The 115,343-nt window shown below is 71.7% G+C and carries 99 protein-coding genes (2 of these 99 cut by a window edge); 51 read left to right on the top strand and 48 right to left on the bottom strand.

The features are described 5' to 3' along the window. On the top strand, positions 1-139 hold the 3' portion of the coding sequence (locus MUY14_RS23055; RefSeq protein WP_093951826.1) for a co-chaperone YbbN. The gene continues 233 nt to the left of window position 1, outside the view; only the last 139 of its 372 coding nucleotides appear in the window; its start codon lies off the left edge, out of view; the stop codon is at positions 137-139. Between the two features lie 54 nt (positions 140-193). Here the strand turns inward: MUY14_RS23055 and MUY14_RS23060 are convergent, their stop codons facing one another. Together MUY14_RS23060 and pruA are read right to left on the bottom strand one after the other, a co-directional pair. Next, the gene (locus tag MUY14_RS23060) at positions 194-1,123 is read right to left on the bottom strand and encodes a proline dehydrogenase family protein (protein ID WP_247011740.1); all 930 of its coding nucleotides are present in this window, start codon (positions 1,121-1,123) and stop codon (positions 194-196) included. Positions 1,124-1,136: 13 nt separating this feature from the next. Beyond that, on the bottom strand, positions 1,137-2,765 hold the full coding sequence (gene pruA / locus MUY14_RS23065) for an L-glutamate gamma-semialdehyde dehydrogenase (RefSeq protein ID WP_247011741.1): 1,629 nt from the start codon (positions 2,763-2,765) through the stop codon (positions 1,137-1,139). A gap of 124 nt (positions 2,766-2,889) precedes the next feature. Here pruA and MUY14_RS23070 point away from each other — a divergent pair, with 124 nt between their 5' ends. Then, on the top strand, positions 2,890-4,443 hold the full coding sequence (locus MUY14_RS23070) for a CdaR family transcriptional regulator (protein ID WP_247011742.1): 1,554 nt from the start codon (positions 2,890-2,892) through the stop codon (positions 4,441-4,443). Positions 4,444-4,462: 19 nt separating this feature from the next. Further along, on the top strand, positions 4,463-5,119 hold the full coding sequence (locus MUY14_RS23075; RefSeq protein WP_247011744.1) for a maleylpyruvate isomerase N-terminal domain-containing protein: 657 nt from the start codon (positions 4,463-4,465) through the stop codon (positions 5,117-5,119). A 53-nt stretch (positions 5,120-5,172) separates the two neighbouring features. Here MUY14_RS23075 and MUY14_RS23080 read toward each other — a convergent pair whose 3' ends face one another. Beyond that, on the bottom strand, positions 5,173-6,165 hold the full coding sequence (locus tag MUY14_RS23080) for an LLM class flavin-dependent oxidoreductase (RefSeq protein WP_247011745.1): 993 nt from the start codon (positions 6,163-6,165) through the stop codon (positions 5,173-5,175). Between the two features lie 36 nt (positions 6,166-6,201). Then, positions 6,202-6,594: a DUF6221 family protein gene (locus MUY14_RS23085; protein ID WP_247011746.1), complete on the bottom strand. Its 393-nt coding sequence runs from the start codon at positions 6,592-6,594 to the stop codon at positions 6,202-6,204. A gap of 339 nt (positions 6,595-6,933) precedes the next feature. Here MUY14_RS23085 and MUY14_RS23090 point away from each other — a divergent pair, with 339 nt between their 5' ends. Further along, positions 6,934-7,548, top strand: a complete 615-nt coding sequence (locus tag MUY14_RS23090) for a hypothetical protein (protein ID WP_247011747.1) — start codon at positions 6,934-6,936, stop codon at positions 7,546-7,548. A gap of 1 nt (position 7,549) precedes the next feature. Here the strand turns inward: MUY14_RS23090 and MUY14_RS23095 are convergent, their stop codons facing one another. Then, the gene (locus MUY14_RS23095; RefSeq protein ID WP_247011748.1) at positions 7,550-8,566 is read right to left on the bottom strand and encodes a DNA polymerase domain-containing protein; all 1,017 of its coding nucleotides are present in this window, start codon (positions 8,564-8,566) and stop codon (positions 7,550-7,552) included. Positions 8,567-8,632: 66 nt separating this feature from the next. Between MUY14_RS23095 and MUY14_RS23100 the strand changes: the two genes are divergently transcribed. The 8 genes from MUY14_RS23100 to MUY14_RS23135 all read left to right on the top strand — a co-directional run bounded on the left by MUY14_RS23100 (position 8,633) and on the right by MUY14_RS23135 (position 14,983). Beyond that, positions 8,633-9,298: a TVP38/TMEM64 family protein gene (locus tag MUY14_RS23100; RefSeq protein ID WP_247011749.1), complete on the top strand. Its 666-nt coding sequence runs from the start codon at positions 8,633-8,635 to the stop codon at positions 9,296-9,298. A 166-nt stretch (positions 9,299-9,464) separates the two neighbouring features. Further along, positions 9,465-11,072, top strand: a complete 1,608-nt coding sequence (locus tag MUY14_RS23105) for a serine/threonine-protein kinase (RefSeq protein ID WP_247011750.1) — start codon at positions 9,465-9,467, stop codon at positions 11,070-11,072. 53 nt (positions 11,073-11,125) lie between these two features. Then, complete coding sequence (locus tag MUY14_RS23110; protein ID WP_192782430.1) at positions 11,126-11,431, top strand: hypothetical protein; 306 nt, start codon at positions 11,126-11,128, stop codon at positions 11,429-11,431. Positions 11,432-11,450: 19 nt separating this feature from the next. Further along, complete coding sequence (msrB, locus tag MUY14_RS23115; protein ID WP_247011753.1) at positions 11,451-11,888, top strand: peptide-methionine (R)-S-oxide reductase MsrB; 438 nt, start codon at positions 11,451-11,453, stop codon at positions 11,886-11,888. Positions 11,889-11,962: 74 nt separating this feature from the next. Further along, positions 11,963-12,874, top strand: coding sequence for a TIGR04222 domain-containing membrane protein (locus tag MUY14_RS23120; RefSeq protein WP_247011755.1), 912 nt, complete (start codon positions 11,963-11,965; stop codon positions 12,872-12,874). Between the two features lie 66 nt (positions 12,875-12,940). Further along, positions 12,941-13,855: a TIGR04222 domain-containing membrane protein gene (locus tag MUY14_RS23125; protein WP_247011757.1), complete on the top strand. Its 915-nt coding sequence runs from the start codon at positions 12,941-12,943 to the stop codon at positions 13,853-13,855. Continuing rightward, positions 13,848-14,648, top strand: a complete 801-nt coding sequence (locus MUY14_RS23130; RefSeq protein WP_247011759.1) for a DUF692 domain-containing protein — start codon at positions 13,848-13,850, stop codon at positions 14,646-14,648. Before MUY14_RS23125 ends, MUY14_RS23130 begins: the two co-directional genes overlap by 8 nt. Further along, positions 14,645-14,983: a hypothetical protein gene (locus tag MUY14_RS23135; protein ID WP_247011761.1), complete on the top strand. Its 339-nt coding sequence runs from the start codon at positions 14,645-14,647 to the stop codon at positions 14,981-14,983. The genes MUY14_RS23130 and MUY14_RS23135 overlap by 4 nt, the downstream gene beginning before the upstream one ends. A gap of 159 nt (positions 14,984-15,142) precedes the next feature. On the opposite strand, the gene MUY14_RS23140 is transcribed toward MUY14_RS23135, so the two are convergent. Genes MUY14_RS23140 through hemE form a run of 4 tightly spaced genes read right to left on the bottom strand, consistent with a single transcriptional unit; the run spans position 15,143 to position 19,699 of the window. Beyond that, positions 15,143-16,483 carry a CoA transferase gene (locus MUY14_RS23140; protein ID WP_247011764.1) on the bottom strand — a complete coding sequence of 447 codons (1,341 nt, stop codon included), beginning with the start codon at positions 16,481-16,483 and terminating at the stop codon, positions 15,143-15,145. Then, positions 16,483-17,175, bottom strand: coding sequence for a hydrogen peroxide-dependent heme synthase (gene hemQ / locus MUY14_RS23145; RefSeq protein WP_247011766.1), 693 nt, complete (start codon positions 17,173-17,175; stop codon positions 16,483-16,485). Before hemQ ends, MUY14_RS23140 begins: the two co-directional genes overlap by 1 nt. Positions 17,176-17,231: 56 nt before the next feature. After that, complete coding sequence (gene hemG / locus MUY14_RS23150) at positions 17,232-18,632, bottom strand: protoporphyrinogen oxidase (protein ID WP_247011768.1); 1,401 nt, start codon at positions 18,630-18,632, stop codon at positions 17,232-17,234. Beyond that, the gene (gene hemE / locus MUY14_RS23155; RefSeq protein ID WP_247011770.1) at positions 18,629-19,699 is read right to left on the bottom strand and encodes a uroporphyrinogen decarboxylase; all 1,071 of its coding nucleotides are present in this window, start codon (positions 19,697-19,699) and stop codon (positions 18,629-18,631) included. The genes hemG and hemE overlap by 4 nt, the downstream gene beginning before the upstream one ends. An 88-nt stretch (positions 19,700-19,787) precedes the next feature. On the opposite strand from hemE, the gene MUY14_RS23160 reads away from it, so the two are divergent. The 4 genes from MUY14_RS23160 to MUY14_RS23175 all read left to right on the top strand — a co-directional run bounded on the left by MUY14_RS23160 (position 19,788) and on the right by MUY14_RS23175 (position 24,719). After that, positions 19,788-20,351, top strand: a complete 564-nt coding sequence (locus tag MUY14_RS23160) for a DUF3000 domain-containing protein (RefSeq protein ID WP_247011772.1) — start codon at positions 19,788-19,790, stop codon at positions 20,349-20,351. Positions 20,352-21,499: 1,148 nt separating this feature from the next. After that, on the top strand, positions 21,500-22,216 hold the full coding sequence (locus tag MUY14_RS23165; RefSeq protein ID WP_033261886.1) for a response regulator transcription factor: 717 nt from the start codon (positions 21,500-21,502) through the stop codon (positions 22,214-22,216). 98 nt (positions 22,217-22,314) lie between these two features. Beyond that, positions 22,315-23,538 carry an HRDC domain-containing protein gene (locus tag MUY14_RS23170; protein WP_396126865.1) on the top strand — a complete coding sequence of 408 codons (1,224 nt, stop codon included), beginning with the start codon at positions 22,315-22,317 and terminating at the stop codon, positions 23,536-23,538. 89 nt (positions 23,539-23,627) lie between these two features. After that, positions 23,628-24,719, top strand: a complete 1,092-nt coding sequence (locus MUY14_RS23175; RefSeq protein WP_247011777.1) for a toll/interleukin-1 receptor domain-containing protein — start codon at positions 23,628-23,630, stop codon at positions 24,717-24,719. 5 nt (positions 24,720-24,724) lie between these two features. Here MUY14_RS23175 and MUY14_RS23180 read toward each other — a convergent pair whose 3' ends face one another. Beyond that, positions 24,725-25,390, bottom strand: a complete 666-nt coding sequence (locus tag MUY14_RS23180; RefSeq protein WP_247011779.1) for a TetR/AcrR family transcriptional regulator — start codon at positions 25,388-25,390, stop codon at positions 24,725-24,727. Positions 25,391-25,564: 174 nt separating this feature from the next. Between MUY14_RS23180 and MUY14_RS23185 the strand changes: the two genes are divergently transcribed. The 10 genes from MUY14_RS23185 (at position 25,565) to MUY14_RS23230 (ending at position 39,653) form a co-directional block, all read left to right on the top strand. Further along, a complete protein-coding gene (locus tag MUY14_RS23185; RefSeq protein ID WP_247011780.1) occupies positions 25,565-27,031 on the top strand; it encodes an amino acid permease in 1,467 nt (488 codons plus the stop codon). 10 nt (positions 27,032-27,041) lie between these two features. Further along, the gene (locus MUY14_RS23190) at positions 27,042-27,875 is read left to right on the top strand and encodes an urea amidolyase associated protein UAAP1 (RefSeq protein WP_247011781.1); all 834 of its coding nucleotides are present in this window, start codon (positions 27,042-27,044) and stop codon (positions 27,873-27,875) included. Next, positions 27,872-28,507, top strand: coding sequence for an urea amidolyase associated protein UAAP2 (locus MUY14_RS23195; RefSeq protein WP_247011782.1), 636 nt, complete (start codon positions 27,872-27,874; stop codon positions 28,505-28,507). The genes MUY14_RS23190 and MUY14_RS23195 overlap by 4 nt, the downstream gene beginning before the upstream one ends. Further along, positions 28,504-32,031 (top strand): urea carboxylase, encoded by a 3,528-nt coding sequence (gene uca / locus MUY14_RS23200; RefSeq protein WP_247011783.1) that lies wholly within the window; start codon positions 28,504-28,506, stop codon positions 32,029-32,031. The genes MUY14_RS23195 and uca overlap by 4 nt, the downstream gene beginning before the upstream one ends. After that, positions 32,028-33,632: an allophanate hydrolase gene (locus tag MUY14_RS23205; protein ID WP_247011784.1), complete on the top strand. Its 1,605-nt coding sequence runs from the start codon at positions 32,028-32,030 to the stop codon at positions 33,630-33,632. The genes uca and MUY14_RS23205 overlap by 4 nt, the downstream gene beginning before the upstream one ends. An 84-nt stretch (positions 33,633-33,716) precedes the next feature. Beyond that, a complete protein-coding gene (locus tag MUY14_RS23210) occupies positions 33,717-34,178 on the top strand; it encodes a hypothetical protein (RefSeq protein WP_247011785.1) in 462 nt (153 codons plus the stop codon). A 108-nt stretch (positions 34,179-34,286) separates the two neighbouring features. After that, positions 34,287-34,907: a DUF998 domain-containing protein gene (locus MUY14_RS23215; protein ID WP_247011786.1), complete on the top strand. Its 621-nt coding sequence runs from the start codon at positions 34,287-34,289 to the stop codon at positions 34,905-34,907. Between the two features lie 753 nt (positions 34,908-35,660). Further along, the gene (locus MUY14_RS23220; RefSeq protein WP_247011788.1) at positions 35,661-36,179 is read left to right on the top strand and encodes a hypothetical protein; all 519 of its coding nucleotides are present in this window, start codon (positions 35,661-35,663) and stop codon (positions 36,177-36,179) included. 172 nt (positions 36,180-36,351) lie between these two features. After that, positions 36,352-37,542, top strand: coding sequence for a thiolase family protein (locus MUY14_RS23225; RefSeq protein WP_247025215.1), 1,191 nt, complete (start codon positions 36,352-36,354; stop codon positions 37,540-37,542). Then, positions 37,542-39,653 (top strand): 3-hydroxyacyl-CoA dehydrogenase NAD-binding domain-containing protein, encoded by a 2,112-nt coding sequence (locus MUY14_RS23230; protein WP_247011790.1) that lies wholly within the window; start codon positions 37,542-37,544, stop codon positions 39,651-39,653. The genes MUY14_RS23225 and MUY14_RS23230 overlap by 1 nt, the downstream gene beginning before the upstream one ends. On the opposite strand, the gene MUY14_RS23235 is transcribed toward MUY14_RS23230, so the two are convergent. Next, a complete protein-coding gene (locus tag MUY14_RS23235) occupies positions 39,650-40,090 on the bottom strand; it encodes a hypothetical protein (protein WP_247011791.1) in 441 nt (146 codons plus the stop codon). The two genes, MUY14_RS23230 and MUY14_RS23235, sit on opposite strands and share 4 nt — an antisense overlap. Positions 40,091-40,147: 57 nt before the next feature. Here MUY14_RS23235 and MUY14_RS23240 point away from each other — a divergent pair, with 57 nt between their 5' ends. Then, complete coding sequence (locus MUY14_RS23240; RefSeq protein ID WP_247011792.1) at positions 40,148-41,674, top strand: twin-arginine translocation signal domain-containing protein; 1,527 nt, start codon at positions 40,148-40,150, stop codon at positions 41,672-41,674. On the opposite strand, the gene MUY14_RS23245 is transcribed toward MUY14_RS23240, so the two are convergent. The 3 genes from MUY14_RS23245 to MUY14_RS23255 are packed head-to-tail and all read right to left on the bottom strand — an operon-like array spanning position 41,671 to position 45,013. Continuing rightward, entirely contained in the window at positions 41,671-42,795 is a 1,125-nt protein-coding gene (locus MUY14_RS23245) for a cell wall metabolism sensor histidine kinase WalK (protein WP_247011793.1), read from the bottom strand. The genes MUY14_RS23240 and MUY14_RS23245 overlap by 4 nt on opposite strands. Beyond that, positions 42,792-43,472, bottom strand: a complete 681-nt coding sequence (locus MUY14_RS23250; protein ID WP_247011794.1) for a response regulator transcription factor — start codon at positions 43,470-43,472, stop codon at positions 42,792-42,794. Before MUY14_RS23250 ends, MUY14_RS23245 begins: the two co-directional genes overlap by 4 nt. Before the next feature lie 35 nt (positions 43,473-43,507). Continuing rightward, the gene (locus MUY14_RS23255) at positions 43,508-45,013 is read right to left on the bottom strand and encodes a PucR family transcriptional regulator (protein ID WP_247011795.1); all 1,506 of its coding nucleotides are present in this window, start codon (positions 45,011-45,013) and stop codon (positions 43,508-43,510) included. A gap of 108 nt (positions 45,014-45,121) precedes the next feature. Here MUY14_RS23255 and MUY14_RS23260 point away from each other — a divergent pair, with 108 nt between their 5' ends. From MUY14_RS23260 to MUY14_RS23280, 5 genes are read left to right on the top strand one after another with little or no spacing between them, the layout of a single operon-like run. Continuing rightward, positions 45,122-46,567 (top strand): sodium:solute symporter, encoded by a 1,446-nt coding sequence (locus tag MUY14_RS23260; protein WP_247011796.1) that lies wholly within the window; start codon positions 45,122-45,124, stop codon positions 46,565-46,567. Then, a complete protein-coding gene (gene speB / locus MUY14_RS23265) occupies positions 46,560-47,504 on the top strand; it encodes an agmatinase (protein ID WP_247011798.1) in 945 nt (314 codons plus the stop codon). The genes MUY14_RS23260 and speB overlap by 8 nt, the downstream gene beginning before the upstream one ends. Then, positions 47,501-49,144 (top strand): thiamine pyrophosphate-binding protein, encoded by a 1,644-nt coding sequence (locus MUY14_RS23270; protein ID WP_247011800.1) that lies wholly within the window; start codon positions 47,501-47,503, stop codon positions 49,142-49,144. The genes speB and MUY14_RS23270 overlap by 4 nt, the downstream gene beginning before the upstream one ends. Continuing rightward, complete coding sequence (locus MUY14_RS23275; protein ID WP_247011801.1) at positions 49,141-50,499, top strand: aminobutyraldehyde dehydrogenase; 1,359 nt, start codon at positions 49,141-49,143, stop codon at positions 50,497-50,499. The genes MUY14_RS23270 and MUY14_RS23275 overlap by 4 nt, the downstream gene beginning before the upstream one ends. Beyond that, positions 50,496-51,956, top strand: a complete 1,461-nt coding sequence (locus MUY14_RS23280) for a cytosine permease (RefSeq protein ID WP_247011803.1) — start codon at positions 50,496-50,498, stop codon at positions 51,954-51,956. Before MUY14_RS23275 ends, MUY14_RS23280 begins: the two co-directional genes overlap by 4 nt. Before the next feature lie 85 nt (positions 51,957-52,041). Here MUY14_RS23280 and dxs read toward each other — a convergent pair whose 3' ends face one another. Further along, complete coding sequence (gene dxs, locus MUY14_RS23285) at positions 52,042-53,949, bottom strand: 1-deoxy-D-xylulose-5-phosphate synthase (RefSeq protein ID WP_247011805.1); 1,908 nt, start codon at positions 53,947-53,949, stop codon at positions 52,042-52,044. A 187-nt stretch (positions 53,950-54,136) separates the two neighbouring features. Here dxs and MUY14_RS23290 point away from each other — a divergent pair, with 187 nt between their 5' ends. Next, positions 54,137-55,606, top strand: coding sequence for an aldehyde dehydrogenase family protein (locus MUY14_RS23290; RefSeq protein WP_247011806.1), 1,470 nt, complete (start codon positions 54,137-54,139; stop codon positions 55,604-55,606). 49 nt (positions 55,607-55,655) lie between these two features. Next, on the top strand, positions 55,656-56,075 hold the full coding sequence (locus MUY14_RS23295; RefSeq protein ID WP_247011807.1) for a hypothetical protein: 420 nt from the start codon (positions 55,656-55,658) through the stop codon (positions 56,073-56,075). 18 nt (positions 56,076-56,093) lie between these two features. On the opposite strand, the gene MUY14_RS23300 is transcribed toward MUY14_RS23295, so the two are convergent. Further along, a complete protein-coding gene (locus tag MUY14_RS23300; protein ID WP_247011808.1) occupies positions 56,094-57,281 on the bottom strand; it encodes a class I SAM-dependent RNA methyltransferase in 1,188 nt (395 codons plus the stop codon). Continuing rightward, the gene (locus MUY14_RS23305; protein ID WP_247011809.1) at positions 57,278-59,311 is read right to left on the bottom strand and encodes an APC family permease; all 2,034 of its coding nucleotides are present in this window, start codon (positions 59,309-59,311) and stop codon (positions 57,278-57,280) included. The genes MUY14_RS23300 and MUY14_RS23305 overlap by 4 nt, the downstream gene beginning before the upstream one ends. Before the next feature lie 148 nt (positions 59,312-59,459). Here MUY14_RS23305 and MUY14_RS23310 point away from each other — a divergent pair, with 148 nt between their 5' ends. Both MUY14_RS23310 and MUY14_RS23315 read left to right on the top strand, forming a co-directional pair. Further along, positions 59,460-60,125, top strand: a complete 666-nt coding sequence (locus MUY14_RS23310) for a TrkA family potassium uptake protein (RefSeq protein ID WP_247011810.1) — start codon at positions 59,460-59,462, stop codon at positions 60,123-60,125. Then, complete coding sequence (locus tag MUY14_RS23315; RefSeq protein WP_247011811.1) at positions 60,122-60,778, top strand: TrkA family potassium uptake protein; 657 nt, start codon at positions 60,122-60,124, stop codon at positions 60,776-60,778. The genes MUY14_RS23310 and MUY14_RS23315 overlap by 4 nt, the downstream gene beginning before the upstream one ends. A 53-nt stretch (positions 60,779-60,831) precedes the next feature. Here MUY14_RS23315 and MUY14_RS23320 read toward each other — a convergent pair whose 3' ends face one another. After that, positions 60,832-61,554 (bottom strand): DUF3159 domain-containing protein, encoded by a 723-nt coding sequence (locus MUY14_RS23320; RefSeq protein ID WP_247011813.1) that lies wholly within the window; start codon positions 61,552-61,554, stop codon positions 60,832-60,834. A gap of 9 nt (positions 61,555-61,563) precedes the next feature. Then, the gene (locus MUY14_RS23325; RefSeq protein ID WP_003074944.1) at positions 61,564-61,944 is read right to left on the bottom strand and encodes an OB-fold nucleic acid binding domain-containing protein; all 381 of its coding nucleotides are present in this window, start codon (positions 61,942-61,944) and stop codon (positions 61,564-61,566) included. A gap of 136 nt (positions 61,945-62,080) precedes the next feature. Between MUY14_RS23325 and MUY14_RS23330 the strand changes: the two genes are divergently transcribed. Next, on the top strand, positions 62,081-62,764 hold the full coding sequence (locus MUY14_RS23330) for an alpha/beta fold hydrolase (protein ID WP_247025216.1): 684 nt from the start codon (positions 62,081-62,083) through the stop codon (positions 62,762-62,764). A gap of 240 nt (positions 62,765-63,004) precedes the next feature. Here MUY14_RS23330 and MUY14_RS23335 read toward each other — a convergent pair whose 3' ends face one another. Together MUY14_RS23335 and dut are read right to left on the bottom strand one after the other, a co-directional pair. Further along, the gene (locus MUY14_RS23335; protein WP_247011814.1) at positions 63,005-63,670 is read right to left on the bottom strand and encodes a DUF3710 domain-containing protein; all 666 of its coding nucleotides are present in this window, start codon (positions 63,668-63,670) and stop codon (positions 63,005-63,007) included. Further along, the gene (dut, locus tag MUY14_RS23340; RefSeq protein ID WP_247011815.1) at positions 63,670-64,173 is read right to left on the bottom strand and encodes a dUTP diphosphatase; all 504 of its coding nucleotides are present in this window, start codon (positions 64,171-64,173) and stop codon (positions 63,670-63,672) included. The genes MUY14_RS23335 and dut overlap by 1 nt, the downstream gene beginning before the upstream one ends. Before the next feature lie 24 nt (positions 64,174-64,197). Here dut and MUY14_RS23345 point away from each other — a divergent pair, with 24 nt between their 5' ends. Next, a complete protein-coding gene (locus tag MUY14_RS23345) occupies positions 64,198-64,680 on the top strand; it encodes a DUF3093 domain-containing protein (RefSeq protein WP_247011816.1) in 483 nt (160 codons plus the stop codon). A 153-nt stretch (positions 64,681-64,833) separates the two neighbouring features. Here MUY14_RS23345 and MUY14_RS23350 read toward each other — a convergent pair whose 3' ends face one another. Continuing rightward, positions 64,834-65,142 (bottom strand): DUF4193 domain-containing protein, encoded by a 309-nt coding sequence (locus MUY14_RS23350; RefSeq protein ID WP_086676737.1) that lies wholly within the window; start codon positions 65,140-65,142, stop codon positions 64,834-64,836. Positions 65,143-65,621: 479 nt separating this feature from the next. Here MUY14_RS23350 and cei point away from each other — a divergent pair, with 479 nt between their 5' ends. Then, positions 65,622-66,305: an envelope integrity protein Cei gene (gene cei, locus MUY14_RS23355; RefSeq protein ID WP_247011817.1), complete on the top strand. Its 684-nt coding sequence runs from the start codon at positions 65,622-65,624 to the stop codon at positions 66,303-66,305. A 124-nt stretch (positions 66,306-66,429) separates the two neighbouring features. On the opposite strand, the gene MUY14_RS23360 is transcribed toward cei, so the two are convergent. Next, positions 66,430-67,248, bottom strand: coding sequence for an inositol monophosphatase family protein (locus tag MUY14_RS23360; protein WP_247011818.1), 819 nt, complete (start codon positions 67,246-67,248; stop codon positions 66,430-66,432). Positions 67,249-67,312: 64 nt separating this feature from the next. On the opposite strand from MUY14_RS23360, the gene ppgK reads away from it, so the two are divergent. Together ppgK and MUY14_RS23370 are read left to right on the top strand one after the other, a co-directional pair. After that, a complete protein-coding gene (ppgK, locus tag MUY14_RS23365; protein ID WP_396126866.1) occupies positions 67,313-68,080 on the top strand; it encodes a polyphosphate--glucose phosphotransferase in 768 nt (255 codons plus the stop codon). A 196-nt stretch (positions 68,081-68,276) separates the two neighbouring features. Next, entirely contained in the window at positions 68,277-69,677 is a 1,401-nt protein-coding gene (locus MUY14_RS23370; protein WP_247011819.1) for an RNA polymerase sigma factor, read from the top strand. A 50-nt stretch (positions 69,678-69,727) separates the two neighbouring features. Here the strand turns inward: MUY14_RS23370 and MUY14_RS23375 are convergent, their stop codons facing one another. The 13 genes from MUY14_RS23375 to MUY14_RS23435 form a co-directional block, all read right to left on the bottom strand. Further along, positions 69,728-70,912, bottom strand: coding sequence for a hypothetical protein (locus MUY14_RS23375; protein WP_247011820.1), 1,185 nt, complete (start codon positions 70,910-70,912; stop codon positions 69,728-69,730). Positions 70,913-70,953: 41 nt separating this feature from the next. After that, on the bottom strand, positions 70,954-71,343 hold the full coding sequence (locus tag MUY14_RS23380; protein ID WP_247011821.1) for a hypothetical protein: 390 nt from the start codon (positions 71,341-71,343) through the stop codon (positions 70,954-70,956). Positions 71,344-71,401: 58 nt separating this feature from the next. Next, positions 71,402-73,603, bottom strand: coding sequence for a 1,4-alpha-glucan branching protein GlgB (gene glgB, locus MUY14_RS23385; RefSeq protein WP_247011822.1), 2,202 nt, complete (start codon positions 73,601-73,603; stop codon positions 71,402-71,404). Next, entirely contained in the window at positions 73,600-74,982 is a 1,383-nt protein-coding gene (locus tag MUY14_RS23390; protein WP_247011823.1) for a maltokinase N-terminal cap-like domain-containing protein, read from the bottom strand. The genes glgB and MUY14_RS23390 overlap by 4 nt, the downstream gene beginning before the upstream one ends. A 5-nt stretch (positions 74,983-74,987) precedes the next feature. Then, on the bottom strand, positions 74,988-76,796 hold the full coding sequence (gene treS, locus MUY14_RS23395; protein WP_247011824.1) for a maltose alpha-D-glucosyltransferase: 1,809 nt from the start codon (positions 76,794-76,796) through the stop codon (positions 74,988-74,990). 37 nt (positions 76,797-76,833) lie between these two features. Continuing rightward, positions 76,834-78,816 (bottom strand): maltotransferase domain-containing protein, encoded by a 1,983-nt coding sequence (locus tag MUY14_RS23400; protein WP_247011825.1) that lies wholly within the window; start codon positions 78,814-78,816, stop codon positions 76,834-76,836. Positions 78,817-79,055: 239 nt separating this feature from the next. Beyond that, positions 79,056-81,203 (bottom strand): glycogen debranching protein GlgX, encoded by a 2,148-nt coding sequence (glgX, locus tag MUY14_RS23405; RefSeq protein WP_247011826.1) that lies wholly within the window; start codon positions 81,201-81,203, stop codon positions 79,056-79,058. A gap of 50 nt (positions 81,204-81,253) precedes the next feature. After that, the gene (gene treZ / locus MUY14_RS23410) at positions 81,254-82,966 is read right to left on the bottom strand and encodes a malto-oligosyltrehalose trehalohydrolase (protein WP_247011827.1); all 1,713 of its coding nucleotides are present in this window, start codon (positions 82,964-82,966) and stop codon (positions 81,254-81,256) included. Next, positions 82,963-85,227: a malto-oligosyltrehalose synthase gene (gene treY, locus MUY14_RS23415; protein ID WP_247011828.1), complete on the bottom strand. Its 2,265-nt coding sequence runs from the start codon at positions 85,225-85,227 to the stop codon at positions 82,963-82,965. Before treY ends, treZ begins: the two co-directional genes overlap by 4 nt. Then, on the bottom strand, positions 85,224-87,350 hold the full coding sequence (gene glgX, locus MUY14_RS23420; RefSeq protein ID WP_247011830.1) for a glycogen debranching protein GlgX: 2,127 nt from the start codon (positions 87,348-87,350) through the stop codon (positions 85,224-85,226). Before glgX (MUY14_RS23420) ends, treY begins: the two co-directional genes overlap by 4 nt. A gap of 75 nt (positions 87,351-87,425) precedes the next feature. Beyond that, the gene (gene malQ, locus MUY14_RS23425) at positions 87,426-89,357 is read right to left on the bottom strand and encodes a 4-alpha-glucanotransferase (RefSeq protein ID WP_247011832.1); all 1,932 of its coding nucleotides are present in this window, start codon (positions 89,355-89,357) and stop codon (positions 87,426-87,428) included. Positions 89,358-89,572: 215 nt separating this feature from the next. Beyond that, positions 89,573-89,773: a hypothetical protein gene (locus MUY14_RS23430; protein ID WP_247011834.1), complete on the bottom strand. Its 201-nt coding sequence runs from the start codon at positions 89,771-89,773 to the stop codon at positions 89,573-89,575. Beyond that, a complete protein-coding gene (locus MUY14_RS23435) occupies positions 89,770-90,345 on the bottom strand; it encodes a hypothetical protein (RefSeq protein ID WP_247011836.1) in 576 nt (191 codons plus the stop codon). The genes MUY14_RS23430 and MUY14_RS23435 overlap by 4 nt, the downstream gene beginning before the upstream one ends. A 109-nt stretch (positions 90,346-90,454) precedes the next feature. Between MUY14_RS23435 and MUY14_RS23440 the strand changes: the two genes are divergently transcribed. The 3 genes from MUY14_RS23440 to MUY14_RS23450 are packed head-to-tail and all read left to right on the top strand — an operon-like array spanning position 90,455 to position 93,770. After that, positions 90,455-91,624: a sensor histidine kinase gene (locus MUY14_RS23440; protein WP_247011838.1), complete on the top strand. Its 1,170-nt coding sequence runs from the start codon at positions 90,455-90,457 to the stop codon at positions 91,622-91,624. Continuing rightward, positions 91,621-92,289 carry a response regulator transcription factor gene (locus tag MUY14_RS23445; protein ID WP_247011840.1) on the top strand — a complete coding sequence of 223 codons (669 nt, stop codon included), beginning with the start codon at positions 91,621-91,623 and terminating at the stop codon, positions 92,287-92,289. The genes MUY14_RS23440 and MUY14_RS23445 overlap by 4 nt, the downstream gene beginning before the upstream one ends. 17 nt (positions 92,290-92,306) lie before the next feature. Beyond that, positions 92,307-93,770 carry an amino acid permease gene (locus MUY14_RS23450; RefSeq protein WP_247011842.1) on the top strand — a complete coding sequence of 488 codons (1,464 nt, stop codon included), beginning with the start codon at positions 92,307-92,309 and terminating at the stop codon, positions 93,768-93,770. Here MUY14_RS23450 and MUY14_RS23455 read toward each other — a convergent pair. From MUY14_RS23455 to MUY14_RS23465, 3 genes are all read right to left on the bottom strand, one after another. Continuing rightward, a complete protein-coding gene (locus MUY14_RS23455; protein ID WP_247011844.1) occupies positions 93,748-94,530 on the bottom strand; it encodes a DUF6885 family protein in 783 nt (260 codons plus the stop codon). The genes MUY14_RS23450 and MUY14_RS23455 overlap by 23 nt on opposite strands. A 49-nt stretch (positions 94,531-94,579) precedes the next feature. Next, positions 94,580-95,923 (bottom strand): glutamine synthetase family protein, encoded by a 1,344-nt coding sequence (locus MUY14_RS23460; protein WP_247011846.1) that lies wholly within the window; start codon positions 95,921-95,923, stop codon positions 94,580-94,582. Positions 95,924-96,876: 953 nt separating this feature from the next. Next, positions 96,877-97,677, bottom strand: coding sequence for a DMT family transporter (locus MUY14_RS23465; protein ID WP_247011848.1), 801 nt, complete (start codon positions 97,675-97,677; stop codon positions 96,877-96,879). 341 nt (positions 97,678-98,018) lie between these two features. On the opposite strand from MUY14_RS23465, the gene MUY14_RS23470 reads away from it, so the two are divergent. Next, positions 98,019-98,195: a hypothetical protein gene (locus MUY14_RS23470; RefSeq protein WP_247011850.1), complete on the top strand. Its 177-nt coding sequence runs from the start codon at positions 98,019-98,021 to the stop codon at positions 98,193-98,195. A 156-nt stretch (positions 98,196-98,351) separates the two neighbouring features. On the opposite strand, the gene MUY14_RS23475 is transcribed toward MUY14_RS23470, so the two are convergent. The 5 genes from MUY14_RS23475 to MUY14_RS23495 form a co-directional block, all read right to left on the bottom strand. Continuing rightward, positions 98,352-99,533, bottom strand: coding sequence for an ROK family transcriptional regulator (locus tag MUY14_RS23475; protein ID WP_247011852.1), 1,182 nt, complete (start codon positions 99,531-99,533; stop codon positions 98,352-98,354). A gap of 11 nt (positions 99,534-99,544) precedes the next feature. Next, positions 99,545-101,011 carry a sugar ABC transporter permease gene (locus MUY14_RS23480; RefSeq protein ID WP_247011855.1) on the bottom strand — a complete coding sequence of 489 codons (1,467 nt, stop codon included), beginning with the start codon at positions 101,009-101,011 and terminating at the stop codon, positions 99,545-99,547. Positions 101,012-101,031: 20 nt separating this feature from the next. Then, positions 101,032-101,805 carry an ATP-binding cassette domain-containing protein gene (locus tag MUY14_RS23485; RefSeq protein ID WP_086862680.1) on the bottom strand — a complete coding sequence of 258 codons (774 nt, stop codon included), beginning with the start codon at positions 101,803-101,805 and terminating at the stop codon, positions 101,032-101,034. 90 nt (positions 101,806-101,895) lie between these two features. After that, the gene (locus MUY14_RS23490) at positions 101,896-103,035 is read right to left on the bottom strand and encodes a sugar ABC transporter substrate-binding protein (RefSeq protein ID WP_247011857.1); all 1,140 of its coding nucleotides are present in this window, start codon (positions 103,033-103,035) and stop codon (positions 101,896-101,898) included. A gap of 589 nt (positions 103,036-103,624) precedes the next feature. Beyond that, a complete protein-coding gene (locus tag MUY14_RS23495) occupies positions 103,625-105,361 on the bottom strand; it encodes a DEAD/DEAH box helicase (RefSeq protein ID WP_247011859.1) in 1,737 nt (578 codons plus the stop codon). Positions 105,362-105,585: 224 nt separating this feature from the next. Between MUY14_RS23495 and MUY14_RS23500 the strand changes: the two genes are divergently transcribed. Then, positions 105,586-106,731, top strand: coding sequence for a YihY/virulence factor BrkB family protein (locus MUY14_RS23500; RefSeq protein ID WP_247011861.1), 1,146 nt, complete (start codon positions 105,586-105,588; stop codon positions 106,729-106,731). Positions 106,732-106,820: 89 nt separating this feature from the next. Then, positions 106,821-109,970: an efflux RND transporter permease subunit gene (locus MUY14_RS23505; protein ID WP_247011863.1), complete on the top strand. Its 3,150-nt coding sequence runs from the start codon at positions 106,821-106,823 to the stop codon at positions 109,968-109,970. Positions 109,971-110,033: 63 nt separating this feature from the next. Here the strand turns inward: MUY14_RS23505 and MUY14_RS23510 are convergent, their stop codons facing one another. Both MUY14_RS23510 and MUY14_RS23515 read right to left on the bottom strand, forming a co-directional pair. Then, complete coding sequence (locus tag MUY14_RS23510; protein ID WP_247011865.1) at positions 110,034-110,870, bottom strand: hypothetical protein; 837 nt, start codon at positions 110,868-110,870, stop codon at positions 110,034-110,036. Between the two features lie 179 nt (positions 110,871-111,049). Beyond that, positions 111,050-111,292: a DUF3039 domain-containing protein gene (locus MUY14_RS23515; RefSeq protein ID WP_167379801.1), complete on the bottom strand. Its 243-nt coding sequence runs from the start codon at positions 111,290-111,292 to the stop codon at positions 111,050-111,052. Between the two features lie 58 nt (positions 111,293-111,350). On the opposite strand from MUY14_RS23515, the gene MUY14_RS23520 reads away from it, so the two are divergent. The 4 genes from MUY14_RS23520 (at position 111,351) to MUY14_RS23535 (ending at position 114,617) form a co-directional block, all read left to right on the top strand. Beyond that, positions 111,351-112,139: a sporulation protein gene (locus tag MUY14_RS23520; RefSeq protein WP_247011867.1), complete on the top strand. Its 789-nt coding sequence runs from the start codon at positions 111,351-111,353 to the stop codon at positions 112,137-112,139. After that, positions 112,139-112,756, top strand: coding sequence for an HD domain-containing protein (locus MUY14_RS23525; protein ID WP_247011869.1), 618 nt, complete (start codon positions 112,139-112,141; stop codon positions 112,754-112,756). Before MUY14_RS23520 ends, MUY14_RS23525 begins: the two co-directional genes overlap by 1 nt. Before the next feature lie 9 nt (positions 112,757-112,765). Beyond that, positions 112,766-113,671 carry a pseudouridine-5'-phosphate glycosidase gene (locus tag MUY14_RS23530; RefSeq protein WP_247011871.1) on the top strand — a complete coding sequence of 302 codons (906 nt, stop codon included), beginning with the start codon at positions 112,766-112,768 and terminating at the stop codon, positions 113,669-113,671. 73 nt (positions 113,672-113,744) lie between these two features. Further along, positions 113,745-114,617: a carbohydrate kinase family protein gene (locus MUY14_RS23535; protein WP_247011873.1), complete on the top strand. Its 873-nt coding sequence runs from the start codon at positions 113,745-113,747 to the stop codon at positions 114,615-114,617. Between the two features lie 115 nt (positions 114,618-114,732). Here MUY14_RS23535 and MUY14_RS23540 read toward each other — a convergent pair whose 3' ends face one another. Further along, on the bottom strand, positions 114,733-115,047 hold the full coding sequence (locus MUY14_RS23540; protein WP_396126587.1) for a DUF3099 domain-containing protein: 315 nt from the start codon (positions 115,045-115,047) through the stop codon (positions 114,733-114,735). A gap of 38 nt (positions 115,048-115,085) precedes the next feature. Continuing rightward, a protein-coding gene (locus MUY14_RS23545; RefSeq protein WP_247011877.1) for an amidohydrolase crosses the window boundary here: on the bottom strand, positions 115,086-115,343 show its end. Its footprint extends 1,008 nt past the window's final position; only the last 258 of its 1,266 coding nucleotides appear in the window; its start codon lies beyond the right edge, outside the window; the stop codon is at positions 115,086-115,088.

Consider the following 115,343-nt stretch of genomic DNA (forward strand, 5'->3'; position numbering starts at 1 on the left):
CCGCGACAAGACGCTGATCTACGCCCAGCCCGGCGCGCTGCCCGAGCCGGCCCTCGAAGAGCTCATCAAGCAGGCTCGCGAGGTCGACATGGACGAGGTCAAGCGCAAGGCCGCCGAAGCCGAGGCCGAACAGGCCTGACCACCACCACACGATGAAGGCCGCTCCGGATCCCGGAGCGGCCTTCGTCGTACCTCAGGACCTGGTCGCGAGCCCGCGCAGGAAGAACGCCAGGTTCGCCGGGCGCTCGGCCAGCCGCCGCATGAAGTAGCCGTACCACTCGTCGCCGTAGGGCACGTAGACCCGCATGCGCGCGCCCGAGGCCGCGATCCGCGTCTGCTCCTCCGGCCGGATGCCGTAGAGCATCTGGAACTCGTGGTCGTCGTCGCGGCGGAGGTTCTCCTCGGCCAGCGCGGCGGCGATCTCGATCATCCGCGGGTCGTGCGAAGCGACCATCGGGTAACCTTCGCCCGCCATCAGCACGCGCAGGCAGCGGACGTAGGACTTGTCCACTTCGGACTTCTCCTGGAACGCGACCGACTCCGGCTCGGCGTACGCGCCCTTGCACAGCCGTACGCGCGACCCCGGCCCGGACAGCTCCCGGCAGTCCTGCTCGGTGCGCCGCAGGTAGGCCTGCAGCACCGCGCCGACCCACGGGTACTCGCCGCGCAGCTCGCGCAGGATGCCGAGCGTCGAGTCCGTGGTGGTGTGGTCCTCCATGTCCAGCGTCACGGTGGCGCCGACCGCCTCGGCCGCCGCGCAGATCTTCCGCGCGTTCTCGCACGCGACGTCCTCGCCGTTCGACGGCAGGAACTGGCCCACCGCCGACAGCTTCACCGAAACGTCGGCACCGTCCGCCAGCCCTTCCGAGGCCAGCGCCGACAGCACGGCTTCGTAGGCCGCGACGGTCGACGCGGCCTGCGCGGCGTCGGTGGTGTCCTCGCCCAGGTGGTCGAGGGTGATCCGCCGGCCGTCCGCCGCCAGTTCCCCGGCGACGCGGACGGCGTGGGCGGTCTCGGACCCGGCGACGAACCGGCGCACCACGGATCGCGTGGCAGGCACCGCCTCGACGAGCCGCCGGATGCCCTTCGAGCGGGCGGCGGCGAGCAACGGGGCACGCAGCATGACGGTCTCCCTCTCAGCCCTGGTGCGGGTAGCGCACGGAGGTCGGCGGCACGAACGTCTCCTTGATCGAGCGCGGGCTCGTCCAGCGCTGCAGGTTGAAGATCGAACCCGCCTTGTCGTTGGTGCCCGAGGCCCGCGCGCCGCCGAACGGCTGCTGGCCGACGACGGCGCCGGTCGGCTTGTCGTTGACGTAGAAGTTGCCCGCGGCGAACCGCAGCGCCTCGGCCGCCTTCGCCACGGCCGTGCGGTCGTTGGCGATGATCGCGCCGGTCAGCGCGTACGCGGCCGTCTCGTCGACGAGCTTGAGCACGGCGTCGAAGTCGCCGTCCTCGTAGACGTGCACCGACAGGATCGGGCCGAAGTACTCGGTCGAGAAGATCTCGTGCTTCGGGTTGTCCGAGACGAGGATCGTCGGCTGCACGAAGTAGCCGACGCTGTCGTCGGCGGTGCCGCCGGTCAGCACCTCGACCGAAGCGTCGTCCTTCACGCTGTCGAACAGCGCGGTGTGCTTGGCGAACGCCCGGGCGTCGATGACCGCGCCGCCGAAGTGCGACAGGTCGGTGACGTCGCCGTAGGACAGCGCCTCGGTCTCGGCGACCAGGCCGTCCTTCAGCTTCGTCCACAGGCTGCGCGGGACGTACGCGCGCGAAGCCGCGGAGCACTTCTGGCCCTGGTACTCGAAGGCGCCGCGGACGAGCGCGGTGCGCAGGACGTCGACGTCGGCGGACGGGTGCGCGAGCACGAAGTCCTTGCCGCCGGTCTCGCCGACCAGCCGCGGGTACGAGCGGTAGCCCGCGATGTTCGCGCCGACCGTGCCCCACAGGTGCTGGAACGTCGCGGTCGAGCCGGTGAAGTGGATGCCGGCCAGGTCGCGGTGGGTCAGGGCGACCTCGGAGACGGCCTTGCCGTCACCCGGCAGCAGGTTGATGACGCCCGGGGGCATGCCCGCCTCTTCGAGCAGCCGCATGGTCAGGTGCGCGGCGAAGGACTGCGTCGGCGACGGCTTCCACAGGACCGTGTTGCCCATCAGCGCGGGCGCGGTCGGCAGGTTGCCGGCGATCGCGGTGAAGTTGAACGGCGTGATCGCGTAGACGAAGCCTTCCAGCGGGCGGTGCTCCAGCCGGTTCCACACGCCCGGCGAGCTGATCGGCTGCTCGGTGAGCACGCGGCGGCCGAACTCGACGTTGAAGCGCCAGAAGTCGGCGAGCTCGCAGGCGGCGTCGATCTCGGCCTGGGTCGCGGTCTTGGACTGGCCGAGCATGGTGGCGGCGTTGAGGGTGGCGCGCCACGGGCCGGTCAGCAGGTCGGCCGCGCGCAGCAGGATCGCGGCGCGGTCGTCGTAGGACAGCGAGCGCCACTCCGGCGCGGCCTTCGCGGCGGCCGCGATGGCGTCGGTGGCGTCCTGCGCCGTGGCGCTGTGGATGGTGCCCAGCACGTGCTTGTGGTTGTGCGGCTGGACGACGTCGATCTTCTCGCCGCCGCCGGGGCGCTGCTCGCCGCCGACGGTGACCGTGAGGTCGACGGGTTCCGCCTGGCCCAGCCGCTTGAGCGCACCCTCGAGTTCCGCGCGCTCAGCGCTGCCCGGCGCGTACGTCAGCACCGGCTCGTTCTTCGGGGCGGGGGTCTGGGTCACGGCGTCCACGGCGGCTCCTCTGCCAATCCTGCTACGTCTGGATGCCCCGAACGGTAACTCCGGACACTCCCCGACGGCTTGTCCAACCGGCTAAAATCGCTCGTATGATCTTGTCCGATCGGATAGCTCGGAGATGACGTCGCTGCGACACGTGCTGGCGACGCTCGGCGAGCCGCTCGTCGAGGTCGTCGTGGCGCCGCACGGCCTCGGCGTGCCGGTCTCCGACGTCGTGATCCTCGACCCCGAAGACCCCCTGGAAGCCTCGCCGGGCGACCTGGTGCTGGTCATCGGCGCCCGCGGCCGGGCGGCGGCGCCGGCGATCCGCGCGGCCGGGCGCGGGGGCGCGGCCGCGGTGGCGGTCAAGGGCGCGACGGGCGCCGACGTCGCCGCCGACGCGGGCGTCGCACTGCTCACCGTCGGCACCGAAGCGCGGTGGGAGCAGGTCGAGTCGCTGGCCCGCGGGGTCGTCGAGGCCGCGCGGGCGGGTGGCGAGGCGGCCAGCGGCGAGGTGCTCGGCGACCTGTTCGCGCTGGCCCAGACCATCGCCACGCTCACCGGCGGCCTGGTCAGCATCGAGGACACCGCGAACCGCGTGCTCGCCTACTCGCGGGCGGGCGACGAGGTGGACGAGCTGCGGCGGCTGTCGATCCTCGGGCGCGAAGGCCCGGAACGCTACCTCGCGATGCTCCGCGAATGGGGCGTCTACCAGCGGCTGCGTGCGGGCGAGGGGATCGTGCGCATCGACGAGCGCCCCGAGCTGGGCATCCGGCGGCGGATCGCGGCCGGCATCCACGCCGGCAAGCAGCCGCTCGGCACGATCTGGGTCCAGGAGGGCGCCCAGCCGCTCACCGAACGCGCCGAAACGGCCCTGCTCGGCGCGAGCCGGACCCTCGCGCCGCAGCTGATCCGCGCCCGCACGCTGCCGAGCCCCGAACTGCGGCTGCGCGAAGACCTCCTGGCGAGCCTGCTGGAAGGGCGGCTCGACGCGGAGTCCGTCGCGGACGACATCGGCGCCGACCCGTCACGGCCGGCGCAGGTCCTCGCGTTCTCGCTGGAGCGGTCGGGCAACCGGCAGCTGCGGCGCGCGGAGCTGGTGCACCTGATCGCCGTGCACACCGCGGCCTACCGGCGCAGCGCGCTGGTGAGCGTGATCGGCGGGCGCGTCTACGCGCTGCTGCCGGACCTGCCCGAGCACTCCGACGCGGCCGTGCTGGCGCTGGCGCGCGAGATCGCCGCCACCGCCCGGCGGCACCTGGACGTCCCGGTGCGGGTGGCGCTCGGCGGCGTCGTGCCGCGCCTGTCCGACGCGGCCGCGTCCCGGGGCGACGCCGACCGCGTCCTGGCGGCGATGGCGCGCGGGCACTGGGCCGCCGACGTCGCCTCGCTGGCCGACGTCCGCGCCGAGGTGCTGCTCTCGGAGGTGCTGGCGTACCTGGGCGGGCAGCCGCGCATCCGCGACCCGCGCCTGACCGCGCTCACCGAGCACGACGCCGAGCACGGCGGCATCCTCGTCCCGGCGGTCCTGGCCTGGCTGGACGCGTTCGGCGACGTCCGGTCGGCGGCCCGGGTGCTGAACATCCACCCCAACACCGTGCGCTACCGGGTCCGCCGCGCGACCGAGGTGTCCGGAGTGGACTTCGACGACCCCGCCCAGCGCATCCTCACCCAGCTGCAGCTGAGGCTCTGATCCTGCTAGCTTCGCCGCCGTGGATCTCTTTTCGCGCACGTGGGCGGCGTTGCGCGCCGCGGTCGCTTCTCTTAACGACGAAGACTTCGCGAAGCCGTCCGGCTGCCGGGGCTGGCTGGTCCGGGACCTCGTGTGCCACCTGGTGATCGACGCGCAGGACGTGCTGATCACGCTGGTGACGCCGGCTTCGTCGGCGGTGACGCACGATTCGGTGACGTACTGGGCGGTCGGCTCCGAAGCCCCCACGGGCGACGACCCGCTGGACGCCCTGATCGTCCGCCTGGCCGCGGCGTACGAAGACCCGGCGCTGCTCAAGTTCCACCTCGACGACGTCGGCTCGGCGGCCGGGCGCGCGGCGGACCTGGCCGACCCGGGCACGCGCGTGCGCACCCAGGACATGGTCCTGACCGCGGGCGACTACCTCTCGGCGTACGTGCTGGAGTGGACGCTGCACCACCTCGACCTGGCGGCCCACCTGCCGTCGGTTCCCGGGCCGCCGCCGGAGGGACCGGCGCGGACGCGGACGGTGCTGGAGGAGATCGCGGGGACGGCGTTCCCGGCGTCGTTCTCCGACACCGACGTCCTGCTGGTGGCGACCGGGCGGCGGCCACCGACGGCGGCCGAAGCGACCGCGCTGGGCGAATTGACCGCGCGGCTGCCGTTCGTCCTCGGCTGAAAATGCGCTTGCGGTAATTCTTCGACGCGCTCTCGGCGTATCGGGAAATCGGCTCACACGAGTGCGGGAAGTTCCGCCGATCGGGCCAGTGCGGCGAATGAATCGAGCCGCGCGGATTGGTCGTACGCGGCCGTCGTCGCCAAAACCTCGTCGGCTCCCGCGGCCTCGATCAGCGCGCCCAGCCGGTCCCGCACTTCGGCCGGCGTACCGGAGATCTGGCCGTCGAGGGTCTCTTCGAGGCGGCGGCGTTCGCGGTCGGTCATCGGCGTGGCGAGGACGTCCGACGGCGGGTCCAGCGGCGGGAAGACGCCGTGGGAGCGCGAATACACCGTCGCCCAGGCCTCCGAGACGAGCAGCCGCCGCGCGTCCGCGGCCGAGTCCGCGACGGCGATCGCGCTCGACACCACGACGTACGGCTCGAGCGCCCACGCGCTCGGCCGGAACCCGTCGCGGTAGCGGTTCACGGCTTCGGCCAGCGCCCGTTTTCCGCGGACGGGCGCGATCACCAGCGGCAGCCCGAGTTCCGCGGCGAGGTCCGCGCCGGAGCCGGTGGCCAGCAGGAACGGCGGTACGCGCAGCCCTTCGGCGGGGTAGGCGTGGACGCCCGGGTAGCCGTGCTCGCCGGTGAAGAACCCGAGCAGCTCGCGCACCTGCGCGGCGAACCCGTCGGCGGCGTCCTTGCCTTGCCCCAGCGCGTCGCGGACCCCGCCGGTGAAGCCGACGGACCGGCCGAGCCCCATGTCGATCCGGCCCGGGTGAAGCGCTTCCAGCACCCCGAACTGCTCGGCGACGACCAGCGGCCGGTGGTTCGGCAGCATGACCCCGCCGGTCCCGACGCGGATCCGCGAGGTCGCCCCGGCGACGGCGGCGGCGAGCACGGTCGGCGCGGACCCGGCGACCCCGGGCACGCCATGGTGCTCGGACACCCAGAACCGGTGGTACCCCAGCCGTTCGATGCCCGCGGCGAACGCGACGGTGTCCCGCAGCGCCCGCGCGGGACCGCCGTCCCGCCGCACGGGCGAGCGATCCAGGACCGAGAACTTCACACGGGGTGCAACGCGCCGCCGTGACCGGGATTCCCGTCAGGGGCGCCAGCGCTCGCTGTAGTCCGGGTGGTCGGCGTAGGGCAGCGCCAGCAGGCGCAGGGTGAGGCACCAGTTGGAGCCGGCCTCGTCGGCGGGCACGTGGCAGGTCTCACACCAGTATTCGCTGCCGTAGAGCGGAAACCCGGGGACCTTCTCCGACACCGTGGTGCGGTGGGCGAGCAGGATCCGCCGGGTCGCTTCGATCTCGTTGATCATCTGGTTGACCGCGTCGAGGTCGAGATCGCTGAGCCCGCGGATCCGCTGCTCCACGGCGACCTTGGTCTCCCCGCGGTTCATCGCGTCGCCGGCCTTCGCCTTGTTGACGGCCTGCATGATCATCGCCTGCCGCGCGCCCACGCGCGCGGCGAGGAATGCGATCAGGTCGTCCACGAGGGCCTCCCTCCTCGAACCCGCCCCCCGGCCCTGCCCGGGGAGTCATCGATTCGGGACCGCACGTTACGCCAGCGAAGCCGGTGATCGTGATCTCGAAGAAGGCCGTGCACCATTTGTGACCCGAAAGGCGACAGCGGGCGCCCGGGTGATCACTCCGCGTTCCGCAGGGTATTTCGGGGCGGCCGATTAAAGCTTTGACGGCCAGGGCGGGAGTGGTGGGAGACACGGCTGTGTGGCTCGTTACAGCGGGTATCGGATGGGGGTATTTCCGCGCCGTTCGGTAACAGGGGGCCGGGTGGTCACGTCTGTCCTCAGCACACAGCCACGGAGGTCGCCATGTCCGTTCCCGCCCCGCAGGGGCCGTACTTCCCGCCCGAGCCGCCCCGGCCGAAGCGCCGGCGGTGGCCGTGGGTGGTCGGCGTGCTGGCCGTCCTGCCCGCGCTGGCGCTGGTTGTCGTGCTGGCTCTCTCGGTCGGCGGGAGCTCCGGCAATCCTTGCCTCGACAAGTCCCAGCAGGCCCCCTGCGCCGGCCCGGGCGGGACGTGGATCTCCGCCGACGGCGGGGTGCAGCCCCGCGGCGCCGCGGGGCCCGCCACCACCAGCCCGTCGATCCCGGCCTTCGCGGCGCCGACCACGAGCGAACCGGCGTTGCCCGAACCGGCCGCGAAGGACTACTCGGTCGACCTGGCCGTGCTGTCCAAGCAGTGCTTCGGCTCGGCGGGCTGCAACGTCGTCGTCGAACCGAAGCTGAACGCGCTCGGCGCGAGCACCCTCCTCTGGGAGTGCGACATCACCTACAGCATCTCGGGCGACAGCTCGGGCGAGCTGATCGAGACCGCGTACGCCCAGGGCGGCTCGTCCTACCGCGTCGATCGCACCTCGATGAGCACCAAGTCCGGCAAGGTCGTCCCCCAGGCGACGGTGACCGCGGTGAGCTGCCGCAAGCCGTGACTCAGTCCGGGCGGGCCTTGCTCGGCTGGACCCGCTTCGGCTCCCCCGGCATCTTCGGGTAGTCCGGCGGGTACGGCATGTCCCCCAGCCCCTCGTCCCGCAGGTCGCGCTCGTACCACTCCAGCGCCGTCTCCAGCCCGAACGCCTTCGCGTCCATCCCCGCGTGCAGGTCCCCGTGCGACGCCAGGAACGCCGGGATCGTCAGCACGTCGAAGTCGTCCGCGTCGACCTCGTCCAGGAGGTCCCACGTCAGCGGCGTCGAGACCGTCGCCCGCGGGGTGCCGCGGACCGACCAGGCCGAGGCCACCGTGCGGTCGCGGGCCGCCTGGTTGTAGTCGAGGAACACCCGGCCGCCGCGTTCCTCCTTCCACCACGCGATCGTCGCCTTCTCCGGGATGCGCCGAGCCACCTCGCGGCCGAGGGCGATCACCGCGTGGCGGACCTCGACGAAGTCCCACTCCGGGCGGATCCGGACCAGGACGTGCACGCCGCGGCCGCCGGACGTCTTCGGGTAGCCGGTCAGGCCCGCGTCCGCCAGCACCTCGCGGACCACCCGGGCCACCTCGACCGCGTCGGCGAAGCCCGCCCGGTCCGGGGGGTCGACGTCGATGCGGAGCTCGTCCGGGTGGTCGGCGTCGGCGCGGCGGACCGGCCACGGGTGGAAGTCGAACGTCCCCAGGTTGGCCGCCCACGCGAACACCGCGGGCTCGGCCGGGCACACCTCGGCCGCCTTGCGGCCCGACGGGAACGTGATCTCGGCGGTCTCGACCCACGGCGGCGCGCCCTTCGGCACGCGCTTGGCGTAGAACCACTCGCCTTCGACGCCGTCGACGTAGCGCTTCAGCGTGGTCGGCCGCTCGCCGATCGCGCGCAGCAACGGGGCGCCGACGGTGATGTAGTGCTCGACGACCTGCCGCTTCGTGATGCCGCGCTGGGGGAAGTACACCTTGTCCGGGCTCGAGACGCGGACCGTCCGCCCGCCCACCTCGTACTCGACCGGATCTCCGTGCTTCGGCATGCGGCCACGCTAGCGGTGATCCGCTCCCCGCCGCCCGCGAAAACGCCCGCCGGTAAGCTCGGGCGGGTGTCCGGCCGCACCAAGCTGATCTGCGCGCTCGCCGTGCTCGCCGTCTTCGCGGCGGCCGCGGTGCTGCTGCCGATCCCCGGTCCGGCCGAACTGCGGGCCTGGGCGGCCACCACCGGCGCCGCCACCCCGCTCGTGCTGTTCGTCGCCTACTCGCTGCTCACCGTGGCGCCGATCCCGCGGACCGTGTTCAACCTCGCCGCCGGGCTGCTCGTGGGCACCGCGGCCGGCATCGCGATCGGCCTGGCCGCCACCACCATCGCGGCGGCGCTGTCCTTCGGGCTGGCCCGCCTGCTCGGGCGCGACCTCGTCACCCGCCACCTGCACCGGTCCGCCGTCCGGACCGTGAACGACCGGCTCTCCGACGGCGGCGTCCTGGCCATCACCTCGCTGCGGTTGATCCCGGTCGTCCCGTTCGCCCCGTTCAGCTACCTCTGCGGCGTGTCGTCCGTGCGACCGTTCCCCTACCTCGCCGGTACGCTGCTGGGCAGCGTGCCCGGCACCGTCGCCGTGGTCGTCCTCGGCGACGCCCTGACCGGCGGAACGCCACCGGCGCTGCTCGTCTGTTACGGCGTGTTCGCGCTGGCCGGGGCGATCGGCCTGGTCCGGGTCTTCCGGAAACGGGCGCCGGTGCCCGCACCGGAGCCCGCCGGACCGGCTGGCTGACGCGAAGAGCACCGGGCCGACCGCTACACTCGATCGGGTGCGCGAAGCGGAAACGCGCTGAGCAGGGTCACCACCACCGGGAATTTCGTCAGGAGCAGTCGCCATCGACACCGGTCAGCTGATCGCGGGGCACTACCGCCTCGTCGAGCACATTGGTAGCGGTGCCATGGGAGTCGTGTGGCGCGCCACCGACGTGCGCCTCGAGCGCGACGTCGCGATCAAGCAGATCCTGCCCCAGCCGGGCGTCTCCGAGACCGAGCGCGACAACATGCGCCAGCGCGCGATGCGCGAGGCGAAGAACGCCGCCCGGTTCCAGCACCCGAACGCGATCGTGGTGTTCGACATCGCCGAGCACAACGGCGACCCGTGCCTGGTGATGGAGTACCTGAACGGGCCCAGCCTCTCCACGATCCTGTCCGAGGAGGGCACGCTGCCCCTCGGCCGCATCGCCCGGATCGGCGAGCAGGTCGCGTCCGCGCTGGTCGCCGCGCACCGCGCCGGGATCGTGCACCGCGACGTCAAGCCCGGCAACATCCTGATCGACGAGACCGGCACCGCGAAGATCACCGACTTCGGCATCTCGCGCGCGGCCGGCGACATGACGCTCACCGCGACCGGCCTGATCGGCGGCACGCCCGCGTACCTGGCGCCCGAGCTGGCGCGCGGCGCCGACCCGGTGCCCAGCTCCGACGTCTTCGCCCTCGGCGCGACCCTCTACCAGGCGATCGAGGGCACCACGCCGTACGGCAACACCACCAACCAGCTCGCGCTGCTCTACGCGGCCGCGAACGGCCAGATCAACCCGCCGGTGCAGGCAGGCGCGGCCACCGCGCTGCTGATGAGCCTGCTGCGCAGTGAGCCGGGCGAGCGGCCGAGCATGGCCGAGGCCCGCGAGCGGCTCGCCGCGCTGGCCCGGACCGAGCCCGGCGGCATGAGCGCGTCGCCGCCGCTGCTCTCCGGCAACGCGGGCCGCAAGCCCGCCGCCCCGGCCGAGAGCGGCGACCGCCCGCCGTGGCAGCGCACCGACCAGCCCGCGCCGCAGTCACCGCCGGTCGGCACGCCGGTGCCCGCGAACAAGGCGGCGTCGAACCCGCCGCGCCCGACCGCGGCGTTCATGCCGATGCGGTCGCCGGCCGCGCCGCCGAACACCCCGCCCAGACCGATGCCCGCGGCCGCGCCGACGGCCAGGGCCCCGCAGTACTCGTCGAACACCGCGAAGCCGGACAACAAGCGCAAGTACGCCCTGTTCGCCGGGGCGGGAGCCGCGGTCGTCGTGGCCGCGGTGGTCCTGTTCCTGGTGCTGAACTCCGGCAGCGACGGCGCCGGGGGCGACCAGACCGCCCAGTCGCCCGGCGCCCAGCCGACCACGGGCCAGACCACGCCGAAGAGCGGTCAGAGCAGCGCGACGAACGCCCCCGCGGGTCTCGGCCAGACGATCCCGGAAGGCAAGATCACCGACTTCCAGGCGGCCGGCCACGCCATCACGGGCTTCTACGACAACCCCGCCGGCGGCTGGTCGAAGCTGACGCCGGCCGCGCAGCAGGTGTACGGCAGCGAGCAGGCGTTCGCCGAGTACTGGGCGAACAACAAGGTCTCCGACTACGCGAGCGCCCGCGCCGACAGCGGCGGCGCGAACTCCGACGGCTCGATCACGATGAACCTGACGGTCAACGGCACGCGCAACGCCTACCGGATCGTCACGGTCGGCGGCACGATGCTCATCGACGCCGACACGCGGCTCGGCCCGCAAGGGGCGCCCGGCTCCGGGTACTGAGACTTAACGCGCCGCTGGTGGGCTGACGGGCGCCGATGGCTTACCGTGGGGGTATGGCCGAGAACGGAGCTTCGCTGCCGGGCCAGAATCCTCGCTTCCACGAGGACCTGGTCGGCCTGGACCCCTACGACCCGGAGGCGCGCGCGTTCGCCGAGCACCTCGACCGGATGGAACGCTCCGGCCCCAACTTCACCATCGAGGCGGCGCTGGACGGCGTGGCCGACTTCGCCGACTCCAGCAACCGCCTCGGCGGGCTGCGCTACTGGGTGTCGGCCCTGATCGTGGTGCTCATCGTCCTCGGCGTGATCGTGACCGCATGGGACATCGTCGTGCACGCCCTCGCGTGGCTCGCGGCGTAACGTGGATCGGGTGAAAGGTATGAAACCCGTTGTCGGCGCGACCCCGCGCGTCGTGAAGTCCGAGCAGGAATGGCGGCAGCAGCTCAACCCCGACGAGTACGCCGTCCTTCGCCAGGCGGGGACCGAACGGCCGTTCACCGGCGAATACACCGACACCAAGACGACCGGCGTCTACGAGTGCCGCGCGTGCGGTGCGGAGCTGTTCCGCAGCGACACGAAGTTCGAGAGCCACTGCGGCTGGCCGTCCTTCTTCGACCCCGCGGATTCCGATGCGGTGCTGCTGCGTGAAGACCGCGCCATGGGCATGAAGCGGATCGAGGTGCTCTGCGGCTCCTGCCACAGCCACCTCGGGCACGTCTTCGAGGGCGAGGGCTACCCGACCCCGACCGACCAGCGCTACTGCATCAACTCGATCTCCCTGAAGCTGGTCCCCGAGCCCGGAACCCCGCCAGCCTAAATCCTTCTTAAGCCGGCAACCCACCGCCCTTCCTCGAACGTAGTCTCCGCACACGGACGAGGGAGGGCGGACTCATGACCGACACCTGGGGCGTTCCCGGACCGGTGTTCGCGGGCCTGTACCTGGCCCTGCTGCTCCTGCCGGCGCTGGCCGCCGCGGTGCGCGGCGGGCTCCTGCTGCGCGGCCACGCGGGCGGCACGCCGAAGCGGCCGGAAGAGCTGGCGCTGCTGACCGGCGGACGGCGGCGCTTCGGCGAGTACGTCGTGGCCGGCCTGCTCGACCAGCAGGTCATCCGGCTGGCCGGCAACGGGCGGCTCAGCCGCGTCAAGGGCACCACGATCGACAGCGCCGGCCGCGAAGCCCTCAGCCGCATCGGCAAGAACGGCTCCGCCGTCGAGCGCGTGTGCGACGCCGCGGCCGAGCACAAGACCGCGCTCGAACTCGAGACCTCGCTGATCGGCCGGGGACTGCTCGCCGACCCGCGGAAACTGCGTTCGACCTGGGTCACCACCGCGGTGGCCTACTGGGTCGTGGTCGCCGTCGGCCTGGTCCGGCTGATCGCCGGGGCGAGCAGCGGGCACCCGGTCGGGATCCTGCTCGGCCTGCTCGCGGTGGGCGTCGTCGTGGCGATCACCGTCACCGTGAAGGCACGCAAGCCGCGCGAGGTCAAGGCCACGTTCGCCGGCCGGGCGGCCGCCGAAGCGGCTCGCCGCGCCGGGACGCTCGTGGCCGGCCCGGCGGGCGCCGTCGCGGCGGGTGGGCTGAGCGCGCACCCCGACAAGGACGTCCGGTTGGCCGTCACCCGGGCCGCGCAGCACTCGAACGCACGCGCTCACAGCCGCCGTAGCCGTACCCGCTTCGCCGGGGCCGGGGGCGGCGCGGCCGTCGGCTACTACGGCGGCAGCTCCTGCGGCGGGGGCGGCGGGAGTTCCTGCGGCGGCGGGGGCAGCTCGTGCGGTGGTGGCGGTGGGGGCTGCGGCGGTTGAAACGCCGACGCGAGCGCGTGCGTCTCACAGCTACGGTAATCGCGACTCACTGAGGGGAGACGGGCGATGAACGACCCGTGGGGCATTTCCGGACCGGATTTCGTGGTCCTCTACATCGCGTTGCTCGGCGTGGTCCTGCTGGTCAGGATCATCGTGTCCGGCGTCATGGCCGGCCGCGCGATGCGCGCGGACGACGGCAGGCCGGTCCCGCCGCCGACCGTCTACCAGCTCGCGTTCCTCGCCGGCGGCCCCGACCGGGCCGTCGACGCGGCGGTCGCGGCGCTGGTGGACCGCGGGCAGCTGCGCGTCAACAGCTACAAGCAGGTCAGCCAGGCCGGGGCCCGGCCCTCGGAGCCGCTGGAGCAGGCGGTCTACGACGTGGCGCAGCTGAAGACGACGGCGACGATCCGGGCGTACGTCCGCCGCTCCGCGGTGATGAAGGCGCTGGAAACCGGCCTCGACCAGCAAGGACTGCTGGTGTCGGCGGCGGCGAAGCGGCAGTCGCGGACGATCGGGCTCGTCCTGCAGCTCGCCGTGCTGGCGTTCGGCCTGGTGCGGCTGGTCAACGGCATCTCGCTCGGCCGCCCGGTCGGGGTCCTGGTGTTCCTGGTGCTGATCGCGGCGGTGCTCGCGATCGTGGCGGCGGTCCGCCGGTCGAAGACGGGCGCCCGGCAGCCGTCGGCGGCGGGGCACCGCGTGCTCGGCCAGGCGCGCTCGGCGGCGTCCGGCCCGGTACCGGCGGGCATGCTCGCGGGCGGCGTGCTGCTCGGCGGCGCCGCGGCGGCGGTCGCGCTGGGCGGCTGGTCGATGTACCCGGACGAGGAGCTCAGCGCGGCGCTGACCCCGCCGGCGTCGTTCGGCGGCGGTGGCTCGTCGGGTGGTTCGTCGTGCAGCAGCGGCTCGTCGTGCTCGAGCTCGTCGTCGTGCAGCAGCGGCTCGTCCTGCGGTTCTTCGTGCGGCGGAGGGGGCTGCGGTGGGTGAGCTCGGCATCGGCATCGGGTGGCGGCACGAACTGGACCTGTCCATCGCGCGGCTGCCCGGTGTCGACTGGGTGGAGGTGGTCGCGGAGAACCTGCACGCCGACCACCTCCCGGAGACGCTGGTGGCCCTGCGGCGCAAGGGCTTGCCGGTGCTGCCGCACGCCGTCTCGCTGTCACTGGGCGGCGCCGAGCCCCTCGACACCGGCCGCGTCCAGCACCTGGCGGAGATCGCGCGGGCCGTGGACGCGCCCCTGGTCAGCGACCACGTGTGCTTCGTGCGCGCGGGCGGGCTCGACTCGGGGCACCTGATGCCGCTCCCCCGCACCCGCGAAGCGCTGGACGTGCTGGTGGCGAACGTCCGGCTGGCCCAGTCCATCGTGGACGTACCGTTCGCGCTGGAGAACATCGCGGCGGTGCTGGACTGGCCGGACAACGAGCTGACCGAGGAGCAGTTCCTCACGGAGCTGACCGACCGGACCGGTTGCCGGCTGATCATCGACGTCGCGAACCTGTACGCGAACGCCCGCAACATCGGCACGGACCCGGTGGCGTTCCTGGACGGCATCCCGTGGGAACGGCTGGCGTACGTGCACATGGCGGGCGGCATCGAGCGCGACGGCGTCTACCACGACACGCACGCGCACCCGGTGCTGCCGGAGGTGCTCGCGTTGTTGACGGAGCTGCGTCGCCGGACGGACCCGCCGGGGGTGTTGCTGGAGCGCGACGACGACTACCCGAGCGACGACGAGCTGGCCGCGGAGCTGGCGGCGCTGCGCGCGGCGGTGACGGGGTGAGCCGGGAGGAGCTGGCCCGCCGTCAGGCCGAGTTGCTGAAGGCGTTGCTGGCTTCCGGCCCGGCTCCCGCGGGCTTCGACGCTTCGCGGCTTCAGGTGGAGGCTTCGGTGCTGCGGCGGAAGCACGGGCGGGTGCTGGCGTACCAGCGGCCCGAGGTGGCCGAGGCGCTGGGTGAGCGGTACGGGCCGCTGTTCGCGGAGTTCACCTCGGGACGGCCGAAGCTGGCCGCGGAACGTTCGGGGGCGTACGCGGACGAGTTCGTGGCTTGGCTGATCGACCGGGGCCACCTGCCGAAGCCCCGCCGGGGCCTGCGAGACTGGCTTCGGCGGCGCTGACCGGGGTGTTCCTGGCTGGGTGTGCTTCCCGTTCCAGGTCGCCGGGGCCGACGCCTCGACAGCCTCTTCCCGCAGCACGTCCACGGGCGGTGGCGGTGTCCTGAATGACTCATTCAGGACCTTCGCCCGGCGCGGGTTGCGGGACCGGCTCCGGCGGCGCTAAGGGGTCCAGGTCGGTTTGTCGACTCCCGGCAGCCGCGTTCCGAAGTCCCAGTGGGGCTCCGCACCCGGCAGCCCGCCCGCCATGCGGACCCGCGTCAGGCGGCCGTAGCCGCTGTCCGCGTCCTCCATCAGGTCGCTGTAGTCGACCTCGACGGCCGCGGGATCCTTGCGGCCCAGCGAATCCAGCCACCGGCCCGTGCCCGCCAGCGAAAGCCGCGCGCGCCACGTGCCGCCGTCCGTGAGCTGGCGGTGCACCGCCGTCATGACCGCCGCCGCCGCGAGCCAGCCCGTTGCGTGGTCCAGTGCCTGGACCGGCAGCGGCGAAGGCTCCTCCGGACCCCAGGCCATCCCGTTCGACATCTGGACCAGGCTGTCGAAGCCGCGCCGGCGGGCCCACGGACCCTCCCAGCCGTACGCGCTCAGGTCCGCGATCACCAAGCCCGGCCGCAGCTCAGCCAGCTCCGACGGGCCGAACCCGATCTTCTCCAGCGCGCCCGGGCGGAACGACTGGACCAGTACGTCCGCCCGGCTGATCAGCTTCTTCAGCCGCGCGCGGCCGCCCTCGGTGTCGAGTGCCACGAACGTCGAACGCTTGCCCTGGCCGGTGTCACGCACCAAAGCTTCGACGCGTGGCAGGTGCGCCGCCCCGACGTGCAGGACGTCGGCGCCGTGCGCGGCCAGGACCCGGCCGGCCACCGGGCCGGCGAGGACGTGCGTCAGTTCCAGGACCCGGACGCCGCCCAGCGGGCGGTCCGAGTAGAACAACGTCCGTTTCGGCGCCGCTTCCAGCGGCTCCAGCGAAACCAGCGGCAGCGAAGCCACCGCCGACCCCTGCGGGTGCGCCGCCCAGTCCTCCGGCGTGCGCAGCTCGGCGGCCGCTCCCCCGGCGCTGACGACCGCGTGCTCGATCTCGCGCGCGGGACGGCCGGCGACCGCCTTCGCGACCGCGCCGCGGGTGCCGGGCACGCCCAATCCCCAGCACACCGCCGCTTCGTGGCGCGGGTAGTTGCAGTGCAGGCGCACCCAGCCGTCGGCCGCGCGGTAGTTGCCGGACAGCGGTGCCCAGACCGACTCCGCGCCCGTGCCGTCCACCCGCAGCAGCTGCTCGCTGTGGAACGCCGCCGCCGCGTGCCGCGTGTCCGCGGTGACGACGCCGGGCTCGATCCCGCGCAGCTTCAGCAGTTCGCCCGCCGCCAGGGTCGCCGCCGCGATGGACGCCGTCGCCGCGGCCGCCACCCGGTACGGGCCGGGCAGCACGTCTTCGGTGCCGGTGAGTGCGAAGGGTCCCGGCCGCGAACCGGTGAGCGCCTCCCAGACGCCCTCGACTGCCTCGCGCACTACGGCAGGGCCGCGACGAGCTCGGCGGGCGGCACGCGCGTGCCGGTGTAGAACGGGATTTCCTCCCGGACGTGCAGCCGCGCTTCGGTACCGCGCAGGTGGCGCATCAGGTCGACGATGCGGTGCAGCTCGTCGGCCTCGAAGGCGAGGATCCACTCGTAGTCGCCCAGCGCGAACGACGCGACGGTGTTCGCGCGCACGTCCGGGTAGTCGCGGGCTTCCTTGCCGTGGTCGGCCAGCATCTTGCGGCGGTCGGCGTCCGGCAGCAGGTACCACTCGTAGGAGCGGACGAACGGGTACACGCAGATGTACTTGCGCGCCTCTTCCCCGGCGAGGAACGCGGGGATGTGGCTCTTGTTGAACTCGGCGGGCCGGTGCAGCGCGGTCTGGCTCCAGACCGGCGTCGACGCGCGCCCGAGCGGCGTCCGGCGGAACCCGGCGTAGGCGGCCTGGACCTGCTCGATCTCCTCGGCGTGCCACCAGATCATGTAGTCGGCGTCGGCGCGCAGCGCGGACAGGTCGTAGACACCCCGGACGACGACGCCCTTCGCCTCCAGGCCGTCGAGGTACTCGGCGGTCTCCCGGCCGGCGGTCCCGCGGTCCTCGCCCAGCCTGCCGGGCTCGATCCGGAACACCGACCAGGTCGTGTAGCGGATGGTGTCGTTGAGCTCGTTGTAGTTGACCCGCGCCATGCGTCCATCCTGTCACCGCGCGGGGGACGTCGCCGCCACGGGTCAGGTGAGAGCACTCACTCGGCGAGCTGCGCCGCGATCCGCTGCGCGGCCGCCTCCGCCGTCGCCACGCACGCCGGCAGCCCGACTCCGTGCAGCGTCGCCCCGGCGACCGCGAGCCCCGGGACCGCCGCGATCGCCTTTTCGATCCGCTCGACCCGCTCGAGGTGCCCGGTGCCGTACTGCGGCAGCCCGCCGCCCCACCGCGTCACCAGCGTCTCGATCGGCGCGGTCGTCACGCCGGTCAGGCGCGCGAGGTCGGCGCGGACCACGCGGACCAGCTCGACGTCGTCGGCCTGCAGCGCGCCCAGCTCGCCGAAGCGCCCGACCGAGCCGCGGACCAGCACCGGGCCGGTGCCGAAGTGGCCCCACTTGCGCGAAGAGAAGGTGAACGCCTTCGACGCGTACGGCCGGCCCGAAGCGTCGCGCTCGCCGTGGCCGATCAGGATCCCCGACGCCTCCGGCAGCCGCGTGCCGGGCGGCAGCGCCATCGCGACCACCGCCATCGACGCCAGTTCGACCTCGCCGAACGCCGCCGAAGCCGCGGGCACCAGGTCGGCCAGCAGCCGCCGGGCCGAGGGTGCGGGGACGGCGAGGACCACGGCGTCGGCCTCGACGGTGTTGTCCGCGGGCGCGTGCGCGGTCGGCGCGGCGCCGATGCGCAGCCGCCAGCCCGCGCCGTGCCGCTCGATGTCGCAGACCGGCAGCCCGGTCCGCAGCTCCGCGCCGGAAGCTTCGGTGAGCCGGTCGATCACCGTGCCGAGCCCGCCCGGGACGGTGCCGAACACCGGCGCGGTGGACGGGTTCGCCGGCAGCTGCGCGGCCGCCGCCGCGGTCAGCGAGCCCGCGCCCGCCGCCAGCGCCGACGCCAGGCCGGGCATGGTCGCGCGCAGGCCGAGGCCGTCCGCCCCGCCCGCGTAGACGCCGCCGAGCAGCGGGTCGACCAGCCGGTCGACCAGTTCGTCGCCGAAGCGCTCGCGCAGCAGCGGCCCCAGCGGCAGGTCACCGCTGGGCAGCCGCAGTTCCGGCAGGGAGACCTCGGCCTCGACGGCCCGCCGTCCGGCTTCGGAAAGCACGCCGGCCACGGACTCCGCGGACGCCGGGACGCCCATCAGCGTGCCGGCCGGCATGCCCGTCACGCTGCCACCGGCGTGGATCTTCGCGCGCGCCTTCGTCGGGTGGACGACGTCGAGGTCCAGTTCGCGGACCAGCGCCAGCATCTCGGGACGGCGGACGAGGAACGCCTCGGCGCCGACGTCGTAGGGGACGCCGGCGAGCTCGGCCGTGCGCAGCTTCCCGCCCGGCGTCTTCGTCTTCTCGAACACGACGATCTCGGCGTCCGGACCGAGCAGCCGCCGCAGCCGGTACGCCGCGGTCAGCCCGGAAACGCCGCCCCCGACGACCGCGACCCGCTTCACAGCTCGTGCACCAGCCCGACCACGCGCGTCAGCACGTCCGGGTCGACACCCGGCAGCACGCCGTGGCCCAGGTTGAAGATGTGGCCGTCGGCCGCCTTGCCCTCCTCGACGATCCGGCGGACCTCGGCTTCGAGGACCGGCCAGGACGTGTGGAGCAGCGCGGGGTCGAGGTTGCCCTGGACGACGGCGTGCCCGCCGAGGCGCCGCACCGCTTCGTCGAGGGGGATGCGCCAGTCGACGCCGACGACGTCCGCGCCCGCGTCGCGCATGGCGGGCAGCAGCTCGCCGGTGCCGACGCCGAAGTGGATCCGCGGCACGCCGTACGCGGCGACGCCGTCGAGGACCTTCGCCGAGTGCGGCAGGACGAACTCGCGGTAGTCCCGCTCGGACAGCGCGCCCGCCCAGGAGTCGAACAGCTGGACCGCGTCGACGCCCGCGTCGAGCTGGGCGCGCAGGAAGGTCAGCGCGACGTCGGCCAGGCGGCCGGCCAGCTCGTGCCACAGAGCCGGCTCCGAGTGCATCAGGGCCTTGGTGTGCTCGTGGTTGCGGCTCGGGCCGCCCTCGATGAGGTAGCTGGCCAGCGTGAACGGCGCGCCGGCGAAGCCGATCAGCGGGGTACCGCCGAGCCGCTCGACGAGCAGCCGGACGCCGTCGGCGACCTTCGAGACGTGGCCGGGCTCCAGCTCCGGCAGTGCTTTCACCGCCGCGAGGTCGCGCACCGGCGCGGCGGCCACCGGGCCGGTGCCGGGCACGATGTCGATGTCGACGCCGGCGGCCTTCAGCGGCACCACGATGTCGCTGAAGAGGATCGCCGCGTCGACGCCGTGGCGGCGTACCGGCTGCAGCGTGATCTCGGCGAGCATTTCGGGGTCGAAGCAGGCGTCGAGCATCGGCACGCCCTCGCGCAGCGCGCGGTATTCGGGCAGCGAACGACCCGCCTGGCGCATGAACCAGACGGGCGTGCGGGCCGGGCGTTCGCCGCGCGCGGCGGCCAGGAACGGGGCTTCGGGCAGCTCGCGGCGGGCGGCCGGGGCGGCCTGCTGCGGCAAAGGCGTGGTCGGAGACATCGCCGTCAATCGTGCCACGTGCCAGGGACGGCGCTTCTATCGGCGCGCCTGCGCCCGCAACGGGGCGTGCCCGCCCTAAAGTCGAAGCGTGACCGCGATGACGCCAGTGCCCGAGCTCTTCCGCGAAGCAGTCGCGGCGCTGCAGTCCGTCCGGCCCCGCCGGGAGGTGCTGCTGGAGCCGATGCGGGCCCCGCAGCGGCTCGCGCCGTGGTCGTACGCGGTCAGCTGTGAGGTCGCCGGGCCCGCGGACGTGCTGGCGTCCGGCCGGCTGGTCCTGCTGCACGACCCCGAGGGCCAGGAAGGCTGGGACGGCGTGCTGCGGCTGGTCATGTACGTGCGCGCGGAGCTGGACCGCGAACTGGCGACCGACCCGTTCCTGCCGGCGGTCGGCTGGTCCTGGCTGACGGACGCGCTGGAGGTGTCCGGCGCGAGCTGGACGGCACTGGGCGGCACGGTCACCGAGACGTCCTCGGCCCGCTTCGGCGACATCTCGGGCCCGGCCCGCACGGACGACCTGGAGCTGCGGGCGTCGTGGACCCCGGCCGACGCCGGGCTACTGCCGCACGGGCAGGCGTTCTGCCAGGTGATGGCGAGCGTCGTGGGCCTGCCGCCGGTCGGCGTGACGCTCTTCGGGCAGCGCCAGAGCTCCTGACCCGCCCCGCGGCAAACTCTCTTCCGGGGTGGGACGCCGGATCTCGGCACAGCCGGACTGTCATGAACGACCCTTTCCCCACGCCGGACGCGATGAACGACCCGTTCATGACAAGAGCCACGCCCCGGAGCTCCTGAAGGCCCGGACGATCATCGGCACTCTCCTCCGGCGTGGGACACCGGATCTCGGCACAGCCGGACTGTCATGAACGACCCTTTCCCCACGCCGGACGCGATGAACGACCCGTTCATGACAAGAGCCACGCCCCGGAGCTCCTGAAGGCCCGGACGATCATCGGCACTCTCCTCCGGCGGGGGACACCGGATCTCGGCACAGCCGGACTGTCATGAACGACCCTTTCCCCACGCCGGACGCGATGAACGACCCGTTCATGACAAGTGCCACGCCCCGGAGCTTCTGGGGGCCCGCGGCGATCGGGCGATCATCGGCAACGAATCGGCAACGGTGCACCGGCGCGAGCCGTCCCCGGCGAGCCGCCTTGTACCGATGTGAGCAAATTTCACATCCACTGAACGCCGTTCACGTCTTTCCGGCCCCCTGAAGCGCCCCTGTGCGCCCGGAACAGCGTCGAACGATCACGGACACCCCCGCCCCCGGCCGACGGCCCTGAGGCCGTTTCACGTCTCCTCGTTAGTGACTCCGCGCGGTCACGCACCGCAACAAGATCAACTCGGCGGCACTGGGCCGATCCGACCCCGGTGATCGACACGGACAGTCACACCCCACGGCCTCGGCGAGCCCCGCCGACCCCGCTCCGCACCGTTGATCATGCCCCGGCCGGAGGCACATTCCGGGGGTGGCCCGCGCCCATCCGGCCCCTCGTCACTAGGCGCACCGGCAGCTGCACACCCCATCTGCACGGCCATTTGGCCGTCGGCAACTTCTTTGCATCGTGTTCGCTGGGCTATCCGTTAACAACCGGCCGTGTACTAGCCCGATCGTGTTACTACGAACCCACTGAGTGACTGTTCGTTTGAGATAGATACCCATTCGATCCCCCCGCAACGGCCTCAGGGCGGCTACAGTGCCTTCGACGACACCACTTTCGGTCTAAAGCTGGCGCGGCTGAACGGCCGAAGGTCCCGGTGCCGGTCGGGGGGCACGACCGACTCCAGGGAGGTAGTGACGTGGCTACCGTCGGCATTTCTCAGGCCGTCCGATCCACGCCAGCCGGCGCCTTGCCGGCGAGCATGGTTCCGCACCCGCGGGAAGAGCTCTTTTCGGTATTAGTGGTCGACGACCACCCGCTGTTGAGGGAGGCAATCGCAGCAAGACTCGCACAGATGGGTGCGGGGACCGTCCACGAAGCCGCCACGGTGGCCGAGGCGAGGGCGCGAGCACAGGCCACAGGGCCTTGTGACCTGGCGATCCTCGATCTCGGACTGCCGGACGGCAGCGGCATCGAGCTGGTTACGGAACTTCGTAGCCACGGCTGGCCGCGCGTGGTGGTACTCGCATCCTCGGACGACCCGTACGCGGTCCGCTCGGCCTTCCAGGCCGGGGCCCAGGCGTACCTGCTGAAGTCCGCGTCACCGGTCGTCGTGACCGATGGCGTGCGGCGTGTGCTCGAGGGCGGCGTCTACGCCGACCCGAGCGTGGCTCCGGTGCTGGCCACCGGGACCCGCGTCGCGGGCACCGACAACACCCCGCGCGAGCTGTCCGCTCGTGAGGTGGAGGTGCTCCAGCTGGTCGCCGACGGACAGTCCAACAAGGAGATCGGCGAGGAGCTTTCGCTCTCCGCTCTCACCGTCAAGTCCCACCTGTCCCGGATCGGGCGCAAGCTCGGCACGGGCGACCGGGCTCAGATGGTGGCGCTGGCCATGCGGGCCGGCGTGATCCGCTGACACAGGCGAACCTCCCTGCGGGGCGGGCGGACCAGGCGCGGTACGCCCGTCCCGTAGGGTCGTCAGTTATGGGAAGTGCAGAGGCCGAGGACACCGGGATGGAGATCGAGTCCACGGGCGGCCCTGTGCTGCTACGAGAACCCGCCGAGGGCACGCCCCCGGTGATCACCGAACCGTCCGCGCTGGCCGAGGCCTGCGCGCGACTCGCCGCGGGCACCGGCGCGGTCGCCGTCGACACCGAACGCGCGTCCGGCTACCGGTACTGGCCCAAGGCCTACCTCGTGCAGTTGCGCCGCGAGGGTTCCGGCACGGTGCTGATCGACCCGATCGCACTGGCCGACGACCTCGCCCCGCTGCGCGAAGTCCTCAACGACCTGGAGTGGGTGCTGCACGCGGCCTCCCAGGACCTCCCCTGCCTCGCCGAGCTGGGCCTGCACCCGGCGGAGCTGTTCGACACCGAGCTGGCCGGCCGGCTGGCGGGCTACGAACGCGTCGCGCTCGGGACGCTGGTCGAGCTGCTGCTCGGCTACACCCTCGAAAAGGGGCACAGCGCGGCGGACTGGTCGAAGCGGCCGCTGCCGGTCGACTGGCTCAACTACGCGGCCCTCGACGTCGAGCTGCTCATCCAGCTGCGCGAAAAGCTGGAGGCGGAGCTGGGCGCCCAGGGCAAGCTGGAGTGGGCGCGGCAGGAGTTCGAGAACGTGCGCCTGGCCCCGCCGCCGGCCCCGCGGGCCGAGCCGTGGCGCCGGACGTCCGGCGTCCACAAGATCCGCAACCCCCGCGGCCTGGCGGCGGTCCGCGAGCTGTGGCAGGCCCGCGACGAGCTCGCCCGCAAGCGCGACCGGGCCCCGAGCCGCATCCTCCCGGACAGCGCGATCGTCAACGCGGTGACGGCCGACCCGAAGACGGTCGAAGATCTTCAGGCGCTGCCGGTCTTCAGCGGCCGCGTCCAGCGCAAGTACACGGCGAGCTGGCTGCGCCACCTGCAGGCGGCCCGCGCGCTCCCGGCGTCCGAACTCCCGTCACCGTCCCAGCCGACGGACGGCCCGCCCCCGGTGAACCGCTGGGCGGACAAGGACCCGGACGCGGCGGCCCGCCTGTCGGCGGCGCGCGCGGCGCTGACGGCGATCGCGGAGGACCGCCGGTTGCCGGTGGAGAACCTGCTGCTGCCGGACCTGGTACGCCGCACGTGCTGGCGCCCACCGGCGGAGACGGACGAAGACTCGGTGGCTGCGGTGCTGCGCGCGGGCGGGGCACGGCCGTGGCAGGTGGAGCTGACGGCTTCGGCGTTGAGCAAGGCGTTGCAGGCTACGGCTTCCTGACGCGGGACAGTTCCGGGCCGCTGCCGCGAATCGGTCACGGGCCGACTTACCCTGGCCGGAGTTCCGCGATTTCTGCGAAAGCGAGCTCGATGACCGACTTTATTGCCGACCAGCCCGCTGTCCAGTGCTTCCTCAGCTTCACGCACGCGGACGACGGCCTCCTGAATTTCGTGACCCCGCTGAAAGCGTCCATTGAGCAATTCTGCGCCGCGGCGCACGGCCGCAAGATCGAGATCTTCGTGGATCGTGAGAGCATCGGCTGGGGTGAAGACTGGCGCGCCAAGATCCAAGACGGGCTCGACGCCGCGATGGTTTTAATCCCGGCCGTCACGATGAACTACTTCTACAACAGCAGCGCCTGCCGCGAAGAACTCACCGCGTTCTACGCCAAGGCCAACGAACTCGGGCTCACGCAGCTCATCCTGCCCTTGATCATCCTGGGGCGCGACCTCATCACCGAGAACAGTGACGACGCGAACGTCCGGATCATCGAGAAGTTGCAGCACATCGACATCGAGGAGGCTGTCCTCGCCGGATCGGGAACGACCGCGTGGCGCAGGACCATGGCCGCCGTGGCCAAGAAGCTGATCAAGGCGATCCAATCGGCCGAAAACCAATTGGAGCGCCTGTCGGAACCGGAACCCGCACGCACAGGCGACGGGGGCCTACCCGGGTTCCAGGAGCACAGAAATCGTCTCGAACAGGTCGCCCGACTGCTCGGGCAGCAACTCGACACCATCACGGTTTCTCTCGGCGGCATCACCGCAGAGATGAACCAGGCCGCCGCCGACATCGACGTCACATCTCCGGACGCCGCCAAGGAACGAATCGCCCGCACCGCCGACACGATCAAACCGTTGTCCGTGAGCATGCAGAAGGCCGGCACTGATTTCGAAGCGACAGTCGCTGAAACTGACACGATCATGCGCTCTTACCTGGCGTTCGTGGCCTCCCACGGCAGCCCGGAAATGGCGGCTCAGGCTCGTAAGGAGCAGGAGGCCTTCGTCCCGGCGCTCGACGAGCTCCAGACCATGGAGAAGACAATCGCCGAATACCTCCGCAGTGCGTACGCGCTCGAGAAAAGAAGCGCGCCGCTACGCGCAGCCCTCCAGCCGCTCCGCATTGGCGCTCAGTCGATCCAGCTGGGAATCCGCACGCTACAAGATCTCCAGGACCTCTGAACCGGTCAGTCCGCCAGAGTCGCCAGCAGCGTGTGGGCCGCCGCCCGCAGCTCGTCCGACGGCTCACCCGCCCCGACCAGGCGCACCACCCCGTCGGCTCCCTCACGGACATGCGCCTCGACGTCCAACGACGGGTCGTCCCGGCGGACCACCGCGATGCTCTCCACCAGCCCGAACACCAGGTCCGTCCGGATGGCCACCGACTCCGCGGCCACCCCCGAAGCCGCCACCAGGCTGCCGTAAGCCGCCTTCAGGTCCGCTCGCTCCGCGCGGAAGCGGGCCAGGTTCGGCGAAGCCACCTCCGGCAGCAAGTACAACGCGCCCAGGTTGTGCCGCGCCCCACCGAGCAAGCCGATGTCCGCGTACGCCAGCGCCCACAGCCGCACCGCCGCCGGGCCCGGAGCACCCACCAGGCGGGCCGCCAAGTCCAACGACGGCCGGACCGTCTCCGCCAGCAACGCCGCGAGGATGTCTTCCTTCGCCGGGAAGTGGTAGTAGAGCGACGCCTGCCTCAAGCCCGCGCGCTCCGCGATCGCGCGGGTCGTCGTCGCCGCGTAGCCGGCTCCGGTGAACAGCTCTCCCGCCGCGTCGAGCACCGCCTGGCGGGCGTCCGGGCGGCTCGCCGCCGCTCCGCTCGCCCTCGGCCTGCCGACTCCCGCCCCTTTGACCACGGGCGTGATCTTGCCAGGTCCGGCTCCGCGGCACCCGCACCGAGGCCGGTTACGCCCGCATGTCGCTGTTGACGCCCCGAAGGCGCGGCCGTTAACGCACCCCTAACGAGCCGGAGATCGAGAAGTCCCGCCGCGGCCCTAATTTCTGTCAAACGATCGAAACAAGGAGACCGCATGCCACCCGACGATCTCGCCGCCTTCGGTTACCGCCAGGAGCTCCGCCGGTCGCTCGGCGGGTTCTCCGCCTTCGCCGCCGGCTTCTCCTTCGTCTCCATCCTCACGACCGTCTTCCAGCTCTTCGGCTTCGGCTACACCTTCGGCGGCCCCCTCTTCTTCTGGACGTGGCCGGTCGTGCTCGGCGGCCAGCTGCTCGTGGCACTCACCTTCGCCGAACTCGCCGCGCGCTTCCCGCTCGCCGGATCCGTTTACCAATGGGCGAAACAGCTCTCGAAGGGGTTCCTCGGCTGGCTCGCCGGCTGGATGATGCTGCTCGGCTGCGTCGTCGCCCTCGCCGCCGCGGCGATCGCGCTGCAAGTGGTGCTGCCCTCGGTCTGGGACGGCTTCCAGCTCGTCGGCGGCGACCCATCGGTGACGTCGCCGTCGGGCGCGGCCAACGCCGTCCTCCTCGGCACGCTCCTGCTCGTCTTCACCACGCTCGTCAACGCCGGCGGCGTCCGGCTGATGGCCCGGATCAACGACGTCGGCGTCGCGGCCGAGCTGCTCGGCGTCGTCGTCCTGATCACCGGGCTGGGGCTGTTCGCCGTCCGCGGTCCGCAGGTGGTGCTGCACGACGCCCCCGGCACGAGCGCGGGGATCAGTGGCGTGCTCGCTTCGGCGCTCATGGCCGCGTACGTGCTCTACGGCTTCGACACCGCCGCGTCGGTCGCCGAAGAAACGAAGGACGCACGGAAGACAGCGCCCCGCGCGGTCCTGCGCGCCGTGCTCGTGTCGGGGATCGGCGGGCTCGCCGTGGTCGTCACCGCGCTGATGGCCGCGCCCAGCCTCACCGACGGGCAGCTCGCCGGCCACGGCCTGCCGTACGTGATCACCGCCGTCTTCGGCGACACCCTCGGCCGCGTCTTCCTCGCCGACGTCGCCGTCGCCGTCGTGGTCTGCACCCTCACCATCCAGACCGGCACCGTCCGGCTCCTCTACGCGATGGCCCGCGACGGCGCTCTCCCCGCCGCCGCCCGACTTTCGTCGGTGAATCCGCGCACGGGGACGCCGGTCGCGCCCGCCCTCGTCTCCGGCGCGCTCGCCATCGCGCTGCTGCTCCTCAACGTCGGCAACCCGACGCTCTTCAGCACGATCACCGGGACGTCGGTGGTCGTCGTCTACCTGGCGTACCTGCTGGTCACCGGGCCGCTGCTGGTCGCCAGGCTGCGCGGGCGCTTCCCCGCGGAACCCGGCCGGTTTTCCCTGGGCCGCCGGGGTGTTCCGCTGAACGGCGCAGCCGTGCTCTACGGCGTCGCCATGATCGTGAACATCGCCTGGCCGCGTGCGGAGATCTACGACGTCGCCGGTTCGGGCGCCCCCTGGATGCTCTTGTTCCCGATAGAGTTCGTCGGCGGCGCACTGGTGATCGGCTGGCTCTGCTGGCTGCGGCTGCGCCCCGCTCCCGCCCTCGAACCCGCGATCTGAGAGGACGTCCATGAGCACCACCGCCACCACCTACGGCGCCCGGGACCACGCCCGGGCCCAGGCCGGCACCGTGGTCGAAACGATGCCGTCGATCCCGGCGAGTACCTGGCCGGGCACCGTGCCCGGGGTGGCTCCCGAGGCGCTGACCTGGGCCGAGACCGTCGCCGGCGGCGGGTACACGCACAAGGTGCTGGCCCGGGGCACCCGGCTGCGGCTGACCGACGTCGAGGGTGACGCCTGCGCGCACGTGCTGCTGTTCAACGCCGACCAGCCGTGGGAACGGCTGAACGTCGCCGACACGGTGAAGGTGCAGTGGAACGCCTACCTCGGCGAGAAGGTGGCGCTGCTGTCCGACCAGGCCCGCGTGCTCGCGACGATCGTCGAAGACGGCAGCGGCCGCCACGACGCGCTCTGCGGTACGTCCACTGTGGACGGCAACACCGAGCGCTACGGCGACGGCGCCCCGCAGGGCCCCTCCCCCGCCGGTCTGCCGCTGTTCACCCTGGCCGCGGCGAAGAACGGGCTCGGGCCGCGTGATCTGCCGCCGAGCCTGTCGTTCTTCCAGGGCGTGCGCGTCCAGCCCGAAGGCGCACTGGAGTTCACCGGCTCCGCGGGCGCCGGGAAGTCCCTCGACCTGCGGATCGAAATCCCGTCGATCGTGCTGATCGCCAACGTGCCGCACCCCGTGGACCCGCGCCCGGGCTACACCGCGACGAACCTCGAAGTCCTCGCCTGGCGCGACCGTCCCTCCACTCCGGACAGTCCGGAGTGGACGCACTCACCCGAAGCCCGGCGCGCGTTCGAGAACACCGCCGACTACCTGACCGCACGGGGGATCGCATGAGCACGGCGTACCGTTCGCAGCTGGAGCTGACCTTCGACGTGCCCGCGCGAGCGCCGTTCTCCACGGTGCTCAAGCGGGGCCAGGAGCTGACGATCGTCGACCTCGGCGGCAACCAGGCCGTCGACTTCCTCTGCTACGACGCGAACGACACGGCGAAGCGCTACAGCGCGGCCGCGACGATCGCCGCACAGGGCAGCATCTTCCTCACCACCGGCAGCGTGCTGCGCACCCAGGAAAGCGCGCCGCTGCTCACCGTCGTCGCCGACACCTGCGGCCGCCACGACACGCTCGGCGGCGCGTGCAGCAAGGAGTCCAACAGCCTCCGCTACGGCCAGCACACCCGGTACCAGCACGCCTGCGTCGAGAACTTCCTCAGCGAAGGCGCGAAGTGGGGGCTGGGCAAGCGCGACCTGGTCAGCAACGTCAACTGGTACATGAACGTGCCGGTCGAAGAAGACGGCACGCTCGGCATCGTCGACGGCATTTCCGCGCCGGGAATGGAAGTCCGGCTGCGCGCGGAGACCGACGTGCTCGTCCTGGTCTCGAACTGCCCGCAGATCAACAACCCCTGCAACGGGTTCGACCCGACGCCGGTGCGCATGATCGTCACCTCGGCCGGGGGCGGCGAGTGAGGCTGCTCGTCGCCAACCGCGGCGAGATCGCGGTCCGGATCCTCCGCAGCGCCCGGGAACTGGGGCTCGAAACGGTCGCTGTGTACTCCGACGCCGACCGCCTGTCGCCGCACGTGCGGCTCGCCGACCGGGCCGTGCGGCTCGGTCCGGCCCCCGCGGCGGAGAGCTACCTGCGGGCCGGCGCGATCGTCCAGGCCGCCCTCGACACCAGCTGCGACGCGATCCACCCCGGCTACGGCTTCCTCTCGGAGGACGCGGCGTTCGCGCGAGCCTGCGAAGACGCCGGGATCGCGTTCGCCGGTCCGTCGCCGGAGCACCTGGAAGTGTTCGGCAGCAAGCACACCGCGCGCGAGGCGGCGATCGCGGCGGGCGTGCCGCTGCTGGCCGGCACCGGCCTGCTGGCCGATGTGGACGAGGCACTGGCGCGCGCGGACGACATCGGCTACCCGGTGATGCTCAAGGCGACCGGCGGCGGGGGCGGCATCGGCATGCGTGCCTGCGCCTCCCCCGAAGAACTGCGCACCGCCTGGGACACCGTCCGCAGTGTCGCGGCCAAGAGCTTCGCCAGTTCCGGCGTCTTCCTGGAACGGCTGGTGACCCGCGCGCGGCACGTCGAGGTCCAGGTGTTCGGCGACGGCTTCGGCGAAGTCATGGCGCTGGGCACGCGGGACTGCTCGCTGCAGCGGCGCAACCAGAAGGTCGTCGAGGAGTGCCCGGCGCCGGACTTGCCGGAGACAGTCCGCAGGCAGCTCGTCGAATCGGCCGTCGCGCTGTGCTCGTCGGTCCGGTACCGCTCGGCGGGCACGGTCGAGTACGTCTACGACCCCGGCCGCGGCGAGGCGGCGTTCCTCGAGGTCAACACCCGGCTGCAGGTCGAGCACCCGGTCACCGAGGCGGTGTACGGCGTCGACCTGGTCGCCTGGATGCTGCGGCTCGCCCAGGGCGACCGCGCGATGTTCCGCGCGACGCCGGTCGCGCGCGGCCACGCCGTCGAAGCCCGCGTGTACGCCGAGGACCCGAACGCCGGGCACCGGCCCAGCTCCGGGCTCGTGACGCGGGCGGAGTTCCCGGCCGGCGCCCGGGTGGACACCTGGGTCGAGCCGGGCACCACCGTGACCACGCACTACGACCCGTTGCTGGCCAAGGTGATCTGCACCGGCACCGACCGCGCGGCCGCGCTGGCGAACCTCCGCGACGCGCTCGCCGCGACCCGCGTCGACGGCGTCCGGACCAACCTCGGGCAGCTGCGCGCGGCGGCCGCCGACGCGGCGTTCGGCTCGGCCGCCCACGACACGTCCACTTTGGACGACATCGCGGACGACGAGCCGCAGATCGACGTCGTGCGCGGCGGAACGATGACCACCGTGCAGGACTGGCCGGGCCGCACCGGGTTCTGGGCCGTCGGGGTACCGCCGAGCGGCCCGATGGACGACCTTTCGCTGCGGCTGGGCAACCTCGCCCTCGGCAACCCCGAGGGCGCGCCCGGCCTGGAGTGCACTGTGGACGGTGTCACGCTGCGGTTCTCGCACGCCACGCAGGTGTGCGTCACCGGCGCGCCGACGACCGTCCTCGTCGACGGCACCGAAGCACCGTTGTGGGCACCGGTCGAAGTACCCGCCGGAGCCACCCTGGACGTCCGCGCGTGCACGGCCGGGTTGCGCAGCTACGTGCTCGTCCGCGGCGGCATCGACGTCCCGGCGTTCCTCGGCAGCGCGGCGACGTTCACCCTCGGGAAGTTCGGCGGCCACGGCGGCCGCGCGCTGGCCGCGGGCGACGTCCTGCGGCCCGGCCCGGCGCCCGCGGATCCCGTGGTGGGCCCGGTCGCCGACCGGCCGGGCTTCGCCGGCCGCTGGACGATCGGCGCGCTCGAAGGACCGCACGCGGCACCGGAGTTCTTCACCCCGGAGGACGTCGACACCTTCTACGCCACCGACTGGCAGGTGCACTTCAACTCGGCCCGCACCGGCGTCCGTCTCGTCGGCCCACGGCCGAAGTGGGCGCGGCCGGATGGCGGTGAGGCCGGCCTGCACCCGTCGAACATCCACGACACGCCGTACGCGATCGGCGCCGTCGACTACACCGGCGACCTGCCGATCCTGCTCGGCCCGGACGGGCCCAGCCTGGGCGGGTTCGTCTGCCCGGCGACGGTCGCCACCGGCGAGCGGTGGAAGCTCGGGCAGCTGCGCCCGGGCGACACCGTGCGGTTCGTGCCGATCGGCACCGACCACGCGGCGGCGCTGCGGACCCGGCCCGCGACGGCGGTCGAGCCGAGCCGGCCCGCGCGCGACGACGGCGGCGTCCTCGCGCGACTGTCCGCTACGGACGGAGAGCCACCGGTCACCTACCGCCGCAGCGGGGACGACAACCTGCTCGTCGAGTACGGCGAGATGAAGCTCGACCTGGCGCTGCGGATGCGGGTGCACGCGCTCGCGGAGCGGCTCGCGGCCGAAGGTGTGCCGGGGATCGTCGACCTGACGCCGGGCATCCGGTCGCTGCAGGTGCACGTCGACCCGGACGCGCTGCCGGTCGGCAAGGCGCTCGGGCTGGTGCGGGAGCTGGAACGGGACCTGCCGCCCACGCACGACCTCGTGGTGCCCAGCCGCCGCGTCCGGCTGCCGCTGTCGTGGGACGACCCGGCCACGCGCGAGGCGATCGAGCGGTACATGACGGGCGTCCGCGACGACGCGCCGTGGTGCCCGTGGAACATCGAGTTCATCCGGCGCGTCAACGGTCTGTCCAGTGTGGATGATGTGTACCGGACGGTGTTCGACGCCGAATACCTGGTGCTGGGCCTCGGCGACGTCTACCTCGGCGCGCCGGTCGCGACGCCGCTCGACCCGCGCCACCGCCTGGTCACGACGAAGTACAACCCGGCGCGGACGTGGACGGCGGAGAACTCCGTCGGCATCGGCGGCGCCTACCTCTGCATCTACGGCATGGAAGGCCCGGGCGGCTACCAGTTCGTCGGGCGGACCACGCAGGTGTGGAACAGCTGGCACGGCGGCGACCAGCCGTGGTGCCTGCGGTTCTTCGACCGGATCTCCTGGTACCCGGTGTCCGCCGAGGAACTCCTGGACCTGCGCGCGCAGAGCGCTTCCGGCCAGCTGGCGCTCGACACGACCGAAGGCACCTTCGCGCTGGCCGACTACGAGGAGTTCCTGGCGGCCAACGCCGACAGCATCTCGGCGTTCCGGGCGACGCAGGCGGCCGCGTTCGAGGCGGAGCGGAAGGCGTGGGCCGCGGCGGGCGAGTTCGACCCGAAGCCGGAGCCGGTCACCCGGCCCCCGGCGCGCGTCGAGGCACCGCCGGGCGGGCACGTCGTCGAGGCGCCCTTCGCGGCGACCGTGTGGCGGGTCGACGTCAGCGCGGGCGAGCGCGTCGAGGACGCGCAGTCGCTGGTGACACTGGAAGCGATGAAGACGGAGGCGCGGATCCCCGCGCCGGCGAGCGGTGAGGTGGTCGAAGTGCTCGTGTCCCCCGGCGACCAGGTGGCGCCCGGAACGCCGTTGGTGGTGCTCGGATGAGCCTCGTCGAGCGGGTGCGGGCGGCGTACCGCCGGATCGAGCAGGTGGACCGGCCGGAGATCTGGATCGACTTGCGGTCCGAAGCCGACATGCTGGCCGAGGCCGCCGCGCTGGAAGCACGCGGGCGGCCGCTGTACGGCAAGCTCGTCGCGGTCAAGGGCAACATCGACGTCGCCGGGCTGCCGACGACGGCGGGCTGCCCGGCGTACGCGTACAAGCCGGAAGCCGACGCCCCGGTCGTCGCGCGGCTGCGGGAGGCCGGCGCGCTGGTGCTCGGCACGACCAACCTGGACCAGTTCGCGACCGGCCTGGTCGGGACGCGCAGCCCGTACGGCGCGGTGCGCAACGCCGTCGACCCCGCGTACGTCTCCGGCGGGTCGAGTTCGGGGTCCGCGGTGGCGGTGGCGCTGGGGATCGTCGACCTGGCCCTGGGCACCGACACCGCGGGATCGGGCCGGGTGCCGGCGGCGTTCAACGGGATCGTCGGGCTCAAGCCGACGCCCGGGCTGCTGCCGGCCGAGGGCGTGGTGCCCGCGTGCGCGAGCATCGACTGCGTGTCGCTGTTCGCGCGGACGGTCGAGGAGGCGTCGTTCGCGCTGACCTGCCTGGCCGAGCCCGCGCAGGTCCACACGGGACGGTTCCGGCTGGGCGTGCCCGGCCACCTGGGTCCCCTCGCCGACGGCTGGGCGGACGCCTTCGCGGCCACCGCCGAAGCCTACGCCGCGGCGGGCGCCGAAGTGGCCACTGTGGACACGTCGGCCTTCTTGGAAGCCGCGCAGTTGTTGTACGGCGGCGCTTTCGTGGCCGAGCGCTACACGGCGGTCGGCGAATTCCTGGACGCGCACCCGGAGTCCGTCGACCCGGTGGTGCACGGCATCATCACCGGCGCCCGCGACATCCCCGCGCACCGGCTGTTCGCGGACCAGGCGAAGCTGGCCGGGTTGCGCGCCGAAGCACTGGCCGCGCTGGCCGGCGTCGACGCGCTGCTGTTCCCGACGACGACCGAGCACCCCACGATCGCCGAGGTGGCCGCGGACCCGGTCGCGGTCAACGCCCGCCTGGGCCGGTTCACCAACTCCACCAACCTGTTCGGCCTGTCCGCACTGGCGATCCCGGCCGGCACCGTGGCCGGGCGGCCGTTCGGCGTGATGCTGGTCGGCGCCCCGCACGACGACCTGAAGCTGGCCGCGCTGGCCGGGCTGCGCGATGAGCGGGTGCCGATCGTGGTGGTCGGAGCGCACCTGCGCGGCCAGCCGCTCAACCACGAGCTGACTTCTCGCGGCGGGCGGTTCGTCTCGCCGGTTTCCACGTCGGCGTCGTACCGGTTGTTCGCGCTGGACACCGTGCCACCGAAGCCGGGCCTGGTGCGGGTCGCTGACGGCGGTGTCGCGATCGCGGCGGAGGTGTGGGAGCTGCCGGTGCGGGGCTTCGGCGAGTTCGTCTCGCGGATCCCGGCGCCGCTGGCGATCGGGAAGGTGGAGCTGGCGGACCATACGTCGGTGCCGGGCTTCCTGTGCGAACCGGCGGCGACGGAAGGGGCGGAGGACATTTCGGCGAAGGGTGGCTGGCTGGCACACCTGGGCGTGCGTCCGTCCGGGTGATCCGGTCCGCCCGCCTCAACCGCGGGTCCCGGTGGAGCGTGTCCGCCCCGCAAGAAGCGGTTCGCTCGACCGGAGGAGAGAGAAATGCGCACCATCGCTCGGATCGGCGCGGCACTGGGGATCACGGCGGTGGTCGCCACGGCGACCGCGGGGGTGGCCTCGGCCGCGCCGGCCGGCTACAAGGTGGACGTCAACCACAGCACCGGCGGCTTGGCCACCTCGACCTGGGGAGACCTCAGCTGGTCGACGTCCTTGCGGACGGTCACCATCACCGGTCGCCAGGTCTTCGTGAAGGCCGGGGAATGCTATTCCCTGGACATCGCCGGCTACCAGGGCTCGACCAAGATGACGCCGTCGTTCACCGACAGCGACTGCGCGGACAGCGGCGTGAACGAAACCTGGACGTACCCCAACCCGCTGTCGCTGTCCACGACCGTGCCCGGCGGGATCGACCACGTGATCGTCCGGCTGACCGACACCGGGCACAAGATCATGCACTACGCCAACTGTTACCAGTCCGCGTCGGTCTGCCAGAAGAACTACTGACGCCTGCCGGGTAACGATCAGCCGCGATCCGGGCGTCCTCGCGGTAACGGGCCTCAAACACCGCCGCGAAAACGCCGATGAACCGGGTAGCGACCCCCGGAGGCGGCGATGACCACGGCGACCCGATCCCCGCAAAGCACCCTCGTCCACTCGTACCTGTTCCTGCGGCGGGCCATCGGGCTCATCGGCCTGGCCCTCCCGTTCGTCCTCATCTTCGGCAAGCAGCTCGTCCAGGGCGGTGACCTGATCGGCTCCCTCAGCGGCTACTACTACACCGACGTCCGCGACGTCTTCGTCGGCTCGATGTGCGCGGCCGGGGTGTTCCTGCTCGCCTACTACGGCCACGACTTCGCCGACAACGTCGTCAGCAGCGTCGCCGGTCTCGGGGCGATCGGGCTCGCGTTGTTCCCGACCACCCCGGACCACGACGTGACGGCCTGGGACCGGACGTCGGGTGTGCTGCACCTCGTGTTCGCCGCGGTGTTCTTCCTCGCGCTGGCCTACTTCTGCCTGCGCCTGTTCCCCCACGACGGCGAGCAGTCCCCGGGCACCGGGATCGTCTACCGCGTCTGCGGCGCGGTGATCCTGGCCGCGCTGGCGCTGATCGCGCTGACCAGCTGGCTGCGGCTGCTGCCCGGCTGGCACCCGGCACTGTGGCTGGAGAGCGCGGCGGTGTGGGCCTTCGGCGTCGCCTGGCTCGTGAAGGGGCGGACGATGACGCCCCGATGATGTCAGGACGGGTGGGCCGATCTCGACAGGGGTGAGACAGCCGGAGGTCACTCGTGGACGTCGCACTCGCGATCAGCGCCTCAAGTCTGTTGATCGCTGCGACGTCGTTCGTGATCAACTGGCGGAAGTCAGCCAGAGAAACGAACACCCAGCAGCTGAGCGACGTCCTCGACCACATCCGCGCGAATTATGCCCAGCTCAACACCGCTTCTCGGGAAGTCGCACGGAACAACTGGACCGACACCCTTCCCATTCTGACCAAACCCGGCTGGCTCCTCAGCGAGCCGATTCCGCTGGAGTCAGTCCATTTGACCATGCGCGCACAGCCCAGCGAGGACGTCGAACTGGAACGAACTCTCTCGGCAGCCGAACGGGCTCTGTCACAGATACCCGGGGCCCGCCCGTTCCATCGTTATACCGAAGCTCTCAGAAAGCTCGGCCCGGCAGAATTCTCTCTACAACGGTCGGATATACCGACTCCTCAGCGTCCACTGCGAAGCAAGGCGTCTCGACCTCTGTTTCACGACGGGACGCTACTTCGACCACCTGGACACCTCGCTGGTCCTGACTTTGGAGGCGGCAGCCCGCCAGCTCGCAGGACGGAGGAATATTCTCGCGGGTCGATACCGGCACTGGCTCCGCGACCCCTTCAGTCTCAACCGTCGATCGCCAGGTCTCGGCGTCAACACGTTGACGATTCGCCGGAGCCCGGAGCAATGCAGCTTCTTCCTGCACCGGAGAGACGGAGGCTTCGTGGCGGAGGGTCCCGACATCCTCCACGTCATACCAGCCGGAGAGTTCACACCTTCGGACATCGGGTTGAGCGCGCTCCGTGAAGACTTCGACCTGTGGAAGAACATCATGCGTGAGTACGGAGAGGAGTTCTTGAACGTCGAAGAAGCTTATGGTCGCGGCGGACGACCGATCGACTACTCGCGGGACGAGCCGTTCCACCGGCTGCACGCAGCCTACGTCTCGGGGGAGTTGACTGTCCGGGTCCTCGGAATCGGTCTCGACCTCCTCGACTGGAAACCGAGCCTGTACACCGTGTGCGTGCTCGATTCACCGACATTCGACGAGATCTTCGCAGCGATGGTATCGAGTGGACCGGAGGGGACCATCCTCGTGGGCCCGGAGGGGCAGGGTATCCCGTTCACCGAGGAGAATGTCCGCCTCTACACCGGCCATCCGGGCACCGTGAACGCCGGAGCCGCTTGTCTCGAACTCGCTTGGCGTCATCGTGACGCGCTCGGAGTGGCTCCACCTCCCTGAAACGCGGCAGCTCGGCCTCGAAGGACGCCCAAGAGTGTGCCGTAGCCCACTCGACCGGGCCACTCCACTGGTTACCGACGGGTAACAAGGGCTATCGTGCGGTCAAAGACCTCTACTTCATGGAGCACCAGTGGCCGCACCAGCAACGCCGCTCGCGCCGAACGCGCGGGGCGTGCGAAACGTCGCCTTCGTCGAGGGGGTACGGACCCCCTTCGGCAAGGCCGGCGACAAGGGCATCTACGCCGGGACGCGGGCGGACGACCTCGTCGTCAACGCCATCCGCGAGCTGCTGCGGCGGCACCCCGAACTGCCGCCCGAGCGCGTCGACGAGGTGGCCATCGCCGCCACCACCCAGATCGGCGACCAGGGCCTGACCATCGGCCGGACCGCCGCGCTGCTCGCCGGGCTGCCGAAGTCCGTGCCGGGCTTCGCCATCGACCGCATGTGCGCCGGCGCGATGACCGCCGTCACCACCGCCGCTTCCGGCATCGGCTTCGGTGCCTACGACATCGCCATCGCCGGTGGCGTCGAGCACATGGGCCGCCACCCGATGGGTGAAGGCGTCGACCCGAACCCGCGGATCATCGCCGACAAGCTCGTCGACCCGACCGCGCTCGTCATGGGCCAGACCGCCGAGAACCTGCACGACCGCTTCCCGGCGATCACCAAGCAGCGCACCGACGCCTACGCCGCGCGCAGCCAGGAGCGCTACGCCGAAGCCGTCAAGACCGGCAAGATCGGCCCCGAGCTGGTTCCGGTCGCCACCCGCTCCAAGGAGCTGGGCTGGGGCCTGGCCACCGAGGACGAGCCGCCGCGGCCCGGCACCACGCTGGAAACCCTCGCCGGGCTGAAGACGCCGTTCCGCCCGCACGGCCGGATCACCGCGGGCAACGCGGCCGGCCTCAACGACGGTGCCACCGCCTCGCTCCTCGCCGACGAGGACACCGCCCGCGAGCTGGGCCTGCCGGTCGCCATGCGGCTGGTCGGCTACTCCTTCGCCGGGGTCGAGCCGGAGGTCATGGGCATCGGCCCGGTGCCGGCCACCGAGAAGCTGTTCAAGCGCACCGGTCTCTCCATCGACGACATCGGCCTGTTCGAGATCAACGAGGCCTTTGCCGTGCAGGTGCTGGCCTTCCTCGACCACTTCGGCATCGACGACGAAGACCCGCGCGTGAACCAGTGGGGCGGCGCCATCGCGTGCGGCCACCCGCTGGCTTCCTCCGGCGTCCGGCTCATGACGCAGCTGGCCCGCCAGTTCGCCGAGCGGCCCGACGTGCAGTACGGCATGACCACGATGTGCATCGGCATCGGCATGGGCGGCACCGTGATCTGGGAGAACCCGGCCTTCGAGGGGGCGAAGTAATGACTTTCACCGCTGAAGAAGCGAAGGCCGCGTTCCCGGACGAGGTCGTCACGAACGCCGTCACGCGGCTGGTCAAGGTGCCCGGGCTCGCCAAGCCCGTCGCGCTGATCACCCTCGACAACGGCCACGACCACACCCGGCCGAACACGTTCGGCCCGCAGGGGCTCGTGTCGCTGAACTCCGCGCTGGACAAGGCTTTCGAGGCCGAGCCGGCCGCGATCGCCGTCACCGGCAAGCCGTTCATCTTCGCCGTCGGCGCCGACCTCTCGGGCGTCGAGTCCGTGAGCGACCCGAAGCTGGCGCGCGAGATCGCCCAGACCGGGCACGACGTGTTCCGCCGCCTCACCGAAACGAAGATCCCGACGTTCGGGTTCATCAACGGCGCGGTCATGGGCGGCGGCCTCGAGCTGGCGCTGTCCTGCCACTACCGGACGCTGTCGGAGAACACCGCCGCGATCGCGTTCCCCGAGGTCTTCCTCGGCCTGTTCCCGGGCTGGGGCGGCACGCAGCTGCTGCCGAACCTCATCGGCGCGGACGCCGCCGTCACGGTGATCATCGAGAACGCCCTGGCGCAGAACAAGATGCTGAACGTCAAGCAGACGGCCGAGCTCGGCATCGTCGACGCGGTCTTCGGCTCGGCCGACTACCTCGAGCAGTCGCTGCTGTGGCTGGCCAAGGTCGTCAACGGCGAGATCACCCCGGCCCGCCGGGAGATCGACCGCGGTTCCGGCTGGGACGCCGCGATCGCCCGCGCCAAGTCCATTGTGGACGGCCGGACGCACGGTGCCTCGCCGGGCGCGGCCAAGGCCGTCGAGCTGCTGGAGCTGGCCCGCGAGAACGATCTCGACCGCGGGTACGCGGCCGAGACCGACGGCCTCGCCGAGCTGCTCATGTCCGACGTCCTGCGCGCCGGGCTGTACTCGTTCAACCTGGTCAACAAGCGCGCCAAGCGCCCGGCCGGCGCGCCGGACAAGAACCTGGCCCGCAAGGTGAACAAGGTCGGCATCGTCGGCGCCGGCCTGATGGCCAGCCAGCTCGCGCTGCTGTTCGTGCGCCGTCTGAAGGTGCCGGTCGTGCTGACCGACGTCGACCAGGAGCGCGTCGACAAGGGTGTCGGCTACGTCCACGCCGAGATCGACAAGCTCCTGGGCAAGAAGCGCGTCTCCCCGGACGGCGCGAACCGGCTCAAGGCGCTGGTCTCCGGCTCGCTCGACAAGGCCGCCTTCGCCGACGCCGACTTCGTCATCGAAGCCGTCTTCGAGGAGCTGGGCGTCAAGCAGCAGGTGTTCGCCGAGCTGGAGCAGCACGTCAAGCCCGAGGCGATCCTGGCGACGAACACCTCGTCGCTGTCGATCACCGCGATGGCGTCGAAGCTGCAGCACCCCGAGCGCGTGGTCGGCTTCCACTTCTTCAACCCGGTCGCCGTGCTGCCGCTGCTGGAGATCGTCCGCGGCGAGCAGACCGACGACGCGTCGCTGGCGACCGCGTTCTCGGTCGGCAAGCAGCTCAAGAAGTCCAGCGTGCTGGTGAAGGACGCGTCGGCGTTCGTCGTCAACCGGCTCCTGCTGCGCTTCCTCGGCGAGGTGCTGGTCACCGTCGACGAGGGCACGCCGTTCGAGGTCGCCGACTCCGCGCTCGAGCCGCTGGGCCTGCCGATGACGCCGCTGACGCTGATGCAGCTCGTCGGCCCGGCCATCGCGCTGCACGTCGGCGAGACGCTGCACGAGGCGTTCCCGGACCGGTTCACCGTGTCCGACAACCTCGCGAAGTTCGTCAAGGCGGGCAAGAAGGGCGTCTGGGTCTGGGATGCCCAGGGCAACCAGTCCGCCGACCCCGAGGTCGTCGAGCTGTGGACGCAGGGCGACAAGCCGTCCACTTCGGAGCAGGTGCGTGACCGGGCGCTGTCCGCGATCGCCGAGGAGATCCGGATCATGCTCGACGAGGGCGTGGTCGCCGAGGCGCAGGACATCGACCTGTGCCTGATCCTCGGCGCGGGCTGGCCGTTCTGGAACGGCGGCATCACGCCGTACCTGGACCGCTCCGGCGTGTCCGAGCGCGTGAACGGCAAGCCGTTCCTCGCCCCGGGCGTGGCCTCGGTTCCGGCCGGCTAGTACTCGCCCTCCCGAGGGCACTTCGGCGGCGGCGCGGTGAGTTTCAGCTGCGCCGCCGTCGCGTCGGAGTCGATGACCGTCACCCGCTCGGCCTTCCGGAAGCGGGCGTGCAGCTCCTGCGCCCACGCCTTCAGGTCGGTGCCCGGGACGGCGAGCAGCGACACCGACGGCGGGTCGACGAACACCCGCCGCGCCTTCGGGTCGTCGCGCACGGCCGGCATCGCCGCCCGCAGCTCGGCGTCGGCGGGGAAGACCACCACCACCGCCGCGCACAGCGTGTGGCCGGCCAGCGGCGCCGGGTTCGTGTCCACCGGCAGGTCCGGCGGGCGCTTCAGGGCCGCGACGCCGAAGGCCAGCCCCACCCCGACGGCGGCGGCCAGCGCGATCACCGGGACCAGCACCCGGACCAGCGGCTTCTCCTCCACGTCCAAGATCACAGCACACGTTGGCCGCCGGGACACCGCCCGTTCACCCCGGCGGCTTAGCGTCCGCGCGTGACCACCGACAGACGCCGGTTCCTCAAGGGTGCCGGGCTCGCGGCCGCCGCCGCGGGCATCCCCCTCCCCGATCCCGACGTCGACCTGAGCCGGCTGTGCGGCCGCTACCAGTGGCTGGTGGGCGACCACCACACGCACAGCCAGTACTCCTACGACGCGATGTACCGGATCGACCAGATCGCGCACGGCGGGCGCGCGCACGGCGCCGACTGGATCGTCTTCACCGACCACGGCCACGCCGAGCACGAGAAGGTGTCGGTCGAGCCGACCGAGGCGGACTTCCTCGCCGCCCGGCGCAAGTACCCGGACCTGCTGCTGTGGCACGGCATGGAGTGGAACGTCCCGGGCGCCGAGCACGCGACGGTGTTCTTCCAGGCCGGCGACCGGCAAGCCGCGAAACTGCGCGAGTTCGAGCGAACCTTCGACTGGCGGCTGACGAACTCCGAGGCGTCGAGCCCGGCGAACGAGGCACTCGCATTGCGCGCGTTGCGCTGGCTCGCCGACGAAGAGCGCGCAAAACGCATCCACGCGCCGGTCGTGCTGATCAACCACCCGCTGCGCAACGGCCGCGTCGCCCCGCACGAGCTGCGGGCCTACCGCGACGCCGCTCCGCACATCGTGATCGGCATGGAGGGCGCACCCGGCGCACAGGCCGACGGCTTCCCGAAGCCGCTCGGCAACGGCGGCGCGCGCGGCGGCTACGCCAACAGCGCGGGCGCGAACTCGTGGCCGGGCTTCCCGCCGGAGGCGTACCGGACGTACGGCGGCTGGGACTGGTCGACGGCGAAGGTCGGCGGGCTCTGGGACTCGCTGCTCGCCGAGGGCAAGCCGTGGTGGATCACCACCAACTCCGACTCGCACTACAACCGCGGCGACACGCTGATCCGCCCGCCGGTGGCGGACGACTGGTACGACACGCACGGCAAGTACCCCGACCCGGTCGACAGCGGCGTCCCGCAGCTGGTCCCGCCGTACGCGGACTTCTACCCGGGCGAATTCAGCCGCACGCACGTCGGCGTCACGCGGCGCAGCCTCGAAGGCGTGCTGGAGGGCCTGCGCGCGGGCCGGATCTGGCTCTCGCACGGCGGCCTGGTCCAGTCCCTCGAGGTCGGCGCGTACGGCGGCGGCTCGGCGGCGACACTGGGCGGCCGCCTGCGGGTCCGGCGCGGTTCGGACGTGACGGTCGTGGTCTCCGCGCGGCTCGCGTCCCGCCCGAACGGCGGCGGCTCGATCCCGCGCCTGGCCCGGCTGGACGTGGTCGCCGGCCCGGTCACCGGCCCGGTGCGCGACCCGGACACGATGACGGCGCCGGGCACGCGGGTGGTGGAGTCGTTCGAGCCGCGCTGGGCGCCCGGCCGGCAGGTCGTCTTCCGGCACACGTTCCGCACCGTGCGTGCGCCGTTCTACGCGCGGATCCGGGGATCGAACGGCGATGCCGAGCCCACGCCGGACGTCCTCGGGCAGGCGAACCCGTTCGACGACCTGTGGCTGTACGCGAACCCGATCTTCGTGGACGTGCGTTAGCGCACCGGCAGGTGGACGGTCACCCCGAGGCCGCCGCCCACGATGGGTTCCGCCGTCACGCTTCCGCCGTGGGCCTGGACCGCCGCCCGCACGATGGACAGGCCCAGGCCGGCGCCGTTGCGGGCGGTGCGGGCGACGCCCGCGCGGCGGAACGGCTCGAACAGCTCCGCCACCGTCGCCGGGTCCACCAGGCCGCCCGAGGAACGGACCCGCAGCATCGACCACTGCGGGCCCGGCTGGGTCACGATCTCCAGCCAGCCGCCTTCGACGTTGTGGCGGACCGCGTTCTCCAGCAGGTTGCCCGCGATCCGCTCCAGCAGCGCCGGGTCGCCGAACGCCGGGGCCGACGGGGTGGTGAACGCGGCCTGGATGCCGCGGTGCTCGGCTTCCCGGTGCACCGCGCGCCAGGCCCGGTCGACGACGACGGCCAGGTCGACCGGTTCCCGCACCCCGAGCCCGGCGCCGTCCGTGCGGGCCAGCAGCAGCAACGAGTTCACCAGCTGCCCGGCGCGCTCGGTCGCGTCGCGGACCACCCCGCCCATCCGGCGCAGCTCGGCCACGTCGGCGTCGTCGTCGGCGAGGGTGACGTCGAGTTCCGTGCGGATCACCGACAACGGCGTCCGCAGCTCGTGGCTCGCGTTCGCGACGAAGTGGCGCTGCGCGTCGAACGCGGCCTGGAGCCGGTCGAGCATGTCGTCGAACGTCTCGGCCAGCACGGCCAGCTCGTCACGCGGGCGCACCCCGCCGATCCGCTCCCCCAGCGACTCGACCGACAGCCGCCGCGCGGTGCCGGTGATCTCGCGCAACGGGAGCAGCACGCGGGAGGTGAACGTCCAGGCCAGGATCGCCGCGGCCGCGACCACGAGCAGGAACGCGATCGAGCCGAACAGCAGCATCCGGTCGCGGGCGTGCACCCGCAGGTGGTCGGCGAGCGTCGAGGCGTCGACCGTGACGCCGTCGACGACCACCGTGCTGCCCGGCGGCATCTGCGGCACGGTGTCGAGCGAATCCCGGACGAGCGTCCAGGCCAGCCAGAGCAGCAGCAGGCTGACGGCGGCGACGAGAACGGTCGCCAGCAGGGTGATCCGGACGCGGAGGCTGCGGGTGCCCAGCAGGTTCACGCGCGTTGCGGCGTTCCGGGTTCCGGCACCCGGTACCCGGAACCGACGACGGTCTCGATGATCCCCGGCTCGCCGAGCTTCTTGCGCAGCGTCATGACGGTGACCCGGACGGTCGTGGTGAACGGGTCGGCGTTCTCGTCCCACACGCGTTCGAGCAGCTCTTCGCTGCTGACCACCGACCCGGCGGCCGACAGCAGGACCTCGAGGACGCCGAACTCCTTGCGCGTCAGCTCGACCGGCCCGCTGGCCCGGCGGACGGTCCGCTTGGCCGGGTCCAGCTCGACGTCCCCGGCGGTGAGCAGCGGCGGCGCGGCCGGGGTGGCCCGGCGCCCGAGCGCCCGGACGCGGGCGACCAGCTCGGGGAAGGCGAACGGCTTCGCGAGGTAGTCGTCGGCGCCGAGGGAAAGCCCTTCGACGCGGTCGGACACCGAACTGCTCGCGGTGAGCATCAGCACCCGGGTCAGCTCCCCGGACGCGACGATCTCCCGGCACAGCTCGTCCCCGGACATCCCGGGCAGGTCCCGGTCCAGCAACACGACGTCGTACCGCGTGACGGCGGCCTTCTCGTGCCCGTCGTCACCCGTGAGCGCGACGTCCACCGCCATGCCCTCGCGGCGCAGGCCACGGGCGATCGCGTCGGCCAGGGGTTCTTCGTCCTCGACTACCAAAACTCGCACGAACCCACAATCCCATATCTTCCTGAGAGTGCCCTTTAAGGACTGTGTGTGACCGGTGAGAGCCACCGCAGCGCGAACCACAGGCGCATCCGGACCTCGGGGTCCGCCAAGTCCACGTCCAGCGCCCGCTCCACCTGCGCGATCCGGTGCCGGACGCTGTTGCGGTGCACGCCCAGCTCGGCCGCTGTCGGCTCCCAGCCGCCGTGGTGGGCGAGCCACGTCCGCAGCGTCGGCACCAGCGACCGGTCCCCCGCCCGGTCGAGGGCCACCAGCGGTTCCAGCGCCCGCTCGGCGAAGCCACGGGAAGCGCCCGGGTCCACCAGCGCGTCGAGGTCGAGCGGCGAGTCGCCCGCCACGACCGGGCGCCCCAGTGCCCGGGCCCGCGCGAGCAGCGAGTCGACCTCACTCTCGGACAGCCGGCCCGCCGGTGCCGGGGCGCCCGCCGCCGCCAGCCAGCCGTGGGCGCGCAAGTCTTCGAGCACCGCGAGCGGCGGCGCGGACCCCACGATCGCCACGAACCGGCCGGGGCGCACCGAAACGAGCGGGGTGTCGAGCCGGGCGCGCAACCAGTCGGGCCGCTGGGCCACCTCGCCGGGCCCCCGCCGGTACGCGGCCCCGGCGACCAGCCGGACGACGTCCGAGCCGAGCAGCGCACGGGCCACCCCGCCGGGGGACGTGCGGCCGAGCAGCAGGCCGGTCGCCGCCGCGCCCAGTCCGGCCGCGTCCGAGCCGGCGCGCCCGACCAGGCCGAGCAGGGCCGCGCCGACCGCGAGGATCGCCCGCTCGGCGCCGTCGAAGCGCGCGGGCCTGCCGACCACCACCAGGTGCGACGCCGTCGCCTGCGGGTACACCGGCTGGACCACCACGAACCCGCCGTCGACCTCGGTGGTCGCGCTGCGGATCCCGCTGCCCGCCCGCACGGTCGCCACCAGCTCCCGCACCTGGAGCGGCAACGGCGTGGGCGCGTCGTGCGCCGAGGCCAGGACATCCCCGGCGCCGACCAGCGCGACCCACGACCGCAGCTGGCCGGCCAGCGACGACGTCAGCTCGCCCAGCCCGCCGCCCGCCGCGCGGGTCAGCGTCTCCCGGGCCGCCGTGATCCGCCGCTGCTCGCGCTGCCCGGCCTCGGTGAGCGCGACCGACACCGCCCGGTTGATCGCCAGGAACGGCGTCCGGGCAGGCACCACGAGCAGTGGCAGCCCGTACCGCGCGCAGGCCCGGCGCAGCGGCTCCGGCAGCGTCTCGAAGACCGTCGGGGTGAGCCCGAACCCCAGGGCCGTCACGCCGGCGTCGCGCAGCCCGCGCACGTACCGGTCGACCCGGTCCGGCAGGTTCACCCCGGCGGTGAGGATCAGCTCGCCGCCGACCAGGTAGGGCGCGGGGTCCTGCAGCTCGCTGACGTGGGCCCAGCGCACCGGCGCGTCCAGCGCGCCCGGCCGCAGGGTCTCGGGGACGACGTGGAGCGCGAGCTCCCGGTTGCCGACCACGTCCCGTAACGGGACATTCACTTCGGTGGGCACCGAATCCGTGATCGAGGTCATTTCATCCCCAAAGAGGTCGACGTGGAGATGAATCATCCCATGCCGGAGGGGTGGCGGGCGAACCTACGGTGACCCGAACACCACCGCCACGAAGGTAAGGAGGCCACCGTGACCGGCGACTACGCGGTGATCGCGTTGTACATCGCGGGCATGCTGGGGGTCGGCTGGTACGGCCTCAAGCTCGCGAAGACGAAGTCCGACTACCTGGTCGCCGGGCGGCGGCTGGGCTGGTTCATGTACTCCGGCACGATGTCGGCCGTCGTGCTCGGCGGCGCGTCCACCGTCGGCGGCGTGAAGCTCGGCTACACCTACGGCATCTCCGGCATGTGGCTGGTCGTCAGCATCGGCGTCGGCATCCTCGTGCTGCACACGCTGTTCGCGCGCCGGCTGGTGAAGCTCAAGGTCTACACCGTCGGCGAGATGCTCGACCTGCGCTACGGCGGCCGCACCAGCGCGGTGTCCGGCGTCGTGATGTGGGGCTACACGCTGATGCTGACGGTCACCTCGACGCTGGCCTTCGCGACCATCTTCAAGGTGCTCTTCGACCTGCCGAACTGGGCGGGCATCGCGGTCGGCGGCTCGATCGTCGTCCTCTACTCGGTGCTCGGCGGCATGTGGTCGATCACGCTCACCGACATCGCCCAGTTCGTCATCAAGACCATCGGCATCCTGGCGATCCTGCTGCCGGTCGCGATCAGCTCGGCCGGCGGCTTCAGCGGGATGAGCGAGAAGCTCGACGCGAGCTTCTTCAGCTTCAGCTCGATCGGCACCGACACGATCATCACCTACTTCGTCGTCTACACCTTCGGCCTGCTCATCGGCCAGGACATCTGGCAGCGCGTGTTCACCGCCCGCACCCCGGGGATCGCGACGTCCGGTGGCATCACCTCCGGCGTCTACTGCCTGGTCTACGGCCTGGCCGGCGCCCTGATCGGCACCGCGGCGCACGCGCTGTACCCGGACCTCGCCAGCGCGCAGGACGCCTTCGCGACGATCGTCGAGCGCCTGCTCCCGACCGGCGTCCGCGGCCTGGTGCTGGCCGCCGCGCTCTCGGCGATGATGTCGACGGCGAGCGGCGCGCTGATCGCCTGCTCCACCACCACGACGTCGGACCTGCTGACCAAGTTCGGGCTGAAGAAGGGCGGCGAGGTCAGCCGCAACCGGCTCGCCACGCTCGTGCTCGGCCTGCTCGCGATCGGCATCGCGATGGTCGTCGACGACGTCGTCAACGCGCTCACCATTGCCTACGACATCCTGGTCGGCGGCCTGCTGGTGGCGATCGTCGGCGCGCTGTTCTGGAAGCGCGGCACCCGCCAGGGCGCGTACGCGTCGATGGTGGCCGGCACGATCTCGGTCGTCGCGTTCATGATCATCGACGGCGTCGACGCCAACACCCCGATCTACTGGGGCCTCGGCGCGAGCCTGGTGGTGTACCTCGCCGTCAGCTTCGCCACGCCCCGCACGGCCGACTCGATCCTTTCCGTCTGGACCCGCCGACTCAACGGCGAAGAAACGCCCACCCCGACCCGGGAACAGGAGCCCAGCAGTGCCTAACATCGGACCCCTCGACTCGTCGCGCGTCCCCCGGTTCGCCGGCTTCGCGACCTTCGCGCGGCTGCCGCGCATCGACCAGGTCGACCACGCCGACGTCGCCGTCGTCGGGGTGCCCTTCGACTCCGGCGTGTCCTACCGGCCCGGCGCCCGGTTCGGCCCGGCCGCCGTCCGCGAGGCGAGCCGGCTGCTGCGGCCCTACCACCCGGAGCTGGACGTCTCGCCGTTCGAAGCGAAGCAGGTCGTCGACGCCGGGGACATCGCGGTCAACCCGTTCAACATCGGCGAAGCGATCGAGACGCTGCAGCAGGAAGCCGAAGCGCTGCAGGCGAACGGGACGCGCCTGGTCACGGTCGGCGGCGACCACACGATCGCCCTGCCGCTGCTGCGGGCCGCGGCGAAGCGGCACGGACCCGTGGCGCTGCTGCACTTCGACGCGCACCTCGACACCTGGGACACCTACTTCGGCGAGCCGTACACCCACGGCACCCCGTTCCGGCGGGCGTCGGAGGAAGGCATCCTCGACACGAGCGCGCTGTCGCACGTCGGCACCCGCGGCCCGCTGTACGGCAAGCGCGACCTCGAAGAGGACCGCCGCCTCGGCTTCGGCATCGTGACTTCGGGCGACGTCCTCCGGCGTGGTGTCGCCGAGACCGTCGACGCCCTGCGCCAGCGCATCGGCGACCGGCCGCTGTACATCTCGGTCGACATCGACGTCCTCGACCCGGCCCACGCGCCCGGCACCGGCACCCCCGAGGCGGGCGGCATGACCAGCCGCGAGCTCCTGGAGATCCTGCGCGGCCTGCGCGACCTCAACCTGATCGGCGCGGACGTCGTCGAGCTGGCCCCGGCCTACGACCACGCCGAGATCACCGCCATCGCGGCTTCCCACGTCGCCTACGACCTGGTGAGCCTGCTGAGCCTGGGGAAGGGCGAATGACGCGCATCGGCGGGGACGTCGTCGTCGAAACCCTGCGCGCGCTGGGCGCCGACACGGTGTTCGGCCTGCCCGGCCAGCACGCACTGGGCCTGTTCGAGGCCCTGCGGCGCGCGGACGACCTGCGGGTGATCAGCGGGCGCGTCGAGAACAACCTCGCGTTCGCCGCCGACGGCCACGCCCGCGCCCGCCTGGCCGCCGACCCCGACGGCCCGGTCCCGGTGACACCCCTGATCGTCTCGACCGGCCCGGGCGCGCTGCTGACGTTGGCGTCCCTGCAGGAATCCCGCGCGGCTTCGGTACCGGTGCTGGGAATCTCCAGCCAGATCCCGGCCGCCGGCCTCGGCGGCGGCCGCCACGGCTACCTGCACGAGCTGCCCGACCAGCAGGCGAGCTTCTCGGGCGTCGTGAAGTCGGTGCACGTCGTGCGCCACGCGAGCCAGATCCCGTCGGCGCTGCGCGAAGCCTGGACGTCGGCGGCGACCGCACCGTACGGCCCGGTGTGGGTCGAGATCCCCCAGGACGTCCTGCTCGGCCCGGCGGGGATCCCGCCGATCACGTCGGTGTCGGCGGCTCCCCCTCCCCTGGAACCCTTGCCGGAGCTGGTCACGGCGGCGGCCGAACTGCTGGCGGCGGCGTCGAACCCCGTGATCCTGGCCGGTGGTGGTGCCCTGCGATCCGGCGCGCACGCGGAGCTGACGGCGCTGGCGGAAGCGTTGCGCGCACCGGTGATCTCGACGTTCGGCGGCAAGGGCGTCTTCGCCTGGGACCACGAGCTGTCCGGCCGCTCCTGGCTGGAGGACTGGCACACCACGGAGTTCCTGGCCGACGCCGACGTGCTGCTGGTGCTCGGCTCCGGCCTGGGCGAGCTGTCCAGCAACTACCGCGAGTTCGCCCCCCGCGGCCGCGTGATCCAGGTCGAGGCCGACCTGGGGAAACTGGAGTCCAACTACCCCGCCCTGGGCATCCACGCCGACGTGCGACCGGCGGTGCAGGCGCTCCTGGAGTGGGTGCCGATGCGGCGCTCGGACGGCCGGGCCGAGGCCGCGGTTTCGGGCTTGCTCTCGCGGGTCGAGTCCCGGTTGGCCGGTCAGGACCTGGGGGTCGAACGCAAGCTGATCGACGACATCCGCGCGGCGGTCCCCGAGGGCACCCAGACGTTCTGGGACATGACGATCGCCGCGTACTGGGCCTGGTCGGCGTGGAACCCCGAAGGCGCCCCGATCCACACGGCACAGGGCGCGGGCGGCCTCGGCTACGGCCTCCCGGGCGCGCTCGGCGGCGCGGCGGCCGGGCGCCCGGCACTCGCGGTCTCCGGCGACGGCGGCGCGATGTACGGCATCGCGGAGCTGGCCACCGCGGTCCAGCACGGCCTGGACGTCACCTGGCTGGTGATCGACGACGGCGGCTACGGCATCCTGCGCGAATACCTCACGGACACCTTCGGCCGCACCACGGCGACCGAGCTGTCCCGCCCCGACTTCGTGGCGCTGGCCGCCTCCTTCGGCGTACCCGCGACGCTGTCCTCTTTGGACAAGGTGGGCACCGACCTCGCCGAGGCGCTGCGCACGCCGGGGCCGTCCGTCGTCGTCCTCCCCGCGCTGCTGAAGATGTTCGCGCCGACCCACCTGGAGCAGGCATGACCCGCACGCTGGACCTGACCGACCCGGCGACCGGCGAGGTGTTCGGCACCAGCCCGGTGGCCTCGCAGTCCGATGTGGACGCGGCGCTCGAATCGGCGGCGCAAGCGTTTGCGATCTGGCGCCGCAGCACCCCGGCCCAGCGGCAGCTGGCACTGCTGAAGATCGCCGACGCCCTGGAAGCCCGAGCCGGGGAGTTCGCCGACCTGGAGGTCCGCGAGACGGGCAAGATCCGCTCCGTGGTGCTCGACGAGGAGATCCCGGAGTGCGTGAGCGCCCTGCGCTTCTTCGCCGGCGCCGCCCGCCACCTCGAGGGCACCGCGGCCGGCGAGTACACGCCGGGCCACACCTCGGTGATCCGCCGCGAGCCGATCGGCGTCTGCGCCCAGATCGCCCCGTGGAACTATCCCCTGATGATGGCGGTCTGGAAGATCGCCCCGGCACTGGCCGCGGGCAACACGGTGGTGCTCAAGCCGGCCGAGACGACGCCGTCGACGGCCGTGCTGCTGGCCGGCGTCGCGGCGGAGTTCCTGCCTGCCGGGGCTTTCACCGTGCTGACCGGCGACCGCGACACGGGCCGGGCTTTGGTCCGCCATCCGATCACCGCCCTGGTCTCGATCACCGGCTCGACCCGAGCGGGCATCGACGTGGCCACCGTGGCGGCGGCCGACCTCAAGCGCACGCACCTGGAACTGGGCGGCAACGCGCCCCTGCTGGTCTTCCCGGACGTCGACCTCGCCGCGACGGCCGAGGGCATCGTGGGCGCGGCGTTCTACAACGCGGGCCAGGACTGCACGGCGGGCAGCCGGGTCCTCGTCCACGAGTCGATCCACGACGACTTCGTCGCCGCGCTGGCCAAGGTCGCCGCGTCGCAGACTCCGGGCGTCGACTACGGGCCGCTCAACAGCGCGGCGCAGTTCTCGCGCGTCGAGGGCCTCATCTCGCGCCTGCCTTCCCACGCCCGCATCGAGACCGGCGGCACACGATCCGGCGCGACAGGCTTCTACTTCTCCCCCACGGTGGTCTCCGGCCTGCACCAGGACGACGAGATCGTCCAGGAGGAGATCTTCGGCCCGGTCATCACGGTCCAGTCCTTTTCGGACGAAGCCGACGGTGTCGCGCTGGCCAACGGCGTCCCGTACGGCCTGGCGTCGTCGGTCTGGACGAAGGACCTCGGCGTCGCGGCGCGGGTCTCGGCGGAGCTGGACTTCGGCTGCGTCTGGATCAACACCCACGGCCCCCTGGTGGCCGAGATGCCCCACGGCGGCTTCGGCCACTCGGGCCACGGCAAGGACCTCTCGGGGTACGCCTTCACCGAGTACACCCGCGTCAAGCACGTGATGACGAGGTTCGCATGAGCGACAAGATCACGGAGGTCGAGCAGCACGGCATCGCCCCGATCCCGCCGGAAGAGCAGACGTCCCGCCCCCGCGACCTGTTCCGCATGGCCTTCGGCGGCGCGAACACCTTCGCCACGATCATCCTGGGCACGTTGCCGATCGCGTACGGCCTGAGCTTCCGCGACGCGGCCCTGGCGACAGCGCTGGGCGTGGTCGTCGGCGGCCTGGTCCTGGCCCCCATGGCGCTGTTCGGCCCGCGGACACGCACGAACAACGCGGTCTCGTCGGGCGCGCACTTCGGGGTGGTCGGCCGCTGCGTCGGCTCGTTCTTGTCGCTGCTGACGGCGATAACGTTCTTCGCGATCTCGGTCTGGGTGAGCGGCGACGCGGTGGCCGGCGCGGCACAAAGACTGTTCGGCTTCGACGGCGGCGCGGCACTGCGCGGCATCGCGTACGGCGTGATCGCGATCGCCACGCTGGTGGTGTGCATCTACGGCTACCGCTTCATGCTCCTGGTCAACCGAATCGCGGTGGTACTGGGCACCCTGATCATGCTCCTGGGCGTAGTGGCGTACGGCGGCTCGTTCGACCCGGGCTACGGCGGAACGGGAGCGTACGCACTGGGCACGTTCTGGCCGACGTTCACCCTCGCGGCCCTGACCGCACTGGCGAACCCGATCAGTTTCGGCGCGTTCCTGGGCGACTGGGCCCGCTACATCCCGGCCAGGTACAGCAAGCGCTCGCTCTTGACCGCACCATTCCTGGCCCAGGTGGCAACGCTGCTCCCGTTCGGCTTCGGCATCGCAACGGCAACACTGGTGGCGAACCCGGCCGACTACATCACCGGCCTGACCGCGATTTCCCCGCTCTGGTACGCAATCCCGCTGATCGTGGTGGCGCTGATCGGCGGCCTGTCCACGGGAACGACGTCCCTCTACGGAACGGGCCTGGACTTCAGCTCGATCTTCCCCAGACTCTCCCGAGTCCAGGCAACGCTGCTGATCGGCACCCTGAGCGTGGCCTTCATCTTCATCGGCAACTTCGTCCTGGACATGGTGTCGAGCATCAACGCCTTCGCCACCCTGATCGTCCTGTGCACGTCCCCGTGGATGGTGATCATGATGATCGGCTTCGTCCAACGCAGAGGCTTCTACGACGTAGAAGACCTGCAGGTGTTCAACGAAGGCCGCCGTGGCGGCCGCTACTGGTTCGCGAGAGGGGTGAACTGGCGCGCAATGGCAGCGTGGATCCCAGCTACAACACTGGGCCTGCTGTGCGCGAACACCCCGATGATCACGGGCCCCCTGAAGGACATCGCAGGAGGAGTGGACATCAGCCTGCCGGCAACACTGCTGACAGCGGCGATAACGTACCCAGTACTGGTAAAGCTGTTCCCGGAGCCCGCAGAAGTCTTCGCGACATCCCGCACCCCGCCCCCAGCCCCGCTCAAGCTGGGCGGTCATCCCGTCGCCTGAGGCCGCCTCAATCCAGGCGACGGGATGACCACCCAGCGAACCGAGGGGTCATCCCAGAGCCTGCCCGTCCGGCGAGGACAGCTTTTCAGCTACGGTTGGCATCCTTACGCGCCGGTTCCTCCGTACTCAGACGAGAAGCCCACTCGGTAACCCGCCGAGCAACATCCTGAGCAGTCAGCCCGATACGAGCCAGCACCTCATCCCGGCTCCCCAGATCATGGAACGACTGCGGCACAGCAAGATCCCGCAACGGCACGTCACACTCCGCGTCCCGGAACATCGCAGCCAGCGCCGAGCCAAAGCCCCCATGCCGCCCACTGTCCTCGACAGTCACAACAAGCTTGTGCTGCGAAGCAAGAGCAACGAGCTCAGCCGGAACGGGCAACACCCACCGCGGATCCACCACAGTCACCCCGATGCCCTGATCCGCCAGCCGATCCGCAGCCGCCAGACCAAGCGTCGCGAACGCACCCACCGTCACCAGCAGAACGTCCGCACCTTCCGTCGGCCGCCGCAGCACATCAACCGTGCCGATCCGCTCGACAGCAGCGACGTCAGTCCCGACCTTGCCCTTCGAGAACCGCAAAGCCGTCGGCCCATCAGCCACATCGACAGCTTCGTTCAGCTCTTCCCGCAGCGTCGCCGGGTCACGAGGAGCAGCAACCCGCATCCCGGGAACCATCCCGAGCAGAGACAGGTCCCACATCCCGTGGTGACTGGGCCCATCCGGCCCGGTGATCCCGGCCCGGTCGAGCACCAACGTCACCGGCAGCCGATGCAGCGCCACATCCATCAGCACCTGGTCGAAAGCCCGGTTGAGGAACGTCGAGTAGATCGCGACGACCGGGTGCATCCCACCCATGGCGAGCCCAGCAGCAGAAGTAACCGCATGCTGCTCGGCGATCCCGACGTCGTACCACCGATCCGGGAACGACTCGGCGAACTTGTCCAGCCCGGTCGACCGCAACATGGCCGCGGTGATCGCGACGACGTCCTCGCGCTCGGCCCCGATCTTCGCGAGCTCCTCACCGAACACCCCGGTCCAGCTGGGCCCCTTGACCGGCGGCAGCCCGGTCTCCGGATCGATCGGATCGGTCTGGTGCATCTGGTCGTGCTCGTTGTTGACCGCGGGCGCGTACCCATGTCCCTTTTCGGTCACCACGTGCACGATCACGGCGCCACCGAACGCCTTGGCGCTCAGGAACGCCTTCTCCAGCGCCACCTGATCGTGCCCATCAACGGGCCCGAGGTACTTCAACCCCAGATCGGAGAACATCGCCTGCGGGCTGAGCGCATCCTTCAACCCGGCCTTCGCAGCGTGCAGAGCGGCGTAAATCGGCTTGCCGACGACCGGAGTGTGCTTGAGGATCTCCCGCCCACCGTCGAGGAGCCGCTCGTAACCGGGCTGCAAGCGCAACGCGGCGAGGTGATCGGCCAGCCCGCCGATGGTCGGCGAGTACGACCGCCCGTTGTCGTTGATGACGATGACGACCGGCCGGTCCCGGTGGGCAGCGATGTTGTTGAGCGCTTCCCAGCACATCCCCCCGGTCAGCGCGCCGTCCCCGACGACGGCGATCGCGTGCCGCCCCCCGCCGTCCAGCTCGAACGCCTTCGCCAGCCCGTCCACATAGGACAGCCCGGACGACGCGTGACTGCTCTCCACCCAGTCGTGGTCACTCTCCGCGCGCGACGGGTAACCGGTGACACCGCCGGTCTGCCGCAGCAGGTCGAACCCGCCGGCCCGGCCGGTGACGATCTTGTGCACATAGGCCTGGTGACCGACGTCCCACACGATCGCGTCACGCGGCGAGTCGAACACGCGGTGCAACGCCAGCGTGAGCTCGACGACGCCGAGGTTCGGGCCCAGGTGCCCGCCCGCGCGGCGGACCTTGTCGACGAGGAAGTCCCGGATCTCGGCAGCCAGTTCGCCGAGGTCCTCGACACTCATGCGCTTGAGGTCCGCCGGTCCGCTGAGGGACTCCAGCATCGTCACTCGTCTCCACCTCGCTCGTCTTCGGACACCCCACGTTCCGGCCAGTCTACGGAGACCCGCCAGGGTGGTTCCGCCCGCCGCGTCCGGCATCACAGGCGGAGAGCGATCGCCTGTCAGCACGCGGGGTGAACCTCGTCTCCCGGCCGTGCTGTGGCGGTCACGCGGCGTGGCCACGAGAATGGGGTCCATGGCGGACTTCTTCATCGGCGGCGACTGGGTGGACGCGGTGGGCGGCGGCCGCCGGAAGATCCGCTGCCCGGCGGACGGTTCCCTGGTCGCGTCGGTCGCGGAGGGCACCGCCAAGGACACCGAGGCGGCCATCGCGGCGGCGCGGCGGGCGTTCGACGCCGGCCCGTGGCCCGGCACACCCGCGCACCTGCGCGGTGACCTGCTGCTGCGCACCGCCGACCTGCTGGATCGCGACGCGGAGGCGTTCGCCCGCGCGGAGTCGCTCGACACCGGCAAGCGCCTGGTCGAGAGCCGCTACGACATGGCCGACATCGCGGCCTGCCTGCGCTACTTCGGCAAGCTCGCGGCGCAGGACGCCGGGCGCGTCGTCGACACCGGCAACCCGGACGCGATCAGCCGGATCGTGCACGAGCCGGTCGGCGTCTGCGGGCTGATCACGCCGTGGAACTACCCGCTGTTGCAGACGGTGTGGAAGATCGCACCGGCGCTGGCGGCGGGCAACACGTTCGTGCTCAAGCCCAGCGAGCTGACGCCGCACACGGCGATCCTGTTCCTGAAGCTGCTCACCGAGGCGGGCCTGCCGCCGGGCGTGGGCAACCTGGTGCTCGGTGCCGGGGCCGAGGTGGGCGCGCCGCTGGCGGCCCACCCGGACGTCGACCTGGTGTCGTTCACCGGCGGCCTGGCCACCGGCAAGGTGATCGCCGCGTCGGCCGCGGCCACGGTCAAGAAAGTGGCCCTCGAGCTGGGCGGCAAGAACCCGAACGTGGTCTTCGCCGACGCCGATTTCGAGACGGCGGTCGACTACGCGCTGACGGCGGTGTTCCTGCACTCGGGCCAGGTCTGCTCGGCGGGCACGCGGCTGATCGTGCAGCGCGAGTGGCACGACGACTTCGTGGCCGAGCTGGTCCGCCGCGCCGAGCGCATCCGCCTGGGCGGCCCGTTCGACTCCCACGCGGAGACGGGCCCGCTGATCTCGGCGGCGCACCGGTCCAAGGTGGAGGCGTACGTGGCGGCGGCGCTGGCGGAGGGCGCGGTGCTGCGCACGGGCGGCCGCCGTCCCGACGACCCGGCGCTGGCGGAGGGCTTCTACTACCTGCCGACCATCCTGGACGAGGTGCGCCAGGGCTCGCCGGCGGTCGTGGAGGAGTCGTTCGGGCCGGTGCTGACGGTGGAGACGTTCACCGACGAGGACGACGCCGTCCGCATCGCCAACGACACGCACTACGGCCTGGCGGGCGCGGTGTTCACGCAGGACGCTTCGCGCGCGCAGCGGGTGGCCGGCCGGCTGCGGCACGGGACGGTGTGGATCAACGACTTCCACCCGTACCTCCCCCAGGCCGAGTGGGGCGGCTACAAGCAGTCCGGCTTCGGCCGCGAGCTGGGCCCGACGGGGCTGGCGGAGTACACCGAGGTCAAGCACGTCTACCAGAACCTGCGCCCGGGCCCGCAGCACTGGTTCGCGAGCTGAGTCGCCCGATCGGGATCATTCGAACGGCCCAGCGTTTTATGCTGCGGGTGTGACGCAGTGGCGCGTGCCGCGAGCGGTGCTGGTGGCGATCGCCGGCCTGGGGGTGATCGCGGGCTTGACCCTGCGCACGGCGGCGGTCCCGGCGGCGCTGCCACCGGGCACCCCGGACCCGGAACTGGCGGTCGGCCTGCGGCTGGTGTGCGCGGCGGCGGTCCTGCTGGCGGGGACGCTGACGTATTTGACGTTCGCCCGGCGCGAGGACGAGCCGCTGGCGATGGCGTGCCTGCCGGGCCTGGTGGTGACGGGCGTGATCCTGCGGCACCTGGTGGTGACCCTGCCGGGGGTGACGCGCTTCCAGCCGGCGGCACGGGTGGCACCGGGAGCCGGGGCGTGGGTACTGCTGGCGTCGGGGGTGGCGATGACGGCAGCGGGCCTGGCGGCGGCGTTCGCGGTGCGACGGGCCAGCTGACCTGCGGCCGGACCGCGCTCAGGACAGCAGCGCCACGCACTCCACGTGGTGCGTCATCGGGAACGCGTCGAACGCCCGCAGATCCGTCAGCGAGTACCCGTGCGAGGCGAACGTGGCCAGGTCGCGGGCGAGCGCCGCCGGGTCGCAGGCCACGTACACGATCCGGTCCGGCGCGCCCGCCACGATCGACTCCACGACCGCCTTGCCCGCGCCCTTGCGCGGCGGGTCCAGCACCACGACGTCGACCGGCTTGGCCGCCGACTCCAGTACGTGCTCCACGCGCCCCGCCTGCCACGAGACCTGCGGGAGGTCCGCCAGGTTCCGCTCGCCGTCGGTGACCGCACGGCGGCCCGACTCGATCGCCAGCACCCGCCCCGACGTGCCGACCTGCGAAGCCAGCACCGACGCGAACAGGCCGACCCCGGCGTAGAGGTCCCAGGCCGAGCCGCCCGCCGGTGCCTCCGCCCACTCCGCGACGACCGCCGCGAGCGTGGGGGCCGCCGCCGGGTGGACCTGCCAGAAGCCGTGGGCGTCGAGCTGCCAGTCGCGGCCCGCCGCGTGCTGGACCGCCACGCCGCCGGACAGCTGGCGGGCGCGGACCTTGCCGCGGACCGTCGACAGCTCGCGCACGTGCCGGGTGCCGTTGCCGTCACTGGTCACCTCCAGCTCGGCGCCCGGGCGCCAGCGGCGCGCGAGGACGTCGTCCAGCGCGCCCGGCACCGCGATCGGGCACTTCTCCAGCGGCACCACGCGGTGGCTGTGGTGGGCGCGCAGGCCCGCGCGCCCGTCCCGGCCGGCGACCAGCCGGACGCGGCTGCGCCAGTCCAGCGACCCGCCCTCCAGCGCCTCCACGACGACCTCGCGCTCGATGCCCGCCAGCCGCTGCAGCTGCTCGGCCACCACGGCGGCCTTCAGCTCGAGCTGGTACGACGGTGCCGCGTGCTGCCAGTCGCACCCGCCGCAGCCGCCGGGCACCGCGAGCGGACAGGGCGGCTCGACCCGCGCCTCGGCCGCCATCAGCACCTCCACCGCGTCGCCGCGGCAGAACGAACCGCCGTTGTCCTCGGTGACCTCGACGCGGACCCGCTCCCCCGGCAGCGCGTGCCGGACGAACACCACGCGGCCCTCGGCACGCGCCACGCAGTGGCCGCCGTGCGCGACCGGCCCGACCTCGACCTCGAGGACGCGACCCAGCCAGCTCGTCATTCGGCCGGCTCCTTCGGCTTCGGTGCGGCGGCCCGCTTGCCGTTGGGCGAGAAACCGCGCCGGACGTCACCGGCCGCGGGCCGTTCGTTCCGGACGCGCGCGGCCGCCTTGGCCGAGGACTCCAGCTGCCACGGCACGCTCGCCACGATCACGCCGGACTGGAACAGCAGCCGACCCTTGAGCCGCAGCGCGCTCTGGTTGTGCAGCACCTGCTCCCACCAGTGCCCGACCACGTACTCCGGGATGAACACGGTGACCACGTTGCGCGGGTTGTCGCCGCGCACGCGCTTCACGTAGTCGAGCACCGGCTTCGTGATCTCGCGGTAGGGCGATTCGACGACCTTCAGCGGCACCTTGAAGTTGTGCGCGTCCCACTCGGCGGTGAGCCGGCGCGTGTCGGCATCGTCCACGTTGACCGTCACGGCTTCGAGGACGTCCGGGCGCATCGCCTTGGCGTAGGCCAGCGCGCGCAGCGTCGGGCGGTGCAGTTTGGACACCAGGACGATCGCGTGGTTGCGCGACGGCAGCACGGTCGGGGTGTCGCCGAGGTCCTTCAGCTCGTCGGCGACGCGGTCGTAGTGCTTCCGGATCGCCGTCATCAGCACGAAGATCGCCACCATCGCCGCGATCGCGATCCACGCGCCGAGCAGGAACTTCGTGATCAGGACGATCACCAGCACGACGCCGGTGCAGGTGAGACCGACCGCGTTGACCGTCTGGGAGCGCCGCATCCGCCGCCGCTTCGCGGGGTCGGTTTCCTTGGCCAGCAACCGGTTCCAGTGCCGGATCATGCCGGCCTGGCTCACCGTGAACGACACGAACACGCCCACGATGTAGAGCTGGATGAGCCGGGTGACCTCGGCGTCGAACGCGATGATCAGCACGAGCGCGAACGCCGCGAGGAACAGGATGCCGTTGGAGAACGCCAGCCGGTCGCCGCGGGTGTGCAGCTGCCGCGGGAGGTAGCGGTCCTGCGCCAGGATCGAGCCCAGCACCGGGAAGCCGTTGAACGCGGTGTTCGCGGCCAGCAGCAGGATGATGCCGGTGGAGAAGGAGATGTAGTAGAACGCCGGCGGGAAGTCGGCGAACACCGCGTGCGCGATCTGCGCGACGATCGTCTTCTGCTCGTAGCCCGCGGGTGCGCCGGCGAGCTGCTCGGCCGGGTCCTCGGCGAACTTGACGTCGGTGATCGTCGCGAGCGTGATGATGCCGACCAGCATGGTGACCGCGAGCAGGCCCATCATCAGCAGCGTGGTGGCCGCGTTCTTCGACTTGGGCTTCTGGAACGCCGGGACGCCGTTGCTGATCGCCTCGACCCCGGTCAGCGCCGCCGCGCCGGAGGAAAACGCCCGCAGCACCAGGAACGCGTAAGCGACGCCGGCGAAAGTGCCTTCGGCGTTCAGCGTGAACCCGGCGCTCTCGGCCTTCATCTCGGTGCCGGTGGCCGCCTGCACCAGGCCCCACACGACCATGACCAGGATGCCCAGGATGAAGCCGTATGTCGGGATCGCGAAGGCCTTCCCCGACTCCCGGATGCCGCGCAGGTTCAGCGAGGTCAGCACGACGACGATGACGATCGACGCGAGCACCTTGTGCTGGGCCACCCACGGGACCGCAGAGCCGATGTTGGCCACACCGGACGAAGTGGACACCGCGACCGTCAGCACGTAGTCGACGAGCAGCGCGCTGGCCACGGTGAGGCCGAACTTGCCGCCGAGGTTGGTGTTGGCGACCTCGTAGTCGCCGCCGCCGCTCGGGTAGGCGTGCACGTTCTGCCGGTAGGACGCGACGACGACCAGCATGACCAGGGCGACCATGATGCCGATCCACGGCGCCAGCGCGTACGCGGAGAGGCCCGCGACGCTCAGCGTCAGGAAGATCTCTTCCGGCGCGTACGCCACGCTCGAGAGGGCGTCGGACGCGAAGATCGGCAGCGCGATGCGCTTCGGGAGGAGCGTGTGAGCGAGCCTGTCACTGCGGAACGGACGTCCGAGGACCAGGCGTTTCAGCACGGTCGGGAACTTCGACACCACCGGACAGTACAGCGGAGCGAAGCTCCTCGGTTGAGGGCGGTGGCGGGGAGGACGGTGGAAGTAGCCGCAGGGGTGCACGGTAGGTTCGGCGCTGGTATGTCGGGGTAGGTACGGACGGGTGAACCCGCCGAAGAGGAGGCAGGGCGTGCACGTGGTGATCATGGGATGCGGCCGGGTAGGCGCGTCCCTGGCCGCTGCGCTGGAGCGGCTCGGCCACGAGGTGGCCGTCATCGACAAGAACCAGCAGGCGTTCCGCAGGCTCGGCAGTGACTTCCACGGCCAGCAGGTCGTCGGCGTCGGCTTCGACCGCAGGGTGCTGGTCGAAGCGGGCATCGAGCGGGCCGGCGCGTTCGCCGCGGTGTCCAGCGGCGACAACTCGAACATCATTTCGGCACGGGTCGCGCGCGAGAACTTCGGCATCGAGCACGTCGTCGCGCGGATCTACGACCACAAGCGCGCGGCCGTCTACGAGCGGCTGGGGATCCCGACGGTCGCGACCGTGCCCTGGACCACCGACCGGTTCCTGCGGTCGCTGCTGCCGGACGGCGTGGCGTCGGCGTGGCGGGACCCGTCGGGCAACGTGGCGCTGCTGCAGCTGCCGCTGCACGAGGGCTGGGTCGGGCACTCCGTCCGGGCCCTGCAGGAGGCGACGGACGCGCGCGTGGCGTTCATCATGCGGTTCGGCACCGCCGTGCTGCCGGACCACAAGACCGTCGTGCAGGCGGACGACGTCGTGTGGGTGGCCGCGCGCTCCGGCACCGTCAGCGACGTGACCAGTGTGGCCCAGCGCGAACCGGAGGACGAGGCATGAGGGTCGCGATTGCGGGCGCGGGCGCGGTCGGCCGCTCCATCGCCGCCGAGCTGATCGACGGCAGGCACCAGGTGATGCTCATCGAGCGCGAGGCCGACCAGTTCGAGCCGCACGCGGTCGAGCAGGCCGACTGGGTGCTCGGCGACGCGTGCGAGGTGTCGATCCTGGAGGAGTCCGGGATCGAGCAGTGCGACGTGGTCATCGCCGCGACCGGCGACGACAAGGCCAACCTGGTGGTCTCGCTGCTGGCGAAGACGGAGTTCGCCGTCCGGCGCGTGGTGGCCCGGGTGAACAACCCGGCCAACGAGTGGCTGTTCACCGACGCCTGGGGCGTCGACGTGGCGGTCTCGACCCCGCGGATGCTCGCGGCGATGGTCGAGGAGGCGGTCAGCGTCGGCGACCTGGTGCGGCTGATGACGTTCCGCCAGAGCAACGCGAACCTCGTCGAGCTGACCCTGCCGGCCGAGACACCGCTGGCCGGGAAGCCGGTGAGCGAGCTGGCGCTGCCCCGGGACGCGGCGCTGGTGACGATCCTGCGCGGCGACCGGGTGATCGTGCCGCAGCCGGAGGACCCGCTGGAGCCGGGCGACGAGCTGCTGTTCGTCGCGACGGCCGACGTCGAGCCGGAGATCCGGACGGCACTGGGCTACTGAAGACGCGAAGAAGGCCCCCGGCGAGCACGCCGGGGGCCTTCTTCGCAGCTCGATCAGGCCTCGGGGGCCGCGTACTTCTCGCGCAGCCGGGCTTCGACCTCGGCGTCGGTCTCCGGCGCCGGCTCGGTCTCCGCCATCGCCTTCAGGCGCTTGTCCGACCGGCGCACCGCCCACACGACGACCAGCAGGCCCAGCGCGTACAGCGGGTACCCCATCGCGATCTTCGCGAAGGCCAGCCAGCCGGTGTAGTCCTCCTGGTACAGCCAGCGCTGCACCACGAACCGCGCCGCGAAGATCGCGGCCATCGCCAGCGTCGCGACGTCGTAGCCGTAGCGGGACGGCTTGTCTTTGCGCCACGCCTGGCCGGTGCCGTTCAGCATGTTCCAGACGACGCCCGCGATCGGCCAGCGGACCAGGACCGACACCACGAAGACGCCGCAGTAGATCAGGCTCGCGTAGATCCCGAACAGGAAGAAGCCCTTCGCGGACCCCGTGCGGTAGGCGATGAACGCCGCGATCGCCACGCCGAAGAACCCCGAGATCGCCGGCTGCAGCGGTTCCTTGCGGACCAGCCGCAGCACGGTGATGGCCACCGCGCTGCCGATCGAGGTCCAGATGGCCGCGGTCAGGCCGAAGAACGAGTTCGCCAGCACGAAGACGATCACCGGCAGCGACGAGTAGACCAGGCCGGACACGCCGCCCATCTGCTCGAGCAGGGTGGGCTGCGGCTCGTCGCCGTCGTCGGTCTTCTTCTCGCTCGGGGCGGGTTCAGTCACGATGGGTGATCAACTCACTGGGCTCTGGAGCTCGTAATAGGGGTTGTACAGCACCTTCTGGCCGTCACGCTCGGCCATCCGGCCGCGCACCTTGATCGTCCGGCCAGGCTCGATGCCCGGGATCCGGCGGCGGCCGAGCCAGATTAGCGTCACGCCCTGTGTCCCGTCGAACAGCTCGGCCTCCAGGGTGGCGGCCTCGTTCGTCGGGCAGAGCTCCACGCTGCGGAGTCTCCCCATCACGGTGACCTCTTCACCGGACCGGCAGTCACAGGCCCGCTGCGCCCCTTCGGCGCCCGACCTCATCGACATCTCGTCTGCGTCGAGATCCTCGACGTCGCTGGTCAGCTTGCGTACCAGCCGGCTGAAGTAGCCGCCGTCTTTGGCGGACATAGGTGCTCCTGTGCTCCGGGGCCCCCGACAAAATTGCTTGCGGCCCGTGCGATTCCAGCGTACTGCGGTCCCCGCCAGGGAAACGCCTTTGCGCAAAGATCGCAACGTGACGTCCGCGATCAGAGTTCCCGCCGCGGTGCTGCTGCCCGGCACCGGCTCGGACGAGGTGTTCGTCCGGGCCGTCTTCGGAGGGCCCCTGCGCGCCCTCGGTGTCCCGCTCGTCGCGCCACCGCCACCGCGGGGTGCGGCGCTGGCCGACGGCTACCTGGCGGCCCTCGACGCGCTCGCGGACGAACACGGCGAACTGCTCGTAGGCGGCATTTCGTTCGGCGCGCACCTGGCCGCGGAGTGGGCCGTGCGCAACCCGGGCCGTTGCGGGGGCCTGCTGGCCGCCCTCCCGGCCTGGAACGGCGTCCCGGGCCCAGCACCCGCGTCGCTGGCCGCGACGCTGTCGGCGGACCTGGTGGCCGGTTCCGGCGTCGACGTCGCCCTCGCCCAGACCGGGGGCAGCCCGGACTGGCTGCGGGCCGAACTGGACCGGGCGTGGCGCCGCCACGGCGACGGGCTCGCGGCCGGCCTGCGCGTGGCGGCCGGCCGTCCTTCGCCAACCCTGGCCGAGCTCTCGCGGCTGGCCGTCCCGGCCGGGGTCGGCACGTGCACCGACGACCCGATCCACCCGACGAAAGTCGCGTCGGAGTGGGCGAGCGCACTCCCCCGCGCGGCGCTCGGCGAGACGACGCTCACGGCACTGGGCGCCGACCGCGAGTCCCTGGGCCGGGCGACCGTCCTGGCCCTCCTGCGGGCCCTCCGAACGCCGTGAAGGCCACCGTGGGGAAGCACGAGTTCCTCACGGTGGCCTTCACGAACGTCCAGGTCAGCCACGGTCTGCCCGGCGGGCCCGGACCACTGCCGCTCGCAGTTCGGCGACGCCCGCGCAAGGCTCAGCCACGGTCTTCCAGACGGCTCGGACCGCCGCGGCCCGGGTTCCGTGGGCCGAACACCGTGAAGGCCACCGCGGGGAAGCACGAGTTCCTCACGGTGGCCTTCACGAACGTCCAGGTCAGCCCTGTTGCTGCTGGGCCGCGATGTGCTCGGCGACCGCCTCGGGCAGCGTGATGGTCAGCGGGGTGCGGACCGGCATCGGGGCGTCGCCGCGGTCGACGATCGTGCGCCGGACGATCTCGCGCAGCACCTCGACGGCCCCCGCGGCCTCCGACTGCGGGCCGGCGATCACGCCGCGCAGCATCCAGCGGGGCCGGTCGACGCCGACGAACCGCAGCGCGACGTCGCCGACGATGGCCGAGATCTCCAGGCCCCACTTGCCGCGGCCGATGTTGACCTTCGCGCCGTCGGCCCGCAGCTGCTCGGCGAGCTCGGTGCTCACCTCGCGCCACAGCCCGCCCGAGCGCGGCGCGGCGTACGCGCTGACCGTGATCTGGCCCTGCTCGGTGACGACGTGCACGGCGCGCACGCCCCCGGTCTCCGGGTCCATCTCGACCTGGACCTGGGAGCCGTCCGGCACCGGCACCTTCACCGACCCGAGGTCGATCCGCGGGACGCCGTCGTCGTCGAAGTCCGCGACGTCGAACGGGCCGTCGGAAACGTCCGAAAGCTCCGAGTCCTCGTCGTCGTAGGCTTCGTCCCCGATCGTGTCGTCGGCATCGGGCGCGGCGTGCCTGCCCGCGGACCCGCCCTCGGTCCGCCGCTTGCGTCCGAAAATCCCCACTACTTCTCCGTTCCTTCCCCCGCGCCGGTGCTCGTCGCGAGCGCCGGTGCTCCCAGTGTGGCGTGTCCGCCGGTGGATCCGTAGCCGCCGGCACCCCGTTCGGTGGTGTCGAGCTCGGCGACCTCGACGAACTCGGCGTGCTCGACCCGCTGCACGACCAGCTGGGCGATGCGGTCGCCGCGCGTGAGCTTCACCGGGTGCACCGGGTCGTGGTTGATCAGGCAGACCTTGATCTCCCCGCGGTAGCCCGCGTCGATCGTGCCGGGGGTGTTCACCACCGAGAGGCCGACCCGGGCGGCCAGGCCCGACCGCGGGTGGACGAACCCCGCGTACCCGGGCGGGAGCGCGATCGCGACACCGGTGCCGACCACCCCGCGTTCGCCGGGTTCGAGCACGATATCCGAGGTGGTGACGAGATCGGCGCCCGCGTCGCCCGGTCGGGCGTAGGCGGGCAGCGGGACATCCGGGTCGAGCCGGGAGAGGAGTACCTGAACGCTGGACACGGGCGGCGAGATTACTCTCTACCCGTGGGTGAATCAGCGAAGACGGCCGCTAGCGCCGCGGTCCGGCACTCCGAGCGGCTCTACGTCCCGTGGTGGGGCTGGCCGCTGCCGGTCCTCGGCGCGATCCTGCTGGCGGCCGAGATCGACATGGGTTACCCGGGGATCCGGGCGTGGCTGCCGTACGTGATCGCGCTGCCGGTCGTCGTGGCGCTGCTGGTGTCGCTGGGCCGGTCGAAGGTCCGGATCACCGGCGGTGACGAGCCGGAGCTGTGGGTCGGCGACGCCCACCTGCCGCTGCGCTACGCCGGCGAGGTGGAGATCTTCGACAAGGAAGCCAAGCGCAAGGCGCTCGGGCGCGACGGCGACCCCGCGGCCTACGTGGTGCACCGCGGCTGGGTCGGCCCGGTCGTGCGGGTCCGCTTGACCGACCCCGAAGACCCGACGCCGTACTGGCTGTTCAGCACCCGGCACCCCGAGCGCGTCGCCGAGCTGCTGAAGAGCGCCTGACCTCCGCTCCACCCTCCTCGAGACATGGGAAGGGGGCCGGCCTGCCGGCCGGCCCCCTTGTCCCCAGCGCGCTTCGAGCCTCCCCCTTGGTGCCCTCGAGGCTCTCAGTCGCGTCTGTTCGTCCCCTGAACCCTGTCCGAGATCCCGCGTTCGTCAGGCGCAGTCGCGGCAGATCAGGCGTCCACCGCTTTCCTCGGCCAGCCGGCTGCGGTGGTGCACCAGGAAGCACACGGAGCAGGTGAACTCGTCCGCCTGCTTCGGCACCACCTTCACGGTCATGTCCTCACCGGAAAGCCCGGAAAGGTCGGCACCCGGCAGCTCGAAGTTCTCGGCGGTCGCGTCCTCGTCGACGTCGACGACGCCGGACTGGTTCTCGTTGCGCCGGGCCTTGAGCTCCTCCAACGAGTCTTCGGCCAGCTCGTCGGCTTCGCTGCGGCGCGGAGCGTCGTAGTCGGTAGCCATGTGTCCCTCACCCCTGCGATCAGCTTGTGTAGTCGTTATCCGGACCCCCGGGTCGCCCCGCGAGTCCGCCGTGCCGCTGGTCAACGTTCCAGGGCCCTCGTTTGTGCCCGACGGCCGAAGTGACCGAGGTCTCTTCTTTTCGCGCCTCTTCCTGCGGCCGGAGCCCGGGAAGGGTAGCTCACGCCCGCGACGGTTCTGCAACGAGTCAGACATTGCCGGGGATTCGTCACCCGACAGGGGGAACCCGCAGGTAAGACGCGTTGTCGTCCGTTCGGGTTGCGCGCAGGTGGAGAACCCCACACGCGGCCCGTGTCCGCTTGCCCCGCCCGTCCCGGCCGTGGTGCGATCGCCGCACGGGGATCGGGTGTTCCACCGGGGTGACCCGGGACGGTGCACGCCGGTCGCAGCGCCTAGGCTGATCGGCCACGACGGTGCCGCGTTCGCACGGTCGGGTTCGGTGTTCGGGAAGGGACGGGCAGGTGGCGTCGGGGAACGGCATCGGGGACCGTGGGGCGCGGCCGTATCGCAAGCACAAGCCGCTGCCGGCGCTGATCGTCATCGCCGTGCTCGCCCTCGGCGCGATCATCGTCTGGATCAACGCGGCGGTCGGCAAGGGCGACGTCGACGAGGCCGTGAAGTGCGACCCGCCCGCGAGCCCGCCGCCGGGTGTCACGTTCAGCACCCTGCCCCACGCTTCGCTCGACGACCGCGCGCCGGTCCCGCCGGACAAGGTCGCGGTCAAGGTCCTCAACGCGTCGAGCACGCGCGGCCAGGGCGGCATCGCCACGACGGCGCTGAAGGAGCTGGGCTTCACCGGCACCGGCGAGCCGGGCAACGACCCCGCGTACGAGGGCCGCGTGGCCAAGTGCCGCGGCCAGATCCGCTTCGGCGAGAACGGCGTCACCGCGGCGCGGACGCTGAGCCTGGTGGTGCCCTGCGCCGAGCTGGTCCAGGACAACCGCAAGGACGCGAGCGTCGATCTGGTGACGGGCACGCTGTTCGGCGACATCCGGCCGCGCGCGGAGGCCCGGCAGATCCTCACGCAGCTGGCGGACTGGTCCAGGACCCACCAGGGCGGCGGCGGCAACGAGCAGTCGGCGGGCGCCAAGGCCCCGGTGATCGACCAGACGCTGCTGGCTTCCGCCCGCGACGTCGCCTGCTGAGTTCGCTCCCCCGGCGCTCTCCGGGCGGCCTGCGACATCACCTGCCGACCCGGCGGCCGCGGGGGGCGCCCCCGTTTTCCACGCTACCGCCGGCCACCGACAGTTCCGGCTACCCGGCGCCGGCTCAGACCTCCGCGGCGCCGCAGCCGGCCAGGAGCTCCCGCAGCGGGTCCGCGATCGACGGCGCCGCCGCGTAGGTCGCGTCCGCGCCCAGCTCCGGCACCGACCCCGGGAGCGACACCGCCGCGCCCGCCTCCGCCGCGATCAGCGCGCCCGCCGCCCAGTCCCACCGGTGCAGGCCGTGCTCCACGTACGCGTCCAGCCAGCCCGCCGCGACCGCGCACAGGTCCAGCGACGCCGCCCCGTTGCGCCGGATGTCCCGCACCCGCCCCAGCAGCTCCGCCGCGAAGCGCGACTGCCGCGTCCGGCGCTCCGCCGCGTACGCGAAACCGGTCCCGACCAACGTCAGCTCCAGCCGCGACGGCGCCGACACCGTCAGCCGGCGGCCGTCCAGGTACGCGCCTTGGCCGCGGGCGGCCGTCCAGACGCGGCCGCTCACCGGCTCCACGACCGCGCCCGCGACCGATTCGCCGCCGACCTGCGCCGCCACCGACACCGCGAACCACGGGAGCCCGTAGAGGAAGTTGACCGTGCCGTCGATCGGGTCGACCACCCAGGTCACGCCGTCGCCGGCGACGCCGCCGCCCTCCTCGCCCAGCACCTCGTCGTCCGGGCGCAGTGCGGCCAGCCGGGCGCGCACCAGGCGTTCGGACTCGTGGTCGACCGCGGTCACCACGTCGGTGTCCGCGGACTTGGTGCCCACGGCCACCGAACGACCGTTCGCCATCCCGTCCCAGGCTTCTCGAACCAGCTCGGCGGCTTCCGTCGCGACCTGCTCCGCGACGCTTTTCAGCAACGACTCGTCAACTCCCACGTCCGCCATGTCACCACATCCGGTTAAAGTCTCCGAGGCAGGCTTCTGAATCGTGCGAGAAGGGACCACGTCCGTGGTGGAGGCGACCCGCCGAGGTTTCGGCATCGACATCGGCGGCAGCGGGATCAAGGGCGCCTTGGTGGACCTGGACAAGGGCCGGCTCATCGGCGACCGGATCCGGATCGAGACACCGAAGCCGTCCACGCCGTCGGCGGTGGCGGACGTCGTGCACGACATCGTCACGCAGGCGGACTGGGACGGCCCGGTCGGCGTGACGCTCCCGGCCGTCGTCAAGAAGGGCGTCGCGCACACAGCGGCCAACATCGACAAGCAGTGGATCGGCACCGACGCCGACGCGCTGTTCGCCAAGCGGCTCGGCCGCGGCGTCGACCAGGTCGCGATGCTCAACGACGCCGACGCGGCGGGCATGGCGGAGATCCGCTTCGGCGACCCGGTCGCGCGCAAGGGCGTCACGGCGCTGCTCACCTTCGGCACCGGCATCGGCAGCGCGGTGTTCCAGGACGGCAAGCTCGTCCCGAACACCGAGTTCGGTCACCTCGAGATCGACGGGCACGACGCGGAGAAGCGGGCGGCGGCGTCGGTCAAGGACAACGAGGGGCTCTCCTACCCCGAATGGGCCAAGCGGGTGCACCGTTATCTGACCGTGCTCGAGAACCTGATCTGGCCGGACCTGTTCATCGTCGGCGGCGGGGTCAGCAAGAAGTCCGAGAAATGGGTGCCGCTGCTGGACATCCGCACTCCGGTGCTGGTGGCGACGCTGCAGAACAACGCCGGGATCGTCGGCGCCGCGGCCGCCGCGGCCGAGGGCATCCAGCACTGATCCGGCTCTGATCAGGTGCTCGCGACGGGGCTGAGGGTGATCGCTTCGCACCGCATGCGCGTACCGTCGTTACAATGGAACACGGCCCACGGCTGCGGAGGGCAAAACCGCAGGCCGAGGCGTGATCCCCGAATGTGAGGCAGCAATGGCCGCCAGGCCGTTGCTCGTCGTGATCGACCGCTGCGAAAGGGCGTAAGTGGCAGCCGCAAGAACCGCAACCCGAGGCGGGACGAAGACAGCGACCGCAGCCGGCGAGCCGGCCGAAGAGGCAGCCACCGGGACGGCGAAGCCTGCGGCCCGCAAGACCACCACCGCCAAGAAGGCCCCGGCCAAGAAGGCCCCGGCGAAGAAGGCCGTGACCAAGGGCGCGAAGACCGAAGACGGCGACCCGGACGGTCCTGGCGAGATCGACGAAGCCGAACTCGACACGCCGGATCTGTCGGACCTGGAAGAGGTCGAGGTCGACGTCGTCGACGAGACCGTCAACGACGAACCGGACGCCGACACGGCGGACGACGACGATGACGACGACGACGAGGAGACCCCGGCGCAGCGCCGCCGTGGCGCCGCCGCCGACAAGGCCGCCGCCGCCAAGAGCTCCGACAACCCGGACTTCGTCTGGGACGAGGAGGAGTCGGAAGCCCTGCGCCAGGCGCGCAAGGACGCCGAGCTCACCGCGTCGGCCGACTCCGTGCGTGCCTACCTCAAGCAGATCGGCAAGGTCGCGCTGCTGAACGCGGAGGAGGAGGTGGAGCTGGCCAAGCGGATCGAGGCCGGGCTCTACGCTGCCGAGCGCGTGCGCACCGCCGAAGAGGAGGGCGAGAAGCTCGTCACCCAGATGCGCCGCGACCTCAAGTGGATCGTGCGCGACGGTGAGCGGGCGAAGAACCACCTGCTCGAGGCGAACCTCCGGCTCGTGGTCTCGCTGGCCAAGCGCTACACCGGCCGCGGCATGGCGTTCCTGGACCTGATCCAGGAGGGCAACCTCGGCCTGATCCGCGCGGTGGAGAAGTTCGACTACACCAAGGGCTACAAGTTCTCGACGTACGCCACGTGGTGGATCCGCCAGGCGATCACCCGCGCGATGGCCGACCAGGCCCGCACCATCCGCATCCCGGTGCACATGGTGGAGGTCATCAACAAGCTCGGCCGCATACAGCGCGAACTCCTGCAGGACCTCGGCCGCGAGCCGACGCCCGAGGAGCTCGCCAAGGAAATGGACATCTCCCCGGAGAAGGTCCTGGAGATCCAGCAGTACGCGCGTGAGCCGATCTCGCTCGACCAGACGATCGGCGACGAGGGCGACTCGCAGCTCGGTGACTTCATCGAGGACTCCGAAGCGGTCGTCGCGGTGGACGCGGTGTCGTTCACGCTGCTGCAGGACCAGCTCCAGTCGGTGCTGCAGACGCTGTCCGAGCGCGAGGCGGGCGTGGTCCGCCTGCGCTTCGGCCTCACGGACGGCCAGCCGCGCACGCTCGACGAGATCGGCCAGGTGTACGGGGTGACCCGCGAACGCATCCGGCAGATCGAGTCGAAGACGATGTCGAAGCTGCGCCACCCGTCGCGGTCCCAGGTACTGCGCGACTACCTGGACTGAGTCGTACTCACGGAAGAACCCCGTCACTCCGGTGGCGGGGTTCTTCCGTTTCAGGCCCGCCCGGTCAGCGCCGTCCACGGGACGTGGACCGTGACGCGCTCGAGCAGCTGCTCGTTCAGCAGCCACAACTCCCCCGTCGCCGGCCAGTACGACAGGTTCTGGCTGTTCACCGGTGCCTGCCCCGCCAGCCTCGACGTCGACACCCCGCCGACGCCGCCGTGCAGGCACGAGGGGTGGTCGCCCGCCACCCCGGCGTACTCCGGGCACACTCCCGTCAGCACGAAGTAGCCGCCTCTCGACACCGCGCCCTGCATGCCCCACACCGGCGACGAAAATCCCTCCGACGCGTGCACCAGCCCATCGGCCGAAGGCACCAGCCGGCCGGTCGCCCGATCGAACGGCCACCGCAGGATGCGGCCGCCCGACTCGGGTGCGTGTTCCGCCGTCACGAACGTGGAATCCGTGTGGTCGAAGGAAAGCGCCGACAGGCACGGGCGCGCACCCGTCGCCGTCGTGCAGGCACCGCCGCCCGGGTACCAGTACGCGCCGACCTGTGGCATCGCGTAGTCGTAGTACGCCGCGTGGTACTTGCCGTCCGGGCCGCGGCCGACTGTGCCCGCGCTCGCGTCGACCTTCCAGAAGTGCGTCGTGTCGAAGACGCGGATCAGGCCGCCGGTGGTCGCCACGTAGAGGAGGTTTCCCGACCACGTCATGCCGTGGCCGTGGCCGGTCACGACCGCGAAGTCGGTGTCGGACGTCGGTTCCACCAGCAGGACATGCCGGTAGCCGAGGCCGGTCGCGTCCACGAAGGACAGCCGGACCATCGTGTCGCCCGGGGTGTGCCACGACGTCGCCACGACGCGCTTGCCGCCGATCGTGCCGGTCGCCGGGTCGGCGTCGCCGGAGCCGGTGAAGCCCTGCGGGATCCAGTCGTTGGTCTTGTCGTCGTTCGCGTCCTCCCAGCAGAACCCGGCGGGCTTCAGCGCCGCCGCGAGGTACGTGCCGTGGCAGAGCGGGCGGGCCTTGCGGTTGGTGTCCGCCAGCAACGCCGTGAGCCCGCGCGGCGGCAGCTGCCGGTCCAGCGCGGTGACGCGCGAGCCGTACGTGGCGAACGTGTCGCCGGCGGTCAGCCGGAAGCCGTCGACCGACGCCAGGCGCGGGAAGTTCGCGGCGGCCTGCGCCGGCGGCGCCAAGGCGAGCAGCAGCAGCGTCACGAAGCCGATCAGGAAGCGCATGCCGGCAGCGTGACCGAGGGCGCGTACACGGGCCGTACAACTCAGGGCACGGCCAGCCCGCGCTCCCGCAGCGACTGCTCGACGCGCAGCCGCTCGATCTCGCGGTCCATCCCCTCGGGCAGCTCGCCCAGCCGGTGCGGGACGCCGACCTGGCGGCACGCCTGGGTCAGCAGCTCGTCGTACGCCTGGCGCGTGCCGAACCGCCGGGCGGCGGGCGTGCCGGACGGGTAGTCGGCGAGCAGCCGGTGCACGCGCCGCAGGTCGGCGGCGACGCGCTCGATCGGGGGTCCGGCCGGCGCGGGCGCGACCCGCCGCGAGCGGATCCGGTGGATCAAGCGGGGAACGCGCAGCGCGCACCAGAAAAGCACCGTGGGAGCGATGCAGACCACGGCGAAGAGGATCAGGTTGACGACGACGCCGGAGTCGTCCATGCCCCCGATGGTAACGCCGGGACGGCACTTTCCCTATGAAAGTGCCGTCCCGACGGCGTTACGCGAGTTCGGGAGCCTGCTCTTCGAGCAGCCACAGGACGCCCGCCGGCGGGAGCTGGAGCACCGCCGAGGCCGGCTGCCCGTGCCACGGCTCGTCGGTCGCCTCCACGACCCCGAGGTTCCCGACCCCGGAGCCGCCGTACGCTTCCGCGTCGGTGTTGACGACCTCGCGCCAGCGCCCGGTGGTCGGGAGGCCGACCCGGTAGTCGTGGTGCGGGACGCCCGCGAAGTTCGCCACGCACGCCAGCCGCGAGCCGTCGGTGCCGATGCGCAGGAAGCTCAGCACGTTGCCGCTCGAGTCGTTCGCGTCGATCCAGCGGAAGCCGTCCGGGGAGGTGTCCTGGCTGAACAGCGCCGGGGTCGACCGGTACACCGAGTTCAGCGACCGCAGCAGGTCCTGGACCCCGCGGTGCAGCGGCTCGTCCAGCAGGTGCCAGTCCAGCGACCGCTGCTCCGACCACTCCGACGGCTGGCCGAACTCGCCGCCCATGAACAGCAGCTGCTTGCCCGGGTGCGCCCACATGAACGCCAGCAGCGAGCGCAGCCCGGCCGCCTTGTTCCAGGCGTCGCCCGGCATCCGGCCCCACAGGGATCCCTTGCCGTGCACCACTTCGTCGTGCGACAGCGGGAGCACGAAGTTCTCGCTCCACGCGTACACGAGCGAGAACGTCATCTCGTTGTGGTGGTACGCCCGGTGGATCGGCTCGTGCGACAGGTACCGGAGCGTGTCGTGCATCCAGCCCATGTTCCACTTGAAGCCGAACCCGAGGCCGCCCAGGTGCGTCGGGCGCGTGACGCCCGGCCACGCCGTCGACTCCTCGGCCACCATCACGATGCCCGGGTGTCGCTTGTAGACGGTCGCGTTCAGCTCCTGCAGGAACTTCACCGCGTCCAGGTTTTCCCGGCCGCCGTACTGGTTCGGCAGCCACTCCCCCTCGTTGCGGGAGTAGTCGAGGTAGAGCATCGACGCCACCGCGTCCACGCGCAGGCCGTCGAGGTGGAACTCCTCGATCCAGTACAGCGCGTTGGCGACGAGGAAGTTGCGGACCTCGTTGCGGCCGAAGTCGAACACGAGCGTGCCCCAGTCGGGCTGCTCGCCGCGGCGCGGGTCCGCGTGCTCGTACAGCGCGGTGCCGTCGAACTTCGCCAGCGCCCAGCTGTCCTTCGGGAAGTGCGCGGGCACCCAGTCGACCAGGACGCCGATCCCGCGCTGGTGCAGGCGGTCGACGAAGTAGCGGAAGTCGTCGGGCGAGCCGAAGCGGGACGTCGGCGCGTAGTACGACGTCACCTGGTAACCCCACGAGCCGCCGAACGGGTGCTCCGACACCGGCAGCAGCTCCACGTGCGTGAAGCCGGTCTCGACGAGGTAGTCGCCGAGCTGGTCGGCCAGCTCCCGGTAGTCCAGGCCGGGCCGCCACGAGCCGAGGTGGACCTCGTAGACGCTCATCGGCGCCGCGGCCCACTCGGTCGCCTCGCGCTGGGCGACCCACTCGTCGTCGTCCCACAGGTGCCCCGACGCGGTGACGACCGAAGCCGTCGCGGGCGGCTGCTCGGTGGCGAACGCCATCGGGTCGGCCTTCTCCTGCCAGTTGCCGTCGGCGCCGAGGATCCGGAACTTGTAGCAGGTGCCCACGCCGACGCCGGGCACGAACAGCTCCCAGATGCCGGACGAGCCGAGCGAGCGCATCGGGTGCCCGCGCCCGTCCCAGCCGTTGAAGTCGCCGATCACGCGGATGCCGCGCGCGTTCGGCGCCCACACCGCGAACGACGTGCCCTCGACGACACCGTTCGGTGTCTCGTACGACCGGACGTGCGCGCCGAGCGCCTCCCACAGCCGTTCGTGCCGGCCTTCGCCGATCAGGTGGAGATCCAGTTCCCCCACCGTCGGCAGCCAGCGGTACGGGTCGTCGGCGGTCGTGGTGTGCCCGTCGTACTCGACTTCCAGCCGGTAGTCGCCGGGGTGCTCGGGCACGGCGACGGCGAACAGCGCGTCGATCACCGGCTCCATCGGGTACCGGTGCCCGCCCGCGTGCAGCGTGACGGCCTTGGCGCCGGGCAGCAGCGAACGCGCCACGAACCCCTTGCCCGCCGGGTGCACGCCGAGGACGGCGTGCGGGTCGTGGTGGGAACCGGCCAGCAGCCGGTCGATGTCGGCAGCCGGCGGGGCCGCGGCCGGGAGGCCTTCCGGAACGGCGTTCACGGTGTCATCCCCTCTCCGCTCGTGATCCGGGCGATCGAAGCGAGCGGCACGCCGAGCCAGTCGGGCCGGTTCGCGTGCTCGTAACCCACTTCGTAGACCGCCTTGTCCAATTCGAAGGCGCGCAGCAGCTCGCCCTGTTCACGCGGGTCCGGCGCGACCGCGGCGTAGCCCTCGCAGAACGCCGCCCGGTTGCGCTGCGACCACTCCAAGGCCCGCTCGACCAGCGCCGGCTCGTCGGGCTGCCCGACCAGCAGCTGCTGGGCCGCGTAGTCGAACGACCTCAGCATGCCCGCCACGTCGCGCAACGGCGAGCGCAGCGCGTGGCGTTCCTCCACCGGCGCCGCGGGCTCGCCCTCGAAGTCGATCAGCAGCCAGCCGCCGACGGTCCGCAGCACCTGGCCCAGGTGCAGGTCGCCGTGGATGTACTGCATGGTCACCGAGCCCGGGGGCAGCGCCTCCAGCTTCTCGAACGCCGCCCGCAGCGCCGGGGCGTGCGCGGCCAGCTCCGGGACCCGCCCGGCGATCGTGTCCAGCCGGGCGGCCATCGCCTTCGTCGTGCGCTCCAGCTCGCCGGCGTCGACGCTCTCCGTGCCCAGTGCCTCGGCCAGGTCGGCGTGCACCTCGGCGACCGCGCGCCCGAGCCGCTCCGCCTCGCCGGCGAAGTCGCCGCCGACCTCCTCGGCGTGCAGCTCCGGCGCGGCCATCAGATCGCGGACGCTGGTGGTGGCCATCGCCCAGCCGTCGACCGCGTCGGCGACGAAGTGCTGCAGCATGCCGACCGTGGTCGGCTCGCCGCCGAGATCGCCGGTGATCGAGCCGAGCACCGGCGCGATGTGCTTGCTGCCCACCCCCTGCAACGCGCGGTGCAGCAGCAGGTCCTTGTTCTTGCCCGGGGTCAGCTTGCGGAACAGCTTGAGGATGTACTGCCCGCCGTAGACCAGGGAGGTGTTGCTCTGCTCCGAGGAGATCGGCCGCGCCCGCAGGCCCGTCTCCAGCTCCGCGTCCGGCTCGTGCTCGAAGACCAGCGACCCCACGGTGTCCTCGCGGGCCATCAGGTCCAGCAGCACACCGGTGAGGTCCAGGTCGCCGGCCGCCTCGTACGCGTTCAGGTCGCCGACGGCGCCGATCCAGCTGGTCGAGGCGATCTCCGGCGGGTGCGTCCGCCGCCCGACGAGCAGCTGGTACGGCTCGCGGCGGTCGTCCTGGGCCACCTCCACCACCACGTGCAGCAGCTGCGGATCACCGGCGACCAGCTCGGTCACGCCGAGCGGCCGGACGCCGGTCACCGGCCGGTCCTTGCCGGCGAACCAGCGCTGCTCGGGCAGCCAGCGCTTCAGGTCCTCGGCCAGATCGTCGACCAGCGCACGCGGGTCGGACAAGGGACTCACCTCGTTTCGCCTTCGTCTCCCGGGCTCGTCAGCTGGAACCAGTAGAAGCCGTGCCCCGGCAGGGTCAGCAGGTACGGCAGTTCCCCGATGCTGGGGAACCGCACCCCGCCGGTGAGCTCCACCGGCGTGCACCCGCGGTGCCCGGTCAGGTCCAGCTCCACCGGCTGTGGGAACCGGGAGAGGTTGTTCACGCAGAGCACGACGTCTTCGCCGCCGTCCGGGCGCCGCCACTGGCGCTTGTAGGCCAGCACGCTCGGGTTGGACCCACCCAGGTCGATGAACTCGCCTTCGGCGAACGCGTGGTGCTCCTTGCGCACCTCGATCATCCGCCGGGTCCAGTTGAGCAGCGAGGACGCGTTGTTCGACTGCGCCTCGACGTTCAGGCCCTGGTAGCCGTACACCGGGTCCATGATCACCGGCAGGTAGATGCGGCCCGGGTCGCAGGAGGAGAACCCGGCGTTGCGGTCCGGGGTCCACTGCATGGGGGTGCGCACCGCGTCGCGGTCGCCGAGCCAGATGTTGTCTCCCATGCCGATCTCGTCACCGTAGTACAGAACGGGCGAGCCCGGCAGGGACAGCAGCATCGCGGTGAAGAGCTCCTGCTGGTTGCGGTCGTTGTCCAGCAGCGGGGCCAGGCGACGGCGGATGCCGATGTTGGCCTTCATGCGCGGGTCCTTGGCGTACTCCGCGTACATGTAGTCGCGCTCTTCGTCGGTGACCATCTCGAGGGTCAGCTCGTCGTGGTTGCGCAGGAAGATGCCCCACTGGGACCCGCTGGGGATGGTCGGGGTCTGGGTGAGGATCTCCGAGATCGGGAACCGCGACTCGCGCCGCACCGCCATGAAGATCCGCGGCATCAGCGGGAAGTGGAACGCCATGTGACACTCGTCGCCGCCGACCGCCGGGTCGCCGAAGTACTCGACGACGTCCGAGGGCCACTGGTTGGCCTCCGCCAGGAGGATGCGCCCGGGGTACTCGTCGTCGACGACCTTGCGGCAGCGCTTGAGGAACTCGTGCGTGCGCGGCAAGTTCTCGCAGTTGGTGCCCTCCTGCTCGAACAGGTACGGCACGGCGTCGAGGCGGAACCCGTCGATGCCCAGGTCGAGCCAGAACCGCAGGGTGTCGATCATGGCGTTCTGGACGTCGGGGTTCTCGAAGTTGAGGTCCGGCTGGTGGGAGAAGAACCGGTGCCAGTAGAACTGGCCGCGCACCGGGTCGTAGGTCCAGTTCGACGTCTCGGTGTCGACGAAGATGATCCGCGCGTCGGCGTAGCGGGAGTCGTCGTCGCTCCACACGTAGTAGTCGCCGTACGGGCCGTCGGGTTCGTTGCGCGACTGCTGGAACCACGGGTGCGCGTCCGACGTGTGGTTGAGCACCAGGTCGGTGATCACCCGGATGCCGCGCCGGTGCGCCTCGTTCAGCAGGAAGACGAAGTCCTCGACGCTGCCGAACTCCGGCAGCACCGCCCGGAAGTCGCTGATGTCGTAGCCGCCGTCGCGCAACGGCGACGCGTAGAACGGCGGCAGCCACAGGCAGTCGATGCCGAGCCACGCCAGGTAGTCCAGGCGGCCGGCCAGGCCGCGCAGGTCGCCGGTGCCGTCGCCGTTGGAGTCGGCGAACGCGCGCACCAGCACCTCGTAGAACACCGCGCCCTTGAACCACTCCGGGTTGCTCGGCGCCTGCTGCGCCGAGCGGAAGTCCCCGGCCTGGGGTTCGACCAGCATCCCGTCGGCGGTCATCGCCTCACCGGTGTGCGGCACACCGTCCAGCCCCAGTGCCGCGTCGGGGCGGGCCTCTTCCGCCATGGGTTCCACCTCAGTCCCTCGATCCGTTCCTTCCCTGCTAACCGGCCAGCCGCCGCCGGACCGAGACCACGTGGGCCACGGCCCGCCACGGTTCGAGCCGGACGAAGTTCGCCGGTCCCCAGTCCCAGGTGTCACCGGTGACCTCGTCGTGCGCGATCAGCCGCTCGTGCGCCTCGAACCCGAGCGCCCCGGTGTCGAGCCAGAGCGTGCCCTCCTGGGGCCCGTACGGGTCGAGCGTCACGACCGTGACGACGGTGTCGCCGGTGGCCGGGTCCTGTTTGGAGTAGGCCAGCAGCGCGTCGTTGTCGACGTGGTGGAAGTGCAGGGTGCGCATCTGCTGCAGCGCCGGGTGCGCGCGGCGGACGGCGTTCAGCTTCGCGATCCACGGCTCCAGCGAGCGCCCTTCGGCGAGCGCGCGCTCGAAGTCGCGCGGGCGCAGCTGGTACTTCTCGGAGTCGAGGTACTCCTCGCTCCCGTCGCGGACCGGGACGTGCTCGAACAGCTCGTAGCCGGAGTAGACGCCCCACGTCGGCGAGATCGTCGCGGCGAGCGCGGCCCGCAGCGCGAACATGCCGGGACCGCCGCGCTGCAGCGATTCGTGGAGGATGTCCGGGGTGTTGACGAACAGGTTCGGGCGGCCTTCGGTCCAGTGGTCGCGCAGGTCGACGGCGAAGTCGATCAGTTCCTGCTTGCCGGTCCGCCAGGTGAAGTACGTGTAGCTCTGGGTGAAGCCGAGCCGGGCCAGGCCCCACAGCCGCGCTGGGCGGGTGAACGCCTCGGCCAGGAACAGCACGTCCGGGTGGGCGTCCTTCACCGACTGGATCAGCCAGGCCCAGAAGTCCGGCGGCTTGGTGTGCGGGTTGTCGACCCGGAAGATCTTCACCCCGTGGTCGATCCAGACCGTGATCACCCGGAGCATCTCTTCGTAGACGGCCTTGGGGTCGTTGTCGAAGTTGATCGGGTAGATGTCCTGGTACTTCTTCGGCGGGTTCTCCGCGTAGGCGATCGAGCCGTCCGGGCGGGTGGTGAAGAACTCCGGGTTCTTCAGGACCCACGGGTGGTCGGGCGCGGCCTGCAGCGCGAAGTCGAGCGCGACCTCCATGCCCAGCTCCTCGGAGCGGGCGACGAAGGCGTCGAAGTCCTCGAAGGTGCCGAGGTCCGGGTGGATCGAGTCGTGCCCGCCCTCGTCGGCGCCGATGGCCCACGGCGAGCCGACGTCTTCGGGCTTGGCGTCGAGGGTGTTGTTGGGGCCCTTGCGGTTCACCCGGCCGATCGGGTGGATCGGCGGCAGGTAGACGACGTCGAAGCCCATCTTCGCGACGCGGTCGAGCGCGGCCGCGGCGGTGGTGAAGGTGCCGTGCACCGCCTTGCCCTCGGCGTCGACCCCGCCGGTGGAGCGCGGGAAGAGCTCGTACCAGGAGCCGTACGCGGCGCGGCGCCGGTCGACCCAGACCTTGAACGGCTTGCCCTTGGTGATCAGCTCGCGCACCGGGAACTCGCGCATGAGCTGGCGGATTTCGGGCGACAGCGCTGGCCCGACGCGCTCGGCGAGGGAGCGCTCTTCGTCGCGCAGCGCGGTCACCGCGCCGGTCAGCAGCCCCTTCTCCGCGCGGCGGTCGGGACGGCGGGAGACGCGCTCCAGCAGCCGGGCGCCGTTTTCGATGTCGTTGGCGAGGTCCTCGGGCCCCTGTCCGGCGGCGACCTTCACCTCGACGGCGTGCTCCCACGTCGCCCAGGGATCGCTCCAGGCGTCGATCCGGAAGGTCCACGCACCGGTGACGTCGGGGACGATCACGGCGGCGAACTCGTCGGGGTGGTCGGGTCCCCGCGGCACCATCCGCGTCTGGCGCGTCAGGCGGTCGCCGGGACCGCGCCACGCGACGGTGGCGGCGACGGCGTCGTGGCCTTCCCGCCAGACGGTCGCGGTGACCGGGATGTGTTCCCCCACAACGGCTTTGGCCGGATACCGGCCGCAGCTCACGCTGGGGGAGACGTCGTCGATGCCGAGCCGGCCGGTCATGGGCAACGCCCCTCGGTGTGTCGGTTGGAAGCGCAGGCGTCGTCAGTCTGCCTGACTCGATCAAGCACGATCGAGTCAGGGCTCCTTTTTTCTTTACCCACCTGGGCGCGACCGAAACGCTTTCGCCGCAACGAATTTCCGGCAGGTGTCCGTCAGGTTAAGCGCGCGCCGGACCCGGCCGGCGGCCCGCGCCGCCGGACACCCGTACCCGAATGGACGACACCCCGCCCCGGTACCGGTCAGTAGGGCTCCGGCTGCGGGTCGGCCGCCAGCCTCGGGGCCCGCAGCAACAGCAGCGACCGCGACTGCAGCGGCACCCGGCTCTTGGCCTCCAGCACGCCCGGGTTGGCCGGGCTGCCGTCCGCGGTGCTCGTGTCGAGCGTCGGCTTGAACGTCTCGCCGTACTCGCGCCCCGGCAGCACCACCTCCGCCGGCGCGTCGCCCGCGTGCAGCCACAGCAGCCACGAGTGGTCGGGCACCAGCGCGCCGTCGCGGTTGCGGGCCTGGCTGTTCGAGCCGTCGATCCACATTCCGAGCGTGTGGCGCTCCTCGAACCAGTCGGTCTCGCCGAGCTCCTCGCCGTCCGGGCGGAACCAGACCAGGTCGGGCTTGCCGGTCGGGGTGGTCCGGCCTTCGAAGAACTCCGGCTGCCGCAGCGCCGGGCTGTTCGCGCGCAGCCGCACCACCCGGCGGGCGAACGCGAGCATGGCCTCGGCCTCGGGGTCCGCCGGCGTCCAGTCCAGCCAGGACGTTTCGCCGTCGAGGCAGTACGCGTTGTTGTTGCCGTGCTGGGTCCGCCAGAACTCGTCGCCCATGGTGAGCATCGGCGTACCGGTGGACAGCAGCAGCGTGGCGAACATGTTCCGGGCCTGCCGGGTGCGCAGCGCGCGGATCGCCGGGTCGGCGGTCTCCCCCTCGGCGCCGTGGTTCCACGAGCGGTTGTCGTTGGTGCCGTCGCGGTTGTCCTCGCCGTTGGCCTCGTTGTGCTTTTCGTTGTAGGACACCAGGTCCCGCAGCGTGAAGCCGTCGTGCGCGGTGACGAAGTTGATCGACTGCCACGGCCGGCGCAGGTTGTGGTCGTAGAGGTCCGACGAACCGGACAGCCGGTAGGCGAGGTCGCGCACGCCGGTCGCGCCGCGCCAGAAGTCGCGGACGGTGTCGCGGTAGCGGCCGTTCCACTCCGCCCACTGGGCGCCGAAGCCGCCGACGCGGTAGCCCTCGCCGGTGGCGTCCCATGGCTCGGCGATCAGCTTGCAGCGGGACAGCACCGGGTCGGTGGTGATCGCCGTGAGCAGCGTCGACGCCGGGTCGAACGCGCCGCCGCGGGGCCGCCCGAGCGTGCTGGCGAGGTCGAACCGGAAGCCGTCGACGCCCATCTCCTGCGTCCAGTACCGCAGCGAGTCGGTCACCAGCCGGACGACGGTCGGCGAGCCCGCCTCCAGGGTGTTGCCGCAGCCGGTGATGTCGGCCATGTGCCCGCGGTCGGTGTGCAGGTAGTAGACCGGCGCGTTCAGCCCGCGGAAGCTCAGCGTCGGCCCGTCCGGGCCGCCCTCGCAGGTGTGGTTGAACACGACGTCGAGGATCACTTCGATGCCCGCCGCGTGCAGGGCGGCCACCATCAGCCGGAACTCCTCGACCTCGTGGCCGGGCTCGCTGGCGTAGGCGGCGTGCGGCGCGAAGAAGCCGAGCGGCGAGTAGCCCCAGTAGTTGTGCCGCCCGGCGCGGACCAGCGACGGCTCGTCGAGGAACGAGTGCACCGGCAGCAGCTCCACCGACGTGACGCCGAGCCGGGTCAGGTACTCGATCGCGACCGGGTGGGCCAGGCCGAGGTAGGTGCCGCGCAGCGCCTCCGGGATGAACGGGTGCTGCTGGGTGAACCCCTTGACGTGCAGCTCGTAGACGACCGCCTCTTCGAACGGCACCTCCGGCTTCGTCCCGGTGTCCGGCCCGCCCGGCGAGGACACGACCGACAGCGGCACGCTGCCCAGGGAGTCCACAGTGGACATCGGGCCGCGCTCGGGGTCGCCGGTGAAGCCCTGGGCCGCGGCCAGGTCGGTCAGCCCGCCGGTGATCTGCCGGGCGTACGGGTCGACCAGCAGCTTGTGCGGGTTGCACCGCAGGCCGCGGGCGGGGTCGTACGGGCCGTGGATCCGGTAGCCGTAGCGCTGCCCCGGCGTCACCCCGGGCACCAGGCCGTGCCAGACGCCGAAGGTGCGTTCGGTGAGCGCGATCCGGCGTTCCGATCCGTCGGCGTCGATCAGGCACAGCTCGACGGCGTCCGCGACGGCGGACGTGATCGCGAACCGCACACCGCCGGCCTCGGGGTGGGCACCGAGCGGGAAGGGGCGGCCGGCGAGGACGTGGTCGGCGGAAGGTCGTGTGGCCATTCCTGAATCGTCCCAGATACCGGCCGTTTCGCGCGCTCTGTGCGGTGCGGTTATCGGGTTTCGACCAGAACGAAACCGTCCGGCGGCAGCTGGGCGGCCCCGCCGCCGGCTTCGGCCCCGCCCCAGGCGAGCAAGGCCGACGTGGCCCCGAGCGGGAGCGTGACCTGGCCGGGACCGAAGTTGACCGCCAGCCGCAGCGTGCCGCGGTGCAGCACCAGCCAGGACCCGTCCGGGGCGCTGTCGACGCGCACGTCCGCGACGCCGGGGTCGGCCAGCGCGGGGTGCTCGCGGCGCAGCTTGATCAGCGAGCGGTACAGCTCCAGCACCTCGCGGTGCCCGGGGCGCTCCACTTCGGTCCAGTCGAGCCGCGACCGGTCCACGGTGGCCGCGTCCATCGGGTCGGGCACCTCCGACTCGCCCCAGCCGTGCCGCGAGAATTCGCGACGGCGGCCCGTGCGGACGGCTTCGGCCAGCTCGGGGTCCGGGAAGGAGGCGAAGAACTGCCACGGCGTGCTCGCCGCCCACTCCTCCCCCATGAACACCATCGGCGTGAACGGCGAGCAGAACAGGAGCGCCGCGCCGCAGCCCAGCCGGCCCGGCGAGACCGTCGCCGAGAGCCGGTCACCGGTCGCGCGGTTGCCGATCTGGTCGTGGTTCTGCAGGTAGCCGAGGAAGCGGTGGCCGGGCACGGTCCGCGTGTCGACCGGTCGGCCGTGGGTCCGCTCCCGGAAGGACGACCAGGTGCCCGCGTGGAAGAACACCTCGCGCAGGACCCGCTCGAGCGCGTCCGGCGCGGCGAAGTCGGTGTAGTACCCGCTCGTCTCGCCGGTCAGCTTGACGTGCAGGGCGTGGTGGAAGTCGTCCGACCACTGGGCGTGCAGGCCGTACCCGCCGCGCTCGCGGGGCGTGACGAGCTTCGGGTCGTTGAGGTCGGACTCGGCGATCAGCGTCAGCGGCCGGTTGAGCGCCGCCGACAGCGCGTCGACCTCGGTGGCGAGCTGTTCGAGCAGGTGGACGGCCCGCCGGTCGAGCAGTGCGTGGACGGCGTCCAGGCGCAGCGCGTCGATGTGGAAGTCCCGGAACCAGCTCAGCGCGTTGTCGAGCACGTACCGCCGGACCTCGTCGGAGCCGGCACCGTCGAGGTTGAGGCCGGGCCCCCACTCGTTCTGGCCGGCGAAGTACGGGCCGAACCGGTCGAGGTAGGCGCCGGAGGGCCCGAGGTGGTTGTAGACGACGTCGAGCACGACCGCCAGGCCACGCGCGTGGGCGGCGTCGACGAACCGCTTGAGCCCGTCCGGGCCGCCGTAGGGCTCGTGGACCGCGCCCCAGAGGACGCCGTCGTAGCCCCAGCCCGCGGTGCCGTCGAAGGAGTTCACCGGCAGCAGCTCGACGTGCGTGATCCCGAGGTCGACGAGGTGGTCGAGCCGGTCGATCGCGGCGTCGAAGGTGCCGCCTTCGGTGAACGTGCCGAGGTGCAGTTCGTAGACGACGGCGCCCGGGAGCTGACGGCCGTGCCAGGCGTCGTCGGTCCACTCGAACTCGCCGTGGTCGTAGACGCGCGACTCGTGGTGGACGCCGTGGGGCTGCCACCGCGACCGCGGGTCCGGCAGCGGCTTCTCGTCGTCGTCGAGCAGGAAGGCGTAGTTGATCCCGTCGGCGTCGGCGTGCCACCAGCCGCCCTCGCCCGCGGTCATCTCGTGCACCTCGGCGTCGACGGACACCCGGGCCCGCTCGGCGGACGGGGCCCAGACACTGAACCTCATGCGTCTCCTCGCACCAGCAACGCGACGGGGTAGCGGTCGAACAGGGTGGCCACGTCCGGCGTGGCGTCGCGGCCGGTGAGGACGTCGGTCCAGACGCCGTCCGGCAGCGGGAGCACGGTGTCGCGCCAGCCACCGGCGGCTTCGAGGCCGACCGGCAGCCGGGTGACCGCGACGGCCAGATCCGCGCTGCGGGTGTAGGCCAGGCAGTGCTCCGCCGCGACGCCCTCGGCGCGCAGCGGCCGGTAGCCGCGGAACAACGCGGGGTGCTCCTGGCGCAGCTTCAGCGCTTTGTGCACGACCAGCAGCTTCGCCGCACCGGACGCGTCGATCTCCGGCAGCTCGCCGTCGGCGATCCGCGCGAGGAGCTCGCGGCGGACCGCGTAGTCGACCGGGCGGCGGTTGTCCGGGTCGACCAGCGAGAAGTCCCACAGCTCGGTGCCCTGGTAGACGTCCGGGACGCCGGGCGCGGTCAGCTGGACGAGCTTCTGGCCGAGCGAGTTGCTCCAGCCCGGCCGCTCGATCCGCGCGACGAACGCGGCCACGTCGGGGTCGTCGACGACGGCGTCCGGCCACGCCGCGACGGCTTCCTCGAAGGCCTCGTCGTGGTCGGTCCAGCTGGTCCGGAGCTTGGCTTCCTTGGCCGCCTTGTCGAGGTAGTCCCGCAGCCGGGCGGGCTCGATCGGCCAGGTCGCGACGAGCGTCTGCCAGGCGAGCAGGTTGAGCGACGGCTCGTCGATCCCGTGGCTCGCGGTCCACCGCCGGACCGCGTCGGCGAACTCGCCCGGCACTTCGGCGAGCACCGCCATCCGGGCGCGGGTGTCCTCGGACCGCTTGGTGTCGTGCGTGGTCAGCGTCGTCATCGCGGCCGGGTACCCGGCTTCGCGCTCGGCGGCGAGCCGGTGGAACTCCTCGACGTCGAGCCCGAAGCGGTCCGGGTTGCCGCCGACCTCGTTGAGCGCGGCGAAGCGGGTGTAGCGGTAGAACGTCGTGTCCTCGGTGCCCTTGGCCACGACCATGCCGGACGTCTGCTGGATCCGGGTGGCCAGCTCGCCGCCCGGCTCAGCGCGGACCTGCGCGTCGAGGGCTTCGAGCGCGCCGGCGAGGTCGGGCCGGGCCTGGCGCGCCCCGGCGATCGCCGCCGCCCAGTGCGCCGCGCCTTCGGGCAGGTAGGAGCGGTAGACCGGGAAGGCGATCATGGTCTCGGCGACCGCCTGCCGGGCCTGCTCGGCGTCGACGTCGCGCAGCAGCGCCGCGATCCGCCGGACCTCGGCGACCAGGATGCGGTCGGTGACCAGGCGCCGGGCCTCGGCCTCGACGCGGTGGTAGCCGGTCTTCACGCCCAGCTCGTTCGCCAGCTCGGTGTAGGCGGGCTCGGCGGCCGGGCCGACGAAGACGCCGGCGATCTCGCGCAGGGCGTCGTAGCCGGTGGTGCCGTCGACCGGCCAGGTCTGCGGCAGCGGCTCGCCCGGGTGCAGGATCTTCTCCGCGACGATCCACGCGCTCGGGGCGTTCTCCCGCAGCCGCCGGAAGTAGCCGCCGGGGTCGGCGAGGCCGTCCGGGTGGTCGACGCGCAGGCCGGTGACGTCGCCGTCGGCGACCCAGCGCAGCACCTCGCCGTGCGTCTCGGCGAACACCGTCGGGTCCTCGACGCGGACCGCGGCCAGGTTCGTGATGTCGAAGAACCGGCGGTAGTTCAGCTCCGCGTTGCCGCGGCGCCAGCCGATCAGGCGGTAGTGCTGGCGCTCGTGGACCTCTTGCGGCGTCCCGCTTTCCGTACCGGGGGCGATCGGGAAGCGGTGGTCGTAGTAGGCGAGCTCGCCGTCCTCGACCGACAGCTCGGCGACGGCTCCGTCCTCGCCCAGCACCGGCAGCAGGATCGGGCCGCGGTCCCAGTCGACGTCGAAGAAGGCGGCGTACCGCGAGTCGCGGCCGTGCCGCAGCACGTCCCACCAGAACCGGTTCGCCTTCGGGACCTCGACCGACATGTGGTTGGGCACGATGTCGACGACCAGGCCGAGCCCGGCTTCCTTCAGCTTCGCGCTCAGCTCGCGGCGGGCGTCCTCGCCGCCCAGCTCGGGCCGCGCGCGCGTCGGGTCGACGACGTCGTAGCCGTGCGTCGACCCGGGCGTCGCGTCCAGCACCGGCGACGCGTAGAGCGCGCCGATGCCGAGGTCGCGCAGGTAGCCGGCGAGGCCGGCCGCGTCCGCGAAGGTGAACTCCGGGCGCAGCTGCACCCGGTAGGTCGACTCCGGCACCGTCATTCGGGATCCGTCTCCGTCCGCTGCAGCACGATCAGGGACCGGGCCGGGAGGGTGAGCTGGCCGCCGCCTTCGATCGGCTCCGCGCCGGCGGGTTCCACCTCGCCGGTCGCGGTGTCGACGACGACGGTCCAGTGCTCGCCGTACCCGTTGCCCGGCAGCTTGGCGTCGATGTCTTCGTAGTGCGCGTTGAAGGCCAGCAGGAACGAGTCGTCCTCGACCTTCATGCCGCGCTGGTCGAGGTCCGGGATCGCCTTGCCGTTGAGGAAGACGACGACCGCCTTGCCGAAGCCGTCGTCCCAGTTCTGCTCGGTCATCTCCTCGCCGGCCGGGGTGAACCAGGCGATGTCGCCGAGCTTGTCGCCCTTGCCGACCGGGCCGCCCTGGAAGAACCGGCGGCGGCGGAACACCGGGTGCCGGTGCCGGAGCGCGCTCAGCCCGCCGGTGAACCTGACCAGGTCGGCGTTGTCCTTGGCCAGCTCCCAGTCCATCCAGGACAGTGCGGAGTCCTGGCAGTAGACGTTGTTGTTGCCCTGCTGGGTGCGGCCGAACTCGTCGCCGTGCAGGATCATCGGGACGCCCTGCGACAGCAGCATCGTGGCCAGCATGTTCCGCTGCTGCCGCACGCGCAGCCCGAGCACCTCGGGGTCGTCGGTCTCGCCCTCGACGCCGCAGTTCCACGAGCGGTTGTCGTCGGCGCCGTCGCGGCCGTCCTCGCCGTTGGCCTCGTTGTGCTTCTCGTTGTAGGACACCAGGTCCCGCAGCGTGAAGCCGTCGTGCGCGGTGACGAAGTTGATCGACGCGAACGGGCGGCGGCCGTCGTCCTGGTAGAGGTCCGACGAGCCGGTGATGCGCGAGGCGAACTCCCCCAGCGTCGAGGGTTCGCCGCGCCAGAAGTCGCGGACGGTGTCGCGGAACTGCCCGTTCCACTCCGTCCACAACGGCGGGAAGTTGCCGACCTGGTAGCCACCGGGCCCGACGTCCCACGGCTCGGCGATCAGCTTCACCTGGCTGACGATCGGGTCCTGCTGCACCAGGTCGAAGAACGTGGACAGCCGGTCGACGTCGTAGAACTCGCGGGCCAGCGCGGAAGCGAGGTCGAACCGGAAGCCGTCGACGTGCATCTCGGTGACCCAGTAGCGCAGCGAATCCATGATCAGCTGCAGGGTGTGCGGGTTGCGGACGTTGAGGGAGTTCCCGGTGCCGGTGTAGTCCATGTAGTACTCGGGCTCCCCCTCCACCAGCCGGTAGTAGGCCTCGTTGTCGATGCCCCGCATCGACAGCGTCGGCCCGAGGTGGTTTCCCTCGGCCGTGTGGTTGTAAACCACGTCCAGGATGACTTCGATGCCGGCCTCGTGGAAGGCCTTCACCATGCCCTTGAACTCCTGGACCTGCCCGCCCTCGCCGGGCATCGCCGCGTACGAGTCGTGCGGCGCGAAGAACCCGATCGTGTTGTAGCCCCAGTAGTTCGTGAGGCCCTTCTCCTCCAGCCCGTGGTCGGAGACGAACTGGTGCACCGGCAGCAGTTCCACGGCGGTGACGCCGAGCTTCTGCAGGTGCTCCACGACCGCGGGGTGCGCGAGCCCGGCGTACGTGCCCCGCAGCGCCTCGGGCACGAACGGGTGATTCACGGTCATGCCCTTGACGTGGGCCTCGTAGATGACGGTCTCGTTGTACGGCCGCTTCGGCTGGCGGTCGTTGCCCCAGTCGAAGAACGGGTTCGCGACCAGCGAGTACGGCACCCGCCCGGCGGAGTCGGCGTCGTTGCGCTCGTCCGGGTTGTCGAACTGGTAGCCGAACAGCGATTCGTCCCACTTCACGCCGTGCGAGACGGCCTTCGCGTAGGGGTCGATGAGCAGCTTGTTCGGGTTGCAGCGCAGGCCGCGCTTCGGGTCGTACGGGCCGTGCACCCGGAACCCGTACCGCTGCCCGGGCCCGACGTTGAGCAGGTAGCCGTGGTGGACGAAGCCGTCCACCTCTTCGAGCGCGTGCCGCGTCTCGTTGCCGTCGGCGTCGAACAGGCACAGTTCGACCCGCTCGGCCACCTCGGAGAACAGGGCGAAGTTCGTCCCGACTCCGTCGTAGGTGGCGCCGAGCGGGTAGGGCGTTCCTGGCCAGGGCCGCACTGGGGTCTCCTCGAGCTTGGTCGTGCTTGTGCCGTCCGTGGTGACGGACGTGAGTCGTGCGCCGCGCGGTACCCGTTACCCGGGCAAGGGGCGTGCCGCGGCCAGCGGCGCGACCGCGGCGCGGACCCCCTTCGCGGTGAAGAAGCCGTCGACGCTGACGGGAAGGCGAATCCGCCAGTTAGGGTACTGGTCGACGGTTCCGGGCAGATTCGGCTGCCGCACTTGGCCCGCGACGTCGGCCGGCGACGTCAGCACGAGCCGTGACGCGGCTTTCGCGAGCAGCGTGTGCAAGGCGACGACCGGGTCGTCCGCCGGAATCCCTTCGCGCGCAACAAGATCCATCAGCGCTTCGCGTTCGGCCGCGGCCGCTTCTTCCTCGGCGTCGGCACCGCGGTCCAGCAGCCCCAGCTCGGCGCGCACCCGGACGTGCTCGCTCTTCAGCCAGCCCGAGACGGTCGGCAGGTCGTGCGTGGAGATGCTGGCCATCGCGTCCGGGTCCCAGCTCTCCGGCGGCGTGAACGGCTTGCCCGGCGCGTCCCAGTCGCGTTCGAACCACAGGACGGCGGAGCTGAGCATGCCCCGCTCGTGCATGGTTTCGGTGACGACGTCCTCGACGGTCCCCAGGTCCTCCCCCACGACGACGGCGCCCGCCCGGTGCGCCTCGAGCGCGAGCACGCCGACCATCGCCTCGGCGTCGTAGTGCACGTACGTGCCGCGGTGCGCGGGCTCGCCCGGCGGGATCCACCAGAGCCGCCAGAGCCCGGCGATGTGGTCGACGCGGATGCCGTCGGCGTACCGCAGGACGCCCCGGATGACGTCCCGGAACGGCGCGTACCCGGCCTCGGCCAGCTTGTCCGGCCGCCACGGCGGCAGGTTCCAGTCCTGCCCCTGCTGGTTGAACGCGTCCGGCGGCGCGCCCACCCGCACGTCGGCGGCGAAGACGTCCCGCACCGCCCAGGTGTCCGCTCCGCCGGGGTGCACCCCGACCGGCAGGTCGTGCACGATCCCGACGGTCATCCCGGCGTCCCGCGCGGCCTTTCGCGCGGCTTCCAGCTGGACCCGGCACAGGTGCTGCAGCCAGCCGTGGAAGGCGACGCGGTCCTTCAGCTCTTCGCGAGCCTTTTCGACCTCGGCCCCGGCGGGGTCCCGCAGGGCTTCGGGCCAGTCCCGCCAGTCGGCGCCGTGCTGTTCGGCGAGCGCGCAGAAGAGCGCGAACTCCCGCAGGTCACGGTCTTCGGGCACCTCCTCGGCCCGGTGCGGCCAGAGCAGTTCGAGCGCGGCCCGCTTCGCCGTCCAGACGGCGTCGTAGTCGATCAGGTCGCCTTCCCGGTCCGGCGCCAGCGACTCGACGGCCTCCCGCGTCGCCGCGTCGGCCTTCGCGAACGTCTCGGTGGCGGTGACGCGCAGGTAGACGGGATTGGCGAACCGCCGGCTCGCGGGCGAGTAGGGCGACCGCTCGACGGGGTGCGCGGGACTGATCGCCTGCACGGGGTTGACGAGCAGCACCCCGGCATCCAGCTCGGCGGCCGACCGCGCGGCGAAGGTGGCGAGGTCGGCGTAGTCCCCGATGCCCCACGACCCGGGCGAGTGCAGGGAGTACAGCTGCAGCATCCAGCCCCACGCGGGCTTGACGACCGGCAGCTTCGCGGGAACGACGGCGAGCACGACGTCCTGTTCGGCGGTCACCACCCGGTGCCAGCCGAGCGGCAGATCACCGGGCAGTTCCCCGTGGGCCGGGCGCCGCGTCCCGTCCTCGAGAACGACCTCGGCGTCCCCGGGCAACGGCCGGGTGGTGCCCTCCTTGACGACGATCGTCGGCGGCAGCGCATCGGTCTCGGCCACGGCTTCGTCGCTGGTGGGATCGACCCCGAACTGCCGGAGAACGGCGGCGACGACCTCGTCGTCCACGTCGACCCAGACCTGATCGGCGTTCTCGTACCGGGTGGCAACGCCATACCGGTCGGCAAGCTCCTGCAGGACACGGCGGGCGGCAGTCTCATCGGGCACGGCCCCAGCATTCCGGTACCGGGCCGTCCCCGCCATCCACACGGACGGACGTCACCCCGGCGGCCGGTCGGCGACCGGGGCCGAACCCGGTGTGCGCCCCGGCGGCGTGACGCGGCGGAGCGCGCCCCAGCCGTTCCGGCACCCTCGGCCGCGCCGTCCTCTGTGTCCACCGCACTCTCCCCTCACTCGGTTCCCGGCCGCGCTCACCTCCCTCCTCACCCGCTCCCCTTCTTCGCCCGGATCGCGAACAGCACCACCGCCCCGCCGAGGACCATCACCACGCTCGCCGCCACGTGCAGCGAGGGCGGCAGCACGTGCAGCTGGACGAACCAGCTCGGCGAGCCCGCCCCGAGCAGCCGGTTCAGCAAGCCACCCGCGCCCTGGACCACCAGCAGGATCCCGAGCAGCTCGATCACGACCGCACCTCCTCGCGCTTCCCGAACAGCTCCTCCCAGACCGGGCCGGTGACCAGCCAGATCACCGTCACCGTGCCGAGCCGCGGGAACCACCCCCACAGCGGCGCGACCTGCTCCGGCGTGCCGATCGCCCAGATCGCCGCCAGCAGCGCCACCGCCGCGAGCCCGCAGGCCAGCAGGCACTTGAAGAACTCGCGCCACTCGTGCCGCGCCTTCTCGCGCCCCCGCCGTTCCGGTGGTGGTGGCGGCCCGCCGGCGAACCGGTGCGCGAACCGCTCGTCGGCCCAGCGGACCAGGCTCGGCCCGAACACGACGCTGAACCCCAGGTACACCGCCGCGAGGCCGTGGGTGAAGTTCGCCTTCGCCCCGCCCGCCAGGTCGGCGGCCGTCGCCACCAGCACGACGACGTCGATCAGCGGCACCGTCGCCAGCAGCACCGCCGACGCCCGGCGCGCCCGCAGCACGTACCGCACGGCCAGCCCGGCCGCGATGACCACCCAGAACCCGATCTCACCCGCCGCGATCACGACCGCCATCGGGTTCTCCGCGAAGAACTCCCCAATTCCGTTCACCCCTCCACGCTCTCCCAGGCTGCGGCTCCGACGCGTCGTCGGAAGGGAGGACCGGGCGTCATCACTTCGTAGGACGCGGACCCGGCACCGGGTGTGCTGGGATGATCACATGCAGTTCCCTCGCCTTCGCTCGCTGCCGGTGTGGCAGCAGGACGCCCTGATCGCCCTCGCCACGGGGGCGATCGGCTTCGGCGTCTACGCGGCCGGCATCCACCGGGTGCTGGCGGGGTACGACCACGCCCCGCTGTGGGTGCGGCTGCTGGAGCTCACCGCGCTGTGCGGGCTGGAGCTGCTGCGCCGGTGGGTACCGGGCGCGCTGCTGCTGGCGACGGCGGTGCTCGCGGCGGACATCTGGCTGGGCCCGTCGCTGCCGGTGCTGATCGTCTACACCGACTTCCTGTACGCGGCGACGCTGTACGGCTCCCGGCGCACCAGCCGGGTGATGATCGGCGTCGCCGCGGTGTCGGTGGTGGGCGTGCTCGCCGCGGTGCTGCTGCTCGCGCAGGAATGGCGCACGGCGGTGCTGGCCGCGGTGAGCGTGCTGCCGTTCGTCGTGACACCGGTGTGGTGGGCGGCGAACGTCCGGCAGCAGCGGGACATCGCCGACACCGAGCGGGCCAACGCGGCCCAGCTGGCGAAGATCGCGGAGCTGGATCGGCGGGCGGCGGTCGCGGCCGAGCGCGGGCGGATGGCGCGCGACCTGCACGACGTGATCGCCGGCCACCTTTCGGCCATCGCGATCCAATCGGAAGCGGCGCTGTCGCTACCGGACCCGAGGCTGGCGAGGACGGTGCTGGAGTCCGTACGGGAAAACAGCGTGAGCGCCCTGGAGGAAATGCGCACGATGATCGGGTTGCTCAAAACCGAGAGCGGGCGCGCGGCGGCGACCGTGCCTTCCCGGCTGGCGGAACTGGCCGGGCTGGTCGAGTCGGCGCGGGCAAGCGGCCTGGACGTCAACCTCGGATCCACTGTGGACACCCAGGTACCCCTGCCGGCGGCGGTCGACCTGACCGCGTACCGGATCACGCAGGAGGCACTGACCAACGCGGTCAAGCACGCCCCGGGCGGGAAGGTCGACGTCGACGTCTGCTACCTCGACGGCGTCCTCGCGGTCGAGGTCCGCAACGACGTCCACCACCCGAAGGACGGCAGCGGCACCGGAACGGGCCTGCTGAACATGCGCGAACGGGCCGACGCCGTGGGCGGCAAGCTCACCGCAGGCCCGGAGGGCGAGGGCTGGCTGGTCCGCGCGGAATTGCCGGTGAGCGATCCCCGATGACCGTCACCGTCCTCATCGCCGACGACCACGACGCGGTCCGGTTCGGCCTCAGCACCATCCTCAACCACGCCGAGGGCATCGAAGTCGTCGGTGAAGCCGCCGACGGCGCGTCCGCCGTGCGGCAGGCCCGCGCCCTCCGCCCGGACGTCACGCTGATGGACGTCCAGATGCCGGGCACCGACGGGATCACCGCCACCCGGCAGCTGGTCGCCGAAGGGCTCACGCAGGTCCTCGTGCTCACCACGTTCGACCTCGAGGAGTACGTGGACGGCGCGCTGCGGGCGGGCGCCGCCGGGTTCCTGCTCAAGTCGGTGGCGGCGCCGAGGCTGATCGAGGCCGTGAAGCTCGTCGCGGCCGGGGAAGGCGTGCTCGCCCCGCAGATCACGAGGCGGCTGATCAGCGCCTTCGCCGCGGCCACCCGCGGCCCGGCCCCGGCGCCCCAGGGCCTGTGCACCCTCACCGAGCGCGAACGCGAGGTGCTCGCCTGCCTCGGCGAGGGGCTGTCCAACTACCAGATCGGCACCCGGCTGTACATCGGCGAGACCACCGTCAAGACGCACGTCTCGCGCGTGCTGGGCAAGCTCGGCCTGCGCTCCCGGGTCCACGCGGCGATCCTCGCGCAGGAAAACGGGCTGGTCGTTGCCGATCTGCGAAAACCGCCGTGACCTTCTAACTTCTCCTCATGGGTGTGCGGAGAACGCTGAACGTGGACGAGGTCCTGGCCCGCCAGGACTCCGGTGAGCTAAAGCGGCGGCTGCGCGGACGCGACCTGGTCGGGTTCGGCGTCGGGATCATCATCGGCACCGGCATCTTCACCCTCGCGGGCGTCGAGGCGAAGACGCACGCCGGGCCGGCGGTGACGCTGTCGTTCGTGCTCGGCGCGGTCGTCGCCGGGCTCGCGGCGCTGTGCTACGCCGAGCTCGCTTCCAGCGTCCCGACGGCGGGAAGCGCTTACACCTACGCCTTCGCCACCCTCGGGGAGGTGTTCGCCTGGATCATCGGCTGGGACCTCCTGCTGGAGTTCGCGCTCGGCGCCGCCGTGGTGTCGCGGGGCTGGTCGGGGTACCTGGCTAACCTGCTCGGGCTGTCGCCGGAGTGGTTCGGCGAAGACGCGAAGGTCAACGTCGGCGCGGTGCTCATCATCGCCGTGCTGACCGTCGTCGCCGTGCTGGGGATCAAGGAGTCGGCCTGGCTGACCAACCTGCTGGTGTGCGTGAAGGTCGCTGTCTGCGTGCTGGTGCTCGCGGTCGGCCTGTTCTTCGTCAAGGGCGCCAACCTGACGCCGTTCATCCCGCCGGCCCAGGCTCCCGAGGCCGGGACGACGGTGCTCGAACAACCCATCGTCCAGGCCGCGCTGGGGCTCGAACAGTCGGTGTACGGCATCGCCGGCATGGTCACCGCCGCGGCGGTCGTGTTCTTCGCCTACACCGGTTTCGAAGCCCTCGCGAACCTCGGCGAGGAGACGCTGAACCCGCGCAAGGACCTCCGGGTCGGCATCCTCGGCGCGCTCGGCGTGTGCGCGCTGCTCTACATCGGCGTGTCGATCGTGCTGACCGGCATGATCCCGTTCACCGACATCGACACGGGCGCGCCGCTGGCGGACGCGTTCGACCGGGTCGGCCAGCACTGGGTCGGCGCGCTGATCTCGCTCGGCGCGGTGACCGGCCTGACGTCGGTGATGATGGTCGAGCTGGTGACGATCGGGCGGATCGGGTTCGCGATGGGCCGCGACGGCCTGCTGCCGAAGGCGCTCGGCCGGACGCACCCGCGCTGGGGCACCCCGCACCGGATGACGATCGGCGGCGCGGCGCTGATCGCCGTGCTGGCCGCGTTCATCCCCATCTCCGAGCTAGCCGACATGGTGAGCATCGGCGCGCTGTCGGCGATGATCATCGTGGCGGTGGCCGTCCCGGTGCTGCGGCGCCGCCGTCCCGACCTGGACCGGCCGTTCTCGGTGCCGTTCTCGCCGATGATCCCGATCGTGGCCGCGCTGGCGTGCCTGTACCTGATGCTCAACCTCAACGTGCTGACGTGGATCCGGTTCGCCGCCTGGCTGGTGATCGGCCTGGTGATCTACTTCGCCTACGGCCGGCGGCACTCCCGCTTCGCCCCCGAAGCCGCGGCTAGTCCCAAGGAGACGGACTGAGCCCGGCGACGCCCGCCGCCTCGCGCACCACGCCGGCCTGCTCGGCGTCGACGACCACGAGGACGCCGAGCCCGGTCAGCGCCGCCGTCACCCATTCGACCGGCTGGTCGTGGATCCCGTTGTCCCCCAGCGACGCATAAGTGTCCACAACGGACACCAGGGTGCCTTCGGCGCCGATCCGGATCCCGGCCAGGAGCACGAAGTGGCCGCCGGGCGGGCGCCAGCGAGACGTCCAGAGGGGCGGGACGCCGGTGTCGAGGTAGTCGAGCAGCGCGCGTTCCGGGGTGTCGTGGGCGCCGAGCTCGGCGCCGTCGATCCGGGCGATCACCGCGACGCGCGGGACGTCCCACAGCCCGACCAGCAGGTCGAAGAGCGCCTCGGTGGTCCACACCCCCGTCACCGGCACCGCCGTGAGGGCGCCGCGCGACAGCGAGCCGACGGCCGAGGCCAGCCCGGAGACCCTCGTGCCGGCGGCGGCCGGGTCGTCGACGCCCGGCAGTGGCAACCGGAACCCGGCCCGGCCCGCCTCGCCCGGCGGGCGCACGACGGGTCCGCGGACGGTGCCCGCGGCCGCGGCGACGGCGTCCTGGTCGAGCACGTCGAGACCGGCCGCCCGCAGCGCCGCGAGGCCGCAGAACGCCGCGGCCAGGCCGTCCTTCTGGGGCAGCTCCGCCTGGGCGACCGCGGCCAGGCGGGCCCCGCCCGGCAGCCAGCGCACCCCGGACAGGTCGAGCTGCCCGCCGTCGATCCCCGAAGACATCGGTCCCCTCAGTGGCTTCCCGGATTCCGTGGGGTCATCATCCCAGCCTTCAATAACGCCACAGGTGTGCGGCGACGATCTCGTCGGCCGAGCGTTCGGCCGCCCACGCCGCGTCGGACGCCCGGACGGCGCGGAAGGCGCCCAGCAGGTCGTCGCCGAGCACGCCGGCGATCCGCGGCGTGGCGAGCAGCGCGGCGTCCTGTTCGGCGGTGTCGGCCGGCAGGCGGCGCACGCCGCGCGTCTCCCGCTCCCCCGCCGTCCAGCCGCCCGGGTCTTCGGCGATCGGCTCGGGCAGCGCCGGGGCGTCTTCGATGCCCGCCATCCCGGCGGCCAGCACCACCGCCAGCGCGAGGTACGGGTTGGCGGAGGCGTCGGACGTCTTGAGCTCGACGTTCGCGTGGCCGGCGCCGAGCAGCGGCGAGCCGGGGACGTACCGCAGCGGCGCTTCGCGGTTTTCGACGCCCCAGAACGCGTACGCGCCCGCGAAGTAGCCAGGCCGCAGCCGCAGGGTGGACGGGACGCTCGGCGCGGTGATCGCCGTCAGCGCCGGCAGGTCGCGCAGCAGCCCGGCGAGGTAGCCGGCCCCGTCGCCGGCGAGGTCGTCGAGGAGGTTCCGCCCCTTCCGCCGGACGGAGGTGTGCAGGTGCCAGCCGTTCCCGGCCGCACCGAGCCCGACGAGCGGCGCGAAGCTGACGACGAGCCCGTGCGCGTGTGCGGCGGCGTGAATGGTCTGCCGCGCGAGCAGCTGATCATCGGCGGCGGCCACCGGATCCGTGGCGGCGAGCGACAGCTCGACCTGCGCGACGCCGTACTCGGCGTGCAGCTGCCCGATCCGCAGCCCGTTGGCGGCGAAGTCGTGCAGCAGGGCGGCGACGAAGCCGTCGAGCCGCACGAGGGCGTGCGGGCTGTAGGCGGGCCCGGGGTGCCCGGGCGTCGTGACGACGTCGGCGCTGCCCGCGGGAGCGACGGCGAACTCGAGCTCGTATCCGGCCCGGAACTCGAGCCCCCGCCGAGCCCCTTCGGCAACCTGCGCTTCGAGCACGGCCCGCTGGCAGTAGGGCCACGGCTCCCCGTCCCGGCCGAGCTGCCGCACGGGCGCCCAGGCGAGCGCGGGCTGCCCGGCGAGCCGCCGCAGCCGCTCGACGACGGGCACGAGCCGGACGTCCCCGGACGGCGTGGCGAGCCCGGCGTGCCCGTAGGTGATGGCGTCATGACTGTCGAAGACGGCGAAGAGCGAGGTGGCCCCGACACCACGGGTGGCAGCGTCGGCCAGCCCGGCGATGGGAACGATCCGCGAGCGCGGAATACCGTTGTTGTCCGCCCAGGCGAGGTGAACACCCCCCACCCCGGCAGCAGCGAAGTCCTTCGCCGCCGCGGACGCCGCCTTGGTCATGGCCACCCGCTCCTTCCGGCCCCGAGCAGACCCCACCCATCCCGGGGGACGAGCCCCGCTCCAGCGTATCGGGCGGCCCCGACGAAACGGCCCGGAAAGGGGTTCGCCGAGACCGATTGTCCACATCACGGCCGGGCTGTGGACAACTCGGCGGGCACGGTCGGGTGTGTGCCTCTGACAGCGGCGCCGAGGCTGGGTGGGATGGCTGCGGTCCGGCTGGCCTGCCGTGGGTCTCAGCCCAGCGGCTCGCCACCGCCGGCCGGCCGCAACCGCGGTCCGACGGCTCGTCATGAGCAGCCCGCCGCTACCTCGATCCGAAAGCTCGCCACAGCCGACCCGACACAACCTCGGCCCGACGAGACCCCACGAGCAGCCCGCCGTTACCTCGATCCGAAAGCTCGCCACAGCCAGCCCGACACAACCTCGGCCCGACGGCTCCCCACGAGCGACCCGCCGCGAACCGAGCCGGACGGCTCGCGAAGAGCGACCCGCCGCAGACCCGAGCCGAACAGCTGGCCACCAGCGACCGCCACAAACCCGAACCGAACAGCTCGCCACGAGGGACCGCAGACTCAGTCCGACGGATGCGCCCTCCACCCGGCCGACCGCATCGAACTCGGCCGATGGCCCCGTCTTCGCCGGCCAACCTGCACCGCGCCTCGCTTGGCCGCCCGACCCCGCCGGCAGTCGCGGAGCCGCAGTCCAGGTAAGTCGAGAGCGCCGGGACTGACGCTTGGAGCCGGTTACCGGCCAAGGCAGCGCCCGGCTGAGGTGGGCCAGCCGGTGCCAAGCCACCACGACGGTGAGCCGGCCGCCGAAGGGCTCAGCCCGGTGGCTCCACCCTCGACTCGCCGGCGGTTGCTCCACGCGCAACCCGCCGATGGCTCCACGCTCAACCCAAGTCGTCCACCGCCAGCCCGACCGCAGCAAGCCCCAACCCGATGGCTCCACACTCACCCCGGTGGCTCCACCGCCCGCCCAGTCCGCTCCCGGCCCCGCAGCGCCACCCCAGCCACCACCGCCAACGTCCCCGCCGCCTCCGGCACCGTCGGCACCTGCCCCAGCAGCAGGAACCCCATCACCCCCGCCGTCACCGGCAGCAGCGCCAGCAGTACCGCGAACCGAGCCTGGCCCAAGCGTCGCAAAACCACCTGGTCCAGCGCGTAGGGCACCACCGTCGACAGCACCCCGACCCCCACCCCGAGCAGCACCATCCGCGGCGAAGACCACACCTCCCCCGTCCCCCACGCCAACGGGGACAGCACCACCGTCGCCGCGGCGAAGCCGATCGCCAGGCTGTCGATCCCGTCGCCGTCCACCGCCACCCGCTTGCCCAGCAGGATGTAGCCCGCCCAAGCCGCCGCCGCGGCCAGGGCGAAGGCCACGCCAGCGAACGAGCCCGCGATCCGGACGTCCGCGATCGCCACCACGCCGCAGACCACCAGGACCAGCGCCAGCACGTCACGAACCGTCCGCGAGCCGAGGGCGGCCACCAGGACCGGGCCCGCGAACTCCAGGGCCACCGCCGTGCCCAGGGGGAGCCTCGCGATCGCCTCGTAGAAGAGCACGTTCATGCCCGCCGTCACCAAGCCGAACACGATCGCCAGCGCCAGCCTGCGGCCTCGCCAGGCGGCCCGGGACGGGCGGCGCCAGGCCAGGAGGACCACCGCCGCTCCCAGGCAGCGGAGCCAGGCCACTCCCGCCGGGGTCGCGTGGCCGAAAAGGTCGACCGCGACCGCCGCTCCGGCGTACATCGAAATTCCGCTGAGAACGAACAAGAGCGGAGCGGGGACCGCGGAATGCCGTCGGGGGGTTGTCACCGTACTCACGACCCCATGGTGCCTGACCACGGAAAACGTAACTCTCCGGGTAATCGTCTCCTGCATTGCGGGATGCGGCTACGGCATCCGGGGTAAATCGGCGTGACTCAGGTCCCACCGGCGCGGGAACACTTGCGAGCCGCGAAACGTCTGGAAGAGTGGAAGCACGAACACCGCGGAGCCGGAGGCGATCGCCGCCGCCGGGTCAGTCCCGAAGTGGGCGTAGCTGGATCGATGGCACCGGGCAACCGGTGCCGGGACGGAGGGAGACCCCCATGACAACGCCGACGCTCACCCGCCCCGAACTGACCGCCGCCGACCGCTGTGACCGGTGCGGGGCCGCAGCTCAGGTACGCGCCGTCCTCAAGGGCGGCGAGCTTCTCTTCTGCGGGCACCACGCCCGCGAGCACGAGGCCAAGCTCAAGGAACTGTCCGCCGACATCCAGCGGTAACAACCTCAGAACACGCGAAGGCGGCCAGTGCGCACAGGCACTGGCCGCCTTCGCATTTCTGAAACCTGCCCCAGTCTGCAACTTGCAAAGTGCGCGCCCCATGTCACGGTCCGGCCGCGGAATGCCGTGATTGTGGTCACGTAATCGGACAAGAAATCAGACAGAATCCAGCACGACTTCGAACGCCACTTCCGCGGCCCCCAGCAGCTTCACGTCGGCGCCCAGCGCCGAGCTGACGATCCGGGTGCCGCCGACCGCCCGGCTCACCAGGCTGCGCCGCCGCACCTCGGCACCGACGTGCCGCAGCACCGCCTCCGGCAGCACCGTCAGCAGGTCGCCGAGGATCACCAGCTGCGGCCCGAGCAGGTTGACGACGTTGATCAGCCCCAGCGTCAGCCACTCGGCGAACTCCGCGAGCCGCGTCAGCGCCGCCTCCGAGTCCCGGCCGAGCTCGCGCAGCTCGAACAGGATCGCGCCGCGCGGGGTGTCCTCCGGCAGCCCGAGGGCCCGGCACAGCGCCGCTTCGCCGACCTCGGTCTCCCAGCAGCCGCTGCTGCCGCAGTAGCAGTCCCGCCCGTCCGGACGGATCACCATGTGGCCGATTTCACCGACGTAGCCCGAGCCGCCGCGCAGCGCCGAGCCCTCCGCGATGACGCCGCCGCCGACGCCGACGTCCGCCGAGATGTAGACCACGTCGGACGCCCCGCGGGCCGCGCCGCGCAGGTGCTCGGCGACCGCGCCGAACTCGGCGTCGTTGCCGACCAGGATCGGGATCTGCAGGACGCTGCCGAGCCGCTCGCCGAGCGCGACGTCGGTCCAGCGCAGGTTCGGGGCCTCGTGCACGTAGCCGTCGGCGCGCCGGATGACGCCGGGCACCGACACGCCGACCGCCACCGGCGTCACGTCGAGGTCGCCGGCCAGCAGGGACGCCGACTCGATGACGTGCGTGATGACCTCGTCGGGCTGACCCATCCGGCCGCGCAGGTTCCAGCTGTTGCGGCCCAAGATCTGCCCGCCCAGCCCGACCAGCGCGAGCGCGACGTGCTCGACCTGCAGGTCGACCGCGAGCACGACCGCCGCGTGCGGCTGGGGCAGGACCAGGAGCGAGGGGCGTCCCGCCCCTCGTCCCGGCCTCGGCACCTTCTCCTCGACGACGCCGGCTTCGGCGAGCCCGTCGACGAGGGTCTTGATCGTGCTCCGGTTGAGCCCCAGCTCGGAAGCCAGGGTCGCCCGGGTGCTCGGCCCGCCGACGTGCAGCAGGCGGAGCAGAGTAGTGCGGTTGTGCCGGCGCACCTCGTCCGGTCGAGCAACGGGTGAGCTGGACACGGGCTTTATCATTCCATGCTGGTTCAGCGCGCCGACGCAGCCGCGCGGCGCCGGGACAGCGCGTCGACCGTGGCGGCGAGCAGCAGGACCAGACCGGTGACGATGTTGACCACCGCGGCCGGCTGCTTGAGCAGGCCCAGGCCGTTGATGACCACGGCGATCACCAGGCCACCGACGACGGCGTCGGCCACCCGGCCCTTGCCGCCGAACAGCGACGTGCCGCCGATGACGGCCGCGCCGACCGAGTACAGCAGCGTGTTGAGGCCACCGGACTGCGGGCTGACCGAGCCGACCTTCGACGCGGCGACGATGCCGCCGATGGCCGCGACCGCCGAGCCGATGACGAACACGCTCGCGCGGATCTTCGGCACGTCGATACCGGCGCGGCGGGCGGCTTCCTTATTGCCGCCGACCGCGTACACGTACCGGCCGTACTTGGTCCGGTTGAGCACGTAGGTCCCGGCCACCAGGAGCACCAGCATGATCGGGATGACGTACGGGATGCCCTGGATCGTGACGACCGTCTTGTTCGGCGAGCGGTTGACCGTCAGCAGCCAGGTCCCCAGCGCCGACAGCACGACGAGCGCGCCGACCTTGACCAGCACCAGCGTCGTCGGCTGGACGACGAGGCCGCGCTGGAGCCGCCGGAAGTGGCTGAGCAGCGTGATCACCGCGAACCCGCCGGCGGCGACGAGGAAGAAGATCCAGCTGCCGAGGACGTTCAGGTTGCCGTTGGCGATCTTGTACAGGACGTCGGAGTTGGTGATGCCGATCGTGCCGCCTTCACCGATGAACTGCAGCAGGACGCCCTGCCACACGATGAACAGCGCCAGCGTCACGACGAAGGACGGCATGCCGATCTTCGACACCAGGAAGCCGGTGATGCAGCCGATCGCGGTGCCGACGCAGATGGCCAGCAGGATCTCCAGCCAGGCGTTGGCCGGGACGCCGATCGCGACGATCAGCAGGCCGACCAGCGACAGCGCGGCGCCACCCCAGATCCGCTGGTAGGCCGAGAGCAGCATGGCCGCGGCGAGGACCGCGATGAACGTGACGAACACGCCGGAGCCCAAGGTGCCCAGCAGGTTCCCGGCGTGCACGTAGTGCAGGGCCATCACCGACGCGGCGGTGCCGGAGGCCACACCGGCGGCGAGGTCGATCTCGCCGAGCAGCAGCACGAAGACGATGCCCATCGCGATGATGATCACGCCCGCGCCCTGCGGGAACACGTTGGCGATGTTGGCCAGCGTGAAGAAGTTGTCCGACAGCGCGCTGAACAGGATCACCAGCACGAGCAGGCCGAACAACGACGGCAGGGAGCCGAGCTCACCGGCCCGGAGGCGGGCGAAGTAGTCACGCAGCGCTTCGCCGGTTGACATCGATGTCGTGTCGATGCCGAAGTCGGTGATCGCCGCGGTCGGGTTCTGGGTCTGCGCGAGCGCTTCCGCGGCCGGGGTGTCGACCTCGTGCTTCGCAGGGGTTTCAGTCATTTCCGGTTCTTTCTTCCCGCTCACAGGACCACGGCTTCGGGCCGGGCCAGGCCGAGGTCACCGGAGCGACCCGCGGTGATCAGTTCCACGATCTGGCCGTGGCTGACGTCCTTCGTGTGCACCTCGGCGACGAGCCGGCCGAGGTAGAGGACGGAGATGCGGTCGGCGACCTCGAACACGTCGGCCATGTTGTGGCTGATCAGCACGACCCCGAGCCCCTGCTCGGCCAGGCGGCGGACGAGGTCCAGCACCTGCCGGGTCTGGGCGACGCCGAGGGCGGCGGTCGGCTCGTCCAGGACGACGACCTTGCTGTTCCACAGGACCGACTTGGCGATGGCCACCGTCTGGCGCTGGCCACCGGAGAGCGAGGAGACCGGCGTCCGGACCGACTTCACGGTCCGCACCGAAAGGGAGGCCAGCGTTTCGCGCGCGGCCTTCTCCATGCTGGCTTCGTCCAGCTTCCAGCTGCTCCCGCGCTCACGGCCGAGGAACATGTTCTGCACGATGTCGAGGTTGTCGGCGAGCGCGAGGTCCTGGTAGACGACCTCGATGCCGAGGTCGGCGGCGTCCTTCGGCCCCCGGATGTGGGCGTCCTGCCCGTTGAACCGCACGGCCCCCGAGTCGTACGGGTGGATGCCGGCGATGCACTTGACGAGGGTCGACTTGCCGGCGCCGTTGTCGCCGACCAGGGCGGTCACTTCGCCCGCACGCACGTCGAAGTCCACGTCGTGGAGGACGTGGACGGGGCCGAAGCTCTTGTTCAGGCCCTTGATCTCGAGGATGGGCTCACTCATGGCTGGCTTTACTCCTGGGTGGGGACCGGGCCGGGACGCGCCGTCGGGGTGCGCGTCCCGGCCCGGCTGTTCATGGGTGGAGCGGGCGGCTCAGGAGATGCCGAGCGAGGTGCACTTGGCGGCGAGGTCGCCACCGCAGATCTCGGCGGCCTTCACGTAGCCCTGGGTGACGACGGTCTTGACGTCCTTCTCCAGGATCGTCGTCGGGGTGAGCAGCACGGACTTGATGTCGCGGTTGTTCTTCGGGTCGTGCAGCTTCGCCGTCGCGATCGCGTCCGCACCGGCCGTGTCACCCTTGGCGAGGGCGGCGGCCAGCTTGGCGGTGGCCTCGGCCTCTTCCTTGATCGGCTTGAAGACCGTCATGTACTGGTCGCCGCGCATGACCGCCATCAGGCCGTCGGCGGTCGCGTCCTGGCCGGTGACCGGGACCTTCCCGTTGAGGCCGTTCTTCTTCAGGATGGTGATGACCGCGCCGGCCAGGCCGTCGTTCGCCGCGACGACGCCGTCGACCTTGCCGCCGTTGGCGGTGAAGATCTGCTCGAACGTCGTGCCGCCGAGCTGGTTGTCCCAGTCGTTGATCGGCTGCTTCTGGATCCGCTTGAGCGTGCCGGCCGTGTTCAGCGGGTCGAGGACGGAGTCCTGGCCCTTGGTGAACAGCGTGGCGTTGTTGTCGGTCGGGGCGCCCTCGATCTGGACGAAACCCGCACCCGGCTTGGCCTTCAGCGCGTCGGCCATGGCCTGGCCCTGCAGCTGGCCGACCTTCTCGTTGTCGAACGAGACGTAGTAGTCGGCGGAGCCGCCGAGGCTCGGGCGGTCGTAGTCGATGACCGGGATGCCCGCGGTCTTCGCCTTGGCCTCGACCGCGGCACCGACGGCCGGGTCACCGGGGGCGATGACCAGGACCTTGACGCCGGAGCTGATGAAGCCGTCGGCCAGGGTGGCGAACTTCTGGTTGTCGCCCTGGGCGTTCTGGACGTCGACCTCGAAGCCCTGCGCCGTCAGCGCGGCCGTCAGCATCGGCTTGTCGAAAGCCTCCCAGCGCGCCGAGGTGGCGGTCTCCGGGAGGATGACGCCGACCTTGCCGCTGGCGCCGCCGGCGGCGGCCGGCGCGGACGAGGAAGCGGAGTTGCTCCCCGTGCCCCCGCTGTCTGAACTGTTGGCACCGCAAGCGGTGAGCACCAGGCCGGTGCTCACCGTGGCGGCGAGGAGGGTAAGGGTTCTGCTGCGCATCCTCGTTCCTTCCGGATCCAAGCATTGGTGACGAGCGGCCGTCGACGGTTGCTGTCTCGGGCCTGCGGGGCGGTGATCCGGAGGGTCCCGGCGCACCGTCGCGCATATGTTGTGGGCGACAACATATGCCGCTGAGCGGCTGCGGGGAAGATAGCTGGATCGATTAAATGACACCAATTGGACACGGTTCGGCAACACGAGCTGAACCTCGCCCGGAAAGAGCAGATCCGCTGACGATGTGATCGCCGGCACTCACCCTCTGTTACATCCAGGTTTCTTGACGCCGTGAAGGTACTCCTTCGGAGGGCACTGCGGGCAACCCGTGGCGAACCCACGCGACCGGGCGGTGATTGGTCGCCGACTTGCGGACTTCCGCGTGGATCGTGCCCGGGGAACCGCTTGCCGGGGGACGCACGGGCAGGTGACGGGTGACCGGGGACGCACTGAGCGTCACAAAGCGACTGGTACTGACCAGGAACGGACGGTGACCGCCGAGTTCAGCCGCTCGGGCGACATCGGGGCCGCCCGGCGGCGCGGGTGAGGATCTCGTGGCGGGCCCGGCCCAGGCGCGGGGAAACCGCGGCCGGGGTCACCAGGACCGCAGCGTGACGATCCGCTCCTCGAGCTGCTCGACGGTCGCCATCGCGGTCACCGGGCCGCCGCAGACCCGGCGCAGCTCGTTGTGGATCGCGCCGTGCGGCTTCTTGGTCCGGTGGTGGTACATGCCCACCAGCGCGTTCAGCTCCTTGCGCAACGCGCCGAGCCGCTCGCTCACCGACTGCGGACGGGCCGCGGGCGGCGGGGCCTCTTCCTTGCCCGGCTTGCGGCGCTTCTCGTCGGCGATCTGCGCTTCCTGCCGCTTGCGCAGCAGGGCGCGGACCTGGTCGGGTTCCAGGAGCCCGGGCAGGCCCAGGTACTCCTGCTCCTCGTCCGAGCCGGAGAACACCGCCGTGCCGAACGAGTTGCCGTCGTAGATGACCTGGTCGAGCTCGGCGGAGGCGCCCAGCGAGGTGAACGCCTTCTCCTCTTCGCCCGGCTCGTCCTCGGTGCGGTTGGCCTGGGCGAGGAGCTCGTCCTCCCAGCCTTCCTTCTCCCGGTGCGGCTTGCCCAGCACGTGGTCGCGCTGCGCCTCCAGCTCGCTGGCCAGCTCCAGCAGCACCGGGACGGACGGCAGGAAGACGCTCGCCGTCTCGCCCTTCTTCCGGGCGCGCACGTACCGGCCGATCGCCTGGGCGAAGAACAGCGGGGTCGACGCGCTCGTGGCGTACACGCCCACGGCCAGGCGCGGGACGTCGACGCCTTCGGAGACCATCCGGACCGCGATGATCCAGCGCTCGTTGGTCTCCGAGAACTCCTTGATCCGGCCCGACGCCTTGGGGTCGTCCGAGAGCACCAGCGTCGGCGCCTCGCCGGAGATGCGCTCGAGGATCTTCGCGTACGCCCGCGCCGTCTCCTGGTCGGTGGCGATGACCAGGCCGCCCGCGTCCGGCACGCCTTGGCGGACCTGCGACAGCCGCGTGTCGGCGGCCTGCAGCACCGCCGGGATCCACTCGCCGGACGGGTCGAGCGCCGTGCGCCACGCCCGCGCGTTCTGCTCCGCGGTCAGCGGCTCGCCGAGGCGGGCGGTGAACTCCTCCCCCGCGCTCGTGCGCCAGGAGGCCTCGCCCGAGTAGGCCAGGAAGACGACCGGCCGGACCACGCCGTCGGCGAGCGCGTCCGCGTAGCCGTACGAATGGTCGGCCTTGCTGCGCTGGAACCCGCCGGAGTCCGGCTCGTAGGAGACGAACGGGATGGCCGAGTCGTCGGACCGGAACGGCGTGCCGGTCAGCGAGAGGCGCCGGACGGCCGGGGTGAAGGCCTCGCGGATCGCGTCGCCCCAGGACTTCGCGTCGCCGCCGTGGTGGATCTCGTCGAGGATCACCAGGGTCTTGCGGTTCTCCGTGCGCACCCGGTGCAGCGTCGGGTGCGCCGCGACCTGCGCGTACGTCAGCGCGACGCCGTTGTAGTCCGACGACGTGACGCCGGTGGTGTTGCGGAAGTTCGAGTCGATGGCGATGCCGGCCGCCGCGGCCGAGGCCGCCCACTGGTGCTTGAGGTGCTCGGTCGGGGTCACGATGGTGACCGCCTCGATCGTGCGGTCGCTCAGCAGCTCCGCGGCGATCCGCAGGCCGAACACGGTCTTGCCGGCGCCGGGCGTCGCCACCGCGAGGAAGTCCTTCGGCTTCCGCGTCAGGTACTTCGTGAGCGCCCGCCGCTGCCACGCCCGCAGCGGGCGTGCGGTCGAGTCCTTCTCCGCGGGAGGCGCCCCGAGCTGCGTCTCCGTCATGCCGGTCCCCCCTCGCTCAAGTGCTGTGACGTGCGAAAACCCTCACTGTGGTACCGGCTGCTGCTGCGTTGGGCGGCCGGCGACTTGCGGTGAGGGCACTGGAGCGAGTCTACCGGCCGGGTCCGACAGTTCCGGGCACCGGCACGGGTGATGTCCCCCGACACGCCCGGCCGCAGGGGGTGTGACGAGCCAAATCAGCACCGATGGACCATGCTGGACACGTCATGGGTGAGGTGCAGCCGTCCGCAGCGACGAAGGTGGCCCGCAAGGGGCCGTGGCGCCTCCTCACGCGCACGCTCGGGAAGGCCTGGGAGGGCAACATCTTCTCCGAGGCCGCCGAAGCGGCCTTCTGGCAGACGCTGTCGCTCCCGCCGCTGCTGCTCGGCCTGCTCGGCAGCCTGGGCTTCGTCGGCGAGTGGTTCGGCCAGGACGTCGTCGCGCAGGTCCACGACCGGATCATCGGCTTCTGCAAGACGATCTTCAGCGCCAACGCCGTCCACGACATCATCGAACCGACCGTGAACAGCATCCTCACCGTCGGCAAGGGCGAGATCGTCTCGGTGGGCTTCCTGATCTCGCTGTGGGCGGGGTCGTCGGCGATGTCGTCGTTCGTGGACGCGATCACCGTCGCGCACGACCAGTACGGCGTCCGCAACGACGTCTGGCAGCGGATCTTCGCGCTCCTGCTCTACCTGTGCGGCCTGGTCATCCTCGTGGTCGGGCTGCCGCTGCTGGCGATCGGCCCCGACCTGCTGCCGGAGTTCTTCCCGGCGGACTGGCGCCCGACCGTGACGTCGTGGGTGAGCGCGCTGTACTTCCCGACCCTCGGCGCGATGATCACCCTCGCGCTGACCACGCTGTACAAGCTCGCGCTGCCGCGGAAGCTGCCGTGGCACCGCGGGCTGCCCGGCGCGGTGCTCGCCATGGTCGTGTTCCTGCTCTCGTCGGTCGGCCTGCGCGTCTACCTGAACTGGATCACCAAGACCGGCTACACCTACGGCGCGCTGGCCGCGCCGATCGCGTTCCTGCTGCTGATGTTCTTCATCGGGCTGGCCGTGGTCGGCGGGGCCTACTTCAACAGCGCGATCCAGGAGCTGTGGCCGGCGAAGGCGACCCGGCGGCAGCGGCGCAAGTGGCGGCGGCTGGAGATGGAACGCGCGTCCGAGCGGCTGCGCTCGGAAGACGGCCGCAAGCTGTGGGAGCGCACGACCACGCCGATGAAGCGCCCGCGCGCCGAAGACGTCTCCGGCAACGGCGACGCTCCGTCCGAAGAGGACACCTCGTCACCGAGCGCGCCGGAACCGGCACCCAGCGCTCCTCAGGGTCGGGTGTCCTCCCAAGGGACGACCCGGAATCCACCCTCAGACTGAGTCGCTCCTCAGGTCGGGCGTGGGACGCTTTCCGGGTCACTGACGCCGGCGTCGGTCGCCGCGTCGTTCCCGAGGGGGTTCCCAGAGTCATGTCCGTGCTGGCCAGATTGAGCCTGCGCAACCGAAGCCTGATCGGCCTGCTCGCGCTCGTCGTCGTCGGGTTCGGGGCGTTCGCGCTGCCGCAGATCAAGCAGCAGCTGTTCCCGTCCCTGCAGTTCCCGCAGGCCCAGATCGTCACCGCGTACGCGGGCGCTTCGCCGGACGCGGTCGACCGGCAGGTCACCGAGCCGCTGGAAGGCGCGCTGCAGGGGCTGAAGGGGCTCGAGGAGGTCAACTCCACGTCCTCCGACGGCGTCTCGCGCGTGGTCGCCCAGTTCGAGTTCGGCACGGACATCGACGGCGCCGTCCAGCAGATCCAGCAGGTGGTGAACCAGGTCCGGACGCGGCTGCCGCAGAACTCCGAACCCGCCGTGTCCGCCGGCAGCACCGACGACCTGCCGGTGGTGCTGGTCGCCGCGGGCACCGCCGGTGACCCGCAGGCGCTCGCGCCCGCGCTGACCGACCAGGTCGCCCCGGAGCTGCGGAAGATCGAGGGCGTCCGCACGGTGACCGTCACGGGCGTGCAGCAGCCGCGCGTCACGATCACCCTCGACTACGCGAAGCTGGCCGCCGCGGGCGTCGACCCGGCGTCGATCGCCACCTCGTTGCAGACGGCGGGGGCCGCGATCCCGGCGGGCACGCTGACCGAAGGCGGCAAGACGCTGAGCGTCCAGGTCGGTGGCGGGCAGACCACTGTGGACTCGCTCCGCAACCTCTACCTCACGCCGAGTGCGGCCGCTTCGCCGTCGCGGCCGGGCACCCCGGCGCGCGGGCCGGTGAAGCTGGGTGACGTCGCCGACGTCCAGGCCGGCTTCGCGCCGCCGACGTCGATCACGCGCACCAACGGCAAGCCGAGCCTCGGCCTCTCGATCACCATGGTGGACAACGGGAACGCCGTCGCGATCTCCGACGCCGTGCGCGACAAGCTGCCGGAGCTGGCGAAGAAGACCGGCGCCGAGATGAACGTCGTGTTCGACCAGGGCACTCCGGTGAAGGACGCGATCAGCGGCCTGACCACCGAAGGCCTGCTGGGTCTCGCGTTCGCCGTCGTCGTCATCCTGCTGTTCCTGCTGTCGGTGCGCTCGACGCTGGTGACCGCGGTGTCGATCCCGCTGTCCGTAGTGGTCGCGCTGCTGGCGCTGTGGACCGGCGACCTGTCGCTCAACCTGCTCACCCTCGGCGCGCTGACCATCGCGATCGGCCGGGTGGTCGACGACTCGATCGTCGTGCTGGAGAACATCAAGCGACATCTGGCTTACGGCGAGGAAAAGCAGCGCGCGGTGCTCGACGGCGTCCGCGAGGTGGCCGGCGCGGTGACGTCGTCCACGCTGACGACCGTCGCGGTGTTCCTGCCGATCGCGTTCGTCGGCGGCTTCGTCGGCGAGCTGTTCTCGCCGTTCGCGATCACGGTGACGGTGGCGCTGCTGGCGTCGCTGCTCGTGTCGCTGACCGTGGTTCCGGTGCTGGCGTACTGGTTCCTGAAGCAGCCCGCGATCCCGGCGGACGCCATCGAGGCCGAGCGGGCGCGCGAAGCCGCCGTCGAGAAGGAGCGCCGCGGCCTGCTGCAGCGCGCCTACCTGCCGGTGATCCGGTTCGCCACCAAGCGGCGGCTGACCGTCGTGCTGCTGGCGCTGCTGATCTTCGCCGGCACGGTCGGGCTCGCGACGCGCCTGAACACGAACTTCCTCGACCAGTCCGGCGGCACCACGCTGAACATGACACAGAAGCTGCCCGCGGGCACCAGCGTCGAGGCCAAGGAGAAGGCCGCCACCTCGGTCGAGCAGGCGCTGGCGGCGGAGTCCGCGGTGCGGACCTACCAGGTCAGCGTCGGCGGGGGCGGGGCGTTCGGCTTCGGCGGCGGGACGAACACGAGCATCTCGGTCACGGTCGCGAAGGACACCGACCTCGACGCGCTGTCGGACCGGCTGCGCGCGAAGCTGGCGTCCCGGCCGGAGCTGGGCGAGATCAAGATCGGCGCGGACGCGTCCGGCTTCAACTCCGACCAGGTGTCGGTGACGGTGACCGCGCCGTCGGAGGCCGCGCTCAAGCCGGCGTCCGACCAGGTCGTGCAGGCGCTGGGCGGGGTGTCCGGGCTGACCGAGGTGACCAGCGACCTGGCCGTCGGTTCGCCGCGGGTGCAGGTCGAGGTGGACGACGCCGCGGCCGCCGCGCGCGGGCTGTCGGCGAGCACCATCGGCCAGGTCGCCAACCAGGCGATCGCCGGCCGCACGGTGACGCAGCTGCCGGTCGGCGGGCAGCGCACGGACGTCGTGCTGCGCGCCGGCACCGCGCCGGTCACGGTCGACCAGGTGAAGGGCCTGCCGATCCCGGGTCCCACCGGCGTCGTCCGGCTCGACGAGGTCGCGAAGGTGTCCACTGTGGACGGCCCGGCGTCGGTGCACCGCACCGGCGGCGACCTTTCGACCACGGTGACGGCGAAGAACACCGGTGACAACCTGAGCAAGACCACGGCGGACATCAAGTCCAAGCTGGACGGGCTGACGTTCACCGGCGGCGCGTCGTACTCGCTCGGCGGGGTCAGCCAGGACCAGCAGGAGGCGTTCTCGAACCTGTTCCTGGCGCTGCTGGCGGCGATCGCGATCGTGTTCCTGATCATGGTGGCGACGTTCCGCAGCCTGATCCAGCCGCTGATCCTGCTGGTGTCGATCCCGTTCGCGGCGACCGGCGCGATCGGCCTGCTGCTGGCGACCGGCACCGCGCTCGGCCTCCCGGCGCTGATCGGCATGCTGATGCTGGTGGGCATCGTGGTGACCAACGCGATCGTCCTGATCGACCTGATCAACCAGTACCGAGCGGAGGGGATGAGCGTCGCGGACGCGGTCACCGAGGGCGGCCGGCGGCGGTTGCGGCCGATCCTGATGACGGCGGCGGCGACGATCTTCGCGCTGGTCCCGATGGCGCTGGGCATCACCGGCCAGGGCGGCTTCATCGGCCAGCCACTGGCGATCGTGGTGATCGGCGGCCTGGTCAGCTCGACGCTGCTGACCCTCGTGCTGGTCCCGACGCTGTACACGATGGTCGAGACCCGCAAGGAACGCCGCCACGCCCGCCGCGAGGCTCGCCGTCACCCGGCGAAGGCCCCGGAGTCGGAGTCCCTGGACCCGGCCCCGACCGCCTGACGGTCCGACCGCACGACGAAGGCCCGCACTTTCACGTGAAAGTGCGGGCCTTCGTCGTAGGCGTCACTGCTTGAAGCGGTACGTCATCGAGTCGAACAGGATGCAGATGCTCGGCGACATCACGATCACCCGCAGCGTGTTGTCCCGCTCGTCGAAGTCGATCCCCTCGACCTCGAAGTTGCCGCCGCAACCGCTCCGCAGCGGCAGCTGACCCAGCGACGTCACGTGCCCGACGACGTCCGAACCGGACAGTGCGCCGGCCAGGTCGACCTGCAGCAGCGGCTTCGTCGTCCCGAAGAGGCTGCCGTCCGGGTCGTCGGATGCGCAGAGCAGGCGGGTGGCCGTCTGGAAGTCGCAGCCCTGGACGTCGCGGACCGGGTGGTCGAGGCGGATCGCCGAGGCGTACGGGAGGTTCTGCGCCGGGTTCGTGAACACCGTGCCCGGCATCGGGTGGACCAGGAGGCGGTCCATCGTCCCCCACTCCCCCGCCACCAGCCAGCGCGCGTCCGGGGACACCGCGGCGAACGAGTTGTTGTTCGCCTCCCAGGACTCGAGGTTGTGCTTGTAGTTCGCCCACGAGCCGTCCGGGGCCTGGACGCGGAAGAGCTTCGCGCCGCGGTCGTCACGCTGGTAGGGCTCCACGTACCAGCCCTGGGCCGAGCCCGGGTCGCCGACGTGGCTCCAGCCCTGCGAGTTCAGGTCCGCCGGGATGGTGCCGATCCCGGTGTAGCGGATGATGGTGCCCGACGGCCGCACGATCGTCGCGAGGCCCTGGCTCTCGTCGAGGGCTCTGGCCTGGTCACGGCCGACCTCCGACCAGCCGGTGACGGCCTGGGCCAGCGCGGGCGAAACCACGGCCAGCAGGGCGGCGAGGGTGAGCACGATCCCGGTTCTGCGCATGTGCGACTCCGGTGGGTGAGGGGACCTGGCACGGGAGGATCTACCAGGACACCGGCACCCGGCACACCCGCCGAATGAAGGTTTTTCACGTTTGTTCGCCGATTCGTGCGCTTCCGGACAGCGATCCGGACAGCGAAAATCCCCGGCGGGTCGGCCCCGCCGGGGGATTCAGGCCGGGGTCACTCCCCCGGGCGCAGCCCGTCGAAGATCTCCTTGCACGCCGGGCAGACCGGCGAGCCGGGCTTCGGCGACTTCGTGACCGGGAAGACCTCGCCGCACAGCGCCACCACGTGATTGCCCATGACCGCGCTCTCGGCGATCTTGTTCTTCTTCACGTAGTGGAACATCTTGGGCGTGTCGTCGTCGGTGGTGTCCGTGCCCTCGGGCGTGGTTTCCGGCTTCGTCAGCGTCTCGGTGCTCACCCGGCCATTGTGCCCGAGTCCCCGCGCGGGAGGTCCCCGGCCTGGCAGGATCCACGGCATGTTCCAGAAGGTGCTCGCGACGTTCGGCTCCGGCGGGGCGCGGATCGACGCCCGGCTGCTCGAGGCGGCCGCTGCCCCCGGCCGTCCGCTGCACGGCGAGGTCCTGCTGCTCGGCGGCGAAGTCGACCAGGAGATCAAGGGCCTCTCGGTGACGCTGCTGGCGCGCGTCCAGGTGCCCGGCGAGGACAAGACCGAAGACCTCCCGTTCGGCACGCAGCAGCTGGCCGGGCGCGAAACCATCCGCGCCGGCCAGCAGGTCCGGGTGCCGTTCGAGGTGCCGTTGCCCTGGGAGACCCCGGTGACCAGCGTCTACGCCAAGCCGTTGACCGGGATGGCGGTCGGCGTCCGGGCCGAGCTCGACCTGGCCGCCGCGGTGAGCGACCCCTTCGACGCCGACGCCGTCGCGATCGAGCCGCTCCCGGCCCAGAAGCGGGTGCTCGACGCGCTCAGCCGGACCGGCTTCACCTTCCGCGAAGCGATCCTCGAACAGGGCCGTGTCGACGGCACCCAGCAGCAGCTGCCGTTCTTCCAGGAGATCCGCTTCGCGCCCTCGCCGCGCTTCGCGAGCATCTTCTCGCAGGTCGCGGTCACCTTCCTGACCTCGGCCGAGCGCACCGACGTCGTCCTCGAAGTCACCAAGCGGGTCCGCGTGAGCAAGAGCGGCGGCTTCGGCGGGCGCGGGCAGGACTTCCTCGGGAAGTTCACCATGAAGCCGGACGTGAACTGGGAGAAGCAGCTCGAGGACTGGTTCGACCAGCTGGCCCGTCCCCGCGGGATCTTCGACTGATGGAGTGGCCCGACGCCGTCGAGGCGCTGGGCGGCGAGGCCGGGTCCTGGCCGCGGCTCGAAGCGCGCTACGCCGAGCCCCACCGCCACTACCACACGCTCGAGCACGCGGCGGCCGTCGTCCGCGACTCCGCCTGGCTCGCCGGCGACCTCGGCGAGACCGAACGCGCGGTGCTCGCCGTCGCCGCCTGGGCGCACGACGTCGTGTACGACGCGAAGCCCGGCGAAGACGAACGGGCCAGCGCGGCCTGGGCCCGTGAAGCGCTCGAAGGAGCCGAAGAAGCGCACGTCGAGCGGGTCGAAGGCCTGATCCTCGCCACGATCACGCACGACGCGCCGCCGTCCGACCACCTCGCGACCGCCCTGCTCGACGCCGACCTCGGCATCCTCGGCGCGCCGCCCGACCGGTACGCCGTCTACGCGAAGAACGTGCGCGAGGAGTACGCGAAGTACCCGGACGACGTCTGGCGCGAAGGCCGCATCGCCGTCCTCGAAGGCATGCTGGGCCGCGAGCTGTACCGCAGCGGAACCGCGCGGGCACGCTGGGCGAGCGCCGCGGAAAAGAACCTCGCGGCCGAGCTGACCCACTGGCGTGGCGAGCGGACCGATCACCGATGATGGTTCCTCGTGACCACCCCACTCCACCTGCACGAAGAGATCGCCTCGGCGCTGCGTGACGGGCACCCCGTCGTCGCGCTGGAGAGCACCATCCTGTCCCACGGCCTCCCCGCCGGCCGCAACCTCGACGTCGCCCGCCGCCTCGAGCGCGTGGTCCGCGACGGCGGGGCCGTCCCGGCCACGATCGCGGTGCTCGACGGCCGGGTCGTCGTCGGCCTCTCCCCCGCCGAGCTGGAGCGGGTCTGCGCGCCGGACGCCGGGCTGGACAAGCTGTCGCTGCGCGACCTCGGCCCGGCCGTCGGGCTCGGCCGCTCGGGCGCGACGACCGTGGCGAGCACCTCGGCGCTGGCCGCCGCCGCCGGGATCGGGATGTTCGCCACCGGCGGGCTCGGCGGTGTGCACGTCGGCGCCGCGCAGTCGTGGGACGTCTCGGCGGACCTCGGCGTGCTGGCGAAGGTGCCGACCGTGGTCGTCTGCTCCGGCGTGAAGTCGGTGCTCGACATCCCGGCCACCCTCGAGGTGCTGGAGACGAACTCGGTGCCGGTGCTGGGGTACCGCACCGACGACTTCCCGGCGTTCTACCTGCGCTCGTCCGGGCACGCGGTCGGCTGGCGGGTCGACGACCCGAAGCAGGCCGCCGCCGTGGTCGCCGCGCACCGCGCGTACGCGGGTTCCGGCGTGCTGCTGGCGAACCCCATCCCCGAAGCGTCCGAAATGGACAAGGCACTGCACGACCGGCTGCTCGCCGAGGGCCTCGCGCTGGTCGCGGAACGCGGCGTGCACGGCGCCGACGTCACGCCGGTGCTGCTGGAGCACTTCCACACCGCCAGCGGCGGCGTGAGCATCGACGCGAACGAAGCGCTGGTGCTCAACAACGCGAAGCTGGCCACCGAGGTCGCGGTGGCGCTGGCATGAGTGAGCCTGCGAACGAATCATTCAACACAGCGCTCGCCGTTCAGGCCGCGCCGAGCGTCAGCGAGGTCGGCGCATGAGCGGCATCGTGGTGGTCGGCGACGCGGCCCTGGACGTGATCGCCCGGCACGACAAGCCGTTGCCGCACGGCGGTGACGCGCGCGCGAAGATCCGGTTCACCGGCGGCGGCTCGGGCGCGAACACCGCGCTGTGGCTGCGTTCCCTCGGCGCGGAGACGACGCTGGTCGCGCGGATCGGGAACGACCCGGGCGGCCGGCTGATCCGCGCGGAGCTGGAAGCGGCGGGCGTGCGGTGCGCGTTCGCCGTCGACGACGACGCGCCGACGTGCTGCGTCGTGGTGATGGTCGACGCCGCCGGGCAGCGCAGCATGCTGGCCGACCGCGGCGCGAACCAGCGCTTCGCCCCCGAGGACGTCACGCCCGAGGCCCTGGCCGGCGCGAGCCACCTGCACCTGTCCGGGTACGTGCTGCTCGACCCGCCGTCGCGGGCGGCCGGGCTGGCGGCGCTGGCCGCCGCTCGCGAAGCCGGGTTGACCACCTCGGTCGATCCCCAGGCGGCCGCGCACATCACCGACCCGGCAGCCTTCCTCGACGACGTCCGCGGCGTCGACCTGCTGATGCCGAACACCGAGGAGCTGGTCGCGCTGACCGGCTCGGCGGACCCGGCGGCGGCGAAGGAGCTGCTGGACGCGGTCGGCGCGGTGGTCGTGACGGCCGGGCTGGACGGCGCCAGCTGGGTCGACGGGGGCGGCGTCACGAGCGTGCCCGCGGTCGAGGCGGAGTGCCTCGACTCGACCGGCGCGGGTGACGCGTTCGACGCCGGCGTACTCACCGGCTGGCTGGCCGGTGAGTCCACTGTGGACGTGCTGCGGCGCGGGACGCGGCTGGGCGCGCTGGCCGTCGGCAAGGTGGGCCCGCAGCCCGCCTAGGCCGGAACTTTCCCAGGGAAAGTGCGGTCCCAACCCGCCGGACACGCATCTTTCCCTGGGAAAGTGCCGCTTCAGCCCGGCCGGAAACGCATCTTTCCCTACGAAAGTGACGCTCTCAGCCGTCGATGACGCGGTGGCTCGTGCCTTCGATCGCCTTCGGCTCGCGCTCGTACCGGTTGACGTCCTCGGCCTTGCGGGGCGGGCGGTCGTTGGCGATGAGCACCGCGATCCACGGCAGCGGCACCGAGATCGCGAGGAACCCCAGCGCCAGCCACCACACGTGGTAGGTGAGCCCGGCCGCGATCAGGCACGGGATCCGGCACGCCATCATGATCACGTACTTGCGCTTGCGCGACGCGAGCTGTTCTTCGTACGACCTGGCCGCCCCGGTGATCAGCACCGGGTCCGAGCCGCTGGCGGGCGTGGTCACTGCACCACCTCCACGATCCATCGTCCCACCTGCGGCGCTCACGCGACACCTGGGTAGGACAACCGGCTCAACGCGGCGGCGACGAGCGTCTCGATCCCGGTGCGCAGGGTCGGGTGCAGCACCGGGGCGAACCGCGGCGAGTGGTTGGACGGGACGTCGCGCTCGAAGCGGCCCTCGGTCATCGCGGTGATCACCGTCTCCGGGTCGAAGCCGCCGACCAGCCAGAACACCGAGGGCGCGCCGGCCGCGCGGCCGAACTCGCTGAAGTCCTCGCTGCCGGTGACCAGCGGGGCCGG

The organism is Amycolatopsis sp. FBCC-B4732 (genome assembly GCF_023008405.1).
Classification (GTDB): domain Bacteria; phylum Actinomycetota; class Actinomycetes; order Mycobacteriales; family Pseudonocardiaceae; genus Amycolatopsis; species Amycolatopsis pretoriensis_A.

What these genes read in the sequence shown, in the direction of transcription:
- MUY14_RS23060 (WP_247011740.1), bottom strand. Translation starts at nt 1,123, where the DNA reads ATGCTGCGTGCCCCGTTGCTCGCCGCCGCCCGCTCGAAGGGCATCCGG.
- MUY14_RS23070 (WP_247011742.1), top strand. Translation starts at nt 2,890, where the DNA reads ATGACGTCGCTGCGACACGTGCTGGCGACGCTCGGCGAGCCGCTCGTC.
- MUY14_RS23090 (WP_247011747.1), top strand. Translation starts at nt 6,934, where the DNA reads ATGTCCGTTCCCGCCCCGCAGGGGCCGTACTTCCCGCCCGAGCCGCCC.
- MUY14_RS23095 (WP_247011748.1), bottom strand. Translation starts at nt 8,566, where the DNA reads ATGCCGAAGCACGGAGATCCGGTCGAGTACGAGGTGGGCGGGCGGACG.
- MUY14_RS23105 (WP_247011750.1), top strand. Translation starts at nt 9,465, where the DNA reads ATGGGAGTCGTGTGGCGCGCCACCGACGTGCGCCTCGAGCGCGACGTC.
- MUY14_RS23110 (WP_192782430.1), top strand. Translation starts at nt 11,126, where the DNA reads ATGGCCGAGAACGGAGCTTCGCTGCCGGGCCAGAATCCTCGCTTCCAC.
- msrB (WP_247011753.1), top strand. Translation starts at nt 11,451, where the DNA reads ATGAAACCCGTTGTCGGCGCGACCCCGCGCGTCGTGAAGTCCGAGCAG.
- MUY14_RS23120 (WP_247011755.1), top strand. Translation starts at nt 11,963, where the DNA reads ATGACCGACACCTGGGGCGTTCCCGGACCGGTGTTCGCGGGCCTGTAC.
- MUY14_RS23125 (WP_247011757.1), top strand. Translation starts at nt 12,941, where the DNA reads ATGAACGACCCGTGGGGCATTTCCGGACCGGATTTCGTGGTCCTCTAC.
- hemQ (WP_247011766.1), bottom strand. Translation starts at nt 17,175, where the DNA reads ATGGCGCGGGTCAACTACAACGAGCTCAACGACACCATCCGCTACACG.
- hemE (WP_247011770.1), bottom strand. Translation starts at nt 19,699, where the DNA reads ATGTCTCCGACCACGCCTTTGCCGCAGCAGGCCGCCCCGGCCGCCCGC.
- MUY14_RS23170 (WP_396126865.1), top strand. Translation starts at nt 22,315, where the DNA reads ATGGAGATCGAGTCCACGGGCGGCCCTGTGCTGCTACGAGAACCCGCC.
- MUY14_RS23175 (WP_247011777.1), top strand. Translation starts at nt 23,628, where the DNA reads ATGACCGACTTTATTGCCGACCAGCCCGCTGTCCAGTGCTTCCTCAGC.
- MUY14_RS23185 (WP_247011780.1), top strand. Translation starts at nt 25,565, where the DNA reads ATGCCACCCGACGATCTCGCCGCCTTCGGTTACCGCCAGGAGCTCCGC.
- MUY14_RS23190 (WP_247011781.1), top strand. Translation starts at nt 27,042, where the DNA reads ATGAGCACCACCGCCACCACCTACGGCGCCCGGGACCACGCCCGGGCC.
- MUY14_RS23195 (WP_247011782.1), top strand. Translation starts at nt 27,872, where the DNA reads ATGAGCACGGCGTACCGTTCGCAGCTGGAGCTGACCTTCGACGTGCCC.
- MUY14_RS23205 (WP_247011784.1), top strand. Translation starts at nt 32,028, where the DNA reads ATGAGCCTCGTCGAGCGGGTGCGGGCGGCGTACCGCCGGATCGAGCAG.
- MUY14_RS23210 (WP_247011785.1), top strand. Translation starts at nt 33,717, where the DNA reads ATGCGCACCATCGCTCGGATCGGCGCGGCACTGGGGATCACGGCGGTG.
- MUY14_RS23215 (WP_247011786.1), top strand. Translation starts at nt 34,287, where the DNA reads ATGACCACGGCGACCCGATCCCCGCAAAGCACCCTCGTCCACTCGTAC.
- MUY14_RS23230 (WP_247011790.1), top strand. Translation starts at nt 37,542, where the DNA reads ATGACTTTCACCGCTGAAGAAGCGAAGGCCGCGTTCCCGGACGAGGTC.
- MUY14_RS23255 (WP_247011795.1), bottom strand. Translation starts at nt 45,013, where the DNA reads ATGACCTCGATCACGGATTCGGTGCCCACCGAAGTGAATGTCCCGTTA.
- MUY14_RS23270 (WP_247011800.1), top strand. Translation starts at nt 47,501, where the DNA reads ATGACGCGCATCGGCGGGGACGTCGTCGTCGAAACCCTGCGCGCGCTG.
- MUY14_RS23275 (WP_247011801.1), top strand. Translation starts at nt 49,141, where the DNA reads ATGACCCGCACGCTGGACCTGACCGACCCGGCGACCGGCGAGGTGTTC.
- MUY14_RS23280 (WP_247011803.1), top strand. Translation starts at nt 50,496, where the DNA reads ATGAGCGACAAGATCACGGAGGTCGAGCAGCACGGCATCGCCCCGATC.
- MUY14_RS23290 (WP_247011806.1), top strand. Translation starts at nt 54,137, where the DNA reads ATGGCGGACTTCTTCATCGGCGGCGACTGGGTGGACGCGGTGGGCGGC.
- MUY14_RS23300 (WP_247011808.1), bottom strand. Translation starts at nt 57,281, where the DNA reads ATGACGAGCTGGCTGGGTCGCGTCCTCGAGGTCGAGGTCGGGCCGGTC.
- MUY14_RS23315 (WP_247011811.1), top strand. Translation starts at nt 60,122, where the DNA reads ATGAGGGTCGCGATTGCGGGCGCGGGCGCGGTCGGCCGCTCCATCGCC.
- MUY14_RS23325 (WP_003074944.1), bottom strand. Translation starts at nt 61,944, where the DNA reads ATGTCCGCCAAAGACGGCGGCTACTTCAGCCGGCTGGTACGCAAGCTG.
- MUY14_RS23350 (WP_086676737.1), bottom strand. Translation starts at nt 65,142, where the DNA reads ATGGCTACCGACTACGACGCTCCGCGCCGCAGCGAAGCCGACGAGCTG.
- MUY14_RS23360 (WP_247011818.1), bottom strand. Translation starts at nt 67,248, where the DNA reads ATGGCGGACGTGGGAGTTGACGAGTCGTTGCTGAAAAGCGTCGCGGAG.
- MUY14_RS23375 (WP_247011820.1), bottom strand. Translation starts at nt 70,912, where the DNA reads ATGCGCTTCCTGATCGGCTTCGTGACGCTGCTGCTGCTCGCCTTGGCG.
- MUY14_RS23380 (WP_247011821.1), bottom strand. Translation starts at nt 71,343, where the DNA reads ATGGACGACTCCGGCGTCGTCGTCAACCTGATCCTCTTCGCCGTGGTC.
- treS (WP_247011824.1), bottom strand. Translation starts at nt 76,796, where the DNA reads ATGGCGGAAGAGGCCCGCCCCGACGCGGCACTGGGGCTGGACGGTGTG.
- MUY14_RS23400 (WP_247011825.1), bottom strand. Translation starts at nt 78,816, where the DNA reads ATGACCGGCCGGCTCGGCATCGACGACGTCTCCCCCAGCGTGAGCTGC.
- glgX (WP_247011826.1), bottom strand. Translation starts at nt 81,203, where the DNA reads ATGGCCACACGACCTTCCGCCGACCACGTCCTCGCCGGCCGCCCCTTC.
- treZ (WP_247011827.1), bottom strand. Translation starts at nt 82,966, where the DNA reads ATGAGGTTCAGTGTCTGGGCCCCGTCCGCCGAGCGGGCCCGGGTGTCC.
- treY (WP_247011828.1), bottom strand. Translation starts at nt 85,227, where the DNA reads ATGACGGTGCCGGAGTCGACCTACCGGGTGCAGCTGCGCCCGGAGTTC.
- MUY14_RS23440 (WP_247011838.1), top strand. Translation starts at nt 90,455, where the DNA reads ATGCAGTTCCCTCGCCTTCGCTCGCTGCCGGTGTGGCAGCAGGACGCC.
- MUY14_RS23445 (WP_247011840.1), top strand. Translation starts at nt 91,621, where the DNA reads ATGACCGTCACCGTCCTCATCGCCGACGACCACGACGCGGTCCGGTTC.
- MUY14_RS23450 (WP_247011842.1), top strand. Translation starts at nt 92,307, where the DNA reads ATGGGTGTGCGGAGAACGCTGAACGTGGACGAGGTCCTGGCCCGCCAG.
- MUY14_RS23455 (WP_247011844.1), bottom strand. Translation starts at nt 94,530, where the DNA reads ATGTCTTCGGGGATCGACGGCGGGCAGCTCGACCTGTCCGGGGTGCGC.
- MUY14_RS23460 (WP_247011846.1), bottom strand. Translation starts at nt 95,923, where the DNA reads ATGACCAAGGCGGCGTCCGCGGCGGCGAAGGACTTCGCTGCTGCCGGG.
- MUY14_RS23465 (WP_247011848.1), bottom strand. Translation starts at nt 97,677, where the DNA reads ATGTACGCCGGAGCGGCGGTCGCGGTCGACCTTTTCGGCCACGCGACC.
- MUY14_RS23470 (WP_247011850.1), top strand. Translation starts at nt 98,019, where the DNA reads ATGACAACGCCGACGCTCACCCGCCCCGAACTGACCGCCGCCGACCGC.
- MUY14_RS23475 (WP_247011852.1), bottom strand. Translation starts at nt 99,533, where the DNA reads ATGATAAAGCCCGTGTCCAGCTCACCCGTTGCTCGACCGGACGAGGTG.
- MUY14_RS23480 (WP_247011855.1), bottom strand. Translation starts at nt 101,011, where the DNA reads ATGACTGAAACCCCTGCGAAGCACGAGGTCGACACCCCGGCCGCGGAA.
- MUY14_RS23485 (WP_086862680.1), bottom strand. Translation starts at nt 101,805, where the DNA reads ATGAGTGAGCCCATCCTCGAGATCAAGGGCCTGAACAAGAGCTTCGGC.
- MUY14_RS23490 (WP_247011857.1), bottom strand. Translation starts at nt 103,035, where the DNA reads ATGCGCAGCAGAACCCTTACCCTCCTCGCCGCCACGGTGAGCACCGGC.
- MUY14_RS23495 (WP_247011859.1), bottom strand. Translation starts at nt 105,361, where the DNA reads ATGACGGAGACGCAGCTCGGGGCGCCTCCCGCGGAGAAGGACTCGACC.
- MUY14_RS23500 (WP_247011861.1), top strand. Translation starts at nt 105,586, where the DNA reads ATGGGTGAGGTGCAGCCGTCCGCAGCGACGAAGGTGGCCCGCAAGGGG.
- MUY14_RS23505 (WP_247011863.1), top strand. Translation starts at nt 106,821, where the DNA reads ATGTCCGTGCTGGCCAGATTGAGCCTGCGCAACCGAAGCCTGATCGGC.
- MUY14_RS23510 (WP_247011865.1), bottom strand. Translation starts at nt 110,870, where the DNA reads ATGCGCAGAACCGGGATCGTGCTCACCCTCGCCGCCCTGCTGGCCGTG.
- MUY14_RS23520 (WP_247011867.1), top strand. Translation starts at nt 111,351, where the DNA reads ATGTTCCAGAAGGTGCTCGCGACGTTCGGCTCCGGCGGGGCGCGGATC.
- MUY14_RS23525 (WP_247011869.1), top strand. Translation starts at nt 112,139, where the DNA reads ATGGAGTGGCCCGACGCCGTCGAGGCGCTGGGCGGCGAGGCCGGGTCC.
- MUY14_RS23535 (WP_247011873.1), top strand. Translation starts at nt 113,745, where the DNA reads ATGAGCGGCATCGTGGTGGTCGGCGACGCGGCCCTGGACGTGATCGCC.